This is a genomic window from Chloroflexota bacterium (genome assembly GCA_020161265.1).
GTDB lineage: Bacteria > Chloroflexota > Chloroflexia > Chloroflexales > Herpetosiphonaceae > Herpetosiphon.
Map to the genome: position 1 here is coordinate 115,343 of JAIUOC010000011.1, position 115,343 is coordinate 230,685.

General features: G+C 49.7%; 95 protein-coding genes and 1 tRNA gene (2 of these 96 running past the window's edge). 40 read left to right on the plus strand and 56 right to left on the minus strand.

Annotated features, from left to right (window positions below):
- The 6 genes from LCH85_23000 to LCH85_23025 form a co-directional block, all read left to right on the plus strand.
- Nucleotides 1–272 carry the 3' end of a hypothetical protein gene (locus LCH85_23000; protein ID MCA0354874.1) on the plus strand. It extends 490 nt beyond the left edge of the window, so only the last 272 of its 762 coding nucleotides appear in the window; the start codon falls outside the window, past its left edge; its stop codon occupies nt 270–272.
- Nucleotides 273–345: 73 nt separating this feature from the next.
- Entirely contained in the window at nt 346–645 is a 300-nt protein-coding gene (locus tag LCH85_23005; protein ID MCA0354875.1) for a CsbD family protein, read from the plus strand.
- A gap of 148 nt (nt 646–793) precedes the next feature.
- Nucleotides 794–1,843 carry a hypothetical protein gene (locus LCH85_23010; protein ID MCA0354876.1) on the plus strand — a complete coding sequence of 350 codons (1,050 nt, stop codon included), beginning with the start codon at nt 794–796 and terminating at the stop codon, nt 1,841–1,843.
- A gap of 164 nt (nt 1,844–2,007) precedes the next feature.
- On the plus strand, nt 2,008–2,613 hold the full coding sequence (locus LCH85_23015; GenBank protein MCA0354877.1) for an RNA polymerase sigma factor: 606 nt from the start codon (nt 2,008–2,010) through the stop codon (nt 2,611–2,613).
- 102 nt (nt 2,614–2,715) lie between these two features.
- Complete coding sequence (locus LCH85_23020; GenBank protein MCA0354878.1) at nt 2,716–3,246, plus strand: hypothetical protein; 531 nt, start codon at nt 2,716–2,718, stop codon at nt 3,244–3,246.
- A gap of 209 nt (nt 3,247–3,455) precedes the next feature.
- The gene (locus LCH85_23025) at nt 3,456–4,232 is read left to right on the plus strand and encodes a hypothetical protein (GenBank protein ID MCA0354879.1); all 777 of its coding nucleotides are present in this window, start codon (nt 3,456–3,458) and stop codon (nt 4,230–4,232) included.
- Nucleotides 4,233–4,289: 57 nt separating this feature from the next.
- On the opposite strand, the gene LCH85_23030 is transcribed toward LCH85_23025, so the two are convergent.
- From LCH85_23030 to LCH85_23050, 5 genes are all read right to left on the minus strand, one after another.
- On the minus strand, nt 4,290–5,261 hold the full coding sequence (locus LCH85_23030) for a hypothetical protein (protein ID MCA0354880.1): 972 nt from the start codon (nt 5,259–5,261) through the stop codon (nt 4,290–4,292).
- 32 nt (nt 5,262–5,293) lie between these two features.
- The gene (gene dnaE, locus LCH85_23035; protein MCA0354881.1) at nt 5,294–9,178 is read right to left on the minus strand and encodes a DNA polymerase III subunit alpha; all 3,885 of its coding nucleotides are present in this window, start codon (nt 9,176–9,178) and stop codon (nt 5,294–5,296) included.
- 406 nt (nt 9,179–9,584) lie between these two features.
- Nucleotides 9,585–11,756 (minus strand): hypothetical protein, encoded by a 2,172-nt coding sequence (locus LCH85_23040; protein ID MCA0354882.1) that lies wholly within the window; start codon nt 11,754–11,756, stop codon nt 9,585–9,587.
- A 162-nt stretch (nt 11,757–11,918) separates the two neighbouring features.
- Nucleotides 11,919–12,761: a phosphatidate cytidylyltransferase gene (locus LCH85_23045; GenBank protein ID MCA0354883.1), complete on the minus strand. Its 843-nt coding sequence runs from the start codon at nt 12,759–12,761 to the stop codon at nt 11,919–11,921.
- A 54-nt stretch (nt 12,762–12,815) separates the two neighbouring features.
- Nucleotides 12,816–13,289 carry a DinB family protein gene (locus tag LCH85_23050; protein MCA0354884.1) on the minus strand — a complete coding sequence of 158 codons (474 nt, stop codon included), beginning with the start codon at nt 13,287–13,289 and terminating at the stop codon, nt 12,816–12,818.
- Nucleotides 13,290–13,458: 169 nt separating this feature from the next.
- Between LCH85_23050 and LCH85_23055 the strand changes: the two genes are divergently transcribed.
- A complete protein-coding gene (locus LCH85_23055; GenBank protein MCA0354885.1) occupies nt 13,459–14,736 on the plus strand; it encodes an MFS transporter in 1,278 nt (425 codons plus the stop codon).
- Nucleotides 14,737–14,962: 226 nt separating this feature from the next.
- Here LCH85_23055 and LCH85_23060 read toward each other — a convergent pair whose 3' ends face one another.
- From LCH85_23060 to LCH85_23095, 8 genes are all read right to left on the minus strand, one after another.
- Nucleotides 14,963–17,068 carry a GAF domain-containing protein gene (locus LCH85_23060; GenBank protein ID MCA0354886.1) on the minus strand — a complete coding sequence of 702 codons (2,106 nt, stop codon included), beginning with the start codon at nt 17,066–17,068 and terminating at the stop codon, nt 14,963–14,965.
- A gap of 32 nt (nt 17,069–17,100) precedes the next feature.
- Nucleotides 17,101–17,868 carry an ROK family protein gene (locus LCH85_23065; GenBank protein MCA0354887.1) on the minus strand — a complete coding sequence of 256 codons (768 nt, stop codon included), beginning with the start codon at nt 17,866–17,868 and terminating at the stop codon, nt 17,101–17,103.
- Nucleotides 17,869–18,111: 243 nt separating this feature from the next.
- Entirely contained in the window at nt 18,112–18,879 is a 768-nt protein-coding gene (locus LCH85_23070) for a hypothetical protein (protein ID MCA0354888.1), read from the minus strand.
- Nucleotides 18,880–18,884: 5 nt separating this feature from the next.
- Nucleotides 18,885–19,304, minus strand: coding sequence for a hypothetical protein (locus LCH85_23075; protein MCA0354889.1), 420 nt, complete (start codon nt 19,302–19,304; stop codon nt 18,885–18,887).
- Nucleotides 19,305–19,728: 424 nt separating this feature from the next.
- On the minus strand, nt 19,729–20,154 hold the full coding sequence (locus tag LCH85_23080) for a hypothetical protein (protein ID MCA0354890.1): 426 nt from the start codon (nt 20,152–20,154) through the stop codon (nt 19,729–19,731).
- A gap of 192 nt (nt 20,155–20,346) precedes the next feature.
- The gene (locus LCH85_23085) at nt 20,347–20,514 is read right to left on the minus strand and encodes a hypothetical protein (GenBank protein MCA0354891.1); all 168 of its coding nucleotides are present in this window, start codon (nt 20,512–20,514) and stop codon (nt 20,347–20,349) included.
- A 232-nt stretch (nt 20,515–20,746) separates the two neighbouring features.
- Nucleotides 20,747–21,154, minus strand: a complete 408-nt coding sequence (locus LCH85_23090; GenBank protein MCA0354892.1) for a hypothetical protein — start codon at nt 21,152–21,154, stop codon at nt 20,747–20,749.
- A 17-nt stretch (nt 21,155–21,171) separates the two neighbouring features.
- Nucleotides 21,172–21,585 carry a DUF6086 family protein gene (locus LCH85_23095; protein MCA0354893.1) on the minus strand — a complete coding sequence of 138 codons (414 nt, stop codon included), beginning with the start codon at nt 21,583–21,585 and terminating at the stop codon, nt 21,172–21,174.
- A 362-nt stretch (nt 21,586–21,947) separates the two neighbouring features.
- Here LCH85_23095 and LCH85_23100 point away from each other — a divergent pair, with 362 nt between their 5' ends.
- The gene (locus LCH85_23100) at nt 21,948–23,378 is read left to right on the plus strand and encodes a hypothetical protein (protein ID MCA0354894.1); all 1,431 of its coding nucleotides are present in this window, start codon (nt 21,948–21,950) and stop codon (nt 23,376–23,378) included.
- 76 nt (nt 23,379–23,454) lie between these two features.
- Here LCH85_23100 and LCH85_23105 read toward each other — a convergent pair whose 3' ends face one another.
- From LCH85_23105 to LCH85_23135, 7 genes are all read right to left on the minus strand, one after another.
- Complete coding sequence (locus LCH85_23105) at nt 23,455–25,833, minus strand: hypothetical protein (GenBank protein ID MCA0354895.1); 2,379 nt, start codon at nt 25,831–25,833, stop codon at nt 23,455–23,457.
- Nucleotides 25,834–25,915: 82 nt separating this feature from the next.
- Nucleotides 25,916–28,435 carry a VWA domain-containing protein gene (locus LCH85_23110; GenBank protein MCA0354896.1) on the minus strand — a complete coding sequence of 840 codons (2,520 nt, stop codon included), beginning with the start codon at nt 28,433–28,435 and terminating at the stop codon, nt 25,916–25,918.
- Between the two features lie 53 nt (nt 28,436–28,488).
- Nucleotides 28,489–29,022 carry a pilus assembly protein gene (locus LCH85_23115; protein MCA0354897.1) on the minus strand — a complete coding sequence of 178 codons (534 nt, stop codon included), beginning with the start codon at nt 29,020–29,022 and terminating at the stop codon, nt 28,489–28,491.
- 18 nt (nt 29,023–29,040) lie between these two features.
- Nucleotides 29,041–29,550, minus strand: a complete 510-nt coding sequence (locus tag LCH85_23120) for a pilus assembly protein (GenBank protein MCA0354898.1) — start codon at nt 29,548–29,550, stop codon at nt 29,041–29,043.
- 128 nt (nt 29,551–29,678) lie between these two features.
- The gene (locus LCH85_23125; GenBank protein ID MCA0354899.1) at nt 29,679–32,495 is read right to left on the minus strand and encodes a hypothetical protein; all 2,817 of its coding nucleotides are present in this window, start codon (nt 32,493–32,495) and stop codon (nt 29,679–29,681) included.
- Nucleotides 32,496–32,616: 121 nt separating this feature from the next.
- Nucleotides 32,617–34,419, minus strand: coding sequence for a protein kinase (locus tag LCH85_23130; GenBank protein ID MCA0354900.1), 1,803 nt, complete (start codon nt 34,417–34,419; stop codon nt 32,617–32,619).
- A gap of 143 nt (nt 34,420–34,562) precedes the next feature.
- Nucleotides 34,563–36,347, minus strand: a complete 1,785-nt coding sequence (locus LCH85_23135; protein ID MCA0354901.1) for a protein kinase — start codon at nt 36,345–36,347, stop codon at nt 34,563–34,565.
- Nucleotides 36,348–36,500: 153 nt separating this feature from the next.
- On the opposite strand from LCH85_23135, the gene LCH85_23140 reads away from it, so the two are divergent.
- Nucleotides 36,501–36,576 (plus strand) — tRNA-Gly (locus LCH85_23140).
- A gap of 49 nt (nt 36,577–36,625) precedes the next feature.
- On the opposite strand, the gene LCH85_23145 is transcribed toward LCH85_23140, so the two are convergent.
- Entirely contained in the window at nt 36,626–36,763 is a 138-nt protein-coding gene (locus LCH85_23145) for a M48 family metallopeptidase (GenBank protein MCA0354902.1), read from the minus strand.
- 120 nt (nt 36,764–36,883) lie between these two features.
- Here LCH85_23145 and LCH85_23150 point away from each other — a divergent pair, with 120 nt between their 5' ends.
- Both LCH85_23150 and LCH85_23155 read left to right on the plus strand, forming a co-directional pair.
- Nucleotides 36,884–37,399, plus strand: a complete 516-nt coding sequence (locus LCH85_23150) for a ClbS/DfsB family four-helix bundle protein (protein ID MCA0354903.1) — start codon at nt 36,884–36,886, stop codon at nt 37,397–37,399.
- Between the two features lie 62 nt (nt 37,400–37,461).
- Nucleotides 37,462–37,968, plus strand: a complete 507-nt coding sequence (locus tag LCH85_23155) for a ClbS/DfsB family four-helix bundle protein (protein ID MCA0354904.1) — start codon at nt 37,462–37,464, stop codon at nt 37,966–37,968.
- Between the two features lie 48 nt (nt 37,969–38,016).
- Here the strand turns inward: LCH85_23155 and LCH85_23160 are convergent, their stop codons facing one another.
- Entirely contained in the window at nt 38,017–38,814 is a 798-nt protein-coding gene (locus LCH85_23160) for an alpha/beta hydrolase (GenBank protein ID MCA0354905.1), read from the minus strand.
- Between the two features lie 140 nt (nt 38,815–38,954).
- Here LCH85_23160 and LCH85_23165 point away from each other — a divergent pair, with 140 nt between their 5' ends.
- On the plus strand, nt 38,955–40,346 hold the full coding sequence (locus tag LCH85_23165; protein MCA0354906.1) for a hypothetical protein: 1,392 nt from the start codon (nt 38,955–38,957) through the stop codon (nt 40,344–40,346).
- A gap of 126 nt (nt 40,347–40,472) precedes the next feature.
- Nucleotides 40,473–42,182, plus strand: a complete 1,710-nt coding sequence (locus tag LCH85_23170) for a SpoIIE family protein phosphatase (GenBank protein MCA0354907.1) — start codon at nt 40,473–40,475, stop codon at nt 42,180–42,182.
- Here the strand turns inward: LCH85_23170 and LCH85_23175 are convergent.
- The 12 genes from LCH85_23175 to LCH85_23230 form a co-directional block, all read right to left on the minus strand.
- Complete coding sequence (locus LCH85_23175) at nt 42,166–43,338, minus strand: tetratricopeptide repeat protein (GenBank protein MCA0354908.1); 1,173 nt, start codon at nt 43,336–43,338, stop codon at nt 42,166–42,168. The genes LCH85_23170 and LCH85_23175 overlap by 17 nt on opposite strands.
- Before the next feature lie 155 nt (nt 43,339–43,493).
- Nucleotides 43,494–44,561, minus strand: a complete 1,068-nt coding sequence (locus tag LCH85_23180) for a glucose-1-phosphate thymidylyltransferase (GenBank protein ID MCA0354909.1) — start codon at nt 44,559–44,561, stop codon at nt 43,494–43,496.
- A 23-nt stretch (nt 44,562–44,584) separates the two neighbouring features.
- Nucleotides 44,585–44,989 (minus strand): hypothetical protein, encoded by a 405-nt coding sequence (locus LCH85_23185; GenBank protein MCA0354910.1) that lies wholly within the window; start codon nt 44,987–44,989, stop codon nt 44,585–44,587.
- Nucleotides 44,986–45,513 carry a hypothetical protein gene (locus tag LCH85_23190; protein ID MCA0354911.1) on the minus strand — a complete coding sequence of 176 codons (528 nt, stop codon included), beginning with the start codon at nt 45,511–45,513 and terminating at the stop codon, nt 44,986–44,988. Before LCH85_23190 ends, LCH85_23185 begins: the two co-directional genes overlap by 4 nt.
- Nucleotides 45,506–45,697 carry a hypothetical protein gene (locus LCH85_23195; GenBank protein ID MCA0354912.1) on the minus strand — a complete coding sequence of 64 codons (192 nt, stop codon included), beginning with the start codon at nt 45,695–45,697 and terminating at the stop codon, nt 45,506–45,508. The genes LCH85_23190 and LCH85_23195 overlap by 8 nt, the downstream gene beginning before the upstream one ends.
- Nucleotide 45,698: 1 nt before the next feature.
- Nucleotides 45,699–46,664 carry a signal recognition particle-docking protein FtsY gene (ftsY, locus tag LCH85_23200; GenBank protein ID MCA0354913.1) on the minus strand — a complete coding sequence of 322 codons (966 nt, stop codon included), beginning with the start codon at nt 46,662–46,664 and terminating at the stop codon, nt 45,699–45,701.
- 154 nt (nt 46,665–46,818) lie between these two features.
- Nucleotides 46,819–48,204 (minus strand): glycosyltransferase family 39 protein, encoded by a 1,386-nt coding sequence (locus LCH85_23205; protein MCA0354914.1) that lies wholly within the window; start codon nt 48,202–48,204, stop codon nt 46,819–46,821.
- Complete coding sequence (gene asnB / locus LCH85_23210; protein MCA0354915.1) at nt 48,182–50,071, minus strand: asparagine synthase (glutamine-hydrolyzing); 1,890 nt, start codon at nt 50,069–50,071, stop codon at nt 48,182–48,184. Before asnB ends, LCH85_23205 begins: the two co-directional genes overlap by 23 nt.
- The gene (locus LCH85_23215) at nt 50,035–51,150 is read right to left on the minus strand and encodes a glycosyltransferase family 4 protein (protein ID MCA0354916.1); all 1,116 of its coding nucleotides are present in this window, start codon (nt 51,148–51,150) and stop codon (nt 50,035–50,037) included. Before LCH85_23215 ends, asnB begins: the two co-directional genes overlap by 37 nt.
- Complete coding sequence (locus LCH85_23220; GenBank protein MCA0354917.1) at nt 51,147–52,361, minus strand: glycosyltransferase; 1,215 nt, start codon at nt 52,359–52,361, stop codon at nt 51,147–51,149. Before LCH85_23220 ends, LCH85_23215 begins: the two co-directional genes overlap by 4 nt.
- A gap of 277 nt (nt 52,362–52,638) precedes the next feature.
- Nucleotides 52,639–53,820 (minus strand): S1 RNA-binding domain-containing protein, encoded by a 1,182-nt coding sequence (locus tag LCH85_23225; protein MCA0354918.1) that lies wholly within the window; start codon nt 53,818–53,820, stop codon nt 52,639–52,641.
- A 487-nt stretch (nt 53,821–54,307) separates the two neighbouring features.
- Nucleotides 54,308–54,553: a hypothetical protein gene (locus LCH85_23230; GenBank protein ID MCA0354919.1), complete on the minus strand. Its 246-nt coding sequence runs from the start codon at nt 54,551–54,553 to the stop codon at nt 54,308–54,310.
- A 215-nt stretch (nt 54,554–54,768) separates the two neighbouring features.
- Between LCH85_23230 and LCH85_23235 the strand changes: the two genes are divergently transcribed.
- Complete coding sequence (locus tag LCH85_23235) at nt 54,769–56,313, plus strand: FG-GAP-like repeat-containing protein (protein ID MCA0354920.1); 1,545 nt, start codon at nt 54,769–54,771, stop codon at nt 56,311–56,313.
- 46 nt (nt 56,314–56,359) lie between these two features.
- On the opposite strand, the gene LCH85_23240 is transcribed toward LCH85_23235, so the two are convergent.
- Nucleotides 56,360–57,487 carry a hypothetical protein gene (locus LCH85_23240; protein MCA0354921.1) on the minus strand — a complete coding sequence of 376 codons (1,128 nt, stop codon included), beginning with the start codon at nt 57,485–57,487 and terminating at the stop codon, nt 56,360–56,362.
- A gap of 386 nt (nt 57,488–57,873) precedes the next feature.
- On the opposite strand from LCH85_23240, the gene LCH85_23245 reads away from it, so the two are divergent.
- A complete protein-coding gene (locus LCH85_23245; protein MCA0354922.1) occupies nt 57,874–58,875 on the plus strand; it encodes a hypothetical protein in 1,002 nt (333 codons plus the stop codon).
- A 9-nt stretch (nt 58,876–58,884) separates the two neighbouring features.
- Nucleotides 58,885–59,448 carry a cob(I)yrinic acid a,c-diamide adenosyltransferase gene (locus LCH85_23250; GenBank protein ID MCA0354923.1) on the plus strand — a complete coding sequence of 188 codons (564 nt, stop codon included), beginning with the start codon at nt 58,885–58,887 and terminating at the stop codon, nt 59,446–59,448.
- Between the two features lie 36 nt (nt 59,449–59,484).
- Here LCH85_23250 and LCH85_23255 read toward each other — a convergent pair whose 3' ends face one another.
- The 6 genes from LCH85_23255 to LCH85_23280 form a co-directional block, all read right to left on the minus strand.
- Nucleotides 59,485–60,096, minus strand: a complete 612-nt coding sequence (locus tag LCH85_23255) for a hypothetical protein (protein ID MCA0354924.1) — start codon at nt 60,094–60,096, stop codon at nt 59,485–59,487.
- 298 nt (nt 60,097–60,394) lie between these two features.
- Complete coding sequence (locus LCH85_23260; protein MCA0354925.1) at nt 60,395–61,537, minus strand: cytochrome P450; 1,143 nt, start codon at nt 61,535–61,537, stop codon at nt 60,395–60,397.
- Between the two features lie 61 nt (nt 61,538–61,598).
- Nucleotides 61,599–62,720: a hypothetical protein gene (locus LCH85_23265; GenBank protein ID MCA0354926.1), complete on the minus strand. Its 1,122-nt coding sequence runs from the start codon at nt 62,718–62,720 to the stop codon at nt 61,599–61,601.
- Nucleotides 62,721–62,992: 272 nt separating this feature from the next.
- Nucleotides 62,993–63,652, minus strand: a complete 660-nt coding sequence (locus LCH85_23270) for an MOSC domain-containing protein (GenBank protein ID MCA0354927.1) — start codon at nt 63,650–63,652, stop codon at nt 62,993–62,995.
- Between the two features lie 8 nt (nt 63,653–63,660).
- A complete protein-coding gene (locus tag LCH85_23275) occupies nt 63,661–65,445 on the minus strand; it encodes a long-chain fatty acid--CoA ligase (GenBank protein MCA0354928.1) in 1,785 nt (594 codons plus the stop codon).
- 159 nt (nt 65,446–65,604) lie between these two features.
- Complete coding sequence (locus tag LCH85_23280) at nt 65,605–65,805, minus strand: hypothetical protein (protein ID MCA0354929.1); 201 nt, start codon at nt 65,803–65,805, stop codon at nt 65,605–65,607.
- A 159-nt stretch (nt 65,806–65,964) separates the two neighbouring features.
- On the opposite strand from LCH85_23280, the gene LCH85_23285 reads away from it, so the two are divergent.
- Nucleotides 65,965–66,480, plus strand: a complete 516-nt coding sequence (locus LCH85_23285) for a DinB family protein (protein ID MCA0354930.1) — start codon at nt 65,965–65,967, stop codon at nt 66,478–66,480.
- Complete coding sequence (locus LCH85_23290; GenBank protein ID MCA0354931.1) at nt 66,477–67,421, plus strand: membrane bound O-acyl transferase family-domain-containing protein; 945 nt, start codon at nt 66,477–66,479, stop codon at nt 67,419–67,421. Before LCH85_23285 ends, LCH85_23290 begins: the two co-directional genes overlap by 4 nt.
- Here the strand turns inward: LCH85_23290 and LCH85_23295 are convergent.
- Complete coding sequence (locus LCH85_23295; protein MCA0354932.1) at nt 67,413–68,300, minus strand: polyphenol oxidase family protein; 888 nt, start codon at nt 68,298–68,300, stop codon at nt 67,413–67,415. The genes LCH85_23290 and LCH85_23295 overlap by 9 nt on opposite strands.
- 219 nt (nt 68,301–68,519) lie before the next feature.
- Here LCH85_23295 and LCH85_23300 point away from each other — a divergent pair, with 219 nt between their 5' ends.
- A complete protein-coding gene (locus LCH85_23300; protein ID MCA0354933.1) occupies nt 68,520–68,888 on the plus strand; it encodes a hypothetical protein in 369 nt (122 codons plus the stop codon).
- A gap of 38 nt (nt 68,889–68,926) precedes the next feature.
- Here LCH85_23300 and LCH85_23305 read toward each other — a convergent pair whose 3' ends face one another.
- Nucleotides 68,927–69,694, minus strand: a complete 768-nt coding sequence (locus tag LCH85_23305) for a class A beta-lactamase-related serine hydrolase (GenBank protein MCA0354934.1) — start codon at nt 69,692–69,694, stop codon at nt 68,927–68,929.
- A 101-nt stretch (nt 69,695–69,795) separates the two neighbouring features.
- Between LCH85_23305 and recF the strand changes: the two genes are divergently transcribed.
- Nucleotides 69,796–70,953, plus strand: coding sequence for a DNA replication/repair protein RecF (gene recF, locus LCH85_23310; protein ID MCA0354935.1), 1,158 nt, complete (start codon nt 69,796–69,798; stop codon nt 70,951–70,953).
- Nucleotides 70,954–71,057: 104 nt separating this feature from the next.
- On the opposite strand, the gene LCH85_23315 is transcribed toward recF, so the two are convergent.
- Together LCH85_23315 and LCH85_23320 are read right to left on the minus strand one after the other, a co-directional pair.
- The gene (locus LCH85_23315) at nt 71,058–77,543 is read right to left on the minus strand and encodes a DUF3684 domain-containing protein (GenBank protein ID MCA0354936.1); all 6,486 of its coding nucleotides are present in this window, start codon (nt 77,541–77,543) and stop codon (nt 71,058–71,060) included.
- Nucleotides 77,544–77,560: 17 nt separating this feature from the next.
- The gene (locus LCH85_23320) at nt 77,561–82,888 is read right to left on the minus strand and encodes a RecQ family ATP-dependent DNA helicase (protein MCA0354937.1); all 5,328 of its coding nucleotides are present in this window, start codon (nt 82,886–82,888) and stop codon (nt 77,561–77,563) included.
- 253 nt (nt 82,889–83,141) lie between these two features.
- On the opposite strand from LCH85_23320, the gene LCH85_23325 reads away from it, so the two are divergent.
- Nucleotides 83,142–83,513 carry a hypothetical protein gene (locus tag LCH85_23325; protein ID MCA0354938.1) on the plus strand — a complete coding sequence of 124 codons (372 nt, stop codon included), beginning with the start codon at nt 83,142–83,144 and terminating at the stop codon, nt 83,511–83,513.
- Nucleotides 83,514–83,625: 112 nt separating this feature from the next.
- Here the strand turns inward: LCH85_23325 and LCH85_23330 are convergent, their stop codons facing one another.
- Nucleotides 83,626–85,536 (minus strand): protein kinase, encoded by a 1,911-nt coding sequence (locus tag LCH85_23330; protein ID MCA0354939.1) that lies wholly within the window; start codon nt 85,534–85,536, stop codon nt 83,626–83,628.
- Between the two features lie 313 nt (nt 85,537–85,849).
- On the opposite strand from LCH85_23330, the gene LCH85_23335 reads away from it, so the two are divergent.
- On the plus strand, nt 85,850–88,231 hold the full coding sequence (locus tag LCH85_23335; protein MCA0354940.1) for an aldehyde dehydrogenase family protein: 2,382 nt from the start codon (nt 85,850–85,852) through the stop codon (nt 88,229–88,231).
- A gap of 152 nt (nt 88,232–88,383) precedes the next feature.
- The gene (locus LCH85_23340; protein ID MCA0354941.1) at nt 88,384–89,301 is read left to right on the plus strand and encodes an NAD(P)/FAD-dependent oxidoreductase; all 918 of its coding nucleotides are present in this window, start codon (nt 88,384–88,386) and stop codon (nt 89,299–89,301) included.
- Here the strand turns inward: LCH85_23340 and msrA are convergent.
- A complete protein-coding gene (msrA, locus tag LCH85_23345) occupies nt 89,288–89,743 on the minus strand; it encodes a peptide-methionine (S)-S-oxide reductase MsrA (GenBank protein ID MCA0354942.1) in 456 nt (151 codons plus the stop codon). The two genes, LCH85_23340 and msrA, sit on opposite strands and share 14 nt — an antisense overlap.
- Nucleotides 89,744–90,201: 458 nt before the next feature.
- Between msrA and LCH85_23350 the strand changes: the two genes are divergently transcribed.
- Both LCH85_23350 and LCH85_23355 read left to right on the plus strand, forming a co-directional pair.
- Nucleotides 90,202–91,608 carry an ammonium transporter gene (locus LCH85_23350; protein MCA0354943.1) on the plus strand — a complete coding sequence of 469 codons (1,407 nt, stop codon included), beginning with the start codon at nt 90,202–90,204 and terminating at the stop codon, nt 91,606–91,608.
- A 66-nt stretch (nt 91,609–91,674) separates the two neighbouring features.
- Nucleotides 91,675–92,598 carry a hypothetical protein gene (locus LCH85_23355; protein ID MCA0354944.1) on the plus strand — a complete coding sequence of 308 codons (924 nt, stop codon included), beginning with the start codon at nt 91,675–91,677 and terminating at the stop codon, nt 92,596–92,598.
- A 33-nt stretch (nt 92,599–92,631) separates the two neighbouring features.
- Here LCH85_23355 and LCH85_23360 read toward each other — a convergent pair whose 3' ends face one another.
- A complete protein-coding gene (locus LCH85_23360) occupies nt 92,632–93,174 on the minus strand; it encodes a DUF1697 domain-containing protein (GenBank protein ID MCA0354945.1) in 543 nt (180 codons plus the stop codon).
- Nucleotides 93,175–93,463: 289 nt separating this feature from the next.
- On the opposite strand from LCH85_23360, the gene LCH85_23365 reads away from it, so the two are divergent.
- The 11 genes from LCH85_23365 to LCH85_23415 all read left to right on the plus strand — a co-directional run bounded on the left by LCH85_23365 (nt 93,464) and on the right by LCH85_23415 (nt 105,204).
- Nucleotides 93,464–94,735, plus strand: a complete 1,272-nt coding sequence (locus LCH85_23365) for a bacterial transcriptional activator domain-containing protein (protein ID MCA0354946.1) — start codon at nt 93,464–93,466, stop codon at nt 94,733–94,735.
- A gap of 75 nt (nt 94,736–94,810) precedes the next feature.
- Nucleotides 94,811–96,163, plus strand: a complete 1,353-nt coding sequence (locus tag LCH85_23370; protein ID MCA0354947.1) for a substrate-binding domain-containing protein — start codon at nt 94,811–94,813, stop codon at nt 96,161–96,163.
- Nucleotides 96,164–96,305: 142 nt separating this feature from the next.
- A complete protein-coding gene (locus LCH85_23375) occupies nt 96,306–97,109 on the plus strand; it encodes an ABC transporter ATP-binding protein (protein ID MCA0354948.1) in 804 nt (267 codons plus the stop codon).
- Nucleotides 97,093–97,797, plus strand: coding sequence for an ABC transporter ATP-binding protein (locus tag LCH85_23380; GenBank protein MCA0354949.1), 705 nt, complete (start codon nt 97,093–97,095; stop codon nt 97,795–97,797). The genes LCH85_23375 and LCH85_23380 overlap by 17 nt, the downstream gene beginning before the upstream one ends.
- A 12-nt stretch (nt 97,798–97,809) precedes the next feature.
- Nucleotides 97,810–98,862 carry a branched-chain amino acid ABC transporter permease gene (locus tag LCH85_23385; protein MCA0354950.1) on the plus strand — a complete coding sequence of 351 codons (1,053 nt, stop codon included), beginning with the start codon at nt 97,810–97,812 and terminating at the stop codon, nt 98,860–98,862.
- A 250-nt stretch (nt 98,863–99,112) separates the two neighbouring features.
- Entirely contained in the window at nt 99,113–100,168 is a 1,056-nt protein-coding gene (locus tag LCH85_23390; protein MCA0354951.1) for an alpha/beta hydrolase, read from the plus strand.
- Between the two features lie 12 nt (nt 100,169–100,180).
- The gene (locus LCH85_23395) at nt 100,181–101,212 is read left to right on the plus strand and encodes a branched-chain amino acid ABC transporter permease (protein ID MCA0354952.1); all 1,032 of its coding nucleotides are present in this window, start codon (nt 100,181–100,183) and stop codon (nt 101,210–101,212) included.
- Nucleotides 101,209–102,228: a 3-oxoacyl-ACP synthase gene (locus tag LCH85_23400; GenBank protein MCA0354953.1), complete on the plus strand. Its 1,020-nt coding sequence runs from the start codon at nt 101,209–101,211 to the stop codon at nt 102,226–102,228. Before LCH85_23395 ends, LCH85_23400 begins: the two co-directional genes overlap by 4 nt.
- A 233-nt stretch (nt 102,229–102,461) precedes the next feature.
- Nucleotides 102,462–103,961, plus strand: a complete 1,500-nt coding sequence (locus LCH85_23405; GenBank protein MCA0354954.1) for a long-chain fatty acid--CoA ligase — start codon at nt 102,462–102,464, stop codon at nt 103,959–103,961.
- A 176-nt stretch (nt 103,962–104,137) separates the two neighbouring features.
- Nucleotides 104,138–104,536, plus strand: a complete 399-nt coding sequence (locus LCH85_23410; GenBank protein MCA0354955.1) for a MaoC family dehydratase — start codon at nt 104,138–104,140, stop codon at nt 104,534–104,536.
- 116 nt (nt 104,537–104,652) lie between these two features.
- On the plus strand, nt 104,653–105,204 hold the full coding sequence (locus LCH85_23415) for a hypothetical protein (GenBank protein ID MCA0354956.1): 552 nt from the start codon (nt 104,653–104,655) through the stop codon (nt 105,202–105,204).
- Between the two features lie 49 nt (nt 105,205–105,253).
- On the opposite strand, the gene LCH85_23420 is transcribed toward LCH85_23415, so the two are convergent.
- Nucleotides 105,254–105,748: a ferritin gene (locus tag LCH85_23420; GenBank protein MCA0354957.1), complete on the minus strand. Its 495-nt coding sequence runs from the start codon at nt 105,746–105,748 to the stop codon at nt 105,254–105,256.
- Between the two features lie 342 nt (nt 105,749–106,090).
- On the opposite strand from LCH85_23420, the gene LCH85_23425 reads away from it, so the two are divergent.
- Nucleotides 106,091–107,626: a GerMN domain-containing protein gene (locus LCH85_23425; GenBank protein ID MCA0354958.1), complete on the plus strand. Its 1,536-nt coding sequence runs from the start codon at nt 106,091–106,093 to the stop codon at nt 107,624–107,626.
- A 192-nt stretch (nt 107,627–107,818) separates the two neighbouring features.
- Here the strand turns inward: LCH85_23425 and LCH85_23430 are convergent, their stop codons facing one another.
- From LCH85_23430 to LCH85_23455, 6 genes are all read right to left on the minus strand, one after another.
- Entirely contained in the window at nt 107,819–108,349 is a 531-nt protein-coding gene (locus LCH85_23430; GenBank protein ID MCA0354959.1) for a GNAT family N-acetyltransferase, read from the minus strand.
- Nucleotides 108,350–108,439: 90 nt separating this feature from the next.
- The gene (locus LCH85_23435; protein MCA0354960.1) at nt 108,440–109,144 is read right to left on the minus strand and encodes a hypothetical protein; all 705 of its coding nucleotides are present in this window, start codon (nt 109,142–109,144) and stop codon (nt 108,440–108,442) included.
- Between the two features lie 144 nt (nt 109,145–109,288).
- Nucleotides 109,289–110,269 carry a hypothetical protein gene (locus tag LCH85_23440; GenBank protein MCA0354961.1) on the minus strand — a complete coding sequence of 327 codons (981 nt, stop codon included), beginning with the start codon at nt 110,267–110,269 and terminating at the stop codon, nt 109,289–109,291.
- Between the two features lie 13 nt (nt 110,270–110,282).
- Nucleotides 110,283–110,837: a nitroreductase gene (locus LCH85_23445; protein MCA0354962.1), complete on the minus strand. Its 555-nt coding sequence runs from the start codon at nt 110,835–110,837 to the stop codon at nt 110,283–110,285.
- Between the two features lie 48 nt (nt 110,838–110,885).
- Complete coding sequence (locus LCH85_23450; GenBank protein MCA0354963.1) at nt 110,886–111,386, minus strand: DinB family protein; 501 nt, start codon at nt 111,384–111,386, stop codon at nt 110,886–110,888.
- Nucleotides 111,387–111,431: 45 nt separating this feature from the next.
- Nucleotides 111,432–111,962 (minus strand): GNAT family N-acetyltransferase, encoded by a 531-nt coding sequence (locus LCH85_23455; protein ID MCA0354964.1) that lies wholly within the window; start codon nt 111,960–111,962, stop codon nt 111,432–111,434.
- 192 nt (nt 111,963–112,154) lie between these two features.
- Here LCH85_23455 and LCH85_23460 point away from each other — a divergent pair, with 192 nt between their 5' ends.
- The 3 genes from LCH85_23460 to LCH85_23470 are packed head-to-tail and all read left to right on the plus strand — an operon-like array spanning nt 112,155 to nt 114,481.
- Nucleotides 112,155–112,712 (plus strand): hypothetical protein, encoded by a 558-nt coding sequence (locus LCH85_23460; GenBank protein ID MCA0354965.1) that lies wholly within the window; start codon nt 112,155–112,157, stop codon nt 112,710–112,712.
- Nucleotides 112,713–112,755: 43 nt separating this feature from the next.
- A complete protein-coding gene (locus LCH85_23465; protein ID MCA0354966.1) occupies nt 112,756–114,321 on the plus strand; it encodes a methylmalonyl-CoA mutase family protein in 1,566 nt (521 codons plus the stop codon).
- Nucleotides 114,308–114,481, plus strand: coding sequence for a hypothetical protein (locus tag LCH85_23470; protein MCA0354967.1), 174 nt, complete (start codon nt 114,308–114,310; stop codon nt 114,479–114,481). The genes LCH85_23465 and LCH85_23470 overlap by 14 nt, the downstream gene beginning before the upstream one ends.
- Here LCH85_23470 and LCH85_23475 read toward each other — a convergent pair.
- Nucleotides 114,478–115,343, minus strand: partial view of an ATP-dependent DNA helicase gene (locus LCH85_23475; protein MCA0354968.1) — the 3' end only. Its footprint extends 1,729 nt past the window's final position; the window shows 866 of its 2,595 coding nt (coding positions 1,730–2,595); the start codon falls outside the window, past its right edge — the gene reads right to left on this strand; its stop codon occupies nt 114,478–114,480. The genes LCH85_23470 and LCH85_23475 overlap by 4 nt on opposite strands.

Genomic DNA, 115,343 nt, shown 5'->3' on the forward strand with positions numbered 1-115,343 from the left:
TTGAGCATGCCGATATGCTCTTGCAAGGGGTGGTATACCACTACCCCGAACAGTTTCGCCCAGTTAAGCGCAACCTAAACCGAATACTTCTCGAAGGGGCCAGCGTTCTTTTAGGTGTGATATTAATGCTGATTGCGGGCTTTTTGATTTTCGACCCAGACCGAACTAATAGCCTTAGATGGCCGATTCGCCTGTTTTTCGTGGGCATCTTTATTACCCTGACCGCATCTTATCGCGTATTTAAGCTGATGTATAACACTCCTGAACAGTAGTCGTGGCACAGCATTTGCTTTTATAGAATTGTGTAAAAGACAGATGATTCTAGTGATAACAAAGGAGTTAGCAATGAGTAACTTAGGCGAACGGATCAAAGGTAAGGCTGAAGAAATATATGGCGATGCCAAAGAACGCCTTGGCGATGCCTTAGATAACGAACAAATGCAAGCTGAAGGCCGCGCCACTGAACTCAAAGGCGAAGCTCGCCAAGAGGCCGCCAAAGCTGCCGAACGTCTCGGTGGTATGGCTGATGAAGCCAAAGGCAACCTCAAACAAGTAGCCGGCGATTTGTTGAACAACGAACAAATGCAAGCTGAAGGTGTCGCCGAAGAGCTTAAAGGCGAAGCCCGCCGCAAAGCTAATCAATAAGCTCTCTACAACTCCCTAGCAATAGCTCGCCTAACGCCACCGATTCATGGTGGCGTTAGGCTTTTATGGTGATTTTAGCTGTAGTACCCGCCCAAAATGCCCCCATTGTGGCTCTATCTCAGGTAGAGTAAACAAATGGAGGCATCTTATGTATCGTTCAAGTTCATTCTTAGCCTTACTGATCATCATAATCTTGCTTATGCCAACAGCGTCACAAGCAACCACGAGCACCCCAACTCGGCGCTTCATCGATCAGCCTTGGCTGAACCTTTACTACACAAATTTGGTATGGGAAGATGCTGGCAAATGTCGTGCGATGTTTCGCGTGAAAGCCAGCGATTTGTGCACCCACGGCCCGGATTCGCCTGAGCCACAAATGGCTAAGAGCTGGGCTAATGAATTAATTTATCCTAACAATCAAATACATGTGTCAATAGAGCAATCATCCCAACCTTGCCTTGACGATAGTACCAACGATTATCGAACTCAAGTTTTATATGTGCGGGCTAGCGATGCCCAAGACAATAGCCCAATCATCGCACCCGTTTTGCGCAAGCATTTATTAGGTGTTGACGAAATTTATAACCAAAGTGCCCAACTCACCAGTGGCCAACGCCATATTCGCTGGCAACTCAACCAAGCCTGCCAAATTGACGTGCAGCATGTGGTCATTCCGCCAGTGGCTGATGATGATTTTGGGGCAACGATCAACGCCGTAGCAGCCCAAGGATTCAATCGAGATGATCGCAAATATCTGATGTTTGTCGAAGCACGATATTACTGTGGGATTGCCACAGTGCAGCATGATACTCAAGCAAGCAGCGCCAATTTGAATAATCACAGCGTGGCCTATGCGCGGATCGACGCTGGCTGTTGGAATGTTCGCGTGGTTGCCCACGAACATATGCATATGATTGGTGGAGTTCAGCCAAGTGCGCCGCATACAACCAATAGCTGGCATTGCACCGATGAATGGGACATTATGTGCTACTCCGATGCGCCGTCGTATCCAGATTTAGAAATTGCCTGCCCTGAACATAGCATTCGCGATATTTTCGATTGTGGTAATGATGATTATTTTCATACCAACCCAGCCGCCGATAATTATCTTGCCAGCAATTGGAATAGCGCCAATAGCCTGTTTTTGAGCCAAAAGAGCCAGTATTGGCGGGTGTATCTGCCAGTTGCCAGCAATTAAACAGGCCGGACTACCCATGCCAGTCCTTGTTAGAACTAGTAGTAGTACAGTGCTGGTAAGTGCCTTGTAGTGTTAGCGAAATATGCCTTTAGGGCTATAGGCAGTTTGGCGATTAAGCCGTAGCCTAAGCCTGATTGATTGAATTATGTTGAATGGGCACATGTATGAACACATTGGCTAATGCTGCACTGATTCCCCTGCTGATCGCTGCCAAACAAGCCGACCGAGGTGCGTTCGTCCAAATCTATGAGCATTATCGCAATGCCTTGCTGCGCTTTTTCTATGCTCATTGCAGCAGTGCTGATCTGGCTGAGGAGTTGAGCAGTGAACTTTGGTTGCGAGTGGTGGAGCATCTGCCACACTTCAATTTGCCGCTCGAGCATGCCGATTTGGCCTTTACTGGCTGGCTCTTTCAAATTGCCCGGCATCTGCTCACCGATGGCTATCGCCAACGCCAGCGCCAAGCCTATGAACCACTCAACGAGGCAACCGCGCTGGCCAACTCTGATCCAACTGCAATTAGTGAGTTGCACGCAATTCAAGCATCGTTAGTCCATGCTTTAGCCGCACTCACGCCCGATCAACGCGAAGTGGTATATCTACGCTTTTTTGCCCATTACACCAGTGCCCAAGTCGCTGCCTATACTGGCCGAACGGAATATGCGGTTAAATCGTTGCAATATCGTGCCCTGCATACCCTTGCTCGCTCAACCGAACTTCGGCAATGGTATCTTGGTGAAAAAGAGCCGTTGTTTAAATTTAGCCTGTAATGAAAACCTTTCCAATACAGGACTAATGGTCTATCAGCAAGCCATAGCGAAAAAGCACTCCTCACGTTTTACCTAGCAGAATCGCAACAGAAGGAGCCACCCATGTCAGCAAAACCAACCAACGAATGGCGTTTCAAAATCTTGCTCGCCAGCCTTGTAATCATTTTTATGTTTGCAGGGTTGAGCCAAGCCAGCGGCAAAACCAGCTCCCTAGACCATGGTGTCGATAATCCATACCCAATGCCAACCCGGACTCGCGTGCCGTTTGTAACTCGTACACCCCGCCCAACTCATGTGCCAATTACCCGCACACCAAAACCAACCCGTGTGCCGATTACCCGCACGCCCGAGGCTACCCGTACACCTTGGCCTACTCCACTTGCTACTCGAACTCCATTGGCAACGCGCACGCCCGAAGCTACCCGCTTGCCAATTACCCGCACACCCGAAGCAACCCGCACCCCTTGGCCTACCCGCACACCTGAAGCTACCCGTGTGCCGATCACCCGCACACCTGAGTCTACCCGCACCCCTTGGCCTACCCCACTTGCTACTCGAACTCCATTGGCAACACGCACCCCTTGGCCTACTCGCACCCCTGAAGCAACAAAAACGCCAACTCCAACACTTTAGAAATTATAAAGCAGTCAGATCAATCTGAAATCTGGCTGCTTTATTCTAAAAATAGTACTAAAGATTAAATAAGTGTTTTCGATTTTTGTACGAGTGGTAATAATTAAATATGGCAAATATAGGATTAAAGAACCACTCAATCTCCATATCGATTAATTGAATACTTCGTTTCTCTCAATAGCAATACTATTTTGGTGAAGGAGTATTCAATGTTCAATCTTCGATCGATTTCAAGCAAGCAATTAACGCTATTCGTAAGCAGTCTAGGATTATTGTTAATCGCAGGTTGTAGCCAAACAACCCAACAAACTCAAAATTCCAGCAACTATCCAGGACCACAAGCTACAGCAACTGCTTTGATCGCTTCAGCCACTCGCACGCCGCGCCCAGAACCAACCAAAACCAAAACTGCCACTGCGGTAGCCACGCCTACGCGTCCAGCCGCCTATCCTCAGCCGACTAAAACAATGGTGGTCGTTGCGACCCGTACCCCACGGCCTGAACCAACCAAAATCGCCTCACCCGTGCCAGTAACTCCAAGCCAAACCTTGGTTGCAACCCGCACGCCGCGACCAGAACCAACATTAACGCCACGCCCAGCACCAACCGCAACCAACATCTCGCCAGTCAATCCTTATCCTCAGCCAACTACTGGTACACAACCAACGCTTGTAATTCAGCCAACAGCTAGCGTTCAACCAACAACTGGAACGCAACCAGAACCAACCCGCACGCCACGGCCAGAACCGACGGCGAATCCCTATCCACAGCCACAACCAACCCGCACGCCACGGCCAGAACCGACGGCGAATCCCTATCCACAGCCACAACCAACCCGCACACCACGGCCAGAACCGACGGCCAATCCCTATCCACAGCCGCAGCCAACCCGCACACCGCAGCCGCAACCGACGGCCAACCCCTATCCACAGCCACAACCAACCCGCACGCCCCGACCCGAACCAACTCAGCATCCCTATCCATAGGCTAAAATGCAACAAGGGCGATCGAATTCGATCGCCCCTGCCTTTTAGGTTAATGGGTTATTTGTCTAGGTTGTCTTCGGTCATCCAAGACCAAGTTTTTGATTCTTCAACTAAGTCTCGTGCTTTAAGCCGATCTTCCATTTCCCAAATTTTTGATAAATTATCCATATTATTTAAAAAATATTCGCCTACATCTGTAATAGTATTATTTTCGTCCTCATCACGTTCAATATAACTGAGTCCATATAATTTCAGTAAATAGGTCTTAACAAAAATAGACTCATCAATCGTTGATAAGGGATGCTCTTGTTGAAAACGAGAATATAGTTCCTTTGATTTCATTGGTTTCTTTTCAAGATCCATCAGAATACTAAATAAACCAACTGTGTCAATTGCTGTTTTAATAAAAGGAAGCGTATTAAAGTAATTATCTCGATTGGGGTTAATAGAAATAGTTGGTGGGACTTGAACAAATTCACGATAATCATTGCGTTGTGATATCAAATATTGAACAGTGGATCGTGAAGTTAATTGAACCATCGATGTTAGTGCCAAACTGATCGAATTTGTGCCACCTGTAAGATTACACCAGATTTCCTTACCTTGTTTATGTGGCGGGGCAAAGCGATAAGTAACATCAATAATTCGATTAAAGCATTCTTGAAAATTATCAATATCTAATTCACACCAAAATACTTTACGTCCCTCTTGTTGATCATAACTACGCCAGACATTTTTTAGTTGTTGGTTAATCTCATCGCGTACATATGATGGATTTTTATTTCCAATATACGAATACGCTTTTTTCTGGCGATTAATAACCTCTGAGCTTGAAAATAAAACTAATGCTTCAATACTACCTGAGTTTTGTTCCGAGTGGTTATGACCACCACTATTTTTAAACAAACGTTGGATCGATTCTAATCGATTCGGTTTTCTATTCAGTTCTAAAGCTTTTTCAATATAATCAACGGCACAAGTTACTACTCCAACCGAAAATCCTACACCCATAAAATGATAAACACCCATTCGACCCTCCAAATACGCTAATTGGTTGGTTTTTAGAGTTGTTCGAGCACTGCGCTCTCTTGGCCGAGCATTGAGTAGAGGTTGCTCAATAAGCCCTCTTGGGGATTGATGCGATAGCTTGGTTCTAACATCACTTGGCCCATTGGATTGGGCAAATAGATCGTAATTGGCTGGTCGCCTTCATAGCCGCGCAACACCCGATCAATCTCTTGCATGCGCCGAATATCAGTTTCGGTGTTGCCTGAGCGTGGCAAATAAATGTGGAGATGATAACGCGGCCCGCTGGCGATCGCCACGTTACTGCTATCCTCAGGCGCTACAGTTGGCGCAACACTAACTTTACGTCGTGGTCGTGGCACAATTGTAACGGCGGCGGGGGCGGCTTCGGCGTGGCCATTGCCATTGCTATGATTGCCGTTGCCATTGGAATAATGCCCGTTGCCATTGCCATTACTTGCAGCATAGCCATTGCCATTCGCTGGGGCTGAATTAACGCTGGGTGTGCTCATAGTTGGACGTACCTCAACATACACATCTTCATGGAATGGTTCCTCAGGCATTGGTGCGCCATCATCAAGATATTCGGGCATGGCCTCGACAGCGCCGACCGAACGCCGCACCGCTACCGTCGCCGCAGGTGCAGCTTTGTTGGTTGTTTGTTCAACTTTGAAAGCTGTGACCGATTCAAGCATCAATTGCATTTCATCGCGGCGATTGTCAACTTTGGCCGTAATTTGCACGATTGCATCATCAACCAGCAGCTCGGCATATTGCTCCAAGGTGCGCGGGAAGGCCACAAATTCAATTTCGCCCTCAAGATCCTCGACCTTGCCCACCAGCATCGAATCGCCTTTTTTGGTTTGGATGCGCTTGGTATTGTTAATCATACCAATCAGGCGGATGGTTGTACCAATGTGCTTTTTATCGATCATGCCAAGGCTAATCCGACCTGGATCGTGTGGAGCATTCTCAAGCGCTTGGGCCATGGGATGCTCAGAAATATACATCCCCAACAGCTCTTTTTCCCAATTCAGCAATTCGCGCTGCATTTCGAGGCCAGTTGCAGCTGGCGGAAAGGGAATTGGTGAGATCGTCGGAGTGCTCGTTTGTTCGCCACCACCCAGCATATCAAACAGGCTATTTTGGCCTGCTTCACGGGCTTTTTGGGTTTCATGGCCGGCGCTAATCGCCCGATCAAGGATTGCTAGTTTTTGGTGACGGGTACCAGGCAACGAATCCATCGCGCCACATTTGACCAAACTTTCCATCACCCGCTTATTAAGCACACCGCGATCGACCCGCGCACAAAAATCTTCGATGCTGCTGAATGGGCCGCTTTCGTCGCGAACTTTCAAAATGGCCTGAATCGGGCCAACCCCTACGTTGCGAATTGCACTTAAGCCAAAGCGAATCCCGCGCTTGTATTTGATGCCTTCAGGCAATTCGCCTGCAATATCAACAATCGTAAAGCCTTCTTTGCTACCATTGACATCAGGCGGCGAAACGGCCACGCCCAAGCGCGAGGCTTCGGCAACGCTCTTGGCCACTTCATCGATCTCGCCCGAAGCTGCCGAGAGCGTGGCAGTCATATATTCGGTTGGATAATTGTTTTTGAGCCAAGCCGTTTGATATGAGAGCAGACCGTAAAGCGTCGAGTGCGGACGGTTGAATGAATAGCCCGCAAATGGCAGAATCAATTCCCACAATTCGTCGGCTTGAGCTTGGGTTAGCCCTTTGCGTAAACACCCTTCCTTGAACCGCACCGAGTTTTCCGCCATCAACTCTTTGTTTTTCTTGCTGATGGCCTTAATCACGATATAGGCTTCACCAAGCGTATATTCGGCAACTGCTTGGAGCAATTGCATAATTTGCTCTTGATAAACGATAACCCCGTAGGTATCTTCAAGAATTGGCTTGAGAATCGGGTGAATATATTTAATCGCGTGAGGATTATTTTTGTTATGAATGTAGACAGGAATTTGTTCCAGCGGGCCTGGTCGATACAGCGCCACCATACCGTACAAATCATCAACCCGCGTAGGCTTGAGCTGTACGAGATAACGGGTCATGCCTGCCGATTCAAGCTGGAAGACATCGACAGTTTCGCCACGGCCTAGGGCTTCAAAGGTTTTCTTATCTTCGAGTGGAATATCCGAGAGCCACATTTTTTGGCCAGTGGTTTGCTCGATTAGTTGCAAAGCCTCGGCGGCGACCGATAGGTTGGTCAAGCCCAAAATATCCATTTTGAGCAAGCCCATTTTCGCCAAGGTCGGGCCTTCAAAAGCCGCCATCACGGCGTGTTCATCTTTGGTGGTACGCTGCAATGGCACCATGTTTTCGAGCGGATGCCGACTAACTACAATCCCACAGGCATGGGTGCCGACGCTCTTCATCCGCCCTTCAACTTTGCGTGCCCAATCCATCAATTCGCGCAACTTGGGGTCAGTATCGTAAATTTGCTTCAGTTCGGGTACTTTATCCAGCGATTTGGCAATAGTCATGCCCACAGGCAAGGTTGGAATTAATTTGGCAACCCGATCAACCTCGCTGAGCGGAATATCAAGCACCCGACCCATATCGCGCAAGGCTGCTTTGGCTCCCAGCGTTCCATAGGTGATAATTTGAGCGACATTTTCACGGCCATATTTGGTCGCAATATAATCGAGAATTTCGCCACGCCGAGCATCGGCAAAGTCGGTATCGATATCGGGCATCTCCAAGCGTTCGGGCGAGAGAAAGCGCTCAAACAGCAGCTTGTTCTGCACCGGATCAACATCGGTGATACCTAAGCAATAGAGCACCAACGAAGCGCCCGCCGAACCCCGGGGCAGACATGGAATCCCATTTGAGCGGGCAAATTTAACGTAATCCCAAACGATCAACATATAATCGGGGAACCCAGTTTGATTGATTACGTCAAGTTCATAGCTGAGCCGCTGCACATATTCCTCAGTGGGATTGCCATTGCAGCGCTTGATCAAACCTTCTTCACAAATCAGACGCAAATAGGAAGCAGCATCGTGGCCTTCGGGAATATCAAACTCAGGCAATTCAACCCGCCCGAAATCCAGTTTCAGGTTACACATATCGGCAATTCGACGGGTATTTTCCATCGGAGCCGTGCCATAGATTTTGTAACGATCCCACATTTCGTCGCCCGACATAATGTGGTAGGTTTCGTCCATTTGATAATTTTTCGAGCACAACTCTTGGAGCGTCAAGTTGAAGCCCATCGCCATCACCCGCGAATGGGTATCGAGATCTTCACGGCGCACAAAGTGGGTATCGTTGGTTGCGACCAAGGGCACATGCATCTCATTGGCGATTCGCACCAGTTCTTCGTTAATTTCGACCAGTTCTGGAGTATTGTTGTGCAGTTGCAATTCGATGAAATAATTTTCAGGCCCGAATAAATCGCGGAACCAAGCCACCGTTTCGATGGCTTTTTGGCGTTGCTTGGCTTGAACTTGCTGAATCACTTCACCAGCAATACACGATGAGGTAACAATCAAGCCTTCGTGATACTGCTCAAGCAACTGGCGATCGATCCGGGGCCGCGCAAAAATGCCCTTGCCCATACCATCGAGATGTGAGCGCGAGGTCAATTTTACCAAATTGCGATAACCAACCTCATTTTGAGCGATCAGCAGCAGGTGATAATAATTTTTGCCGCCCTTGACCATAGGATCTTTGTTGGAGTTGGGCGCGATATAGGCTTCCATGCCAATAATTGGCTTGACATTGGCTTTTTTGGCGTTGGCATAAAACTCCATTGCGCCATACATCACACCATGGTCGGTTATGGCGATGCTGTCCATCTGAAGTTCAGCCGCACGTTCGGCGATGGCCTTGGTTGTGGCATAGCCATCAAGCAAGCTATACTCCGAGTGAACGTGAAGATGGACAAAATCTTTCATAACAAACCTCTTCTATGGCTAGAGTTGCCCATAGCGAAAGCCGCCCACAAACTGGCGGCAAAAGAGCAAAAAATGCTTTACACAAATTGAGTGCAAAAGGTGGTTTTTAGGCCATCGCTATGGTAGAGAAAACGCTTATTCTCAGCTTGGTGTGTCAAGGGAGCGTGTAGTTTACTCAGAATTTGCGGTAAAAAAGCCCGTTTTGCTGGCTCCCGCTTCGTCTTTGTATTATACCATAGCTGCTTGTGGATAACTACGTGAATAAGCTGTGGATTAAAGGTGTAAAACATTATGTCGAGGTTTCCGCATAATCGCAGCTAGTAGGTTAAACCTCAAGTGGGTTTGATCAAGTACCATCAATCAAACCCACTTGGGCAGCATCAACAGCGATTAACCAACGCCTTATTTATCGCACAACTTGCGGCAAATAGCACAGATATGTTGTATTTTCGGGCGGCCCAAAGCTGAGTGCCGCTACACCCAACGAGGGAGTTGCCCCAACATGGGTAAATTTGCCGGCAATATACAAATGCTGATCGTTGGCGCTAATTTGAGTAATTTCGCCATTGGCTGGCTGATCGAGACCTTGCCAGCTTGTACCATCCCAACGCGCTAGTGAGCCAGTTGCAACACTATCGACACGTTCGAATGGCCCACCAACATATAAAAAGTCATCGTCATCGGCCACCAAGACATTTGGCACTTGATCAAAGGTTGCAACCAAATCACTGCTTGTGCCATTGAAACGCCGTAGCTGATTGTGCTCAAGGAAGTAAAGCGAGCCACGCCAGCCAACAATTTGCAAGCTTTTTTGGCTATCGGTAATCCCCAAAATTGCAATTTCTTGCCAGCTTGTCCCATCCCACTGTTTAAAGTACGTCTGCCAATAACCGCGTTCACCACTTGGATCAACCGCATACAATTGATCTCCGGTCATCAAGACCTTATCGCGAATAGCTAAAGGATAGTTATAAGGAGCAAGATTGCTAATTTGGCCTTGATTGATCAAAACTACCCCTTGTAAGAAATCTCCATACAAATTGCCTAAAAGTTGCGAGCCTGAAATAGTCCAAGTACTAATCGCTGTGCTCGCGCCAAAGACATCGCTCAGCGTGCCATTGGGCTGAATTTGCCACAGATTTCGCGCAATGCTGCTAGTCGTGGTAATAGCGTGCTCGGAGCCAAAATAGCTGGTTTGATCATCAACCGAGAGCACTTGGAACAGCTGTGAAGCATTTTTGCGTAACAACGGCTGCCAACTAAGGCTATTCCAACGAAAAAGCTGTTGATCAAAGCCAATTAATGGGTTGTAATCGTTGGTATGGGCAATTGGTTGGCCTTGCTGGCCGCCAAGGCTAGCAACATTGGCATAGCGCATGGTTGTGGCAAGCGATTCAAGTTGCGTTCCATCCCAACGGACAAGGCTGCTTGGTTGACCATTGAGCGTAAAATCGCCCGCTAAATAGAGTTGGTTATCACGATCAGCAAGCGTGTCAATTCGGCGAATTTGCATTGGCAAGTTGACCAATTGCCAAGCAGCGGGCGTAAGTTGATACAGTTGTTTGCTATCACTTACATAAATTTGCTGGTTGGCAAGTTGGGTAAAGCTCATATAGGTAAATTTGAGCGACGTTGAAATACTATTCGTCCATTGATCGGTTTGCCAAACTTGTACTTGGGTATGGGTGCGGTTGGAATCGCTATAGATCGGACGATAGAAACCATCGTTTCCAGCAAATAACCATTGGAAATTATAGCGTTGGGAAAAATCCGGCCAAGGCATCTCGATCCATTCATCGTTTTGCCACAAGGCATAACTTACCACATATGGCTCTTCACCAGGATGGGTATGGGTTATCATCATGCGATCGTCAACGATCTTCATTCCACGTACTTCGTCAATTGGATAGCTGGGTATGCTCACAAGCTGTTGATTGCGCCAACCAATAATCCCGCTCGTTGGCTGACCATTGAAGCGATTGAAATTGCCTGCTAGATAGAGCGTATCGCTCATCACGCCTAATTGCCCAACCCGAGCAGCGGTATCATCGCTACGGCTAACCCCACTACCAACAGCCGCAAAATTCGTGCCATTCCAAAGGGCAATTCCGTTCAGTGGCGTTCCAGCTAAGCGCTTAAACCGTCCACCAAGATACAGTTGATCGTGATAATAGGTCGCAGCAGCCAGCGTGCCACTATCATCAGCATGCAGCCCATAGCCTTGCCACGTGCCTTGCTGGTTCATGGTGGCAAGCCCATTAACCAATTGACCATTGAGGTAGTTGAAATCGCCCAAAGCCGTTAAACTGCCATCATCAGCAAACACCAAATTAGTAATTGTGCCTGGGATATTGAGGTTATTAGCTAGACGCGAATTCCAAGTTCCAGTGATCGCTTGGGTGGTTTGGAGTTGGGTTGATGAGGATTGGTTAGCAGTTGTAAATTGAAATGGATCAAGAAGCGCAGCAGAATCATGGGCAGCGACCATCGGTGCTCGGCTGATAACGCCCAAAATTACTAACTGCATAACAACGAACAATAACAGTATCCGCCAGAGTGATAAACGGGTTGGCAACATTGGCAAACTCCTTAACTACTTTTTCCAATCATAAAATAAACTATGTAGGTTGCTATATACCAATTTTTAAACCATTTGTAAATGCCCTTAAGCACTAATGTAACAAAAAACCCTACTCCCAAACAGGAGCAGGGTTATCGTAGCAGTTGCTCAGCCAATGATTTAGAGCCAAGCCACCAACACATAGTAGACTAGTGGCGCAGTAAACAGCAGCGAATCAACTCGATCAAGCAAGCCGCCATGGCCAGGAATCAGGTTGCCTGAATCTTTAACTCCGGCTTGGCGTTTTAACAACGATTCAGCCAAATCGCCCAGCGTACCACCGCCCGCTCCAATCACGCCCAAAATAATTGCTTGAACCAAGGTTAATGGCATCCCTAAGAGTGCTACAATCCCAATTCCAGCAGCAATTGAAGCGATTGTACCGCCAACAAAGCCTTCCCAGGTTTTTTTGGGGCTAAGCACGGGAGCCATTTTGTGCTTGCCAAAGCTGCGGCCTGCAAAATAGGCTCCGGTATCCGAGGCCCAAGTCACGGCGAAGGTGGCGTAGATCCAGGCTGCACCCGTTTCAATGTTGAGCGAACTGAGTGGGCCGCCGCTGAGGGTTGGGCTGGTTGCGGCGCGGAGTAAGACAAAATGGCTAAGCATTGCGCCAGCATAAATTGCGCTACCCAAACTAGCTGCCCAAGCGTCAAGTGCGCCCGTGCGTTCACGCCGACTAATTTCATAGATCAAACTAGCCATTGCGCCCAAGGCCACAACTGCACCAGTTAAGTTAACCTTAGTTTGTGGTTGAGCTACAGCCGCAGCCACAAAGGCCAAACCAAGGCCAATCGCTAATGGCAAACGCGGATGATAGCCACCAGCTCGCAAAATCCGCTGAATTTCATAGATGCCGATCACGACTGCGGCGGCAATTAGGCCAGTTGTCCACCAACCGCCCAACCACACAATGATCAATACGACTGGAGCTAATACCAAAGCGCTTGCAATTCGCGTGCCCAACGTGGCCTCCTCTATGGGTTTATAGGCTGAGAACGTTGGTTAGCATACCACGAATTAACGTCCCCAAAAATGCAACACAATATCTTGATCGAAGGTTTTTTGACCATAATCATGCAATATTCGCAAGATTTGTGCCCGATGATCGGTTGCATGGTTGGCAAGTTGGACTAAAACCTGCCAGCGAGCCAAATTTATACCTGGCAATATGTCGGCCAATTGCTCATCGCTCAATTGCTCAACATAGCTGATTACTTGACCGCGCATCTGATTAAACACCTCGCGCACGCTGGCAATCGTCGGATATTCCAAGGGATCAAGATGTTTTGGCCGCTCACCAGTTTGCAAACCTGTGAGCCATGCCCGTTCGACGCTGGCAATATGCACCAAATGATTGCGCAGCGAACCTTGCGAATAGGGGTAATCGGCGCAAAATTGTTCGTCGCTCAAGCCCTCAATGCTCCCCCATATCCGTTGATCAAAATCGGCGTTGTAGGCCAATAAGCCTTTGATAACTGTCAGTGCTTGCATCACACACCTCAATTCAAAATGATCATCATCATCATAGCTTATTTGTGATAGTTTGTGAACAGATGTGCGTAATTGAGCATCATTCATTGGGCTGATGGAAACGTTCTCGGAACGATTATAATGCGCATATTGGCATATCATGTTTTTTGCAAGCAAAGCTAGGCAGGTTATGGAGCAGCAGGATATCAACGCCAACGTGCGGCATAATGTGGTTGTAAATGTGGCCGATGGGGCATTTTTTGGGGCGGCCACGGGCATCGCCTCGTTTGTGACGGTTATTCCGCTATTTATGCATACCTTAACCGATTCGGCCACCTTAATTGGCTTGGTTTCGGCAATTCACTCGGTTGGTTGGCAGTTACCCCAATTATTAACTGCGCGGCGGGTGGCCTCGCTGCGGCGCTACAAACCCATGGTGCTGCTGATGACAATCAACGAGCGCTTACCCTTTTTTGGTTTGGCCTTGATTGCCTGGTTTGCTGCTGATTTGGGCCGCGAATTAGCCTTGTGGCTAGCCTATATTTTGTTAATTTGGCAGGGCTTGGGTGGTGGCTTAACTGCAACCGCTTGGCAAACCATGATTGGCAAAATTATGCCGCATCGCTGGCGTGGCACATTCTTTGGAGTCCAATCCGCCGCTGCTAATTTGCTGGCTAGCGTTGGCGCGGTCGCGGCTGGCGTAATTTTAGATAAACTGCCCTCGCCACTTGATTTTGTAGTCTGTTTCGGAGTTTCAGGTGTGGCGATGTTTATTTCGTGGTCGTTTTTAGCTTGGACTAAAGAACCAAGCCGCGAGCCAGAACATACCCATGGTAGCCAACGCGATTTTTGGGCCAGCATCGCCAATATTCTCAAGCGCGATCGTAATTTTCGCTGGTTTTTGGCTTCGCGCATCATCTCGCAGCTTAGCTTGATGGCGACCGCCTTTTTTACGGTATATGCGGTGCAACGCTTTGGGCTTGATGATCAGACCGCTGGGATTATGACCGCGCTCTATTTAATCATTCAAACTGTCGCCAATCCAATTATGGGCTGGCTCGGCGATCGGATTGGCTATCGGCGGGTGATGGAAGCCGGAGCATTGTTAGCCTTAGTTGCTGGCCTTGGAGCGTGGCTCGCGCCAGCTTTGGGTTGGTTTTATCTGATTTTCGCGATTGCCGGCGTGGCCAACGTAGCCTTTTGGACGATGGCAATGGCTATGACCTTGGAATTTGGCAGCCTCGCCGAACGCCCAAGTTACATTGGCTTAGCCAATACCTTGGTTGCGCCAGCAACTTTAGTCGCACCGTTGATTGGCGGTTGGTTGGCTGATTCAGCGGGCTACAATTACACGTTTGCGGTAGCGGCGGCTGGTGGTTTGCTCACCTGGCTAATTCTACGCTTCGCTGTACGCGATCCCCAATCGGCTCACCCGATGATTGAGTCACAAGTAGTTGTGGTTTCGTAAGGAATTATTTTTTATCCACGAAGGGAATAGGCTATGGGCTAATGGTGATAGGCTATTGTTTGAAACGCTACAACATGTTCTGCTAGCCCAATAGTCCATAGCCTATAGCCATTACTTCTCTGTACCTCTGCGTTAAATATTGATGATAATCCCAACAATTGTTCCGATAGCCAAAAGCCAATAGCCATATTCCTATGTTCTATGCTCTATGCTCTTTGCTCTGTGGTCATCCTCGGCGGGCTAGCTCGGTGGCAATTGGCAAGGTTACCCAAAAGGTTGTGCCACGACCAAGCGTGCTGGTGGCCCAAATTCGCCCGCCATGCAACTCGATCAAGGCCTTGGTGATCGATAAGCCTAAGCCTGTACCGCCAATTTTACGGGTGGTCGAGTTATCGACCCGGAAAAAGCGCGTGAACAGTTTGGGCAAATCTTCCTCGGAAATACCCATACCTTGATCGCGCACCGCGATAATCACCGAGCGCTCGTTGGGCAAGGGCGGCGCACCAGGCGGCACTTTGCGCAATTCACGCACAATCAAGGCCACTTGGCCGCCGTTGGGCGAATATTTGATCGCATTCGAGAGCAAATTGGTCAAAATCTGACGCACTTTATCTTTATCAGCAAAGATTGGCGGAATGCCCTCGGGAATATCAATTAACAAACGGTGCTTTTCCGACAGCGTTTCGTTGAGTTGCTTGGTAATTTCGCGAATAATTTGGTGCAACGATACCACCCAACGATTCAGCTTGATCTGGCCTGCATCCAAGCGCGAAAGATTCAGCAGATCATCGACCATCTTCGAAAGTTGGTTGGCCTGATCATAGACAGTTTGAACGAACTCTTGACGCTCAACTGGCTTGAATTCACGCGCTAATAGCAACTCGGTATAGCCCAAAATCGAGGTTAGCGGGGTACGCAATTCATGCGATACCACCGACACAAACTCGTTTTTCATCTTGTCGATTTCACGCTCGCGGGTCACATCTTCAATCACCACCAAGCGCCCAGTAATTTGGTGCTGCGCATCTTTGACTGGGGTTGAACGCAATTTTAGATCTTGCAATGGTTCGCTCAAACGTAGCGCTAATTCGAGGGTTTCGTCGGGTTGGGCTTGGCATTCAGCAAAAAAATCAGTCAATTCCAATGGGTGTGAAAGCCGTTTGAGCAGCAAGGGCAAAATATCCCACGGCAAATACAGCGCAGTTTCATCGGCAGGCTGCTCAATTTGCCAAAGTTGATACCAGGCAGGGTTGGTGCGCAGAATCCGGCCTTCGCCATCGGTCAAGGCCAAGCCCAGCGGCAAACTAGCCAAGGTTTGTTGCAATTGCATGCGGGCTTCGAGCAATTCGCTATAACTGGTTGCCCGTTGCAATGGCCGCGCCGCCACATCAGCCAAGGCCTGAATAAAATAGAGATCGCGGGTTGTAAAGATTGGCTCACGATTGGTCGAAAGCACTAGCACCGCCCAAGCCTCGCCCTCGACCCGCACGGGCACAACGATTTCGGCCCGCACATCGGGGGTAGAAAGTTGCCATTCACTATCGTGGGCAATATCGGTCAACAAGGCGGCTTTGCCAGTGCGTGCCACCCGCCCAACCACCCCAACATTCCAAGGCCACGACGTTCGCTCGCTAATCCCAGCGGTTGGCGGGTAGCCCTGCGAGGCAATCAAACGATATTCGCCATGCTCACGATCAACCAAGTTAATCGCTCCAGCACTAGCTTTGACACTGTGGATGGCCCGTTGCAAGAGCGTCGTCAACAAGCTGGTTACATCAGGCGCAATTTCTAAATCGTGGGTTAATGCCCGTACATCAAGCTGCTGTTCGCTGCTGGTATGATGAATCGGTCGCCCCCAGTGGGCTTCGCCGATCGCGGTGGCCAGCAAGGGCAGCAAATTGCTCAATAAGGTGCGTTCGCTAGCGCTAAATGTGCCATTGCGGCGAGCTTCCAACACCCCCCACAAGCGGCCCTCCCATTGAATCGGCAGCCCCAAATAACATTGCATATCGGCTTGCCATTCGCTAGCAACAATTGCGCTAGTGGTAAATGGGCTTGGCGGCAAGGCCGGAGCAGTGTGTTGATCGATCACAACTGGTTGTCGCCGCCGCACCACCTGCATCATGCGAGTGTTATCCCAAACGGCGCTGGTACGATGCAACGGCAAAACCACTTGCGGACGAGCATCAGGCTCGTTTAATAAGGTTAAGCGTAAATCAAGCTGAGGATAGCTATCCGCCAACAGCCCAAAACAATGCTGCATGCGCTGCTCAAAGGGTGTGGTTGCAAGCAAAGTTTGGGCTAGGCTACTAAATAAAGCAAGCGTTGACATAGAATCCTCAAGGCTGTAAGTTGCCTCACATTTTAGTGGGCATTCGGAATTTGGTGACCCTGCTCGAACAATTCGCTAGCAGCCAAGGCAGCGCCGATAATGCCAGCGTTATTTTGCAGTGTGGCGGGAACCAAGGGCGCTTTGGTTTGCAAATACTGGCCAAATTTATCGAAGCGCTTGCTCACCCCACCGCCCATAATCAACAAATCGGGCGAAAATAAGGCTTCGATGCGGGCTAAAACCTCGTTGACTTTCTCGGCCCATTTCGGCCAATCCCAGCCTTTTTCCTCGCGCACCCGATCCGAAGCGCGATGTTCAGCATCTTTGCCGCGAATTTCCAAGTGGCCCAGTTCGGTATTTGGCACCAACAAGCCTTGGACGAATAAGGCGCTGCCAATGCCAGTGCCAAAGGTCAGCATCATCACCACGCCGTTATGTTCTTTGCCCGCGCCATATTTCATTTCGGCCAAGCCTGCCGCATCGGCATCATTGAGCATATGAAACGGGCAGCCAGTCGCTTGCTCAAACAATTGATCAGCGTTCGCGCCAATCCAAGTTTGATCGACATTGGCGGCGCTGAGGGTATAGCCATTCTTGACGATTGCCGGAAAGGTACAGCCAATCGGGCCATGCCAATTTAATTGTTGAACTAACTGCTGAACCGTTTGCGCAACTGCCTCGGGGGTTGCTGGTTGGGGCGTGCTAATGCGCAGGCGCTCGCCAATCATCGTGCCTTGGGCGACATCGACCAACGCCCCTTTGATGCCTGAACCACCAATATCAATGCCCAAAATTGCCATTGCCCTACCTCACTACTAGCCATGAATTGCTCTATTGTACTACGCTTGCAGTTCAATATCTGCCATGGTGGATTACCAAATGCCAACAATTGGGGCGGGGATGAAAATCAAAAGGCAAAAGGCAGAGGTCAAAAAGAGGCACTATGGGCAATCAGAGGTTGGTGTTAACGTAGAGGCGCAGAGAGGCTATGGGCTGATGACTATTGGAGCTTGGTTCGGTGATCAAAAGCCAAATTGTACACCTCACTCCCCAAAAATCCCATCCCAAGAGTATTCAGAATCAGTTAAAGCCTGCTGAGCAGTGATGATAATTTGGGACTTTTGTTCTGGCGTTAGATCATCAATATATTGATTGAACTGATTAGTTGGATCACGCAAGGGCAGAATTGGCGCTTGCAACGCTTCAACCAAAAATCGCCACGTAGCGCGGCATTGTTCAGCCAATGGTTGGGCTGGATCGGCAGCCGCTACAATTGCTAATTCAAGCAAAAACCCTGAGGTAAATGGTATCTGTGCATGATGCCGCCAGCGATGTAGCAATTGGCAACACTGCTTAACTTGGCTCGCTGCAATCAGCCATGCATTTCGCTGGAAGTTTGTGATTATATAAATCCGTTTATCAGTTATGACTTTAAAATAAGTATAGGTATGATCAACTGGTTGGGCGTAAATTACATCGATATGCATGCCAATTTCGAATGGGATACGCCAACCCAAGGCGTGGAAGTATGTTTGCGACCAATGTTCTTTCAGTAACGCTCCCAATAATTCATAATATACTGATACACCCTTGCCATCAAAGGCTGGCTCAGAGCAAAGAATGTTATAGCTGAGGTGATCATTGGTTGCAACGTGCTTTATCAGCGAACCACTAAGCTCCATATAAGCAAGATTTGCAAATCCTTGTAGCAGCTCGCAAACACGATCACGATATTGGTTAAGTTTTGTAATTGCTGCTAGTGTTGGTTGGCAATGCTGGATCAGCAATTCAAGCTCAGGTGATTGGGACATAGCGATTACTCCTCACAATCAAGTTCATCCCAGTTCAACATATCGTGGGTTAAACTCATAATCTGATCAGGTGGGTAGAGGAGACCAGCTACATCCTCTAAAACAAATGGTCGATATTGGAAAAATGCCTTAATAAAGCGCAGCGCTAGTGCATACTCAATAGCTCCACCGTGAACTTCTACGAGAATACAATTGTAGTAGCGTGATGGCATAAGTTGGTTAAGCCGCTCCCAACGTTGAGGCCGATCGATCCGTAAGACTTCTAGATTAAACTGCTCCATAGAGACCCAACATGCACTATCAGGCATATCGCTCCAATAAGCCTCGCCACTGAAAATCGAGGGTTTACAGCCCAGTTGTTCGATTAATCCTAGATACCGATCATACGTCATAAATTCGGTATAAAGACTTAATACCCTTGACATTTATAATTCCTTCCCAAGAGTACCTATTAAGATACACGAAACATCATATAGGTACTCTTGGATGTAGAGCTAGTTTTTCAAATAATCCAACAAGGCTGGATAACTCCTAATAACTATTACGCCAGTTGCTTGCATTCCTTTTATTGCGTGGATAGAAAAATCTTTGTGTGTTGCATATAAGACCCTAGGCTTATTAGATGGGTTTACATGTGCCCATTTATACTTTTCCATTCTGTTTTGCGGCCTTGATCTACAGCCTCAACATAATCAACTGCAACGGGAAGATACTCTTCGTCAAATTCCAATGCCGAGTAATACGGCAGAATCCAACCCTTGTTATAGAATAAATCGGTAGTACTCGTATCTGTCAAAGCAGCACCACATAAACACAATAATCGCATAAATTCCCCTATAAGAATTCTACTCATTCACTTTGATCGCTTGGGTTGGCCTCATCGGGTGCAACCTCTGGATCGCGTAAAAAATTATGTGGAGTTGTTTCGGGAAACTCTGGTTTAAAAGGATAATAACCGGGTGTATTGGGATGGCTAATCCACAAACGCTGACAGCGATCACACTCATAAAGAAATAATGATTGATCAGTTCGCCATGTCGCGGTCATCACAACATCAAGCGTTGTAATAGTGTATTGAGGCGGGTAATTGGCGACAATCCATTCAGAACCCTTGCCCTGTTGAATGGCCTCTACATAGCCTAATAATATTGGAATATAGTCTTCGATCAGATGACGATACGCATAAAATGGCACCATCCAGCCTTTATTATGCAAAGAGTCATCATCGCTAACATCGACAATAACATGACCACAAGTGCAGTGTAATCGGCTCATGTCCAACCTCTTTCTGAAAAGCGATTTAGTCGTATTACAAACAGTGTTTATTTATGATTAATGGCTCATACTTTTTGTAAAGATGTTTATTCTATCTTCGAACAATGTGGATTATATCTATAAAAACCCATTTTACTGTAGCCTATTGTTCCTATAGGCATCAATAATTTAGAAAAACTTTGTCAAACATAATTAGGATTTATTTAAGCGAAAAGGCGGCCCTTTCCAATTCATTTGATGATCAACAATACAGGTAAAAGCCTCTTCGAAGGTATCAAATGACTTCACAAAATCACCTGGGCCTAAACCACCTTCATGATAGACGGCTGCTGCACACCAACGATCTTCTTCTGTATCCATATAAATTTTAATTGGCCAAGTCTCGCAGATTCTCTCACCATCATTTGTAAATCTAATCTCATAATCAGAAAGTGTATTTTTTCAACCAAGGTTAGCCTTCTCCAGAAGGTATAGCGATACGCTAAACCTATGATATCAGCCTTATGTTGATAGTCTAAGCCTAAATCTACGCAACGCGACCGGATTACTACATGATAATCTAATATTCCCACAATCTGCTCCCTACGTCGTTTTACAATTCAACGCCAAACCAACAATGAATCGTTGGCTTTGCTTGTACATAACAATTCAGCGGATCTTGCCATAATTTAATCATATTCATATCATCATGGGCACGATATGTCCAAAAACGATTCGGCGTAATGATGCAATCATGGAAGCAAAGCAAGGAGTTTTTACCTTGACGGATTAATTGAATTGATTGGCGAATATACAGGCCAAAGCTGATAATTTGGTTAGTTGAATCGGTTTGTTGTATTTCAATCAATGCTGTCGCTTCCAAGGGCCAAAGATCGAGTGTCCCAGTCAGGCCTAAGCGATTAAAGGTAAATCGATAGTGGGTTTGATAATCGTCTTCCTCAGGCAAGACTTCCAACGCATCGATCAGATCAATCACATCCCATTTAAGTTTTTGGCCCATACGCAAGTTTCCCTCCCCTAGCCATCGCGCTTGAGATAACCCCGACCCATTGCGATCTCAACTGCTTCAATATTAGCCATAAGCTCGGCTGGTGCTGGCAGCCACTCGCCGAGTGCTCGTCGATACAACACCAATAAAATCTGGATTGGCGTATCGAATAAGAGTGGGCGTAATGAATAATGCTTGGTTGAGTTGTAATAACTGAGCATTGCCTCAATCAAGGCTTTTAGTTGGGTTGGCTGATTGAGAATAACATCACCCGCTGAATATGTATAAAAGCCACTGGGCTGACAAAACATTTTTTCAAAGGCTTGAATCTGAGCATAAAAAAGTTGACCAAATTCTATGAGTACCGTCCAAAGTAGAATATTGCTACCTTCTTCGCTGGTTTCCGCTAAAAACCAAGGATCATATTCGTAATCCATCCCCATCAGCTGCTCCTTGAAATTCCAATGTACACGTTCAGGCCTTCACTTTACACCACACGAATCCATAAAGCACTCCATCTGTGGTTGGGTTTTCAGCTCAAAGCCCAAGCTGATACCAACCTGATAAATTGCTGATTTACATCTGAAAAAGCTATGATATAATCCTCACGCTGTGTTAAATGCTGGAAAATCAGCTTTTAGCGCTGTCCTCACGCCACGAAGGCGGGTTGTATCAAGAGAGTCGGTGTGGAATGCCGATGCCGCCATTGTGGCATCTCTCCCTGAATCGTAGCAGCGTTGCTACCACCAAGCTGCATTCCCAGATGCCCAGTTTTGCATCCACCGCGTACCTCCGGAGGTTTCTGTTGCGACACATTGCCCGTTTCTTGGCGCTTGGTTGTCTGCTCGCCGTGAGCATGACCCCCATCCGAGCGCAGGCGAACCCAACCTTGTGGGCTGCTGCTGCATCAACCGACACCCTCGTTCTTGCTTCTGGTCAACTGACCCTCGCCCCGAATGCGGCCCAAGCGGCTGCGGTCTATGGCGCATACGCCCGTTTTGGAATGTTCGATAGTGCTCCGCAAAACATCGCTCCCGCCAATCAAGTGACGGTTACATGGGGCGCAACTGTGCCCGCTGCCGCTAGCGTGCGCGTCGATGTGCGTGGCTTCAATGGCCAACGCTGGAGCGATTGGACGCTCGATGTGCAATCGGGCCAAACCGTAGCTTTTGCCACCATTGCCCGCCAAATTCAATATCGGTTGGTGCTATTGGCCAACGAGGCCGCGCCAGTCGTTGATTTTGTGCAACTTGCCCCCAACACGCTTGCCGAAAACGATGCCATCAGCATTATGGAAGATGAGCCGATTGCTCCAACCTACCACATTCGGGCTACCCGGATGGGCTTGGTTGGCGATCGCACTGCCAACGGCCATATTATTCAGCCAAACGATTGGTTTGTTTCATTGCCATCGTTTCGCTCACTCTCATCGCGGGGCGGCGGCGAATACATGGCGCGGCTTTCCTATCGTGGCAAGTCGATTGTTGTGCCAGTTTGGGAAGTTGGGCCATGGAACATTCACGATGATTATTGGAATGTTGAGCGCGAGAAATTTGGTGATTTGCCCGTCGGCTGGCCTCAAGATCACGCTGCCTATTTCGATGGCTACAATGGTGGCTGGGCGGAAAAAGGTCGCGTGCGCTTCCCCACCGCTGCTGATGTCGGCGATGGCGCATGGGTTGCTTTGGGCATTCCATTTAACGATGAACAAGAAGAACTTGATATTACCTTCTTGTGGCTAGGCCGTGACCCTGGCGATAACCCCGACCCCATGCCAGTGGGCAGCGTTACGCCTGAGCCAGCCCCAATTGAAGAATTGCCTGCGGGCACGATTCAGGTCGATAATCAAGGCGAACAATTCAGCCGCTCAGATGTGGCGTGGTATGAATTTTCGTGTGGCAAAAATCGCCATTCGTTCTGGACCTTCTCGACCAACCAGCCTGAAGAAGCGGTCAACAACGCCCGTTGGACAACTCCGCTTGAAGCTGGCGAATATAGCGTGACCGTGTTTGTGCCCTACTGCCCCAACGGCAAGAGCGATACAACCTCAGCACGTTATGTTGTGCAACATGCCGATGGCGAAACTCAAGTTGTCGTCAATCAAGCGGAACATGCTGGCAATTGGGTTGAGTTGGGGCGCTATCGCTTTGATGGTACTGGCTCAGTTAGCCTCAGCGATTTAGCCGATGATCGCATGAAAGCCATTTGGTTTGATAGCGTGCGCTGGACAAAATAAGTTCAATTATTTAGCGATCAAAAAAGCAGGGCTTGGAATCACCCAAGCCCTGCTTTTTATTTAACCTAAAGCCTGATTATGGTTGCGGCGGAGTAGCCAAGAAGTTAATCCCGACTACGGGCAAGCGAATCGTACTGCCAGCAACGGTTGAGGTAACGTTGAAGGAATAGATATTATCAAACTCGCGGGTTCCAGCCGGAGTTTCAGCTTCGGTTACGTTATTTCCGCTATCAACCACCAGATAGACTTTCCACGTACCAGCTTGATTGAACAGCGATTGCCAAACAACTAATGGGCAATCAACGGTTGCGGCAGGGCAGGTTCTACGCCAAAGCGTATTATCAGCAAAGCCATCGAGCGTAAAGGTGCCATCCTGCGGCAAGTTTGCCCGATTGACCTCGGTAAAGATCACCCCGTATGGATAAATCCCCTCAGCATTGCGACTTGGTGGTACATCAGCCGAGCCAGGTGGCAAGACGTACATATCCACATAAAACGTACCGGGCATCTCGAGATCGGCATCGAGCACATTTTCGGTATCACCTGAGCCAGGCTTGATGCCATTTTTCAAGGTTGTGCTAAATGCGCTAATGCCTGCTGGGGTAACCGTAGACATTGTAGCGTTATCAACATACAAGTTTGGGTGACCATCAACTTTATATTTGATTCGCACATGGCGCAAAATCGGGGTGGCTTTCGGCAAAGAAGGGTCTTGGGTTGTCATCAACGCCTGATATTGGAACCATTGGCCTTGAATGACCGTTGAGCCAGCTGCTGTATTTTGGCCATTAATTGAATATTTATCGGTGCCAGGCGAGCCATCGACAGTTTGCCATTGGGCCGACTCTAAACCTGCACGGGTGGTTGCGAGCCGATATTGCATTTGAACATCGGTATTAATGGGGTCTTCGGGCGGCACTGCTTCAATCGTTGCATCCCAGATCATTTGCTCAATAATGGCAGGTGCTCGTAATTGAACCGGCGGTGAGCGATAGATCCCAGGTGAAGGATAGCCACCAGAATTAAAATCAAAGTCGTCGGCGGTACCAACCCTACCAAAAATTACGTCATTCTGATAGGTTGTTCCAAGCCGAATACCACCATACATATAGGCAACTGGGCGATTTTCAATCCTAATTAGCTCAAGACCATGCGAAGCCCGCGCTTCATCGGCTTCAAGGGCATTTTCCGAAACCCGGAAGTTGCTCTGACCAAAGACTGGTAAGCTGAAGCTATTAACATTAATGTAGGAGGTATAGATCCGATTGGTTGGATTTCCAATCGTACCTTGCCGACCGCCAACCACATAGATTTTTTGGTTAACCCCGATCACCCGTGGGCCTGAAAGCGGCTCGGGCAAAACATAGCGCTGCGATTCCCAAGTAAGCATGCCTGTGTTGCGGTCAAGCCGACCAAGGAAGGCTTGGGCTGAGCCTTCGCGGGTAAGCGAACAGCCGTTGGCTTGATCGCCAGTGCCTAATTCGAATGTTCCGCCAACAACTAACAAGGCGCGATAGGTGCTGGTGCTCGTTTGGGTGATGCCTTCAGTTGTAACTGCATCAAAGTTGGTGGAATCCATGGTATGTAAGCCAACTTTGTCATCACAGCCACTGGTAGGGGTAAACATATCGGGCGTAATTGGTAGGTCGGGCATTGATTGCCATGGCCCAAGCACCCCATTTGGTCCCACCAAGGTTCGACGAACCGTGCGCCGTGCAAAAACTGGCGCAAATAAAATTGAGGTATCGCGGGTTCGACCACCAATCAGGTAAATATAGGTCTGACCTGTATCAGTGGTATAGGCAGTTGCAGTCGTATTAATTAATTTTTCACCAACAGTCAAGGCCTGGGTTTGCCACGCGCCTAAGTTTCCGTTGGCATCAATTACGCTTGAGTAAATCGTATCAACATACTGGCTATCAAGATCCGATGCGTTTTGACCACCAAAGGTATAGATAATCCCTCTATTTGGGTCACTAGTATGGGTAATGGCCACTGTGCTCATACGAGCTAAGGCTAGCGGCAAGCTTTGGGGGCTTTCATCCCAAACGGTCGTTTCCCCCCCAAGGCTCAAAACCGATGATTGACAAACATCTGGAACGGGAGCAAGCACCCCTGCCGAAGACGCAATCCCACCAATCGTATAGAGATGATTTTTAAAGCTGGCAGTCCCCATATCAGCCAGACGGCGGCAGATCGTATTATTGGCATCCGACCATTGGGCCAATGCCCCTTGTGGAATAAGCTGAACCCCGCCATAGGAAACCCCACCAATTACTTGATCCTGTTGGGTTAGACCGGTCAAGCCAAAATAACCGCTCGCAAAATCACCGGCATTCAGCGAAATAGTGGCATTCAGCGAGATTGCCGAAACTGAAGAAACCAAAGTAGCCAAAAGGGTAACAAGAATCAGAAATGAGGATAGTACTCGTTTGCGCTGCCTATTGCGAACCATAGTAAACTCCTTACTATTGAATACGCACAGCCATTGGCTGTGCGTATTCCATGACCTCTCGATAATTGTACTAGAACTTAGCTTATTCTGGGCAAAGTCCCTTGAAGGCTTCGTTCTCAGCGATGATCAGGGTATATTTGCCCAAATCAATCATGCCTTCAGCATCTTCAGGGATACTGAATGGGATCGCATTGCGATACACAATATCCTCGGGTGCTTGCAAGCGGTTGTACAGTTGTGGCAAGTAGCTTGTGCCAGCCAAGCGTGGGTCACGGGTCGAGTTATACATGTTTGGATCAAGCGTTTCGCCTGCACCCAAGGGGAATTCACTCCAAGCCGTTACTCTGCGTTCAGCGACAAAGCTATAATTGCCAGGTTCTGGTACTCTAAAGATTAAGCTGCCAGTTGTTGAAGCTTGCATATTGCCCATCCCAGCAACAACTGCACCAGTACTATCGCGAACAGTAATCTTGGCCGAAGCTGCTGGAATAAGTGCATCGCGCTCATAGCATGGTTGGGCCAAGCTCTCAAGAATCGCAATAAGCGCATAGTTGAGCGAGTTTGGATCTTTGGCGTAGAATGCCCCACCAGTTGAAGCAATCCGATCAATCCGCAAGTCTGAAAGACCATAGGTTTGTTGGTCGCCCACCAAGATCGCGACGATACTAATTGGCCGCTTGGGCGCTTCTCGATTGCGTGCACGATCGGAGACTTCGATCAATGATGCAATTGGAGCCTTAGCATAGCCATTGCCGCTGCCTTCGCCATTCCATGGACAGTTGGCTTGCACATCAGGCAAGTCGGTGATTGGATAATCAGGATGGCCTTCTGTTCGCAAATTGCCTCGGGTTGGGTCGTTGGGTGCCTTACAATATTTATACGAACTGCCACTAAGCGTATAATGTCGTCTGATTTGACTATTTTGTTCACCGATTTGTGGGCCGTCGTACATCACATTGGTCAAGCCGTCAGTCAGCATCATCATAACCAGCTTGATTGGGCGACCAAAACGATCTTTACGTGAATCAGCACCCACATTGTCGAAGTAGCGAATCCCTTCATTCAAGCCTGCTGCTCCAGCCGTACTACCATTCATGTTGCCAGAAGTGATCCAGTTGATAAAGGTAGTCATTTTAGCTTTCATGGCCGTAGTACGGGAGCTGATACTGCCTACATCACTGCCAGATGGTGAATTGACAAAGCCAAATGAAGGGCTGTCAGTTCGAGCGCCGCCACTGAAGCGCACAACTGCAATCCGGTTATCGCCACCTTTACCAATCAGTTCTTCGTTAGGGAATAAGGTTGCATTGTTCATGTTTGCGCCTTCTGGGGCATTCCAAACATCAAGCATCTTATACGAGAACTTGCGCAAGAACTCTTTGACCAGATACCAGCGAGCGTTGGCGTTGGTGCCACAAGTGTTCTGGTTGTTCCAGCACCATTTCATCGAACCAGAAACGTCAACCACCAACGCAATATCATAGCTAGTTGTGGTAATACTTGGCAGGTACCAAATCAACTTTTGATCAAGGGTTACCTTAACTTCAGGTGGTGTTGGTGGTAGGGGTACGTCAACACATGGACAGTTGGAATTCGCGTCAACATAGCGTAGTGTAATGGTATTGCTAGTAAAGTTCGTCAATATCACCCGTACAAAGCCACCTGATCGGAAGCTAGCATATTTAGGGGTTGTGCCTGTGTAGCTGAGTTTGCTAAAGGTTGGCAGCAAAATTGGCTTACCACTCTTCAGCGCATTCATCAACGAGGTTAAGGCGGTCGAACCTGGGGTTAGCACACTATCCGAAACTTTGATCCAGTCCTCATTGTTGATGATTCCATTATTACTGGTATTGCTATAACCAGCTGGCGGTGTGGTTTCGGTCAAACCTTTGATCAAATCACCGCTACCGCCCAATGATTCCTTCAAGCGATTGTCGGCGTTGCTACCAGCCGTCCATTCAGCCCAAACGAAGTAGTTCTTTTCATCGACAGCATTGGTAATTTTGTTTTTTGTCCATGTGAGGGTAACGCTCTGACCTGGCAACGTCCCCAACATCTTGTCGGTCGAGACCGCGATTGGGAAGACATAGGTCGCACATTGACACCAAGTTGCTTTGTTATCAGCTGAAACTTCGAGCGTATCAACGCCTAAAGCCTGGGCAAAAATTGTGTTGCGAGCCGAGCGAACTTCCACCCGAATCCCATTGAGTTCAGTTGGCACGCTGCCGCTGAATGTTCCAACTGGGTATTCAACCCGTGAGCCACGTTGGGTATAGAAGGCTCGATAGTAGTTTACGGTTGGGTCGAGGTTCGGCCAATCGCCGACGATTGGCTGGGCGTTGGTGATCCCATTAGCAGCCAAGGCGGCTTCGATTGCAGCCACAACGGCGTTATCGTTGCCATCGACACCCAACGTTTCCAAGCCACTGATGGTAGCAGCAGTTGAAGCTGCTTGCTGTTGGCGTTGGCGACTAAACGCTTCGCCTGTATCAATGGCTAGTGCAGCGAAACCAATCAAGACGAAGAACAAAATAGCAGAGAATACTAATGATTGTCCTGCGACTGGTTGGGCTACACGTCGCATCATGCGACTTAAGTTCATAGCCAATCCTCCGTAAAAATAAAGCTCAATACCACTGTCGTGATAGATATTAACTAAGGTAAGGTATGTTGTTGAATGGCGGTTAGTTCAATCCATTGGGCACCCAACAACGAAGCGAATGAAAAGAATGGTTTATAGCGATAGCGAACGCTAACCCGAATATCGCAAAATTGGCGCATCATCGTCGCTGGGTTAGCACAATCCACTGGTACACTATTTGGCACTGGACTTGGGATAAAGGTAATAGTAATTCGATCTGCTTGAACACTGGCTGGATCAGCTGCCCCATTGTTATCAAGATCAAATAAGTTGACAAAGCGTGCGCCTGTGCCATCCGAGGGAGCACCACTTTCATAACGTAGCCGGTCGCGAATTTCTTGGGTATTGATAGTTCCATCACTTCTTATTGGAAACAATGCCCCATATGAAACGGCCTCGTAGGCGGCACCCTTCAAACCCTGATGGGCAAAAAAGGCTAAACCAAGATCAATAATTGCTGAAAGAAAAAAGAATAAGACAGTCACGGTTAGCGCAAACTCAACCAAGGCTTGGCCTGCCTTTTTGCGCTTGTGTTTAAGCTTGAGCATGGTCAGATACCTCATTGATTAGCGGCAAACCGAAAGTGGGTCAATGCTCGAAAAATCGTAGCGGACAATCGTGCGGCGCGAGGTTGCGTCAATAATTCGTCCATCTAGCAACAAATCGCCAACCGGGGTAAGCGGTTGATATTCATACTCAACCTGTACCTGCATAATATAGCCAGCCTTACGATAGATCGTTGGGTTAGCCGAATCAACAACTTCGGCAGTATCATTGGCTGTACGCTTATATCCCATCTTAACATCTGATGGTTGGATGCCTATCGTGGTGCGTAAGGCGGCTGCCCGAATCAAGCTTACACAATCGTCGTCTGCTGTATCATAGCCAATTTCAGAAAGTGCCCGCACTGGTGGCCCTGATGAAGCTTGTTCGGCCCCACGGCGGGCGGCATAGTTGGCTTGCGACCAGGAATAAACAAAAAAGCCCATTTCAATTGATGCGAATAAGAACGTCATAATAAGGGGAAAAACCAAGGCAAACTCAACAAGGGCTTGCCCTCGCGATTTTCGTTTCATACGTACCTCCCGTGTTGGTTATGCGCATACGTTCCACGTTTGGAGCTTATGGTCAGTATACACAAGTCAATGTCGATTAGCCTATAGTGCGATAGTACCAATTTTTGTTTAAGAATTACCATAAGCTATTATTGATCAATCTGCCAGACTATGCCACTCCATTGAATGCCAAGGCTGCGGGCATCGTTGGGTAGGCTGGGGTATTCGGCGGCATAATCGTTAGGTGTCCAGGTTCGACTGAGGCTCAACTGTAGCAACCAATCGTGCTCGGGCAAGGCTGGCAGTTGCCAAGTTAACACGGTTGGTTCACTGCTGCTCAGTGGTTGACAGCCTAATGGCTGACTAATCGGCTGCTTGATCAAATAGCTGGCACTTAAACAAAGCTCAACTGGTTGGTTTACGAGTGATGGTGGTACTAACCCTAATCCTACACTAAAGCTTAAGTTTGAGCTAGTGGCAACCGCTGGCATAATCCAATTGGCATTGCCAGTCGTCCAAGCATAACGTTGGTTCGTTTTGGGGTTGGTTTCAACTGGGTTGATTCCGCTATGCTGCCAACGATAGTCGTCAATCGCAATGATTTGCTGACCAGTCATTGGCGTAGGATCAGCCACCAGCCGATACATGCGATAGGTAAAGCGTACATCGCCCGCCGTAAAGGGCTTTTGCAGTTGGAGTTGTTGCCATTCTTTTAATGGTAAGTCAAATAGCTCAATATTTTCGTAGCGAAAGCCCGGCAAATTAAGCATGCCACCACGTGAGCCAAGCATCACATAGACTGGGCGACCTTGAGCTTGCCAATTGCGCACTTGCTGGGCCAGTAAATCGCGATAGGGCGTGGGATCATCGCTGTAGGCCACCAAATAATCGCGATCAAATAAATAGTGCATTGGCGTAGCAATATTGGTCGAGGAATCACGGTCCCCACCGCGCATGAGCACAATTGCATTTGGCTCAGTTTGGTTGGCAAGTTCAGTCAGCGCAGCTAACGCACCTTGATATTCAACATGGGCAATCGTGCGCCAGCCAGTTGCCGCAAAAAACAGCAGCATCGCGGTCGCCATCGCGCCACTAGCCACTCGCCAAAGCCAGCGCGATTGAATCAAGCCCTTGGCCAAGAGCCATGCCATGCCCAAGGTGAGCATTGGCACCGCGCCTGGAATAAAGCGCCGCGCAATATAAATGTAGGTTTGATCGGCAGTGCCATACGAATCATTGACACTAAACGCACCATACAAAATACCCAACAGCAAGATCAGCCATGAACTGCGATTCATGTCGCGCCAAATCCAGAGCGCCAAACCTGCGATACCTAAGCCAATTCCCAAGGGCGAAAAATACCAACCCAGTCGTACCATATTGCCATAGGCGATCGCCGTTTGGCGTGGCTTAATGTCAGGAATTGGCAAAATCCCGCCGATATAGCTATTCCAAGTGCTGGCATGCTCAATTGGATGCAGAAGTGCCGCGCTTGAAAGATGCTGTGGCCGAATAAAATAGGCGTAGCTCGCCAACAAGACCAAGCCCACAGCCACGCCACCCAACAACCAGCCTTGCCAACGTTGGGTTTGCGCTTCAACCCAATTCAGCAAACGTGGAAACCGCCACAAGGCCCAAAGCACGAATAGACCAAGCAGCACCAAACCCAATTCAAGTGCTAAACGACTGTTGCTCTCTAAAATCCAAGCTTTGGAGTTGTTGCCACGAATATCTTGCAACAATGGTGGATAGAAGGGGTGCACCAAACGCGAGATAATCGCAAAATCTTGGAACTTGCCCCAGGTATTGTTCATAAAATAGAGCCAGCCAATGGTGCTGATGTGAATGGCGGCATGCACCATCATCAGGCCAAAGCCGAGCAGCATGGCAGTTTCGCCCATACGCCAGCGGCGGCGAATCAGCGCTGCTGCCAAATACAGCACAATTGGAAAAACCCCAAAGTAAAATTCGAGCCGCATCAGCGCCAGTTGACCAATCGCCAAGCCACATAATGCGCCATACCATAAACTACGGCGGGTACTACGCTGATCAGGCGCGATTTGGCTGTAGGCGGCCCACATGGCCAAGCCACCCCAAACTGTCCACTGCGCTCCAGCTTCAGCAGTCGAGTAGCGGCTAAACCAAATTTGTAGGCTATTCAGGCTCAGCAAGCCTAAAGCTAAAACGCCCATCCAAGCGCTGGCCTTGCCACGCACAACGCGCCGCCCAACCATGGCCACACTCCACGCACCTAGCCAACCCAAATAGCCCGTGGCCAGCAAGCCGCCATACAAGCCAAATAAACTCGTCCAGATCGCGATCCAAGTTGGGTAGAGGTGAAAGTTATTGGGATAAGATTTGCCCGCCGCCGCCGATTCCTCGGTCATAAAAAAGCTGGGTTGATGAAAGCGGGTGCTCAAAAAACGCTCAGGATCTTGTTTGCCAAGCAGGTTGCTGTAGGCTTGTTTGGCTGGCTCGGAGAGATTGCGGTCGTTGTAGTTCATTGCCCGCACAATCTCGGCCACCAAAGCTTCATCTTGGACAATGCTGCCAGTGCGCTCAATCGCAAAACCAGTAACTGTGTAAACCCCAGCATCACGCCCACCCAAAACAGTTTCGAATGGGCGAGCTACGATTGCCGCAAAAATGAGCAAGCCAATGATAAACAGCCAACGCTCCCAAGCTGGGCGAGCCTCGGTAGTTTCGAGTGGAGCCAGACCAAATTTGTGGCTCAGCCACCAACCTAGGCCACAAAAAAGCGCTGTGCCAAGCACCAAATGCAGCAAACTAAACCAGCCAAGGCTTGCCAAGACCAAGCCCCACCAGCCTGTCCACAGCGCACTCACCGTCATACGCTCAAACTGACGATCAAGCCAATCGCTGCTGCGATGACCAAAACGCCCCCAAACCAGGCCAGGCAGATAAAGCAACACTGGGGCTAAAAGCAAACCAAGAATCAACTGCATAACACTTCCTTCGCAACGCTCGGGTTCCATGGTTGAGCAAATAGCAGTGATTATACTTGATCACGCTGATTGAATTGGCCAAAAGCTCAAGCACCAGTTTCGTGCCTGAGCTTTTGATCGATTATGGCCCTGGTGGTGGTGGCGGTGGTGGCGGTTCCTTGGTGGGTTGAATAACTGGTTTAGGCGTATTACTTGGTAAAGGTGGATTGGTTGGTTGTTGAGGCCGATCAGTTGGTTGCTCAGCTGGCTTGGGGCAACCATTGCGTGATGGGTCACCAGGCTCACGTGGACAAGCATCAACAGTATCGGGAATCGTATCGCCATCCGTATCAACGACGGCGGGCGGTGCAGTTGGCTCGACCACCGCCGGACATCCATTATTGGGGCCAGCTACATCAGGACAGCCATCAGCATCATCATTAAAGCCATCGCCATCCCGATCACTTGGTGCTGGTGGATTAGTTGGTTGGACTGCTGGTGGATTAGTTGGTTGGACTGCTGGTGGATTGGTTGGCACAGGGCGATTAGTTGCCGCTGGGCGGGTTGTTGCAGGGCGATTGGTCGCTGCAGGCCGAGCAGTTGCAGGTAGATTAGCATTGGTTGGCTGAGCTGGCCCACTGGTCGCTGTGCTTGCCGGGGTTAGTTCGCTGGTCGCGGTTGCTTGATCATTAGCAATCGTGGTTGGCTCGCTCGTCGCAGCGCCTACGGTGAACGTTGGCTGGGCCACCACCGCTAGCACCGTATTGGTTGGCAGGTCTTGGCTGGGCTGAGCCATCAACGTAGCAGTGATGCGATCTGAATCAGTGTTCAATTGCGCATCACGGTTAAGCCACCAACCACCACCAGCACCACCAAGCAATAAAATCAGCAAAAGTGGCCAAAAGCGTTTATAGCTCGGCGTTGGCTGTGGTTGAGGCATTGCCTCAGCGCTTGCTTCAACTGGATAGCTACTATTTGGCTTGTACATACCTGGGCTGGGTTGGCTATCGCGACTTGTTGGCTGTTTTGCTGGCCCAGTAATCGCCCTCGAGCTAATCGTCGATGGCAAAATTTTGGTTTGGGCATTATTGACTGGCGCATAGGGTTGAGCCAAGGCAAGTCGAAATTCTTCAGCCGACGCAAACCGCTCATCGGCATCAATCTCCAACGAACGCATAATCGCCTGATTGACATGATCTGGAATTGATGGGTTGAAGCGTTGGGGGGCAATAATTGGGTCGGGCTTGCGTTTGGCCATCGCCAAGGTTCGCGCCAATGCATCAGCGGTTTTGCCGTCGCCATCGGCTGGGGTACGCCCAGTTAATAAATGATAGAGGGTCGCGCCCAACGAATACAAATCGCTGCGCGGGTCAGTACCTTCTTGATTAATTTGTTCAGGCGGTGCGTAGGTCAAGGTATAGCCATGAACACTATGCATGGCACTTTTCATATTGGTAAAAATTTCAGCCTTGGCTAAGCCAAAATCCAGCAGCTTTAATTCACCGCGTGAAGTAATTTTGATATTAGCAGGCTTAATATCACGATGGACGATCGGCTGACGATAGAAGGTATGCAGGTAGGTCAAGACACTCAACAGTTGATCAGCCCAAGCCAGCACTTGCTCAACCGGCAGCGGGCCGCCTTGGCGTTCGAGCATACTGCTCAAATCCGCGCCATCGATCAAATCCATCACCAAAAATTGGCTATCATTGGTTGTAAAGTGCAAATAAACTTTGGGCAAACTTGGATGTTGTAAGTTGGCCAAAAGACTGGCTTCATGGCCAAAGGCTTTGATCGCATGTTCGCCCTCAAGGTGCAAATGTTTGAGCGCCACCATTTTGCGCAACTTAATATCGTAAGCAGCATAGACGGCTCCCCCGCCGCCATGGCCAATTCGCTCACGAATTTCATAGGTATCATGTAGGATCATGCCATTTGGAAACATAGCCTTCCTCGTCAGGTTCAATCGTTATGCTGGTTGTTGGATAGCATTTTTGCTTCAACCAAATCGATGTTATGCGCCCGATTATACTCTATTTGCCTAGATATTATGGACTGAGAGTGATTGGTCTTGCTATTGAGTTTAAATTATTTGTCGATCTTCGGTGTAGGTGTTGGCGTAAAGCGATCAGTAATTGGACGCGGTGTATTGGTTGGCGGAGGTTGTGGCGTGTTGGTTGGCCGCTCAGTTGGTGGATCTTTGGGTTTCGGGCAGCCATTACGCGAAGGATCACCAGGCTCGCTCGGGCAAACATCACGATCATCAGGAATGGTATCGCCATCGCGATCGGCAATCGCGGTTGGCTCGACCACTGGGCAGCCATTATTCGGCCCAGCCACATCGGGACAGGGATCATTGGCATCAACCACGCCATCACCATCACGATCGGGCACTGCGGTAGGCGCAGGGCAGCCATTATTTGGGCCATTGGTATCTGGGCAGGGATCATTGGCATCAGCCACACCATCGCCATCGCGGTCGGACGGCGGGGGAGGATTGGTCGGCTGAGCCGTTGGTCGTTGGGTCGGTTGGGCCGCTGGTCGCGCGGTAGCAGGCCGCGCCGTGGGCTGGGCTACCACGGCAGTTGGCGGCACTGTGGTAACAGTTGCGCTTGCCTGGACAACAGTTGCTGTGGCTTGAACTAGCGTGATAGTTGGTTGGGCAACACTCTGTCCAGTAGTCACACTAGGCTGTTCAGCAGATTCTGAATTAAGAATAAGAGCAGGTCGTGAATTAGCTTGAGGATCATCTGCTTGAGCACTATTGGGCTGGACTTTAACCCACCACCAACTGCCACCAACTAAACCAATTAACACCACCAGCATCAGCGAACTCCAGCGTTTGAGGCGAGTCGTTGCAGCAGTGGCTTGGGCTGGCAAGCGCAAGGGTTGGCTGATCGCGGCGGCACTGATGCCGACACTCTGACTATTCGTGTGGTTGGTGGTAACCGCTTTAATTGGCGTGGTAATCGCCTTGCTCATCGTGCCAAGCAAGCTCTTCAGCGAGCCGCTGGTTGAGCTTTGGCTCGGTTGCTTGAGCGCTTGGCGAAATTCGGCGGCACTGGCAAAACGCTCTTCCTTTTTAAGCGCCATTGCCCGCATAATCACCTGACTAATTGGCTCAGGAATTGCAGGATTGAGCAGCATTGGCGCAACGATTGGGTCGGGCTTGCTCTGAATTACCGCCGCATCACGGATCAGCGCATCGATGGTTTTGTTGTTGCCATCGGTGGGCGGGCGGCCTGTTAATAAATGATAGAGGGTTGCGCCTAAGGCAAATAAATCGCTGCGTTCGTCGGTGCCTGTTTGGTAAATTTGCTCGGGCGGGGCGTAGGTCTGGGTATAGCCATGGATGCTTTTCAGCACACTATTGACTTGGGTGGACATAGCACTTTTGGCTAAGCCAAAGTCGATCAATTTGAGCTGGCCGCGTGGGGTAATTTTAATATTGGCTGGTTTAATATCGCGATGAATAATCGGCGTAGCATGGGCAGTTTGCAGATAATCAAGTAAATCTAAAAGTTGATCAGCCCAAGCCAAGACCTGTTGTAAGCCAAGTGGCCCGTTTTGAGCCTCTAAACGCTGGCTCAGATCGTCGCCTTCGATATAATCCATCACCAAAAACTGGCCAAGATCGTGCTCAAAATGGTCGAGCACCCGCGGCAAACATGGGTGATCAAGGTTGGCGAGTAGTTGGGCTTCGCGTTTGAAGGCCTTGATCGCTGGCAAACCATCAAGCAAAAGGTGTTTGACCGCAACCCGTTTCTGCAAATTATGGTCAAACGCTTCGTAGACATTGCCGCCACCACCACCACCAACCTGTTGCTGGATTTCATAATTTTGGTTAAGAATCACTCCCTTGGGAATTTTCATGAAGGCACTCTCAACAAAAATAACATAATGGCGCTAGTTTACCATATTTATTTGGCTCGCTGCGCTAGCATCTGGTGTGAGGCAATAAATTTTTAAGAATTAGCTAAGTTGACAGTCATCACGCTTTTGAGTATACTCAGGGAGCTTAACGATGCGGGAATGGCGCAATTGGCAGCGCATCTGTTTCCCAAACAGAAGGTTGCGGGTTCGAACCCCGTTTCCCGCTCCACACCAAAACACTCCATCAAATGGGGTGTTTTTTTGTTGCTTGAAAAACCTTACAGGCCACCACCATAGATCTGCAACCATTGTTTACGCGTCAGATAATCGGGCATCGCCCGGCCTAGATGCTCCCAGAATGGGCGTTGATGATGTGGCTCAAGCATATGCACCAGTCCCCAGAGAACAGAGAGCATAACTCGCCAAAAGTAGCGCTAAGCCTTTAGCTTATTCGTGCTAAAGAACGAGGTATTTTGGCCGAATGCTGCTATGCTAGCACTATCATAGTGTGGTGATTTATTTGGAAGGAATCGACCATGAGCCAATTTGATGATCAAGCTGCGATCACGGTAGCAAATTTACAAGCACGGATCGCCGCTGGTTGGCAAGAACTACAAACGTTTTTGGGTGGTTTAAGCCACACACAACTCACTGGCCCAACCGATGCCGCAGGCTGGACAATCAAAGATCATACGATGCACTTGGCGCTGTGGGAAAACAGCTTACAGGCCTTGCTCAAGGCTGAATCGCGTGCTGCCAGCTTTGGGATTGATGAGGCAGTTTGGCAACAAGGCTACGAGGAAGTTAACAGCATTCTACAACAACGCTACCACGATCTACCACTTGATGAAGTGGTTGCCACCCTCGAAACCAACCACCAAACCCTGCTAGCCCATATCAACCAACTGAACGATAGCGATTTAATGCGGCCTCATCGCGAGTTCCAAACTGGCTCAACCAACGATGATCCGATTATTGGCTGGATTGTGGGTAATACCTTTGAACATTATGCCGAGCATTTGCCATGGATGCAGGCAATTCTCAACAGCTAAGCCAATGATCTATATATTATTAATCCAATGAACCAATAATGATATATTGGAAGGAATGGGCTATGAGCCAATGTGATGATCAAGCTGCTATGACGGTAACAGATATACAAACACGGCATGCTGCTGATTGGCAAGCATTACAAACGTTTTTGCATGGATTAAGCTATGAACAATTAACTGGCCCAACTGATGCCGCAGGCTGGACGATCAAAGATCATGTGATTCATTTGGCGCTATGGGAAAAAACCTTGCAGGCTTTGTTGAATTCAGAATCTCGGCCAGCCAGCATTGCTATCGATGAAGCGGTTTGGAAGCAAGGCTACGAGGAAGTTAACCAGATTCTGTACCAACGCTACCGCGATGTACCGCTCGACGAAGTTTATGCCACCCTCGAAACCACTCGCCAAGCACTTATAGCTCGCATCAATCAATTTAGTGATAGTGATTTGCTGCGCCCGCATCGTGAGTTTCAAGCCAGCTCAAACCTCGATGATCCAATTGTTCGATGGATGGCTTACGAACATTATGCCGAGCATTTACCATGGATGCAGGCAATTCTCGCTCGCTAATTCTAAGCAAGGCCACAAACTAAAAAGCTTGTGGCCTTAGCATGATTTTTAGCCAATAAATTCGGCCATTGCAGCGGTAATCGCCTCAGGTTGCTCTAAAATCGACATATGGCTGGCATCATCAATATAGCGCAATTGAGCGTTGGCAATCAGTTGCTGCATGGCTTCGCTCTTGGCTGGCGGTGTAGACATATCTTCAACGCCAACCACAATCAGGGTTGGCACCGCAATTTGGCTGATCGTGTTGGTCACATCGTCGCGATCAATCACCGGAATGATCGCTTTGTAGAGTGATTCACGGTCGGCGTTGGTCCAGTAGGCATGCCAATAGGCCAGCACTTGGGGGTAGCGCTCGGCCATTTTGGGCGTATAAAACACTGCATCCAAGCCTTCTTGCAAGGGCGGAATCAAGCCATACGCCAAGTAGGCATCGCCCATTTGGCGATAGCCATCGAGCAATTCGGGTGCATCGCCTGCTGATGAATCAATTAACGTGAATGAGAGGAACAGTTCGGGGTGTTTGGGGTAGAGCCGCAGGCCGATCATGCCACCCATCGAAACCCCAACCCAGTGCACTCGCTTGATGCCAAGATCGCTCAATAACTGATAAGCATCCGCGCCAAGCCGATACATTGAATAATCGTCGAGTGTGCCGCCGCCCTCAGTTTGGCCCTGCCCACGCCAATCGATGGCAATACAGCGAAAGCCTTTGGCGGCGAAATATTCCATTTGTGGCTCAAAAATCCGCCAATGATACATCAACCCATGGCCGAAGAAAATCACCTGATCGCCACTTCCTCGCTCCTCGTAGTAGTAACGAACACCGTTGACCAGATGTGAAGCCATAAACACTCCTTGCTCGTTAGATAAAACCTGTTGCTATTGTAGGCTAAGTATCAGCTAATTTTCAATCGATCATCAGGGTAATTTCGGCCACCTTCGCTACAATGAGCACTATCACCCAACCAATTGAGGAGGAACGAACCATGCGACGGATTGCCCAAATCGTCGGGTTGGGGCTATTTTTGGCTGCTTGTGCCACCCAACCTGCGACCCAGCCCACTGCCCAGCCCAGCCCAGCCCTACCTGCTAGCTCATTGCCCGAACGCCCAACCGCAACCCTGGCCGATTATAGCGCCGAACCGACAATTAGCACTGGCTCAGTTATTTTTGATCTGCCTGCTGATGGCAGTATTCACGCCATTAGTTTAGCAGGTCAACCGTATCAATTGGCCAATGCAACCCAGCCAAATGCCTACTTGCCGTGGTCGGCCTCGCCCAATGGCAAGCAACTGGCAATTGTGGTGGTCAACAATAATCATCCCAAAACCGAGCAAATCGATTTGGCTGAGTTATGGGTTGTGGATGTTGATGAGCAGAATCCACGCCGCTTGCTTAATTTGCTGCCAACCACTGCTTCGGATCAAGCACCTGCGTTAGGCCGTAAAAGTGCCTTAATTGAACAAGCTCCAGTTTGGTCGCGCGATGGCAACACGCTGATGCTGGCTTCGGCCCACGAACAACAAGTTGATTTGTATGCAGTTGATGTGGCAACTGGCACCGCCCAGCGTTTGACCAACACGCCAGATCTTGAAGTGAATTTGGAATTATCTGCTGATGGCAGCCATTTAGCGTTTGCTTCGGCCAGCAGTTTTGGCACTGGTGGCGGTTGGGGCAACCCAACGGTGCAAGTTTATCGCTTTGCTGATGCCAGTTTCACGCCAATTACTGCTGACCCCTTAGCAATGGCATCTCAGGTGATTGGCTGGCTTGATCAACAACTGATCACCCAATTTAATAGCCAGCCCGATGGCCGTGCTAGCTTTATCGTGTTTGATGCCAACACTGGCACAATTACGCCGTTAGCCCAAGCTATGGCCTTCGAAGCTGAAATTAAGGCTAATAGCTTGATCTATGTTGATCAGCCACGCGATGGGATTCCCACGATCTATCGCTGGAATGGCAGCGACGAGGTAGCATTGCTCGAAAATCTACAGGCAATTGCCGTTTCATTAAGCCCAAGTGGCCAAGCCATGCTGCTATGCAACCACGATCAGCCGAGCTATGTTCGTAATAGCGTGTTAAGTGCCCTGCCAGCCAATAGCTGCGAGCCGAGCGTGTGGGCAGCTGACGATTGGTTGGCGCTCAACGGCACTGAACAATCCAATGGCTTGATCGTCAACCCAGAAGGCCAAAGCCAAATTTTGCCGCAACAAGCCGTGATGGCGGGCTGGAACGAACAAGTGTTGTACTTTTTTGCCCCGCAAGCGAATGGCTGGCAATTGTTTAAGGCTCAACGGGGCAGCAACCAATTGCAACCTATCGGCCAAGCCTTGAGCAGCCAGCCGCATAATCCACGTTTGATTTTAGCGCCTTAGCCAAAATACTGCTTGCTAAAAGCCCAGCATCGGGCGATAATCGCCATACCTGCTGATAGTTCTCGGCAGGTATGGGCCTGTTTTTTAGCCGATAGCCTATTGCTGATAGCTATCCAAGGTGCGTCTATGGCTATATCTGAAGGTCGCAGCATTGAGATTGATGCCCGTTGGGAAAACCTCGCCGCCCTCACCGATTACACCACCGAGATCGAAACTGAATTTGCCCTAACCAGCGAACAAGCTTTTGTGCTGGGTTTAGTGATCGAAGAAATTGTCACCAATATCATTAAATATAGCTATGCTGAGCAAGGTGGCCCGCTACAATTGCACAGCACGCTCGAAAATGGCGAGCTAGCGATTCGGATTCTTGATCGCGGCCAGCCATTCAACCCCGATGATGCGGATCCGCCCGATCTCTTCGCCAGCATCCACGATCGTCAAGTTGGCGGTTTGGGAGTGTTTTTGGTGCGCGAAATGGCCGATTCGATCACCTACCAGCATGATGATGCCAGTGGCTGGAATACCTTGATCGTCACCAAAAAGGCTTCAACTGAAGCCAGCATTGCTCCCTTGGTCGAGTTTTTAGAGCAATTGCCATTGTTCCACGAAGTTGCTCCGACAACGATTCAAAATTTGGTGCAAAGTGCTGAGCATGTGCGGCTTGCTCCAGGCGAAACATTATTCAGTGAAGGCGATAGCGGCGACGATTGCTATATTGTGATGGCTGGCGATGTTGATGTGATCAAAGCGCTGGCGACCGAAACAATTTTGCTGGAGCGCTGTCGGCCTGGGGCAATTTTGGGCGAAATGGCCTTGATCGATAATAGCCCTCGCGCAGCTAGCGTGCGGGCGCGAACCGCCGCAACCCTGTTACGCATCACCGAGGCCGAATTTGTAACCTTGATGCATGCCAACCCAACCACGGCTATGGCGTTGTTGCGGGGCGGCACAACTCGCCTGCGCCAATCGAATGCGCAGATGTTGGGTGGTCTCGAAAAGAAAAATCTTGAGCTAGCGAGCGCCTACGAGGAACTCAAATCGGCACAGCAAGAACTGTTGCGCCTTGAACGGATTGAGCGCGAATTGGCGATTGCCCGCGATATTCAGCGCTTCTTTTTGCCGCCCAACATTCCTCAACCTGAGGGGTGGCAAATTGTGGCCTTCAACCAAGGCGCGTTAGAGGTTGGTGGCGATTTTTACGATGTGATCAAGCTTGGCGGCAATAAAATTGGCTTGGTGGTGGCCGATGCCTGTGGTAAAGGCGTGCCAGCTGCCCTGTTTGTGGCGCTGACGCGCTCGTTGCTGCATTCTAATGCTCAATCGTTGGCAGCGCGGCCTGAAATTGCGACCGATCCATTGGCCTTGCTAACAGCGGCAATCACCATGACCAATAACTATATTTCGCGTGAACATGGTGCAAGCAATATGTTCACGACCCTGTTTTTTGCCGCGTTTGAGCCGCAAACTGGCGAGTTGGCTTATGTTAATGCTGGCCATAACCCACCGATTATCATCAATCGTACCAACCGTACTTTACGCTATTTAGAAGGCACAGGCTTGCCCTTGGGGATTATGGAAGATCTGCCATACAAGGCCAAGAGCACCATCCTCGCCGCCGATGAATACTTTTTGGGCTTTACCGATGGCGCAACCGAGGCCTTTAATCTGGCAGGCGAGGTGTTTGATGATGCAGCCTTGACCAATGTGCTCAAAAATGGCGATTTCCACGATGCCCAATCATTGCTCGACAGCGTGTGGCGGGCAATCGAGAGCTTTGTTGGCGAAGCTGAACAAGCCGATGATATTACGTTGCTAACAGTTAGTCGTTTAGTCTAATTAAACGGTGCTGTTCGCGGTAATAATCAAGCTGTTGCTCACGATTTGGCTCTGGCGTGAGTTGCGCCAGCGTTGCCAGCAACGTCTTAGTGGCAGACACGATCGATTGGCTTGTCCAAGGCAAACTGGGTTTTTGAATTGGCAGGCCAATCAGATCGGGAATATCATCGAGCAAATCGGGGCTGGTGCGCATGCTCAGGGCAAAAATACAATGCAGCCCATCCAACTGTTCGGCGATGGCTTCGAGCATCGCGCTTTGCTCAAACTCAGCCATCACCACCAAGGTTATTTTTTCGGGGTCGCCAATTTTTTGGATGTAAGGGCGTTGTAATAGCTGGGCAATCGCTTGGGCTAGGGGCTTGCTCTGGCTATCGAAGGCTAAAACTTGGTCGCAGCGCCAAACATGGGCTTCGGCCAAGGCGGCGGCCCGTTGCAAGGTTGTGGCAATTGCCTCAAACGACCAAGCAAACTCAGCGTGAGGCTTGAGATTTAGGCCATCGTCAAGGTTGCTGCCAAGGCAAATCAGGCCATGGGTCGCATACCACGCATCTTTTTCGTTGCTAACGAGGCTAAATTCTTGGTAGCGGCGGGCGATACTGCCCAAATCTTGCAATTGCTCAATTTGCTCATCATCATCGACCAACAGAATGGCGCGACCAAAACTCGCTAAAGCAGCATCATACAATTGCAATTTAATTTGGCAACGCCCGATTAATTCGTGAAATTCCCATTCATCGTTATAAATTGGCCGCACATCGAGCAATTGATCGAGCGCTTGTTGATATAAGCCCTCAGCAAAATCGATATAGGCCAGTTCATAGGTTACAAAGGTATCTAAAGGAAAAAGCTCGACACATAAACGCAAAATCTGGCGAGCCTCGTGATAATGCTTTAACTCGATTAAAACGGTGGCATAATTGGTTAATGCCTCGTAATCTGGCTCGATTGCCACGACCGCATGCCAAGCATCAGCCGCTTTGGCCAATAGCCCGTTGCGCAAATAATATTTAGCCAAGGCCACATGAGCAGCCCGAAGCTGCGGATTTTCTTGTAATGCCTGCCGATACTCTTCTACAGCCTCAGCAATTCGCCCAGCATGTTCAAGTGATAATCCACGTCGATAATGTAATTCTGCTTGTCGGAATTTATCAGCCATAATTTTTTAATTATGAAGGATGAGGGATGAAGGATGAAATTCCTTAATCAATAGCATACACCCTCATCCTTCGTTCCTCATCCTTTATTAAAGTCATTTCACTCGATGTTAAACTCAATCAACTCTTCATCCTTCATCCCTCATCCCTCATCCCTTTACAACAGCCCCACGTCAGAGTTATCGCCGAGCATCAAGCGGTAGGCTTTGGGTTTCATCGGCGAGGTATGCAATTTGACATTGCGGCCAATCAAGCTATCTTCGATCCGATTGGGCAGGCGAATAATTTCGCTATTTTCCAAGACAATCGAGTGCTCAATTTCGCTTTCCTCAATCGTACAATGATGATAGATCGAGGTAAACGGTCCAACGTATGAGTTAACGATCCGCGTATCTTCGCCGATGATCGCTGGCCCGCGAATCACGCTGTTGATCACTTGAGCGCCTTTTTCGATCGTTACTTTGCCAACCAATTGCGAATCGCGATCAACGAAACCTGAGACATGGGGCGTGATTTCTTCGAGCACCAAACGATTGGCATCGAGCATATCGGCGCGTTTGCCGGTATCGATCCACCAGCCTTGGTGAATATGGGCATGAACATGGTAATCGTGCTCGATCAGCCATTGGATGGCATCGGTAATTTCCAACTCGCCCCGCCAAGAAGGCTTGATCGCCTCAACTGCTTCCCAAATATGCTGATCGAACATATAAATGCCGACCAAGGCCAAATCTGAGCGCGGTTGGCGCGGTTTTTCAGTCAGACGTTCGATCGAGCCATCGTGACGCAACTCAGCGACACCATATTGCTGTGGGTTGGCAACTTGCTTGAGCACAATTTGGGCGTTGTAATCGGATGTGGCAAAGCCCGACACCAACGAACTAACTCCGCCCTCGATGCAGTTATCACCCAAAAAGAGCGCAAATTTATCGTCGCCAATAAACGGACGACTAATTTTGACCGCGTGAGCCAAGCCGAGCGGCGCTTCTTGGGGAATATATTCGATTTTTACGCCCCAGCGTGAGCCATTGCCCACGGCGTTGCGCACTTCGGCCCCAGTATCGCCGATCACAATCCCAATTTCATCAATATTGGCATCGCGCAGGGCTTCGATTACCCGAAAAAGCACTGGCTTGTTGGCGACAGGCACTAATTGCTTGGCGCTGGTATAGGTGATTGGGCGCAGGCGGGTGCCTTTACCACCACTCAGAACTAAACCTTTCATGAGCTGTGTCGTCTCCTTGGGCGCTAGGCAGTTGGCGTTGGCATGGCAGTTGCGCTTAATCGCCATGCTACCAGCAATGCGCCAATACTTTGCAAGATAATCGCTAAAATTAAATAACTGGCATGACCATTGGCCACAGCAGCCTCTTGGCCAACAAAAACCCGCTCTAAACGGGCCGCTGCAAACAAACTGAGCACGTAGGTCAAGCCCAGCCAACCAGCAAATGGCCGATACAAGCGCCATTGGCCCAGCAAGCTGCCAATGAAGCTGCCCAATGGGACGGCAACAACCGCCCAAACATAGGGCTTGAGTTGCTCAGGGCTCGGTGCAATTGCCCGTGATTGGTAGGCCATAAACGCCCCAATCGCCCCGATCAATGCACCCAAACCAACCAACCCAATCAATCGAATCCGCGAGTTTGCAATCATGGTGTGGCGGTAACCTCCGCTGTTGGCTCAACGGTTGGGGTAGTGCTCGGCGTGAGCGTCCAAGTTGGCGATGGCGATGGTGTAGGGGTTGGGGTAGGCGGCGGCTGATAGCTGATGCGATAAATTCCATTGCGAGCGTTGGTTGAACGCACGCGGTATTGTAAATCGCCAACATCATTGCTCATCACGATGCCGCGTTGACTGCTACCCTCGGCTGAAGCCACCAGCGTAAACGCCACGGTGGCTTGTTCGCCGCTCAACACCTCGATCACCAACTCGCCGCTGGCAACTTGGGCATTAAAGGTAACATCGAGCACCATCGGCAACGTGCCAATATCCAGCGCTTGCAACACGGCCTCGCCGTTGGTATCGCTGCTGACAAACTCAACATTCTGCGAACCAAGTTCGGCAGTAATGGTGGCTTGCTCGTTGCGCCCAGCCATCAGCAAACAGCCTGTTAGCAATGGCGCTAACAGGCCGATCAGCAACAATTGACGTAATTGTGTCAACGACCAATTAGGCATATGATTCTGGTTTGCTATCAGGATTGAGGGTTTCGGCTTCGGAAACCACCACAACCTTATCGGGATCACGGCTGACGATCTTGAGTACATTATCGCAGTTGACGCAGCCAACTTGCGCCCCAACCCGCATCACTGGGCTGAGCTTGAGGGCTTTTTTACATGCTGGGCAAAGCAATTTTGCCATGTTATTCCTCCTCGAAGAGCGCATTAACGAAGGATTCACCATCGAACAAGGCTAAATCGTTGATCGTTTCGCCAGTGCCGATATACTTAATCGGGCGCTCGATTTCTTGGACAATCGCGAAGGCAATGCCACCTTTGGCTGTGCCATCAAGTTTGGTCAAGGCCAAGTGGGTCACTTGGGCGGCTTGGGTAAAGGCTCGTGCTTGAATCAAGCCATTTTGGCCAGTTGTTGCATCGAGCACCAACAACACCTCATGCGGCGCATATTGCCAGCGCTTCTTGACCACATTGGAGATTTTTTCAAGCTCCTTCATCAAGTTGTGCTTGCTTTGCAAGCGCCCAGCCGTGTCGATAATCAGCACATCGGCTTGTTGATTGTAGGTTGCCTGGGTTGCGTCGTAGGCCACCGCGCCAGGATCGGAGCCTGGTTGTTGGCTAATCATCGGCACGCCAACCCGATCAGCCCAGTGTTGTAATTGATCGATCGCCGCAGCCCGAAAGGTATCGGCGGCAGCAAGGATCACATTTTTGCCCATGGCTTTGTAGCGATTGGCCAATTTGGCAATCAACGTGGTTTTGCCAACCCCGTTGACCCCTACCACCAAAATCACATACGGCTTGGTTGAGCGTTCAGAGTATTGCGGCGTATCCACGTCGAGGCGGTTGACTAGCTCGCTTTTGAGCAACGAACGGGCTTCACTGGCAAACTTAAAGCCCTTCTTCTCGCACTTTTCGCGCACGCGCTCGACAATTTTTAGGGCATTTTCGGCCCCAACATCGCCAGCGATCAACAATTCCTCTAGCTCATCCCAAAGCTCATTGGTGATCGGATCTTCGCTACGAAAAATGGCCGTAATTCGGCCAAAAAAGCCACTACGGGTTTTTTGAACACTTTGTTCAATCTTTTTTTCTTCTTGTTTAATTTCTTGTTCGGAGCGTTCTTCACCACCGAAGAGTCGTCGAAACATATAAAGCACCCTAACTTGTCATGAATTCGAGGCTGCACAATGCCCAATGCACTGCCGCCAATCCTCTGGCAATAATACCATTTAAATGATACTAGGGCTAACCCCAGCCCTAGCACTGATTAAAATCAACAGTTTTGATCGATGACGACCCGTTCTATTGTAACGAGGCAGCTTGCTGCTCGATGCTCTGGACATAGCGGGTTAGTAGGGCTTGGCGCTGCTGAGCACGCATATCACGCCAACGATACCAACAATAGCCTGCAAACAAAAAGAAAATTGGCCAGAGTTGCACTCGATGGCGATAGGCCGTACCAAAATTGCCATATTGTGGAGCTGCCGCCGCGCTACCAGCCAGCAAATAGAGCCAGAGCAACATGGTTTCACGCCAACGGCTGCGCCACGCCAACAGCATGCCCAGCATCGCCAAAACCCACAACGGATACCACAACAGCGCCGCTTCAGGAATTGTCAGCAATTGGGCGGTGCTTTTGGTGGCTTCCCATGGCCATGGTCGCAACCAGAAATTAATCAAGGCAATCGGCAAATAGCGGGCAAAACCCAGCGGTGTGGTCGTATCAATCGTATTTTCAATTGTGCCGGTACCCGTTGAGTTGGCTTCGCGTTTTTCGCTAATTGCGCTGAGCGAAAGCCGCTCTTGCAGATAATCGCTGCCCAAAAAGCCATAACCGCTGCTCGAAAGCACCAAACCTAAAGCCACAATCGTGATCGCACTCAAGCTCAAGCGGGTTAGCCAATGGCGGGTTTGCTGAAAGCCAATTGTCAGGGCAATCATCAAGGCAATGCCAATTGAGGTTTCGCGTCGCACGCTCATCAACGCCCCAATCAGCAGCACCAACAATGGAATTTGCCATAACGACGAGCGTAAACCTTGACTGGCTACATACAAAATCCAGACTGAGAGCAGCACCACCGCGCTATCTTTGAGATTTTGCGAAGTCCACAAAATCAGCGATGGCATAATTAACATCCACAGCGCAGCAAACCGCCCAACCCGTTGATCGAAAAAATGATTGCCTAATTTGGCTGTGTACACCGCCGCCATGCCAGCAAACAAACCATTGGCCAATTTCACAAGCAAGGTATTCGGCCCAAACAACCAGAAAATCACTGCCGAAAAATAAACATAGCCCGGCGCACCAACCGGAGTTGAGACCACCGCCTCGTAACTAGCAAAATAATTGGAGTTCCATGCTTGGGCAATCGTCATGGCATGTGGGCCATAGGCTGCACCATCACTGAGGTTTTCGAAGGTTGGCCAGAGAAATTCGAGGGCAAAGCTGGCCCCCCAACGCAGGCCCATGGCGGCAAAACAGAGCAGCAACATCCCCCGTAACTCATCGGGCTTGCTAATCAGCCAAACCCAAGCATAGCCAATTGTGGTTAGACCAAGGCAAAATGCCACGCCTGCTAAATAGCGCAGCGGCATCAAGCCCGCCAGCCCGCCTAAACCAAGGCAAACCAAGCCTACCAACAGTGAACTGAGCCAACGATGATTCTTAATCCACATAATTGTACGCATATGGCCTCATTTGGTGATGAGTTTGTAGCCATAATTCTAAGGTGAGCAATGTCCAAAGTTGATGTCCAGCGTTAATTGTACCAGCCCAATGCGCTTGGCAAAGCTGCTCAAGTTTTGGTTTGGCAAGCCATTGCTGAACGTGGCTGGTCGTTGATAGCAAATAATCGTGCAGCAGCGGCTTGAGTTGTTGGCGAAACCATTGATCAAGCGGCACACCAAAGCCATGTTTAGGGCGTTCGATGATGATTTTGGGTAAGCGTTCGGCATAGGCTTGGCGTAAAAGCCATTTGCCACGCCCACCGCGCCAATGCAAATTGGCTGGCAATTGCAAAGCCCACTCAACCAATTGCTGATCCAAAAATGGCGAGCGAACTTCTAAACCATAGGCCATGCTCATACGATCGGCCTTGACCAACAGATCATCGGGCAAATAACTCCCAAGGTTATAACAGATTAATTGAGCCAGCGGATCAGTAATGCCTTGAGTTAATTGGCGAAAGCGTTCGGCGGCGCTTGGTTGCAGTGCAGGCAAGCCCCAAGCGGCTAATTCTTCGGGTGTAAAGGCCATCAGCCAGCGCGGAAAGCCCTGAGCAAGCGGCAATTGAATTTTTGCTAGCACCCGTTTAAGCCGCGCCAAGCGACTGCTGGCTTTGGTTTGCGGCAGCACAGCAATGGTTTGCTCAAGCATTTGACGTAGCGGGCGCGGCAATTGTTGATAACGCTGCGTCCATAGGCCTGCGCCAAAGCGTTCGTAGCCAGCAAACACCTCGTCGCCGCCATCGCCCGATAAAGCCACCGTACAATGTTCACGGGTCATTTGGCTGAGCAAGGCCATGGGCAAGGCCGACGAATCGAGAAATGGCTCATCGTAGTGGGCCAGCAACTGGGGCAACTTGGCGATGGCATCAGGCTCAACCATAAAACACTGATGTTTGGTGCCAAGCTTTTTGGCACCCAATTCGGCGTAGGAACTTTCATCGTACCAGCCACCGCCAGCAAAGCCAATGCTAAAGGTGTGCAGTTGCTGGCCCAACAAGGCTTGAGCCTCGGCCACCACAATGCTCGAATCTAAACCGCCGCTCAAAAACGCCCCTAACGGCACATCGCTGATCAAGCGTCGCTCAACTGCGGCTCGCACCAACTGGCGCGTTTGTTCAATTGCGGCGGTTTCTGAGATGTTAAGCCGTGGTTGTTGGGCGATCTGGCGTGCTTGCCACCATTGCCATGCACGAATGCTGCCTGCTTGCCAAACCAAGGCATGGCCTGGGGCAAGTTGCTGAATGTTAGCATACCAGGTGGCCGGATTGGGCACATAGCCATAGGTCAAATAGGCCGTCAACGCTTGTGGATTGAGGCTGCGATCAAGCTCAGGATAATGCAGCAAGGCCTTGATTTCCGAGCCAAAGATTAATCCATGCTTGGTTTGGCTATAGTAAAGCGGCTTTTTGCCCAAACGATCACGCCCCAGCCATAAACTTTGGCTTGGTTGATGCCAGGCTGCAAAGGCAAACATGCCTTCTAAACGTGAAAAAGCCTGCTCGCCCCATTCAATCAAGGCGGCCATCAGCACTTCAGTATCGCTGTTGGTGCGAAATTGATGCCCAAGCCCATGCAATTGTTGACGCAAGGCCTGAAAATTGTAGATCTCACCATTAAAGACTAATTGCCATGCACCATCGGGACTGCTGAATGGCTGATCGCCAGTGACTAAATCGATAATGGCCAAACGCCGATGACCTAATTGGGCATGGGCAGTTTGCCATGTGCCATCACCATCTGGCCCACGATGAATCAATTGTTGGTTCATAGCCTGAACAGTGTTTGGCTCGATTAAGCTTGTACTGACGATTCCGCAGATTCCACACATACATAATCCTTGAGTGCTGTCACAATCGTGGTTTGATAGCGCTGCACGCTGTATTCGGCCTCGATTTTTTGGCGGGCGGCTTGGCCGAGCGTTTGACGCAACTGCTCATCTTCGAACAAACGGGCCAAATAATCAAGCCATTCAGCTTGATTATGCGCCAAAAATCCAGTTTGGCCATGCTCGACGATGTGTTGATTGACTCCGACGGCACTACACACGCTAGGAATTGCCGCCGCGCCATATTGAATTGCCTTGAGGCCACATTTGCCCTCGGCCCATAAATCGGCTTCAATTGGGTATAATCCAATGTCGATCTGCTGAAAATCATGCCATTCGCGGGCTTGCTGCCAATCGTGATTGATACATTCAATGCCCTCAATTTCAATCGGCTTGGCTGCACCAACCACCAACAAGCGAAAGCGATAGCGTTGCGCCAATTGGCGCAACATCGGCACAATTTGCTCCAAATAACGGGCGGTCGAATGGCTGCCAATCCAGCCAAGCGTGCAAATGTGGGTGCTTGGCACGGATCGCGGCTGGCACTGTTCACAATCAACCACGGTCGGAATAATTTGCACATTGGGATTAAAACGCCGCGCATAATCAGCCAAATAGCCATTGCCCGCCCAAACCATGCTACTCAAACTCAGTAGTTGATTGGTTTTATTGGCTGGTCGGGCCAAACGGCTCAGCCAACCATTGATACTACGCTTGGGATCGGTCGGCAGAAAAATCGCATCATCAAAATCAAAAATCACTGGTACACGCCGACTAAACCAACGCTCGATCATTGGTGCGCCAATTAATGCCGCCTCGCGTTGCACAATTACGGCGGCTGGCTGGCGCGGCAATTTAACCAACCATTGGGTCAAAGCGCTCAGCATCGCCACGATTTTTTGCGGGTAGTGTTTGGGTTGGTAGAGCAAACGCTGAAGTTGCGGCGTGGCAAAGGGCAGATAACGCAGTTGAATTCCGGCTGCTGCCAAAGCCGGAGCATAGGGCATCATTCGATAGCGCACACTGGCTGTTAGCATTGGTTGATAGGCTGTCAAACATAGCACAGTGCGCGGTTGGTTCATGCTTCCAACTCTCGATAACAGGCGGCGTAGCGTTCAATCGCCAGCTGCAAATCAAACTCACGTTCGGCCAAAGCCCGACAGCGTTGAGCCAAATCGGGCTGTTCGCGCAAGGCTTGGTAGGCTTGCCACGCTACTTGATAGGCTACCAGATTAAAATCATCAAGCTTGATTGCCACGCCTTGAGCGAATAATTGATCGCTATCGCCGATGCCTGTGTTACTAAAAATTGGCAGACCACAGGCCAAATATTCGCCAAATTTGGTTGGCGACGAGGCAATTTTGGCATAACTGGGCGTGATTAAGGAAAGTGCTGCATCGGCCACGCTGAGCCATTGAGCCACCTCATTGCTAGCCACACCACGGATTGTATAAGATTCTGCGGGGACATTCAAATCCTGCAAGGCCGTGATCAGCGGCAGGGGATCTTGGTTAGAGAGCACCAACCAGCGCAAATCTGGCTCAGCTTGCCGCCAAGTGGCAAAACATTCGGCCATATCGCGACTACGATAACCGCCACCAAGCGAACCACTATAGACTAAAATTGGCTTGGTTTGCCAACCCAGTGCTTGGCGAATTTGGGTTCGAGCGGTTTGATCACGCTGCCAGCTTTGCAGATTGGCCGAGCATGGAATAACCATGGTTTTCTCGGCGATGCTCGGCATTTGGCTATGTTCGGCCAAATAGGGCAAACTCTGCTGGGTTAGGGTCACGATCTGCTCGGCCTGTTGCAGGCTAGCCCGCTCAAGTGTTTTGAGCAAACGATAGACCAAGCCTGTACGCGGCATGCCCAAATCGGCGCGTTCATCGGCCCAAAACCCGCGCATATCGAACAGCAAGGGCAGTTTGAACCAGCGTTTGAGTAAGAGCGCAATCGTCATCGGCACGGTCGAGCGAATGTGCAAGGCTTGAATTCGATAGCGCCGCACTGCCACGCTGGCCGTCCACAAGCCCAACGCCAGATCATACAAGGTTGCTGGTAGGGTTGGGCGTTGATGATAGCGCAACGGTAGCCAAACCAAGCCGTGACTTTGCAAACGCTCAATCAAAGCTCGCCGCCGCACCAAATCGGCCCAACGCGCCGCCTTTTCAAACGAAAGAATCACAAATTGATGGCCATGCTGAGCAGCCAAGCCCTCTAAATAGGGCAAGATTTGGGTTTGACCAAGTGGATCAAGCAAGCCATCATAGGTAATGTAAAGTGTTTTTAGCATAGGTTTCTTGTTGAGGATCGGGGGTTGGTTGTTGGGGTCAGAAATTATGAGAGCATAGAACATAGAGCATAGAACATAGGGAAATTGGCTATGGGCTATCGAGGATCGATTAGAAACCTAGATCTCTATAGCCAAAAGCCTATAGCCTTATCGTCGTGCGCTTCGTGTTCTTCGTGGTTAAAAGCCTGTTCCCCGATCCCCAACCCCCGATCCCCACTAAAAAACAACGAGCCGTGCCGAAACGACACAGCCCGTTGCCCAAAATCGTCAAACGATCTTATGCGCCAACTTCTTCTTCGGTGGTAGCTTCAGCGACCACTTCAGCTACAGGAGCTGCTGGTGCTTCGGCGGCTTCGCCTTCGCCATCAACGCGACGCAAGCTCAAGCCAAGGCGTTGGCGTTGGCGATCAAGGCTGATCACCTTCACTTGCACTTGTTGGCCTTGTTGCAACGAGTCGGGCGATTGACCGTTTTCGGTCAATTCTGAAGCGTGGATCAAACCTTCAACGCCTTCTTCAACGCGTACAAACACGCCGAAAGGAGCGATGTTGGTTACTTCACCAACGATCAATTGGCCGAGGTCGTAGCGTTGATCGATGGTTGCCCATGGATCTGGCTGCAAACGGCGCAAGCTCAAGCCAATCCGTTCGCGATCGCGATCGACTTCCAAGACATATACTTGGACTTCTTGGCCTGGTTGCAAGACTTCGCGTGGGTGGTTGACGCGCTGCCATGAAAGCTCTGAGATGTGAGCCAAACCATCAGCACCGCCCAAATCGATGAAAGCACCGAATGGGGTGAGTTGGTTGACCCGACCAGTGACGACTGCGCCTGGTTCGAGGGTTTCGAGCAAGCGTTCCTTTTGCGATTGTCGCCAGCGTTGCATAGCGGCACGCTCTGAAAGCACCAAACGATTGCGATCGCGATCGACTTCGATAACTTTCAAAGGAATATTTTGGCCGACCATCTTGGTCATGGCGCTTTGTTGGCCTTCAGTGCCGGTGCGGCTGTGCAAGTTGACCACTTGTGAGGCTGGTACGAAACCGCGCACACGCCCAACTTGAACCAACAAACCGCCCTTGTTGTAGCCGACCACGCCAGCTTCGATGATTTGACCATTTTCGAGCATCGTTTGGGCTTCTTGCCAATCGCGCTCAACCTGCACCATGTTCAATGAAAGAACCAGTTCGCCTTCTTTTGATTCTGGCTCCATCACGTACACTTGCAGTGTGTCACCGTTTTTGATCCCACTGACCAATTCTGGCGGCAAACGGCGCAGATCTTGGTTAGGGATAACGCCCTCGTGTTTTGCGCCAATGTCAACCAAGATTTGGCTGTCTTCGACGCGCATGACGATACCTTCACGCAATTGACCGCGTTCTGGGCGTTGATAATCGTACTCAGCAAGCAGTGTCGTCCAATCTTGAACGGCATCCATGCTTTCGGTGTCCACTGTCATCGGGTCTCCAATAGTGTTGATGGGTCTGCGAGCAAGCCCGCAGGGTTAGGCCAATGCGACCAATTTAAATATTCGGAGAGCTTCATTCGGGAGGCGCTGCGTAGAAATGGGGATTTACGTGCTACCGCTCCAAAGTTGCATCTATAGTCAACGCCAAACAGCGAGGTCGCCCGCTGACTGTTCAGCTAAAAAAATGGCGTTAAAAAAGCGCATCACGTGATCGTGCTTTGCGCGAAATGCATCTTTGTTTGACGGTGATTTTGGGGAAACACGAAACGCTGTGTTCTCCTTCGCTGGCTATCAGCACAACCACGACTCACAGAGACGTAAGGCTACGATCAACGAAATTTAATGGTTTTTACGCGCCTGCAATTATACGTAGGTTAGCAGCGAATGTCAAATCTCAATTAATCTTTCGGGCTAGCCATTTATTCCTAAAACAGGCTAGTGCTTAATGTTTGGGCAAACCTAAGCAGGCGCTAACGATCTAAAGGGCTGGTTCGGCGCTGGCAATCGCAATTGGCTCGGTTTCCAAGACTGCGATTTCACGCGCCTGTTGAATTTCTTCCGTCCACTGGGCGGCGTACAGTTCGGTAAAGCCACAAGCGCTACAAACTTGAGCAGAAAGCGGTCGATGGCCGGTCGCCAACGTTCCCATCACCATAATTTCCACTCCATCAGGCGTAACTAAGGCCGAGGTCGTCATATCGTTGGTGCATTTTGGGCAGTGCATAAAGCCTCCTTGGTTGTGCTCAATCCTGGTTATAGCAGAAGCAATGCCGCGATTTTGGCGATTAATTATTAAAAATTCCAATCTTATGTTAATCAAAATTCATAAGTTTGATGCTGTTTTATGCTACACTCCATAGTACATCCAGCAACTCAATTTAGAAGAGACAGTGTTGTTTCCCATTGTTCCTGCATCATCTCAGCATTAGGAGGTAAGGAGTGTTGTTGTATCGACGATTAGGGATGTTGTTTTGTGTGTTGTTAATTGGTGTATTGATTCAGCCCGTACAGGCCCAATCCACAGTGCCCTACCAAACAGGTTTTCCCGATTCTGAGCCATATGGCAGTTTTTTTGCCTCGCCCAGCGTGGTTGATCTTAATAACGATGGCAAATTAGAAGTATTAACCGCCGATAGCACTGGCTGTATTTGGGGCTGGGATCAGGATGGCAAGGAATTGGCAGGCTTTCCTTGGAAAACAGGCACAGTCTGTGATGATGATCCGCGCATCAATAGCTCATTAGCGATTGGCGATATTGATAATGATGGCAAACTTGAAGTTGTGGCCGGAACCCGTGGCAGCGCCGCAACTTCTGGCAAACGTGGCAAGGTCTTTGTATTTGATAATCAGGGTCGAGTGCGTGGCGGTTGGCCGCGTGAAATGGCATGGGCCAATATCACCAACGGCAACGAGCCAGAATTTATGAGTGTAACAATTGCCAATATCGTTGGCGATTCGCGCATGGAAGTGATTGGCATTACCACCAACGAGGCAGGCAGCGATACCAATTATGCGCCAAATGTGTATGCCTGGTCATACAATGGCGCAACGGTCTCAGGTTTTCCAACGTCATCGCACAAAGGCTCGGGGGCATTTGGTCAGGTCAGCGCCGCCGATATTGATAACGATGGCTATGCCGAAATTTTGATGGGTCGCGATGAGCTGTATTTTTATGCCTACAATGGCAAAGGCCAATTGCTGAGCGGCTGGCCATTGCAAACCTATCTCGATGAAAGCAAACGCACCTGGGGCAAAGATAAATATATTGAATATACGCGGGTTGCACCAGCGATCGGCGATTTAGATAATGATGGTAAGCAAGAAATTGTGTTTGCGGGCAAAGTGCGCGATCCGCTCAGTAACCACGAACAAACCACCAGTGCCTTGTTGGTTGTCGGAGCCGATGGCAAGCGCAAAGCTGGCTGGTCGGTTGGCAAAACGGTTGGCAGACCACTCAAAGCCAATTATTTCACACCCAACAATCCTGTGGCTTTGGCCGATTTCGAAAACGATGGCAAATTGGAAATTGTTGTGACCTATGACGATGGCACTATTCGCGCCTACAAACACGATGGCACACAGTTATGGTCGTATAATTACACCAGCGGCAAAAAATTGTATGCCAGCGAGGTGGCAATTGGCGACGTAACGGGCGATGGCAAAGTTGACATTGTGTTTGGAACCTATAGTTTCGATACGACCGCCAATACCTATGTGCGCTTGTATGCGCTCAACACTAGCGGCGTAAACCAAGCACCGTATCCTCTAAAATTCACCTACGAACCGAATAGCACCAATTTTAAAGGTATTTCGGCAGGCCCAACCCTAGCCGATCTTGATCGTGATGGCGATACTGAGATTTTGGCTCATAGCAAGGGCGGCGTTTTATATGTTTGGGATACGCCAGCCCGCTATCGCTTGGATCGAATGCCATGGCCAACAGCACGGCAAAATAATTATCGTAATGGTAAATATACGCGTTAATCAAAATTGCCGCGCATCCTTAATAATTCAGATGCGCGGCAAATCGCTAAATCGAGCCAGTTGGTTCTTTGGCCAGTTGGCGACGTTTGTTACCAAAACGCGGCATGCTGAAACACAACGGCAACGGACGTTCGCCAGTCCACGGGGCTGGCGGGGCGGTTACTAATTTGGCTAATTCGATCAACACTTGATCGTAATTGACCCGCCAGCCAGCAAAATCGCGCCAAGCTTGGTCGCGATCAGCTTTGAGCGACACGCCACTATCAATCAATTCAGCACAAGCCTGATCAAAATCAGCCCGCGTGATGCTAATTGGATCATCGGCATGCGGCGTGGCATTATAGGGAATCATATACAAATCGGCGATGCGGCGCAGCGCCAAATAACCCGCTCGAATGCACAAATCGGCATCTGGTTGGCGCGGGATATCAAGAGTCGAAACTGCCAACGCGGCGGCATCCAACACCGCCGCCGAAGCGGTGATCCACGAGCGATACGGCTGGGGCGAACGAAAAAATGCTAGGGCCGCAAAGGTGGTATGGCTCTCCTCTAATTCAGCAAACCATTGCTCCCAAATTGCCCATTGCTCAGGCATACGCTCCAAATTATGAATCCGCTGATAACGCTGAATCATGGTAATGGCCGATGGCGGCGTGCCCGCCCGCACTTCCAGCAAGGTCACGGCTTCTTCGCGCTTGGAAAACGCGCCGTACATCGTTGGCAGATAGGCAATTAACAGAGCTACAATGCCTAAGCCAACTGTTGCCGCCAAAAAGGCCAAAATTGTTTCAACCGTTGAATCAACCGCTGCAAACCCCAACGTCAACATCGACGAGCCACTCAGCAAAAATGCTTTGCTCCAAGGATGCTCGCCAACTGCCCAAAACATACAAGTAAAACCGGCAATTGCCAACACCATCCAAACCACTGGAATAATCAGCAAGGCCACTGGCGCATAAAATGCCAGCACCCGATCAGCTTGTTCGTAGTTGTTGATGCGACGCAAACGCACCAAAAAACAGCCATAAACCAGCCGAAAGGTGGTGCGTGTCAGCCAAACATTATCGCCGCGTGGCAACACGACCATGCGAATCGCACTAAACAGCGTGAATGCCACAATCACCAGCCCAATCAAAAACACCCCAAGATTGATTAATCCCTCAACAATTGTCATAGTATCCTCGATGCTTGCAAGCGCCTTGGGATATTGTATACCTGGAAAGAACATAGAACATGGAGCAACTGGGGATCGGTTGTTGGCGGTTGGGGATCGGGAGTAGGAGTCAGCAGTCAGGGGCTAGGGATCAGGCAATTGGCAGTAGAAGCTAATCAAGCAAATCTGTGTTCATCTGTGGCTAAACAACAAATTTTGCAGTTAAGGCTATTGGCTGAAGGCTATCGGAAGGTTTTGTGGAGTTTCAAACAATAGAATAGCCAAAAGCCCATAGCCTATAGCCTTATTTCGTGCTCTTTGTGTTCTTCGTGGATCAAATACTTCTGATCCTCGTCCTTAACCAAAGCTAAACTTGCGAATTGTTAGGCCATGATATGATGGCAGCTATGATGATTCAGACGTTGAGTGAGCTTTATCCTGATTTGCGGCGCTTGCGGTTTGGTAGCATCGTCTATGCCTTGCTAACCGACACCACTCCCGAAAATCAGCAACATCGAATAATTCTCGATGCGGCGCTGCGTGAAGCAGGTAGCCGTGGTTGGCTCACGCCTGAAGTTTTTGGCCGCTTACGCGCTGGCGACGATGCGGTGGTGCTTTCGATTCTCGATGAATTGCTGATTGCCCAAGCCTTGGATCGTGCCAATTATAGTTTGCAGTTCAATCCACCTGGCGAAGGTCGCCACGTTGGCGAGTTGTTGATCGAACGTGGCGATCTGCGCTCGTTCATCGAAGTCAAGTCATTGCTGCCGGCTGAGGCAGTGGTTTTAGCCCAAACAACCTTGGCTCGTTTGCGCGATTTGGCCAGCACCATTCCTTTGGCAGCTCGTTTGACGCTGGAAATTACCCATCATCCCAATAGCGGGATTAGCCATCGCGAGGTACGGCGCTATTTGCATGTTGCTGCCGAGCAAATGCTCAGCGGCTGGACTCACCCCGCCGCCTATACCCATAGCTCAGGCATTTATCTGCGACCTGTTGAATGCCAACCCTTGCCCGAAGCCGAACATTTACAAATTGACCTCTATCAAGAGGAATATCCCGGGTTAGCGCGGCGAGCACATCGAGCGTGGTGCGACCGTTTATGGCGGGCAATTCGCGGTGGCTATACCCAACTGCCAGCAGGTGAGCCAGCAGTGATCATCGTGGTTGATCATGCTCAGCCAGCGCCGCCGCTTGAGGCGTGGCTTGCGCCCTTGGGTGATATGCTGCGTATGGGTGCGCATCATCGCTTGAGCGCCGTGATTCGAATCGAACTCGCTAGTTTGCGCACAGGTCAGCCCGCGCTTACAATCTTTCATAATCCACGGGCCAGTAGCCCGTTGGTCAGCCAGCCAATTCTTGGCCAGCACGAATTGCATATTTCAATGTTGAATCCTGAAACGTGGTGAGGAACTAGCATGCCCCGAATAACCAAAGTCTATACGCGAACTGGCGATAATGGCACAACCGCGCTTGGTGGTGGCCAACGAGTACCCAAGGAATCGTTGCGGGTTACGGCATTTGGCACAGTCGATGAGCTTAACTCCAATTTGGGCGTAGCCTTGGCGGTTGGCGTGAGCGAACGGCTCCAAGCCCCACTACAAGCCATCCAAAACGAGCTATTTCACCTTGGCTCCGACCTCTGTATGCTCGAAGAAGATAAACAAAAATGGCCGATTCCCCAAATTGAGGCGCGGCATATCGAGGCGCTTGAGCAGCTCATGGACGAATTGATGGATGCGGTTGGTCCACTGGAGAATTTTATTCTGCCTGGTGGCTCGCAAACCTCAGCTCATTTGCACGTTGCCCGCACAGTTTGCCGCCGCGCTGAGCGCGATGTCGTAGCGCTTAGCCGCGAAGAAACCATCGGCAGCTTTGTGATCAAATATCTCAATCGGCTTTCCGATGCATTATTTGTGATGGCCCGCTATGAGAATTTTGTACGCAACGTGCCCGATGTTATTTGGGATAGCCGCGCCTAAATGTGCTAGCCGATCATGGCAAAAATCATGATCGGCTTAGTTAGAGCCAATCTGGTTGCGAATCGCAGCATTGAGCCAAGCACTAAATTGACACATGCGCCAATCGTTACAAGGCTCACACAAGAGATTAAACGCCCCAGCACCAGTTTTTGCCTCATAAATGTGGAGCTGGTTCACCGCATAGCTAAGCAGATCCGGCGTGGCTGTTAGTGCCAGCAAGATTCGTTTGAGATCAGTTTGTTTAATCAGTTGTGGTTCTAGTTCATGAATTGAATGATCTAACAGCTCTAAAACAGCGCTTAGAGCTACCGCCAACAAACAATGTTGCTCACGATCATACAATAAGGCATGGGTTGGTTGCTCGCCAAACACATTGCCAAACGCCAATTGAGGGTTCAACAAACAGGCATCACGTAAATCTTGCACAAAATTCATGTGCCACAAACCAGCCTCTGCCCGCAGCCAACCATCGTTGGCTAGCGCAATCAGATGATTGTATTGCGTATGCCACCACCAACATAAAAAACGACCATCCCCATGATAATCCAGCAAGGCATCGAAATTCCAAGCAGCCTGTGGCGGCGGCAGCGGAACTTCGAGCACAATACCGCCACTGACCAACAAGGCTAATTCTAAGTTGATAATCATAGGTCACCTGCGATCATTTGCAGGTCAGCGAGCCACCAGTAGTCCGTTAACTGAGCACGCAAAACGAGAATGTTTCGACTACACACAGCCATAGCCTCATCCTTGCAAAAGAACGAACCCCAAATCGGTTATCAAATGATCTAGAGCTTTAGGATATAGCTAATTATAGGATGAGCACGCCAAAAAAAATAGCAGGATTTTGGTATTGATCTCAACAAGTTTAAATCATTTGGGTTATGATTTAAACTTGTTGCTTAATATTTTTAATTTATTGAGCAATTATCCGAACATTTGGCCTTTATTCGCTGGTGGTGATCAGCACTGGTAGATTTTTCACGCCAAAGGTAATTGGGGTGGGAATTGGCTCAAGTTGTGCGTCAGGTTTGATCGTGATTGTTTCGATGCGTTTGAGCATGGCTTCTAAGGCTAATTTGCCTTCGAGCCGAGCCAATGGCGCTCCCAAACAGTAGTGAATGCCATGACCAAAAGCAATATGTTGGTTGCCTTTGCGCTGAATATCAAACGTATCAGCATTGGGGAATTGGCTTTCATCGCGGTTGGCCGAGCCAATCACCGCCATCACGCGCTGACCCGCTGGAATCGTCACATCGCCGATTTGTTGCTCAGCATGGGTGTGGCGGGGCATGGCTTTAACTGGCGAATAGTAGCGCAAGGTTTCATCCAACACATTCGGAATTAGGCTAGGGTTGGCGCGTAATTCTGCATAAATGGCTGGTTGCTCGCTAAATACCCGCACCGCATTACCCAACAAATTGGTGGTGGTTTCGTTACCGGCAACCAACAACAAGGCACAAAAGCCAATCAAATCCATATCGGTAAGCGATTCACCATCGATTTGGGCTTTGAGTAAATCGCTAATCAAATCGGCTTGCGGCGCGTTGCGGCGTTGCTCGATCATGCCAAATAGGTAGGCTCCAAATTCTTGGTAAATTGGCACGATTTTGCTCATATCAGGATTATTTGACGAAGTGATGATTTGTTCAGTCCAATATTTGAATTTATCTTGATCTGCGGTGGGCACGCCCAACATTTCGGCGATCACGGTCATGGGCAGAGGCGTAGCAAAATCGCGAATAAAATCTGGCTCTGGTTGGGCCAACATATCATCGAGTAAACGATTGACCAAGCCATCGATCCGCTCGTGCAATTGCTCGATCATACGGGGAGTAAAAGCCAAATTGACCAACGAACGCAACTGGCGATGGCGCGGCGGATCGGTCATTAACATGCTATTGGCAAACATATTCATGCCATCGCCACGGTCGGGCGGAGCCGAGGAGAAGTGTTCGTAATCGGTCATAACCTGCTTGACATCGGCATAGCGAAAGACCACCCACGAGCCAATCGTTTGATCAAAATAGACCGGATTTTGCTCACGCATGGTTTTAAACCACGGGTAAGGGTTCAACAGGGATTGCATAAAACTCACGCTGGTTCTCCTTCCGACTGAAAAACACAATCCACATTATTCTACTGCTAGATTATGAAGCTGGCTCGGCTGAGGTTGAGCCAAGCCGCAACAACGTGGTCGCTTGCCAAGTATTGCTCGTGCCCAAGCGAGTCATCAACTTCTTGCCCAGCAATTCGTTGCAAGCTTTCTGAAATTGGGCCTCGGTGAGTTGGCCCAACCAACCTTGACGCAACAGCGTATCGAGTAAATCGCCATAGCTCCACAAGCGTGGTTGCTGCGTGGCAATGGTGGTTATTGCGGCTACAATTTGGGCATGCTGTTGGCGACGCAGTTGGTTTTTGCTCGGCAAGGCGGGGTCGAATAAGCCAATTTGCTGGGGATTGCCCGCATTCTGCAACATGGCTTGGGCTTCGGGGTCTTGCAACAATGCCCCTTCAAATTGATACAAACACTGATTGAAGGGCAAAATCAACGAGCGATCGCTGGTCGCGATGATCAAATCGTAAACTTTTTGGCCCCATGTGGTATGGATTGAACAAGCCGCCGCCCAGCGCCAACGCGAGCCGCCAAGCTCCGTTAACTGCTGAAGATAGAAATTTTGCAGGGCTGAGAGTAGGGTTTCGCTCGGTGATTCGTTCACAATTGTTCGCCAATTGCGGCTAGCAAACAGCTGATCAAGCTGACGCTCGGTTTGGGTCGGTTGCTGTTCACGCTGCGCTAGCAAATTAACCAAGCCCACGTGATCAAAGCGTAAGATCAGATCAGTGCGGGCTAAACGGCGGGCCAATTGATCCAAGCCATTACTAATTGGCAGCAAACCAAATTCGCCATCCAAGAGCAGCAAGGCTGGGTTGGCGGCTAATTGACTGGTTAATTGGGTCAGATTAAGCTGATCATGAGGCCAAAATTTGAACTGTTGCTCGATGGATTGTTGCCATACCGCCTGTTGTTCGGGGCTGGTGGTACGTAGAATGAGTTGAACTGAGGCTTTGGTTTGGTTGGCAAGCTGTTGATAGTGGATAGCTGCGCCAGCAGTAGCCCAACGCCCAGTACCATAACGCACGGCCCCAGCCTCGCCATCGAAAATCACCAAGTGTTGGTGGGGCGAGAGGCTTGGCGTGATCAGCGGGAGATAGGTTTGCACGAGGCTAACTTTGCGTTCAGACCATCGTTGGGCTTGCGATTGCAACATAGGGTTACTCGTAGCAACAAAACCACTTGGCTATATGCTATCACGAGCAAGCCCACTTTGCCTATGAATTTTAATAGTTTTATTATTTTGGCTTTTTCAAGGTTTAATGGCGGTGTACATCAACAGGGTTCACCCAATGGCCTCGGTTGAGATGTTGGATGGAGCTAATCCATCTCCCAACCGAGGTCGGATGCCGAGGATATCAGCCATCAACCACCGCAGTTTTCGCCATTAAACGCCGCAGTGGAAGAGGGATTGGCAGCTGGGCATGCTTACTGCGCCAAACTTGGAATGATCATTTGAATAATCCGCTTCCAACTAGCAGCAAGTTCGTCTACGGCCAAAAGTTCGCGGCCAAACGCTTCATCGCGCTCGTGGTGCAGATGTTGATTGACTTTATGCACCGTAATCGCGGGATGCGGACGCTCGATCAACTCCAATGCAGCGCCAACTTGCACCTCGCCTGCTTGCAAAACCCGCAGATAAAAGCCACTGCGCAAGGTAGCAATTGTGCGTTGTTGCAAACCGTCGAGACCAAGCTTGCGATCTTGTTTGGTGCAGGGGTAGCGTGGCGCACAAATTTGCACAATCGCGCTCCCAACCTTAAACACATCGCCAATACACACATCTTTTTCAGTTACGTTGCTAAGCGTCCAATTTTCGCCGATGCCGCTGGCTTGTAACATCGGGTGATCATCGGCTAAGCCATATTCTGCTTGCCACAGTGGGTAATGGCTGGCAGGCTGGCAACACACCGCTTTATCAGGGCCACCATGGTTTTTGGTGTCGGCCACCGCATCACCAACATGGCCCAATTGCTCCAAGCGCACAGGTGTCGTGATCGCTTGGCGGCCAATCGCCGACGACCAAGCGCCTTTGGCATCGTGGTAGGTTTGGGGCTGGCCGATCGCTAAAGTTTCAATCGTAATCACAAAATCCTCTAACGTTTGTACAATTGCTCAAAACTCTTGGCGAAGCGCTCGTAGATTTGGCGGCGACGAATTTTGAGCGTTGGCGTGAGCAAATCATTTTCAATTGTAAAATCTTCGGGCAAAATTTCATAGGCCTTAATTTGCTCGAATGAAGGCAAGGTTGGGTTGATCGTTTGCACTTCGTGTTCAATCGCAGCAACTAATTTAGGATGTTTATGTAAATTAGCATCAACTGGCACATGCTCACGATTGGCCCAAGCGGTGACGGCTTCCATATCGAGCGTGAACAACGCCACCAAATAGGGTCGGCGATCGCCGAAAACGGCACATTGCGAAATGTACGGGCTATTTTTGAAGGCAGCTTCGACGGCTTGCGGCGCAATATTTTTGCCCGATGCGGTAATTAGCAAATCTTTTTTGCGATCAACGATGCTCAAAAAGCCATCAGCATCGATTTTGCCGATGTCGCCAGTGTGAAACCAGCCATCGATCAAGGCTTCGTTGGTTTTTTCAGGGTTGTTGTAGTAGCCACTCAGAATCAAATTGCCGCGCACCAGCACTTCGCCATCATCAGCAATTTTGATTTCGTTGCCAGGAAACACCTTGCCAACCGTGCCTAGCCGATAATCATCGGGGCGATTGGCAGTTACCGCAGCAGACGTTTCGGTCAAGCCCCAACCTTCGAGCAACAATACACCCGCACCATTGAAAAATTCCAAAATCTCGATGTCGAGCGGAGCGCCGCCCGTAATTGCATAGCGAATATTGCCGCCAAGTAAGGCGCGAACCTTCTTAAACACTAAGCGATCAGCCAAGGCATATTTCAACTTGAATGCTGCCGGAACCGCTGCTTTTTGGCCTTTGTAGCGGCTCATTTGACGGGCGATCGCCAGCGCCCAGGCAAAAATCCGTTTGCGAATTGGGCTAGCTTCGGCGCGTGCCTGAGCGGTGCTGAAAATCTTTTCGTACATGCGCGGGACGCTGAAGAAGAAGGTTGGTTTGATCGCTTGCACATCTTCCAGCACTTGTTTGATCGATTCGATAATTGCAGTGTTGAGACCGTTATCGACTCCACACATATGCTGCAAGCGGCCAAAAATATGAGCGGCTGGCAAAAACAGCACATCATCATCGCCAGCTTGCATGGCCATGGTCGTGCGAATCGCGGTTAATTCGCCGAGCAAGGCCCGATGCGCCAACATTGCGCCTTTGGGATTGCCAGTTGTGCCCGATGTATAGACAATCGTCGCCAAATCTTCTGGCTCGATCTGTTGGGCGCAGTTGGTGGCAAAAACCTCTTGGGCCGTTGCATCGCTGGTGGCCATGCGCCGCAAACTGGTCAGCGATAAAATCCATGGGTCATCATTGGGCAAATCGCGGCCATCAAAAATAATTACCCGTTCGATATGTTCAAGCTGCGAGCGAACCTTTTGCAATTTATCGTACTGCTCGCGATTTTCGATCAACAAGAATTTGAGGTCAGCATCTTGGGCGATAAAGGCCACAGTATCGGCCATCAACGAGGGGTAAATTGAAACAGGCACAGCCCCTGAACAAACCAAAGCCCAATCCGATTCGACCCAATCGGCACTGGTATTGGACATAATGCCCACGCGATCACCTTTTTGCAACCCCAACTGTTGAAAACCAGCCATCAACTGATAGACATGGCGTTGATGTTCGGCGTTGGTGCAGGTAATCCATTCGCCATTGCGGCGAGTTCGCCAGCGATTGAGATGGGCAAAGGCTTGTGAACGCTCGCGAAACAACTCACCCAGATTACGAAATGACATTGGCTACCTCCAAGACCTTTGCAACAATTCAACGGCGAACGACAACGGCTGTGGTTAGCAAGCTAGCTAGTTAGAGAGTGAAGTGCGGGTTAAACAAGCGCCAGATGGCGAGCATTGTTGGCGCTTGGTAGGAATAGGCAGATTGGCAACACCGCTTAACTATTCGTTTTCTGGTGCTTGATCCAGATCATGGGCTAATTCAGCTAGTAATTCTTTGGCGGCGCGTTCATTGACTTTGGTTCGCCCAACCTCGGCCTCAGGTGTAATGCCTTCCATCTCCAAAAAATCAACGATATGGCGTTGATGTTGTTGAAGCAAGGCTGGTGTTAATAACTCATCGAGGTGGACAAAAACCTGCATGAAGGCTCCCGTTTATGCACTGTGGTGGAATCTAGAGCTATGATACAGTTTTTTAGGTTGCGCGGCAAGTAGTTTGACCAAGCAATTCCGTTAATAGATGGCGAGTCTTTGCTATACTTAGCACTGCATGTCGATTGCCAATTAAGGGGATATTTGATCATGGCACATTCAGATGTTTACGATCCAATTCATAACGAATTATGGGCTTTATCAGTTATGGCCAGCACACTCGATAATGTGCGAGTACGGGTTTCTGGCCTACAACCTGATGTTCAGCAAGAGCGACCGCAAGGCTTTGAGCGCTCGTTGGCCCATGTGATTGCCAGCCTGCGTCGCGGCGAAGCTGAATTAATTGAAGTCTTCGAAAAAGCTTTGAAGGCTGAAAATCCCAGCCTCAACACGATTTTCAATCGCTACCCCAAGGCGTTTGTGCTCAATCCAGCTGAGGAGCTTGGCAGCTTTATGGATAGCCGCGAAACCAGCTTGGGCTTGTTGCGCAGCTTAACCAGTGAGCAATGGGAGCGCAAAGTTAATGATCCTGAACGCGGGTTGGTCAGTTTAAGCCAATTAGCGGTCGAACGCGCCAACCTCGATATCGAAGAAATGGATTATATGGCCCAATTGCGCCAAGCGATCTTGCGGCTTGAGCCAATTCAAGGCAACGATGCTCGATGAGGGTACTTTGGTTAATTAGTGTTTTATCTAGCACTGGGTTGGCGCTTTTGAGCCTACCACAGCTACTCCGATCTGCTCAGCAACGACGCTGGGCAGCTTGGTTTTTAGCCTTATTTGCGATTGGCAATGGGCTTTGGCTAAGCCAACCTTGGCAAATTTGGGGCCGAATTTTCGCCATATGGATTCCATGCTACCTGGCATTTAAAGGTTGGCGTTTGCTCTATAGCCCGCATGCCCAAACCAAACAACTTGGCTTTTGGCGTAGTTTGGGGTTTATTTTGTGGCTGGGGATGGAGCTTGAGCCATGGGAATTGCCGCGCCAGCCTGATCTTGCTTGGCGCAAAAACCTGCTGATCGGCGCATTATGGCTAAGTTTAGGGCTAGCGATTGGCTTGCTGGCTTGGTGGTTGCCCGCCCCAAACACCGATCTATGGTTGCTTTGGCGCTGTTGGCTAGCCTTGGTCGGCTTGGTAATTGGCCTCTTTTTTGGGGTTACGCGGCTCTATTTGGCGCTCTGGCAGGCTTTTGGCTGGCAAGTTCAACCCTTATTTTTGCAACCAATTTATGCGCGTTCGGTTAGCGAATGGTGGGGCAAGCGCTGGAATTTAGCGGTGCATACGGTGTTGAGTTTGGTGTTTTGGCAACCACTCAAACCAATCATTGGTTGGCGCTGGGCGGCGGCGGTGGTCTTTATCGCCTCAGGCTTGTTGCACGAATTGTTGTTGAGCTATCCGGCGGCAGGCGGTTGGGGCTGGCCACTTGGCTATTTTGTGGTGCAAATTGGAGCGACCAGTTTGGAGCGGCTGCGCAGCGTGCGGGCTTGGTTACGCCAGTCAGATCGTCGTCAGGCAAGTTGGACACTGAGTTGGATCATCATTCCTGCGCCGTTATTATTTCGGCCTGAACTTATTTTGGGCTTGTTTGCTGAACATCTAACGTAGCGCCACTAACGCCCCGAAACGCCCAGCAACTCCGGCATAATGGCCAAAAAAGGCCGTATCAGGGCAAGCAGTGCAAAGGTCGATTGAGTGAATATTGCTGGTTTGTACGCCAGTTTGTTCGAGTATATGACCAATCATGCGAGGTAAATCGAAGAAATATTGCTCATCGCGGATGATAATGCCTGGCGCGTTGGGGCCGTGGCGTTGGAAGAAGGCTGGAGAAACAACCTGTGCCCATGTCAGCGATTGGGCTAATGCATAGCAACATGGGCCAACGGTTGGGCCGATGCCGACCACCAAATCGCTAGGTTGACAGGCAACTAAGTGACACAACGCCTCAATCGTATTTTCTAAAACGTTATTGACCGTGCCAACCAAACCAACGTTGACCAAGGCCACTGCTTTGCCTTGGCGCGTGGTAATAATCACTGGAGCAGCATCGCCAACCACCATAAATAGCGCCAAATTGCGAGTCGTAGTAATCAGGCTATCAACCCCTTGTTGATTGGGAATACCTTGTGCATTGATAAAACTCAGATCGCGCGGTGAGGCATCGGCCAACAAGCCGCGCACCGAAATCCGATGCGGCGTGCTATCGATTGGCATGCTATCGGGGTCGCTGACCAAGCCCACACGGGAACTATGAGTCAGAGCAAAATGGGCCACGCGGCCTGCATCAATTCCGGCGACCCGCGCAAAAGTACGCCGCGCTGCCCCAACTTCGGCAGGCGGGCCATAACGGGTTGCGAGATTCCCACAGGTTCGGGTCGAAAAGCCATGCTGTAAAAACGGCAGCCCGACTAAGCCGGAAACACGAACAATCGGTGAGGCAACCTCAGGATCAAGTGATGATGATGCAACAGATGGCACATTCAGCATGGAATAGTCCCTGCGCAGGTATACGATTCTGATTAGTATACCGTATTGCTAAAATCAATGTAAAGAGATCAGTAAAGCCTTGGAATGGGTCAAAATTAGCTCTCGACTTTGCTGATTGTTAAGCATACAATAGCCATCTAGCTAGCTGCGACATTTCAACCTTTAGCACGTACACCACGGTACTGGTCTTCTTAGTACTTTTTCGCTATGGAGGTGGTTATGCAGAACATAGTTAGTGACACCATGAACTCGATCATGATTTGGACGATTGGCGGTTTGGTTTTCAGTTTTGTGCTGATTGTAGTCCTCCGTCGCGCTTTTGGCCCGAATAAGAAGTTGTTGCAACAAGGTTTACCGGCCCAAGCCACGATTATCAATGTTTATCAAACTGGCATGATGGTCAATAATAATCCGCAAATTGGCTTAGTTTTGCAAATTGATGGGCCGTTAGGCCAATATCAGACCGAAACTAAGGCAGTTATTCCCATGATATCGATTCCACAATTTCAGCCCGGCGCAGTCTTGCCAGTCAAAATTGATCCGAGCAATCGTAATAATATTGCGCTTGATATCTACGGCCCGCAATAGGCCAATAGCCATTTAATCCCCCACCCATGTTTCCTGTTTCACCCCTGCGGTGGAACAGGTTTTTTATTGGGCCAGAGTTCGCTGGTTAGCTGGCGAATTTGTTGACGGGCGATAGTTGGGTCGGGTACTGCCGCTGCCATGATTACCAAACTATCCCACATGCCAGCGCTGTAGATTAATGCTGCGTCGTGTTCAACATCGGCTAGCTCCCCCGATTTGTGGGCGCATACTACCGCTGGTGGTAGGCTTGCAGCTATTTTATCGTCACTCGCTGAGTTAACGAGACTCTTTACGAGGGTACTAGCCATTGATCCCCCCTTGGCTATGGCATCGGTCATGGTGTGTAACAGCCTAGTTAGCTCCTCGGCGCTAGTATAGTTTTCCAAGCCCTGCTGACGCGCCTGAAAATCAAGCATAACCCGCCCCCAGCGCGTTGCCTGATAGCCCGCTTGCTGCAACCAACTGTTTGCCGCCTGAATTCCGCCCAATTGGGCCAACAACACATTGGTGGCGTTGTTTTCCGATTGATTAAGCATGAGATAAATCAAGTGATCGCTGCTAAACTTGCTGCCAATCGCCTGCGCCAACGAGCCATCAGGATCAACAATCAGCTGTTCACTAATCAATACGTCGAATGCAGGCTGATTGGTTGTATACCATTGCCAAGCCAAGAACAATTTGATCAAACTGGCCGACGGTAATTGTAAGCTTGGTTGATATTGATAATAAATTGCTCCAGTGCAACTGCGAAAATCAACCGACCATTGCCCAGCAAAGCTCATAATTAAGCGATCGATCGCTTGCATGGTGGATTCCTTGCCTAAAAAGGCGAATTTGACTTTTTATTAATCAGGTTTGGGTTTAAAATAGCTCTATTGTTTGCATTTTAGCGTTTGGGTGACCGTGTATGTATGTTTCTCGCCTGCAACTCCAAGACTTTCGAATTTATCGCAGCCTCAATTTAGCCTTGCCTCCAGGCGTGTGTTTGTTCTATGGGGCCAATGCAGCGGGCAAAACAACAATTCTGGAAGCATTATACTATTTGGCCACAACTCGCTCTTTACGGGCCTCGGTTGAACGTGAATTAATTGCACTCGAAGCAGCAGGCGACCTTGGCTTACCGCCATTTGCTCGTTTGGCTGCTAGCCTACAACCACAACCAGAGGCCGAAATGCAAACGATTGAAATTGTGCTGCAACGCAAATTTGGCGCTGATGGCGATTTAGCTCCAACCACCAGCAAAACCATTCGGATCAATAAAATAGCTCGGCGAGCGCTCGATCTGATTGGCCAGTTACGGGTTGTGATGTTCGCGCCTCAAGATTTAGAGTTAGTCACGGGTGCGCCTGCTGAGCGGCGGCGCTATCTCGATGTCACGCTTTCGCAGATCGATGGTCGTTATGTTCGTGCCCTTTCGCGCTATAACCAAGTGCTAACCCAACGCAACGGCCTATTGCGGACCAGTCGTGAGCGTGGTCGCGCTGCCAGCGAACAAGATCTAGCATTTTGGGATGAGGAGCTAGCCAAGGCTGGCGTGTATGTGCTGCGCGAACGTCGGAGGGCGGTCACCACGCTCGACCAGCTTGCGCAACGTTTGTATGCCGAGATTAGTGGCAGCGATTTAGATTTACGTTTGAGCTATTTGGATACAACGCCTGCTCACGATGTACCAAGTTTTCAAGCAGCCTTGAAGCAGCTCCGCCGTGAAGAGCGCGAGCGTGGCGTGACGTTAATCGGTCCACATCGCGATGATCTTTCGATTCAACTGGCGGAGCGTGAAGTTGGCAGCTTTGGCTCGCGTGGCCAGCAACGAGCCTCGACTTTGGCTTTACGGCTAGCTGAAGCCGAATTGATGCATAGCCGCACTGGTGATCGGCCAGTGCTGCTGCTCGATGATTTGCTCTCGGAGCTTGATCAAAAACGCCGCGAACATCTATTGACCACAATTGTGCGTCCCCAGCAACAAACTCTAATCACTGCTACTGATCTCGATGATTTTTCGCCTAATTTTCTGAGCCAAATCACTCGAATGCATGTTGATCATGGCCAGATCTTTCCGGCGTGATTGGTTTTTTAACCACGAAGAACGCGAAGGTTAGTTTCATGCTTCTATCGCATCAGTCATTCAATCAGCTACACATCCCTCAAACTGTAGCTGATTGATTAAGCTTATCCAGCGCTGCTTACAAGTAAATTCTGAATATCACGCTGAATTTTTGTTCGCAGCCTTAAATGTTCTTGGGCTAGGAGCTCTGACAAGGAAGAAGTATAGTCGTGCAGGTGTGCTAGGAACTGCTCTTCGCGTTGTAATTGGCTAGATCGATGTTGTTCCCACCCCTGATGGAGTTGTCTTTTTTGTGCTTCTGATAGTGCTGTTTTCCATGGCTGATTATTGGCCAATTCCCAAATTTTATGGATTGAATGACAACGAGCCAAGCTATTGGCAATCTCGCCATGCAAATAATTGCTAGTTTGGCAGAGATTCCAAGTTTTTAACCCAATCAGTAATGTATCAATTGCCCCAATATCGGCACGTTTCAGATAATCCACTAAATCATGAAGGTGTAATTCTGCCAATGGCAGTTTAATTGTTTGTGACAGTGCTAATGCCAGCAGCATCCGATCATAGGGATCAACGAGGTGCTCAGCTAAATGTTTAGCCTGAAGCTGGATTGTTCGATCAAACGCTGTTTGATCTTCCCGCGCTAGACTATTGCGGGCTGGCTCAAATCCTTGGACATAAGCGAAGAAGGCCATCACTGACTGGGATTTAGGCGAATACTGGAGCCAATAAGCGGTGGTATGCCGCTGCAGTGCTGCTTGGAGCATAATATGGAGTTCTTCCCTGAGTTTAATCAGGTTAGGCGCTTGCTCAATGGCGTGCATAATTGTCTCTATCGTTTTATGTTCATTGATACTGCGCCATGCTTGGGCCTCACTGACCAATGTTTCAATTGACAACCCGTGGGTCTGGTCAAAATCTGCCCAACACTGAGCTAATTCGGCAGCCCGCTCATAGCGATGATTACGCCGCAACATGTGCAGATCTTTTGTTAGTAACGGACGGATAATTAGCCGCCAGACTTCGCTATTAGCAGTTTCGAACCAACCCCTCAAGCTTGAACTATTTAATAAATCGATCGTTTCATCAGCAATATGTCGCTGTAAATCTTCGATCAAAGATCGCTCTGCCAATTGGTTGTAAGGATCAGCATTCAACAAACTAACCAGATCTTGCAATTGATCATTAACAGCGACAATCTGTTTTAATTGCTGCGATTCTAATCCTAATAAACGTTGACGCAACTCTTGTAACATTCGTAATAGCGGATCAAGTCCAATAAGCAGGTGTTGATCATCACTAGCAATTAATTTCTGGCTAAGGTTAAGCCATTTTTGCGGGAGATCATTATGCGCAGCAAGTAACGCTTTTGGGTCAAGCCGCCAGAAGCCATTGCCATCAGACACAAACCATGGTTGTTTCCGCAATGTCTGTTCAACAGTTGAGGCTGCGACCATCCGCTCAGCATTAATCATTGCTTTTAAGTCGGTCTCATGCAACCAACCATCGGGGGCAACCAATAATAAATCGCAGAGGGTTTCCTCGATTGATTTCTTACCAACTGCCTCTAGCCACAATGCAATTTGATCTTCATGACGTTTTTCAGCGCGATAAATTGCCTCGTTGGTTTCGCAATAAACCATAACTTCATCAATAATTTCATAAGAAACCACGCCCTGATCGCTAAGTGCAATTCGTACCTCAGGTACGCTATGCGGCGCTTGATTGTAATAAAGTCGATAGATATCGCCATGAACCAATTCAAGATAGACAATCCCACCTGCTGGAATTTGTTGTTCGGCAAAAAATCCACTTAAGACAGCTTGGTTATAGGCAATTGGTGTATCACGTTGCCAAGCGAAATAGAGTTCAAAGTGCTGATCAAAGTCCGTTTTACAATGGACAAACGCTGGTTTATGCAGAAAAAGCTCGCGAGCCTTGGCCGATAAACGCAAAAATCCTTGGGAGACTTCGCTGAATGACAAGGTAAATTGGGCTACATTGGCCGATTGGGGCTCGGCTGGGCATGTTGAAACACGTTTGGATGGTAATTGAGGTCTGGCAGAGAAACCTAGAGTCTCAATATCAAGCCCTTGTTGCTCCACGAAGGTGCGAACGCGATCTTTTAATCCATCCATATCGGTCTGAATTGCAGGGCTGCTTAATTTATTTCGGCCAGTAAATGGCGGAATAACCTTGGATTGATTAATCGTAGGTAATGGGGTTGGTATATGCTGTGGATTAGCAGGCGTAGCAGCATTCTTCGGCTGGATCGCGTTATTTTTAGCACCATTGGATAACGAACCAGTATTGCGTTGGGCTTTTTTGCTTGGAGTTTCATGCTCAAGCCCTAATCCTATTAATGACGATGGAGTGTTAAATGCAGTACTAGCTTCAGCACTTGGTGGAGTGGCTAAATCCTTAGAGCGTGTATCTGCAAATTTCTCAGGTTTCTGCGGTTCTGGCAGCGGATAGCTTATGCTAGGCTGTAATGGCTCATGAGGGTCGGTTGAAAGCGCTGAATGGTGCTCCCCAAGCTGAAATTCTACAATATTCGGTTCAGGTAATTCAAAATGAATTTCTGGTGGTAGTGGTTTTATCTCATTCTCATCAAGAATCTGGACCCAATTTTTGGGATCGGTGAGCAGTTCTTTTAATAACACGAGTAAGACTGGAATTTGCAATACCTGAAGCAGCGCTTGGGCTAAAGCCTTACGCATCTGTTGATCATCTAAACCTTGTTCAAGATAGATGTAGGCAGCCTGAGCTTCACGTTTGTACAGCGAAGGCTCGTTGATTTTTTGGCTCTCATAGGTTTGTTCTGCCAACTTAATCGTGTAAACAACCTGAATTGAGGGTTCAAGATAGGCCTTAAGTGCTTGAAGTTCAGTTATTTTTGCTTCCACTTGGGCAAGTAACCCATAATGATGAAACAAGCGGGTCAGAGCATATTTGAGCTGGCTAATTTCGCGTAAAAAAGGGTATGGATGGGCATGTTTTGGCTGTAATTGAAATTCTACTTGGCGTACTTGCTCAATCGCCTGAACCCCTAGCCTACGCAGCAACTCTTCGCCATTGGGAGTGTAAATAGCTATCGGTAGGTTTGGGAAGAGCTGTATAAACCGCTCAGTTGGCTGCAAAATAGCATGGGTCGGTAAGCAAAGTAAGGGGGCTGCGTCGCCGCTTTTGCTCAGGATGCAGGGTAGTTGCTTGAGTGGTTCTAGCAAAGCTGAATCTGCATTTCGCAGCCGTTCATAGGCGTTCATCAACAAGCGTTGTTCTTCTTGGGGAACTTCACGCATACGAAAAGCTGCGACAAGTTGCTCAATCAACTCAATATAATCGTGATCGCTCGGGGTAGAACTAGCACCTAAGCGGCGCAGCAATTGTTGGATATTGCCACTGGTTAGATAGCCACGATACGCCCCAAAATCGTGTTGATAGTTACCCAAGAGGATATGACTTGCTTTGCGATAGGCTCTTTTTTGTTCATCCCAAATGATGGGTTTATGTTGCAGTGGCTTGAGTTCTTCATCACTAGCATTGATCAAGTAACTATAGATCTGGTCTGAGGCTGGTTTATTGGCGATCTGCAAAGCCAGCAATTGCTTGACAACTAAACTTCGATTAGGTGCTTGTGGCAAGCCTAGCGCTTCGGCAATGTCTTTGCGTGGTCGGGTAGCTTGATTAAAGCCTAAAATACATGCAACTTGATCGACCAGGGCTTTCTGGGTATGGTCATAGAGATCTTTGGGTCTATACCAATGCTCTTGGTCATCCAAAGCTGGGAGCCAAGCATGAGTAGCTAGGCGTTTTGATAAGGTTGTTGTCTGATAAAAATTCCAATTCTCTTCTACATAACGAAAGATTGTTTCGATCGCACCGCGCTGATGGCGTGGCAGCATACCACCAGTTGTCAGCCGTTGAACTTCATCGAAAACTACATTGGCTGGGGCAATTCGATGAACTCCAAGCAACATGAATAATGGTTCCCATACCCAATGGGTTTCTGAATTGAGAGGAGCTGCATATATTTGGTGCGGTACATGAAAATAATCAGGAAATACACTCCGCAAACGGGTTCGAGGAAAGCAAATCTCACTTGGTTTATGCAACCTTTCATCATCGCCATAAATCAGGGCGATCTGCTGAATTGCTTCAAGCAACCCCGGATTACTACGGATTAACTCGATTTCTTTACGCAGAAACTCTAAAGCCAAACGTTGCTCTGTGAGCCGTAAGGCTGAATATTGTGGTAGTAAATGATGGGTAATAAAACGGGCGGTATCAAGCCGTTTTAGCTCTAAGGTATCAGCGAAAAACGGATCTAAGCCAGCGCTAGTTTGGATATCAAGTACAGCATCGATTTTAATAAATTCGGGCCAGCTATTGTTGCTTGCTGGTAATGAAACATGTTCGGCAAAATGGAAGCATTGATCATGGGCGAGCCAGAGCGGTAATCGATGGCGTAATAATTCTATATTTTTAGGCTGAAATTCTTCGCGGTGGCGTGATAAATAACGATACAACCTGATAGCTTTTTCGCGGCTATTGATCAGTGGATGCGCATCGGCGAGCGCTGATTCAACTCGAATAAGTTTTTCTAGGCGTTTGAGCGCTAACTCATGATCAAACACCCCAACCCCAAGATCTTCATACAATCCGCGATGGGTTTTATCTTCCCACGTTGCACGGCCTACTAATGGGGCATCGGGGTCATCGGCAAACAAATCATAGATAATTGGTTCATTGTTTGGCATCCGCAGGGTATTGGCTAAACAGAGCCAATCTGTTCGATTAAGGCAGAGATGTAGGCCTTGCGTATCGTGTTGCGTAACATGTTCACGGGTTTCGCGAATTGTTTTATAGAGCGTATATAGTTTTTGACGGGTATTGAGCCATGTTGGAGCTTCATTTAGTGGCATACTTTTATTAAGTTGAGTTCGCAGAATTTTCCATACATGGGCTAGCTCAAAATGGGCAATTGAGGCTTTTAAGCGTGGATACGTATCGGCTTGAACATCCCAAAAGTGCAAACCACTAGCATGAAGATTTTGCCGAATTACGGCTTGGTTTGTCCATATGCAATCATGAGCTGACCACATCTGCTCAAACTGATCAATAAAGAGGGGTGTTGATTCAATTTCAGCCTGATCGGGACGGGCAAAATCCTTCTCCAGCATGCTATAAATTGTTGCTAATTGGGCACGATTTTGGAGATAGGCTGGCCCCGCCGCTAATTTCGACCCCTCCGCAATTTCGATGCTAACGCGTTTGAGAAAATCGCGCAGGGTGTATTCGGGCACATTCGCCCGTAGAATTAATCCCCAAGCCGCTGATTGGAGTTCAGCTTCCATCAAACGGAGGTCAACTAGCTTGGCGATAGGGTGAAGCTCTTTTTGGGTCCAGCGCACCTTGGATGCAATCTGCCATTTGTTATTAGCATAGAAGATTGGTAACTTGGTAGCTGCCTCAAAGAAGCACTCAATAATTGGCTTAACTAGATTACTGGCTCCTTTATTGATTGGTAAGCGTTGATAGAGTTTAAGCGGCACATCAGCGAAATGCTGGAGTAGCGAAGGTAAGGCGGCGGCCAGACATTCACCTAAACCCTTGAAGACCCAATTATTCCAATCGCGATGATTGGTATGATCTTGATCGATATGTTTGCGATCGGTTGAAGGATAAAAGTCGCCGTTAATTTGAAATGGCAAGTCAGTTTCGATTTCGGTGGGCAAATAATTGTATAGCCGACCTGGAATGAGTTCCTTCCAAATCATGTCTGGCACATTCTGATCGGGGATGACGATTTGAACTTGGGAATCTTTGGCTGGCGAACCATCAGGCCGGCGGGGAGCAGCCATTCGCACGTGGCCATGATAGCGGAGCCAACGGTGTTGTTCAACTGAAGCGTACTGCTGGCGGGTAATAATAATCTCATCGGGGGCATTAGCAGTAGCGGCAGCAACAATTTGACGCTCAACAGTACAGATTAGCTGATTATTGCGATACATTGAAATTTTGCTTAACCGCCGTAAGAAAAATAATAAGCGATAGGCCTCGTCGGCTAGGGCGGTTTGAATTTCTTGGAGCGCTAGTTCAGTAACTGCGGGCATGCCCAAACGATCGCTCGTGTTGGTAGGCTGACGGCGATAGGGTAACTCGAACTCGGTAATATCAACGACCTGACTGGCTCGCTCCAAGACTTGGCCATGTTCCGGTATGAAACGAAGTTCTTGACCACTTGAGCGCAAAATCGGTGTATCGGTTAGTTGATAGACCGAAACAAACCCAACCCCAAACATCCCAATCGTATTACGTTGCTCTAAGCGTTTGCCACCACGGGCGATGTTTTTTATATTCTCAAAATCAATTGAGCGAAAGGTTGTATTGTTGCGAATGACGAGTGCCTGATCATTGAAATGAAATTCGAGCCAGCGTTGACCTTCGCCAGGCACATCATCGGCATTTTGGGCCATTTCACGCACAATCGTGATCCCACCAGAATAGCCATGAAGCAGGGCACTAATAATACCTAAGGTATCCGCGCGATAATCAGTGGTCGTCCATTGTTCAGAGAGTTCGCTTGCCATAATTGGTCTCTCATACATCAATTGGATGAAGCATCCCACCCAAGATGGGTAGTACTGAGGCGTTGCGTTTGCCCCTTGGGAGTAAGGGCAAGATACTCATATGTATGACCTTCGTCAAGCACCGCTGTTCCTATTAAGATATAGTCCTCGCGGATCAATCGATCGAGTAAGCCCTGTAGTTCGCGGCTAGAACGGCGCAAAGTGCGACAAACACCCCAATATGGGCAACTACGAATGGCCGTGCGGCGAGCATCGGCGGCTGGGCCTGCTGGGTAACGATACATCAAGCGATATTCATCGCCGCGCAAAAGATGGATGATTGCCTTGCTCCCAAAAGGCTGCTTGCCTTGCTGGATGCGCTGTTCATTCCACCAAACAACCGCAAGAATGCTGTCAGCAAGATCAAGGAAGTCACTGACATCAGGGACATCACGCCTAGTTTTATTGCTCCAAGGGTAATATTGCTCGGGGGTACAACGATCACAATTGTTGCATGGCAGGCCACGATCTTCACCAAAATAGAGCCTTAAGGCTTGCCAACGACATTGGTGGTCACGAACAAAATGCTGAATTTGTTGGAGTTTGGCTTGTTGATGGTGGACTGCTGCTAGATCAATTGTTGGTAGCGGGGTTTCGGTATGCACTAAGCGTGTAATATGATAACCCTTCTCCCAAGGTCGATAAAGCCAGTCACCACGTACTGCACCCTCGATGAGTAATGATTCAAATGTTAAGATTGGCATTCCAAGCTCGGCTGCCAAATCTGCTAGATTGAGTTCATTGCGTATCCATCCAGGTTCAGGCAGTAGATTGGCAAGGGTTTCAAGCACATTACTGCGATCGTTGGGGTAACGAGCAATCAATCCCGACCAGTCAGCTAAGAGGGTTAGGCTACCGCGAATCGTTACATCAGCACCACGCCGAATGAGCTTGCTTTGTTCTAAGAGGTACAGCATTCGGCGTAGCTCAACATCATCAAGTTCAAAATCCTCGCATACTTGCTGAGGGTTTAATATCCAATCTGTTGGTTGGCTGCACATCCAAGCCCATAATTGAGCAAGTAACAGACTATCAGGTTGGCTTTGGGCGATAAAAAACTCATGAATCCGGATATCTGAGGGATGATAGAGCAACACGGCATAGGCTGGTTTGCCGTCACGCCCAGCTCGGCCAATTTCTTGAAAGTACGATTCAAGATCACCAGGTAGGTTGAAATGGACAACATAGCGAATGTCGGGCTTATCAATGCCCATCCCAAATGCCTTGGTACAAACGATGATCGTTAACAGATCGTCCATAAACTGTTCACTAATCGTTGTTCGTTCTTGAATATCCATCCGTCCGTGGTAGGCTCTGGCGGCAATTCCTGCAACTTGCAGCAGGCGGGCCAAATATTCGGCTTCTTTGACGGTCGAAACATAAATAAGCATTGATTCGTTGTGCTGGACAGCGGTTTGGACTAACAACAAAAGTTGGCGAATTTGATCGGTTTTTGAACGAACTGGATGGTAACGATGACCGCGATCGAAGATCACTAAATGAAGTTCAGGCCGATCAATTGACGATCGCACGACAATTGGCTCTGTCATTTCAAGTGCGGAAATAATTGCTTCAGTAATTGCTGATGTTGCGGTGGCGGTAAAGGCAGCAATCGGTGGTCGCGCTTGTAATTGCTGATAAATTTGGGGTAACATTAAAAAGTCAGGTCGAAAACTTGGCCCCCAAAGGGCAATACAATGCGCTTCATCAGCAACGATTTGGCGAATTGGGGCGACCGCCAATGCAGCAAGCACAACCGGATCACGTAATCGTTCTGGCGCAAGATACAACAAGCGCAGGCGACCTGCTCGCAAGCGAGCTAGAATTTCCTCACGATCAGCAGCATTTTGACCACTCATTAGCGCCGCAACAACTTCGATACGCTTCTCATACAACTTATCAACTTGATCTTTCATCAAGGCAATCAGCGGCGAGCAAATAATGGTTGTACCTTGGCGCAACAATGCTGGCAATTGGAAACAAATCGATTTACCTGCACCAGTGGGTAGCACTGCCATCACGTCACGGCCAGTAAGCATGGCCCGAAACGCTGCTTCTTGTTGCGGTGAACGGAATGTTTCAAACCCATAAAGTGCGTGTAAAGCTTCAAGAATTTGGGGTCGCCAGTGTTCATAGCTCTCAGCATCCAAGGGATCGGGGATGCCAAGCCGCTCAATCAATGCCTCAAGATCTGTCAATATAATATCAGGCACTGTCGCCAGAAAATCGGCTTTCTCCTGCAGGTTAAGCAGATCTGGCAGGCGATTGCCAAGCATCGTATAAAACTCACGTCTGGATTGCTCTGCTAGCGGATCACGGGGCTGATAGCCTGGTAGTGCGCCAAGCAAGAGCGGTAGATAGCTTTTACGGACAATCCGCTTATCATACAAAATAACTGCTCCACGATCCGTTGGGGTGCGGAGCAATCTGCCAAAGCCTTGTTTAAACTGCAAAACCATCAAGGGAAAAAGATATTCTTGAAATTCACGGCCATTTTGCCGCGCTACAGCTTCACGACGAGCAGCATGAATTGGATCATTGAATGCTGGATAGGGCAGTTTTTCCATAACAACGAACGAAAGCGCCGATCCAGGTACATCAACTCCTTCCCAGAAGCTTTTCAATCCATAGAGTGCCGCATTGACATGATCCTTAAAGCCCTCAATCAATGCTTGACGCGACCCACCTGATCGCTGGGCAAAAATTGGAATCCCTTGAGCCTCGATCATCAGACTATTGTGCTGATACACTTGTTCGAGCCGCTGACGCGAGGTAAACAGAATCAGTGCTCGACCATCGGTAAAGGTTAAGAGCAACTGCAGCTCGCTAGCGAGTTCTTGAATAAAACTCGCTTGTGTTATACGGGCTGGAGTATAAGTTAAGTAGGCTGGAAGCCCTAAAACGACTTGATCATGATAAGGAAGCTCGCCAGCAAGAATCATGGCTTGATCGGCGGTTAAACTACTACCAAGCCCAAGTCGCTCCACAAAGAAACTAAAATCATGCGGGCCAGTGGTTAATGTGGCTGAGGTAAGAATGAGCGATCGAAGCTGTCGATAGCGCTCTGCGAGCGCCTCAGCTACCAGTAATGGAGCGGTACAGAACGTCCATTGTGCATGTGTTTGGTTCGTATTGACTTCGAGCCAAGTAATCTGATTATTGGATCGGGCTTGGAGGATTGTTGCCAGCAAGCTTTGTTGGTTGCCTAATTCGCTATACACAGCAGCAAATTTTAGCCCCAAGATTTCAGCTTGAGCCTGAATCCATGGCGTAATCGTCGCTAATTCTGTCAGCAATGGGTTGAGATAGCCCTTCCAAAGTTGGTCTAAGGCTTGCTGAACCTTCAACCACGCAACCGGATAAATTCGTGCAGGCGCTCCTGAAAGCCGTAATCGTGCCCCTTGAAGCGGATCAAAGGTCTCATCGCACTCCAATACGAATGTTGCCAGCACGCTACGCAATTCTTGAATAAGCCGTAGGGCTTGACCAACAGTTTGTTGAATTTTTTTAAGTTGGCTCCGAATCTCTGGTGGCAAAACTTGGCTGGCTAATTGAGCTAATAAACCTTGGCGCGTGCCTGGTATATAGAGTGTTTTCAGCAACCGTCGTAGCGAATGCTCCCCAACTTCTTGTTGGAAAGCGCTGGTTGCCATATCTTCCAAATTATGCGCTTCATCGATGATTAAGGCATCAAACCCTAAACTATCAGGCGAGCTATTGAGCCAAATTGCCTGATTGATAATAATGATATCGGCCTGTGCAGCCCGACGTTGGGAGGCAAAGAAATGACACTGATCATAAAATTGGCAGCGCTGTTTGGTACATGTGGCGGGTTGAACTGCAAGATCATGCAGCAGTTGGTTGGCTCCGCCAAAAGTTTGTTTAAGCCAAAAAGGGATTTCATCAAGGGTTGCCTCAGTATATTGAGCAACCCAATGAACTAGAAAAGCGAGCAGATAGCGTTGTTCCAAACTGGCTGTCGCAGAAGCTGAAACTGCTGTTTGCAATTCGCGCAAACAGAGATAATTCGTTGCCCCCTTGAGGATGGCCGCATTGAATGAAATAAATGTTTGTAGTCGGGTAATTTCCTGTTGTAGTTGATCTTGAAGATTTTTGTAGGCAGTCGCGATGCCGATTTGTCGTCCGGTTCGGCGGGCCTCCCAAATAGCAGGAATAAGGTAGCCCACAGTTTTGCCTGTTCCGGTAGGCGCTTCGATCAAACGTGAGGTATCACTAACAAGCGCTGTCGCAATTGTTTCAACCATTATCCGTTGGCTTGCTCTTGGCGTGAGTTTTGCCTGAGCAGCAAATTGATCGAGCAATCCACATGCAGTTGTTGCCAGAAGTTTATTTGGTAAGCGGACTTCAGGTGCTTGGATTGCTGGCAATATGCTGCTTAAATCTTGGCTTGGTGTGGTTAGTGGATATGTTGCTGGTAATAATTCAGCCAATAATTCTCTTGGTATGCACGCTGAATACTTCCAACGTTGCAACAATTCGCGATACACCTCGGCTAACACTAATACATCAGTTATTGCATCATGAAGCGTCTCTTTGGTAACCCGATGATCGATTGGGATGCCACGAATATTATTAGGATTGATCGCTTCTAACTGAATGCTGCATGCTTCAGCTAGGGCATTTAAGGTATGCTTCTGGGCATAGGGAAATACGAGCAACGCTAACTCCAAGCTATCAACAATTGGATTAGTCAGCGAAGGATCATGCTGAAGCAGAAAACCCATATCAAATCGAGCATTATGAATCACCAATGGCCGATCACCAATAAAATTACGAACAGCAGGCCATAATACCGCAAGCGATGATGCCGAAGCAATACTTTGAATCCGAACCTCATCCAAATGCAAGACTCGTCGCAATGAATGATCTAAACGATCAGGATCACATTGAACATCCCAGCTACGAAATTCATCTGGCTGCCCCTGTGTGACCCGTAAGATAGCAATTTGAATAATTTGGTTCGAGTCTGGTTGAAAACCTGTCGTCTCTAAATCAAGCACACAATAATCAGCAACGGCTAGGCAAAGGTTAGTAAGATACATCTTGGTAGAAGTTTGCTCAGGGTTATCAGCGTCGTCATCAAAGGTGTCACGCAAAGTATATTTATCGTTAGCAAGCGCTGTCCATACCGCAGTATCACGCAAAATTTCACGCAAAATTTCGAGAGCCGTGGCGTAACCCTTGCGTCTAAGCTGTTGTTGCAACTCAACTACAGCCATTGGGGCTTGATGTTCGCGCATGATAGTCTGAATAAGTTGACCAAGCGGAGATGCTGATGTATTCACAGTCCAGATCCCTCCAACTATATTTCTTTGGGTTGTAACTCAGCGATGCAGAACAACCAAGGATAAATGTTTATAGGAATACCTCATTCAGCTTCCTGTGCCTTACGCTTGCAAATAAGGATCGAGCATGAGGCTTATAAATTCATTCATCCTTCATAATTCATCCTTAATCCTTTCAAATATTGTGACACTGGTTGACACAAGCTTGCTATAAACTCTAGTTCGTCACGCAAATTGTGTTGAAGGATGTGTTATGAGTACGAACTGTGTCGCAGTGACCACCCACTTACTGGGCCTTGGCAATGAACTTCGCACCGCGCCAAGCCTAATTCCCCTGCCATCAGGCCAAATTTCAGCGCGGCAATTGCTGCAAGAGCATGTACACCACGAACTGAGCCAAAGCCAACAAGCCAATCTTCCGAGTATTGCGCTTAATTATTTGATTGCCAAACCCACGCCAAACACAATGATTGCCGCTGAACATGTGCGCAGCCAAGCTGAGGCCGCGTTTCGGGCTGGCGATTGTTGGCTCATGCTCGATGGGGTGGCTGTGCATAATTTAGATACACCCTTGCAACTGCAACCACAAAGTCGAGTTGGGTTTATACGACTCTATCAGCGCTAAAGGATAATTACGATGCAGCGCAGCAAACAACAGCGCTTGTGGGATTGAAGAATTGAGCGAGGGTTGCGCCGTCCTCGATTAGGAGGAAGAAATTGAGGACGGCACGTTTAGCTTAAAAGATCAAAAATCCAATAACTGCAATCAACACTAAAACCCCAATCACGCTATATAACACAATGCGTTCGCGATCAAACAAGGTAAAGTTGCCACGAATAATCGTTGGCTCAAAGCCAATCATATATAAGGTATGGGCTTGATTGCGCTCGGTATAATCGACCTCGGTTACGGGCGTGCCATGAATCGTTAATTCGGCATGCAACAAGCGGGTTTGCTGATCAGCATCGACATTTTCGGCAGCTTGCAATAATTCATGCAATGGCGCAATTGCATGCCATTTGGTATCGCGCACATCAATTTGGGCAGTATAGACTTGCTGCGATTTTTCGCGAATATCGGCTAGCGGCAAGCCCGCCTCGTCATCAGTATTTTCCCAAAGTTTGCCCCAACGAGACCAATAAAAGACATCTTCGGTCAAAACTTGGCCTGAACCTTGGCAACGCCCACAATCAGCCTGGCCTTCGCCTTCGCATTCAGGGCAATCAAGCGTGACGGTGCGGCGCTCTTTGGTTCCATCGGGGTTGGTTTGCACCCGTTTGGTTTCGAGCAAGCCACGGCCATGGCATTTGGTACAGTGTAAATCGCCCTTGCCACCACAATAAATACACATCTCAACCCGCTCGGAATTGGGAATAATCATTTCGGTTGGGCGAATTTCATCAAATGGCTGAGGATCAGGCAAAATCACTTGCCAAACCCCAGGCGGATTTTGGCTGGTGCTGATGCGACTGCCTTGATAGGGCTTTTCGCGTGGTTCTGGGGTGGTGCGGGTTTCATAATAGGCCCGTAGCTCGTAGGTATAAAAGTTATAGCTGACCACTCGTTCGGGCACAAGCGCGTTGCCCAAATCGCGCCGCCGCAGCATATTTTGGCCGCTCCAGCGATTGAGCACACTGCGTAAATTAGTTGGCTCGTGCAATTGGCGACCCCATTCGCGGCCACGTTGCACAAAATCGCCATCGAGAATCCCTACCAACACTGTTTCAACTGGATTTTCGAGCCATTCACTTTCCACACTGCTGGCGGCAATTGGTGCAAGGGTTGTGCTAGTTTCAGCAGGCAAGGCTTCGCGCAAGGCTTGACGTAAGGCTGCCGCAGCCTGATTAGCCGAACTATAACGCACCGAGGCTTGAGGTGAGAGCAAACGCCGCAACACCCGATCAGCAGGAGCCAAGGCTGGATTGAAATCGCCTAACGATTTGGGGGTTTGGCCGGGGGCTGGTGGTACTTCACCAGTTAACATATGGTAGAGCACCGCCCCCAAGGCATAAATATCAAGGCTTGGTTCGGTGGCATTTTGCTTAAAATCTTGCTCTGGTGGGGCATAAGCCGTCAAATAATCGGCCTCTTCAAGTTGCGAAAGATCAGGCCCATCGCTGCTCCAAGCCAAGCTAAAGTTGGTCAAAAAGCCATGGCGCGTAACTGCTTGATCATGGATCGCCTCGGTAACGACAATTGTACCTGGCTGAATATCGCGGTGGACAATTTTTTCGGCGTGAATCGTATCGAGCGCTTTGGCAATATCGCTGAAAATGCGTACAGCGTCGCCAATTGAGAGCGCACCATCTTCAAGCACCTCTTGCAACAAGCGCCCACCAAGCGGCGGCGTAACCAAATAATAGCCAAATCGATCATCGTGGCCAGCATCAATCACTGGCACAATTGTTGGATGTTTGAGCCGAGCAGCCAAACGGGCGGCCTGCCCAAATCGGCTGACCGAAACCCAATCTGAACGGCGTAACACATGCACCTCAACCGGGCGATCAAGGGTTAGGTGGCGAGCGCGATAGATGGTCGTTAACTCTTCCTGGCCGATACGCTCTTCCAAGCGATAATTGCGCAGTTCATGATCATCGTCGCGGCGCGGTGTCGCAGTTGTTTTAGCCCGAGATGCAGGGGCACTCATTGCGGTCGCTCCTCTAGTTGCACATTTCATCGGCAGTATAGCACATTGACCTTGCCATGATTGCGCGAATTAATCTATTTTAGCACATTTGTTTTGAAATTGTAATAGTTGGCGATTATGGGGTTCGGTCGTTGGTTGGCGGGAATCAGAACGTCATATGTAGCTAAACAAAAGACTGCATAGTTTTCTCAGATTAAGCTGAACTAGCTCCTGATCCCTAACCGCTGATCCCTCGTCTTTCGCCTTTGCGTGAATTGACCAAGCCTGTTAGGATGGCACAAAATGACTGAATACACATAACGAGGACTCGACGATGAGCACATTGCTGGAGATTTACGAAACAATGAGCTATGGCCCAGCACCCGAATCTGCTGCTCCAGCCCACGAGTGGCTAGATGCCCATAGCCGTCGTTTTGGGCTATATATTAATGGTACATGGACAGAAGTCGCCAACGAGCGCTTGTTCGATTCGATCAATCCGGCTAATCGTAGCGTGTTGGCCCAAGTGACCCAAGCGAGCAGCGATGAAGTAAACGCTGCGGTTGCTGCTGCCAAAGCGGCTTTTCCAGCTTGGTCGCAAACCAGCGGCCATGTGCGTGCTCGCTATTTGTATGCCTTGGCTCGCCAAATTCAGAAACATTCGCGGCGCTTTGCGGTGCTCGAAACCCTCGATAATGGCAAGCCGATCCGCGAAACCCGCGACATCGATATTCCATTAGTCGCACGACATTTCTACTATCACGCTGGTTGGGCGCAATTGCAAGAAAGCGATTTGGCAGGCTACGAGCCGCTAGGCGTGGTCGGCCAAATTATTCCGTGGAACTTTCCGCTGTTGATGTTGGCCTGGAAGATTGCCCCAGCCTTGGCCATGGGCAACACGGTGGTGTTGAAGCCTGCCGAATGGACTTCATTGACAGCCTTGGCATTTGCTGAAATTTGCCATGAGATTGGCTTGCCCAAGGGTGTGGTCAACATCGTTACTGGCGATGGCAAAGTTGGCGAGCAAATCGTCAAGCACCCTGATATTGCCAAAATTGCCTTTACTGGCTCAACCGAAGTTGGCAAAATTATTCGCAGCGCCACCGCTGGCAGCGGCAAAAAACTCTCCTTGGAGCTTGGCGGCAAATCGCCCTTTATCGTGTTTGATAACGCCGATTTAGATAGCGTGGTCGAAGGCGTAGTTGATGCAATTTGGTTCAATCAAGGCCAAGTTTGTTGCGCTGGCTCACGTTTGTTGGTGCAAGAAAATATCGCCGATAAGCTGATTGGCAAGTTGCGCACGCGCATGGAGCAATTGCGTATCGGCGATCCTTTAGATAAAGCGATCGATATTGGCGCGATTGTTGCCCCAGCCCAATTACAAAAAATCGAGCAACTGGTAGCCGAAGGCGAACAAGAAGGCTCGATCAAATGGCAACCCTCGTGGGCTTGCCCAACTGATGGCTATTTCTACCCGCCAACCTTGTTTACCAACGTGGCTCCAGCTTCAACCTTGGCCCAAGTTGAAATTTTCGGGCCAGTCTTGGTCACGATGACCTTCCGCACGCCCGATGAAGCGATTGCGATTGCCAACAATACCCGTTTTGGCTTAGCCGCCAGCATTTGGAGCGAAGATATTAACGTGGCGCTGCACGCCGCAGCCCGCGTCAAGGCAGGCGTAGTCTGGATCAACAGCACCAATCTGTTTGATGCAGCAGCAGGCTTCGGCGGCTATCGCGAAAGCGGCTACGGTCGCGAAGGTGGCAAAGAGGGCTTATACGAATACCTCAAAAAATCTGAAGTAAAGAAAATTAAAACTAAGGCCAGCCCAGCGCCCGCACCGATTGCAAACGCCGCCAGCAGCGGCATGCCGGCACTTGATCGCACGCCCAAAATCTATATTGGTGGCAAGCAAGCCCGCCCCGATTCGGGCTACAGCCGAATTGTGGTTGGTAGCAACGGCGAAACATTGGGTGAGGTGGGCGATGGTAGCCGCAAAGATATTCGTAACGCGGTCGAAGTTGCACGGAGTGCCGCTAACAGTTGGTCGGCAGCAACCGCCTACAATCGGGCGCAAGTGCTCTATTTCCTAGCCGAAAATTTAGGCGCACGTGCCGCCGAATTTGCCCAGCGTATTCGCCAACAAACAGGCCGCAACGATGCCGACCTCGAAGTCGAAACATCAATCGAGCGCTTATTTACCTACGCCGCGTGGGCCGATAAATATGATGGCGCGGTGCATGCCACACCTGTGCGCAACGCCACCCTCGCCATGGTCGAATCGCTCGGCGTGCTTGGTTTGGTTTGTCCCAGCGAATATCCATTATTGGGCACGATTTCGTTGCTAGCGCCAGCCATCGCCTTGGGCAATAGCGCGATTATCATTCCATCGCCAGAGCATCCACTTTCGGCCACCGATTTGTATCAAGTGCTCGACACCAGCGATGTGCCAGCAGGCGTGGTCAACATTATCACTGGCGACCGCGATAGCCTGGCCAAAGTGCTGGCCGAGCACAACGACGTTGATGGTTTGTGGTATTGGGGCAGTGCTGAGGGCAGCGCCATGGTCGAGCGCAGTTCAATCGGCAACCTCAAACAAACTTGGGTCAACTATGGCGAAACTCGCGAATGGCTTGATCGACGAGTTGGCGAGGGCGAAGAATTTCTACGCCACGCCAGCCAAATTAAAAATATTTGGGTTCCCTACGGCGCATAATCAAGGTTTACCAGTAGATTTAGCCCGATTCCTTGAGTGGAGTCGGGCTTTTTTATAAGTATCCCTAGATTTTATCATAACGATCATTACAGATTTGACATTTTAGCAAAAGCTTATATATTGATATCAAGTATCAATATGGAGTTTTACAAATGTTTGATGTGATTATTGTTGGTGGTAGCGTGGCGGGATTGAGTGCAGCCTTGGTGTTGGGGCGGGCGCGACGCAGTGTATTAGTGCTTGATAGTCAGCAGCCGCGCAATGCGCAATCGCCTGGTGTGCATAATTTTCTCTCGCGCGATGGCATTTTGCCTGCTGAATTGCGCCAAATTGGCCGCGAGCAACTCAAGCCCTACCCAAGTGTGCAAGTGCGTTTTGCGACTGCCGAACATGCTCAGGCGATTGATGGTGGCTTTGTGGTGAAGCTTGATGATGGTAGCGAAATTAGCAGCCGCAAATTGTTGCTAGCCTCAGGCGTGATCGACGAATTGCCGCCAATCGAAGGCCTGGCCGAATTGTGGGGATCAAGCGTATTTCACTGCCCCTACTGCCATGGCTGGGAAGTGCGCGATCAGCCGTTGGCGGTGTTAGTGCCCGACGCTGAGCGTTTGTTTCACGTTGCGACCTTGTTGCACAACTGGAGCAGCGATTTGGTCGTTTGTACCAATGGCGAGGCTCAGCTAAGCTCTGAACAACGCCAAATCTTGGCGAAACTCAATTTGCCAATTCGCGAAGATCGTTTGGTCGGTATCGAACAAGTCAATGGGCAATTGACCCATTTGATCTTTGATCAAGGTGAACCATTGGCCCGTAGCGGTTTGTTGATTGGCGTGCCCCAACATCAACGCAGCCAACTACCAACCCAACTAGGCTGTGAAACCAGCGATAATCCTCAAATGCCAGGCTTGATCAAGGTGCAAATGTTGGGCCAAACCAGCGTACCAGGCGTGTATGCTGCTGGCGATGCCACCGCAGGCATGCAACAGGCAATTAATGCGGCAGCTGGTGGCGCGATGGCCGGCGCAGGCATCAACCATGAACTGATTCAAGACATGCTCAAACAACTTTAGCCCGCCGTTCAAAGCGATCGCGCCATTTGCGATAACATTGTTGATGATACTCCTCGGCAGGGTAAAACGGTAGATCCAGCCCGAATTCAACAGAGTAATCAACGAGCTGTGGTTGAGCTAGCTTACTGGCCAGAGCTAGCTCCAACTGAGCAGCATTGCTACAAATAATTATTGCTCGATATTGCGGGTCAGGGTCGGCTGGCGGCTCTAGCATAGCCCAAAAATGACCCAACAGCTCGTTTAAACTGAGGATCATAGGATCAACATGCAATTCAACCACTTCGGCATGGCCTGTCGCTCCTCCACAAACATCCTCATAGCTTGGCTGCTCGGTCCAACCACCAGCATAACCAGCTTGGGTTTGGACAACACCGACAAGCGCCCCAAAGGCTGCTTCAACTCCCCAAAAACAGCCAGCGCCAACAATAATTCGCTCGAGCATTGTGCATACCTCAACCAAATCTAGCTAAACTGCCCAATTGCTTGGGCATTATTGATAATAGCAACAGTGCAGCTTGATAGTAATTTAAAATTCTAGGCGTACTATTGAGTAGAAATTACAGCAAAATATACAAACTGCACAAAATAGAGCATGAACATTTTAGGCAACATGGCGATGAATCAAGCAACAATTATTGAGTAAGATAAACCCACAGCCGTAAATAAACCCAATTACCCAATCAAACTTGCTTCAATTTTAGCACTATTGCACAACGATGGATAGGTATAGTGCTAGGTAGCGTTTGATTTCCTCGCATCGGTATTCTGAGTCCGCTTCACGTTAAATCTTCAAAGGCGAAGCATTTATCAATTCGATCAACTCAATAGATTCCAACCTATTGCTTGATCGGCGTGTATCGCATCGTAGCCAATCATTAACCATCATCAAGGGAGGTTCTAATGTTTCGACGACGACGCTGGATTGTACCCGCAGCAGTTGCTTCGCTAGCAATACCCACTGCAACCTTTGCCCAAGAAGCCGCCCCGGTAGCAACCGAAACAATCACCACCCAAATTGATATTATTTGGTTGTTGATTGCAGCAGTTTTGGTCTTTTTCATGCAGGCTGGCTTTGCCTTGGTCGAAAGTGGCTTTACCCGCGCCAAAAACGCCGCCAACATTTTGATGAAAAACTTGATGGATTTTTGTGTTGGCACGGTGTTGTTCTTTGCAATTGGCTTCGGCTTGATGTATGGCACTGATGTTGGTGGCTTCATCGGCACCGACAACTTCTTCCTCAGCAACTTTAGCCCGGCAACTGGCAGCGGCAAAGATTGGGTTGGCTTCTTCTTCCAATTGGTGTTTGCCGCCACCGCTGCCACGATTGTGTCGGGGGCAGTCGCCGAACGCTTCAAATTTATCTCCTACCTGATTTACAGCGCCATCATTTGTGGCATTGTCTACCCAATTTCGGGTCACTGGCAATGGGGCGGCGGTTGGTTGTTCCAACTGGGCTTTATCGACTTTGCTGGCTCGACAATTGTGCATAGCGTTGGCGGCTGGGCCGCAGTTGCTGGCACGATTTTGCTTGGGCCACGCTTGGGCAAATTCAACAAAGATGGCTCAAGCAACGTTATTCCAGGCCACAGCTTGACCCTCGGCGTGCTTGGGGTCTTCATTCTGTGGGTTGGCTGGTTTGGCTTCAACCCAGGCAGCACCCTCTCGGGCATGAACGAAAGCATTGGCTATATCGCCGTTACAACCAACATGGCCGCCGCAGTTGGCGCACTCTCAGCCCTGATCACCAACTGGTTGATCACTGGTCACCCCGATACTGCCGTAGCTTCCAACGGCGCATTGGCTGGTTTGGTTGCAATTACCGCAGGCTGTGCCAATGTTACGCCAGTTGGTGCATTGTTCATCGGTTTGCTCGGCGGGATCATCTTCGTCTATGGTTCAATCTTCCTCGAAAAGGTCTTGAAACTCGATGATCCAGTTGGGGCAATTCCAGTTCACTGTTTCAATGGGGTGTTTGGAACCTTAGCAGTTGGCTTATTTGCTAGCCCCGCTGTCGGCGGTTTGACTGGCATGGGCGATGCTGCTGGCTTGTTCTATGGCGGCGGTTTGGGCCTGCTTGGAACCCAAGCAATTGGCGTGTTAGCAGTTGGCGCTTGGGCCTTCACAACCATGTTCATCGTTTTCTATGTGCTAAAAAAGACCTTGGGCATTCGGGTGTCGGAGCAAGAAGAAATCGAAGGCTTGGATATTTCTGAGCACGACACGGTTTCATACCCCGAGTTTGGCACGCCGGTTGCTGGCGTGGCCGGTGCTCGCTCAATGATGCCAGAACTTTCGTCAACCAAATAAACCAATTCAAGCATGCGCTGATTGAGCCTGGCTCAGTCAGCGCATCGTTAGCATCAAGGAGCGATTATGCAACTTGCAGTGAGCACCAAACCTGAAACTCCGCTCCAACCCTATGTGGTGAGCGCCGATTATGCCCCTGGCACATTGATTCAGCAGCAAACCCTAGAATTGCCCATCTATCACTCACCTGAGCAAAAACTCTATGAACTGGAGATTGCCGGCTTTCGGGTTGAGGATGCTGATCCTGAAACGGCACTACGCCAAGCAGTGCCTGTGCTCAAAGCCTTGGTCAACTTGGCTCGCCTACCAACCTATGTGTTCATTGCCCGCCGTTCACGCCAAGTTTACCCAATTTATAGCATTGGTGATGATGTGCTGGCGACAACCCCTGGTGGCCCAGTTTTTCGCCATGTTGAGCTCGCCAAAGTGCGTGAATATTTGAATGAATATCTGCATTTGACGGGGGTGCTTGGCCGACCTGGAGCCAGCGATAAGCTGCATGTGCGCGGTGTCGATGCCAAAACACTGGGCTTGATTCGCCCGACCTGCTATTTCAAAAAGCGGATTACTGGTCAAACCGATTTCTGGGCACCTGTGTTTGCCAATGAGCAAGAATTGTATGCCTTTGCAGCGAGCAAGCGCCATGCTGTGCCATTGAGCGAGCCAAACGCCTTGATGGGCTTACATGCCTTAGTCGCCAAAGCCTTGATCAAAGATAAACGGCTGTTCCACGAACACGATCTACGGGTTGATCGCATGTTTGCCGAGCCATGGGAAATTTGGAAAAAAGATTTAACCGCAGTCAACGAGCCGATTGTGCTTGGTGATATCAGCTTAAATGTCTATCAATATGGGCCAACCTGGCTCGCCGTGGAAAAACGCCGTGATCGCGATGAACTCCGCCCAAGTTTGTTCCTTGGCGAAAACCTTTACGATTTGACGGCGCGGGTAACCGCCGACTTCAAACGGCGCGGCCTGATTGCTGAATAATCCACGAGCTGGCTTTCAGCCTTTGAAAGCCAGCTACTTGGTAAAGCCATATTTGGCGATCATCGCGCGAATCGTAGTGATATTACGGGCAGTTCCGGCCTGTTTGATCGCTCGCTCCAATTTTGCCCCGCTAAACTTGCTTTCCCCACGTTGTTTATGCCGCAACCACCAGACATGCCGCCCAGTAATTCGAAATGTATCCAACTCATTTTGATACTGGTCTAGTCGCGTTTGAGCTTCAGCATCTGGTTCGTGCTGCACAAAGGTCACATATAACGCCGCTTGCGGATCGATTTCATTTGGCGTAAACGGGCAAGCCTCTTCCAGCTCGACCAATTCGGCGGCAGAACGCAAAAATGTTGCGACTGCAAAACCAAAACGGGACTCAAGTTGGCTGGCAATCAAGTGTTCGACCTCAGCATAGCCTTGAGTTGGATCATCAAAAACCACATTGCCCGATTGAATATAGGTCTGAACATTATTAAAGCCATGGGCCACCAAGACAGCGCGTAAATCTTCCATCTTGACAAAGTGGTTGGTAATGTTGATTGCGCGTAAAAATGCAATGGTGCTCATTGTTACCTCGCGTCTAGAGAATACAGAACATACGATCTATTATAAACGCAGCGGCGCAGCGCTTTTTTAACCACGCAGAGCACGAAGGACACGAAGGTACATTTCCAGCTATAGATTATGTCAACTCAATAAGCGCCTGTGCCCAGATCCCCGACCCCTGATCCCTAGCCCTTCTTTTGATTTTTGCCTTCTGCCTTTTGATTTTCGTGGCTCTGCTATAATATTGTTTCAAGGCTCAGCCACCCCACCTGCTTCGACCAACCATCACCTCACCGCTGAGGAGTAGCGTATGCAACAGGTAGTACGTGTTTTTCATCAACTCTTGCCCGATTTTGTTGATCATGTGTCCGAGCAAATTGTTGCTAACCATGTGCCTGTATATGCCAGCTTGCCGCAGCAGCATGTCAAAATGGCGCTCTACAATGCCATTCATTCAATCGAGATCGATTTAGCGCAAGGCACAACCTCAACCTATGCCGATTATTGGCGTGAGGTGGCGGTGCAACGCGCCCAACAAGGCATCTCGCCAGTCCACAGCATGCTTGTCACCCATCTCTCAACCAATGTGATGACCCAATTTTTGAAGCAGGCTTTGGATCGCGAGCCAGAGGCGTTGGCATGGTGGCTCGAACGAACTCACACAATCATCTCGCTAGGCATGTTGGTGATGACCGAGGCACGAATTAATGCCTTGCAACAACTTGGGCAACTCGGCAGCGAGCCAGCCAGCAGCGGTATTATCATCCACGAACAGCCCAATTTGATATTGCCACCCAGCCGCTGGCAAGCCCCACAAGTGTTGCATTTACAAGCCTTTGGCCAGCTGCGGGCGTGGCGTGGCTCAAGCGAGGTGCTGAATTGGGGTCGTAAATCGGCAATCGCCTTGCTTGGAATTTTAATTACCCAACGCGGCCAATGGATTCAGCGTGAGCAAATTTGCGATCTGTTCTGGCCTGATTTAGCCCCAAATCAAGCCGAAGCCCACTTTAAAGTTGCCTTGAATGCGCTAACCGCCGTGTTGGAGCCAGAACGCCCGACGCGCCAAGCCTCAAGTTACATTCAACGCCGCAATACTGCCTATCGTTTGGCGTTTGATACTGCGCCAATTCAGCTTGATGTGCTGCGCTTTGAGCAATTGCTGCAACGTGCCAACCACGCTAGCAATCCACTAGAAGCAATTAATTACTATCGCCAAGCGCTCAATTTGTATGCTGGCGATTTTTTGGGCGATTGTTTGTATAGCGACTGGGCAAACGCTGTGCGTGAGCAATTGCGCCATAATTTTGTGCAAGCAGCCTGCGAATTAGCCCAATTATTGTTGACTGAACAGCAACCAAACGAAGCCTTGGAGTGGGCTGAAGCCGCCTTGCAAGCCGATCCCTATCAAGAAAACGCCTATCAAGCCAGTTTTATGGCCTATGCTCAACTTGGCAATCGGGTGCAACTGCAACGCAGCTATCAACGTTGCCAACAAATGCTTGAGCACGATTTGGGCTTAGCGCCAATGCCCACTACCAAAGCCGCCTACCAACGAGCCGAACAAACGCTGCATCAACTGTAACTCAAGTGTAACTGGCCTTTGCTATGCTGAAGTGAGAGCTACTTCAATTGCATAGTCCAAAGGAGGACGCACGTAATGAAGCGTTTGATTTCGATGTTGGTAATTCTGGTTACTGCAATTCAGCTATTGGCTGCTTGTAGCAGTGGCACTGGAGTTGAACCAACCGCCGCCACCAATCCAACCAGCGATTCGGCCCAAGCCACCCAAGCTCCTCCCGCGACGACCGCGCCTGCCGCAACGACAGAAAGCACCGAACCAACCGCCGCGCCAACCAGCGATAGCGCTGCTGCAACTGGCAAGCCGATCAAAATTGGCCTGATCACTGATCAATCCAAGGCCTTGTCGTTGTATGGAACCCAAGAAATCAATGGCTTTATGTTGGGCTTGGAGTATGCCACCAACGGCACGATGCAAGTTGCTGGCCGCCCAATTGAAGTGATTGTCAAAGACGATGAAAACAACCCCGAACGCGCTCGTCAATTGGCGCGTGAGTTGATCGAAAAAGATGGCGTGGAATTGCTGCAATGTTGTGCCTCAACCTCAAGCGCCTTGACCGTGATTGAAATTGCCAAAGAAAACAACATCATTGCGATGATTGATCCAGCGGCTGGGCCACAAATTACTGGTTCGAATTTCAATCGCTTCGTCTTCCGCACTGGCCGCAATACCTTGCAAGATGCCTTGACCGCCGGCCCGTATATGGTCGAGAACGTTGGCAAAGAATTTGTGCAATTGGCTCCTGACACCGATTTTGGCAAAGGCTCAGCCGCTTCGTGGCGCTCGATCATCGAGGCCAACGGTGGCACCTTCGTCTCGGACGATGTGTTTATTCCTGCCGATACAACCGACTTTACCCCTTACTTGCAAAAATTGCTCGATGCTGCCGACGAAAAACAGGCCAAAGTGTTGATGGTCACCTGGGCCGGAGCCAACTTCCCACGCTTGTTCCAGCAAATGCAAGAGCAAGGCGTGCTCGATAAACTGACCTTGGCAACTGGCTTTGGCGATAACGTGACCATGCCGATGGTCTATGCCGATGCGGTTGGCTCGGTTGGCATGATTGCTTACCACTACACCCTGCCCAAGAACGAAGTTAACGATTGGTTGGTTGAGCAACACAAAGCCAAATATGGCTCATACCCCGATCTCTTCACCGCTGGCGGGATGGCTTCAGGCATTGCAACCGTGCGCGGCTTGGAAGCAACCAAGGGCGATACCAACGCCGATGCCTTGATCGCAGCACTCGAAGGAATGAGCTTCGAAGGGCCAAAAGGCACCTACACCTTCCGCAAAGAAGATCATCAAGCGCTCCAGCCGATGTACATGGTCAAATTGATCAGCATTACCGACCCCGATGCAAAGTTCTTTGAGTTGTTGCAAGAACGCAGCGCTGAACAAACTGCCCCACCTGTGATGGTGACGGAGTAAGATCAGGAGTCAGTCGTTAGGGGTCAGGGGTCAATCGTTAGGGGTCAGTAAAATCGCACAGGCAAGCTTCTGATCCATAGTCCCTTAGTCCCTGAACCCTAGCCCCTAGTCCCCGACCCCTCACTCGATAAAGGAATTTTCAATGCCAAACGTTTTGTTGAAAACTGAACATCTTTCACGCTCGTTTGGTGGTTTGCAGGCGGTGCGTGATGTAAGCATCGCAGTTGAAGAAGGTTCGTTTCACTCGGTTATTGGGCCAAATGGGGCGGGTAAAACGACCTTCTTCAACATGATTAGTGGCGCGATTAAGCCCAGCAGCGGTAAGGTGTTTTTCGCTGGTAACGAGATTACTGGCCGACCCTTGCACCGCATGATTCACCTTGGCATTGGCCGCGCCTACCAAATTACCAGTTTGTTTCCCTCACTGAGCGTGGCCGAAAATGTGCGTTTGGCTGCTCAAGCCCGAGGCCGTGATACCTTCAAATTTTGGCAGCACAGCGATCGGTTCGAGCGTTATCACGAACGGGCACAGGCGGCGCTCAAGTTGGTAGGATTGCGCGGGGTTGAGCAAGTGCTCGCCAGCGCCTTGCCGCATGGCGATAAACGCAAGCTCGAATTAGCCCTGCTGCTCGCCAGTGAGCCTCGGCTATTGTTGCTCGATGAGCCAACCGCTGGCATGGCCGCCAACCAAGTGCCCGAATTGATCGAGATTATTCAGCAACTGCGCCAAAGCGGCCAACATACAATTATTCTGGTTGAGCATCGCATGGATGTGGTGATGAGCATTTCCGATCAAATTACGGTGATGCACGGTGGCAGTGTGTTGGCCGAAGGCACGCCCCAAGCGATTGCCGCCGATCCACGGGTGCAGCAAGCCTACCTCGGCGAATTGTATGATGATGTGCTAACTCAGCCTCACGAGGTTGCCCATGACACCAATTCTTGAAGTTGAGCAACTTCAGACCTTCATCGGCCAATATCATATTTTGCACGATGTCTCGTTGCAGGCCGAACAAGGCTCGATTACCGCCATTCTTGGGCGCAACGGCGCTGGCAAAACCACCACGCTCAAATCAATTATGGGCTTAACGCCGCCGCAAGCAGGCTCAATTCGCTTTGCTGGCCAACGGCTCAACAGCTTGCGCACTTTCAGCATTGCCCAACTAGGCATTGGCTATGTGCCAGAGCATCGCGCAATTTTTCGCGATTTGACGGTAACTGAGCATTTGATTTTGGCTGAACGCAAACGCGGCGATTTACGCCGACGTGGCGATTTGATATTTAGCTTGTTTCCCGATTTGCAGCGGCTTGAGCGGTTGCTCGGCAGTCAACTTTCGGGCGGCCAGCAACAAATGCTGGCGATTGCGCGGGCGTTGGTTCCCGAAACCCAATTGCTGTTGATCGATGAGCCGAGCGAAGGCCTTGCTCCGGTGATTATCGAACAGATGATGCGAGCAATTACGGCGCTGAGCGAACATACCACCGTGGTGTTGGTTGAGCAAAATTTTCGGATGGCCAGCGCCATCAGCCAAGCCTACTATATGCTCGATGATGGCCGAACTGTTGATCATGGCACGATGACGGCGCTACGGGGCAATCCCCAATTAATTCAGCGCTATCTTGGTGCTGCCTAAAAGGTGTTGAGTATGGCTGTTGCTGCTCCCCCGACAATTCAAACCAAACCCTTGCGCGAACGCTTAGCACCGTTGGTTATTCCCGCAGTTTTTGTGCTGATTTTCGCCACAGTGCTAACGGTTGCGCCTGCGAGTTGGCCCAAGCTGATTACTGGTATTTTGTTGCCAGGCCTGACCTTGGCCGCGATCTACTTTATGATCTCAGCGGGTTTATCGTTGATTTTCGGCTTGATGGATGTGCTAAATTTTGCCCATGGCTCGCTATTTATGCTCGGTGGCTACTGCGCTTGGACCTGCAATGTCTGGCTTGATCCAAATTACGCTGGTCATTGGCCAATCACCATCGCCAGCGGCAATCTGCGCTTTATCATCGGCTTGATTGTTGGCACATTGGTGGGCGCGGCAGTTGGTAGCTTAATCGAAATCAGCCTAATTCGCCCACTCTACAAACGGCCAATTTACCAAGTGTTGCTAACTTTGGGCTTGGTATTTGTGTTTGATGCCTTGGTGCGCACGATTCCGGCTTGGGGTTCGCTCAGCCGTGCCCCCATCAAGCCGCCAATGTTGACCGAAAGCCTGAGTCTATTGGGCCGACGCTTCCCCAGCTATAGCCTGTTTTTGATCTGCCTCAGCGTTTCGTTGGCAGTGCTAATCGCCTTAGTGCTACGCCGTTCACGGATTGGCCTGACGATTCGGGCTGGCGTGCAGGATAGCGCCATGGTCGAGGCGATGGGCATCAACGTGCGGCGGGTTTTTACCGGAGTATTTGGTTTTGGCAGTGGCTTGGCGGCTTTGGGCGGCGCGGTAGCAGCCTCGTTTATTGGGGTTTACCCCGAAATGGGCTTGGAATACCAGCTTTTTGCCTTTATCGTGGTCGTAATTGGCGGTTTGGGCAGTTATAGCGGAGCCGCAGCAGGCGCATTGTTGATTGGACTGGCTCGAACGTTTAGTGACCATTTAGTGCTGGAAACAGGCCTACCAACTGCAATCGCCTCGGCCTCAACCGTGCTGGTAATGGCGATCGTGCTATTGCTCAAGCCTGGCGGGATTTTTAATAAAAACTAGGGATCGGTTGTTGGGGGTCGGGGATCGGAACCGCGCAGCACGCGAAGAAGATTTTTAGCCACGAATTGCACGAATTGCACGAAGGTTAGGAATGGAAATAAACACTTATATTCCATATATCGAATAGGATGTGCAACTCCTCTGTTTTGGTCACTAGAAAAAGCGTGGAGTTGGGAAAAGCCGAGGGTTTGGTTCGAGTGGCCGATCCCCAGCCCCTAACCCCCGATCCCTATCTATTACGGAGAAAACCATGCTCAATCCACCATTGTTAGCTGGATTAACCGCCCGTGTTATTCAAACGCCGCGCTTGGCGATGTATGTGATTGAGCGTGGCGACCCAAGCAAACCGCCAATTGTGCTGGTTCATGGCAATGTTTCAGCCGCCCGTTTTTGGGAAGAATTGATGCTGGCCTTGCCTGATGATTATTATGTGATTGCCCCTGATATGCGGAGTTATGGCCGCTCGGAGCGCTTGCCGCTTGATGCAACCCGTGGGGTGCGCGACTTCAGCGACGATCTCGATAGCCTATTGCAAACCCTCAATATTCGTCAACCACACTTGGTTGGGTGGTCGTTGGGCGGCAATGTGGTGCTGCAATATGCCCTCGATTACGCTGCGAATGTGCGTTCGCTGACGCTTGTTGCCCCCGGCTCACCCTATGGTTACGGCGGCACCCAAGGCCTCGACGGCCAACCCAACAGCCCTGACTACGCTGGGAGCGGCGGTGGTACGGCCAATGCTGCCTTTGTCGAAGCCTTGAAAAATGAAGATCGCGGCGATGGCCCTGTTTCGCCACGCACCATTATGAATAGCTTCTACTTCAAACCACCATTCCGCTCAAGCCGCGAGGATGTGTTTGTTGATGAAATGCTTCAGACCTATTGCTCGCCGCAAAACTACCCAGGCGATTTGGTGGCTTCGGCTAACTGGCCGATGGTTGCCCCAGGTACAGGCGGCGTAAATAATGCGCTCTCGCCCAAATATCTGAACCAAAACAGCTTTGCCACAATTCAGCCCCAACCGCCAGTGCTGTGGATTCGCGGCGATGCTGACCAAATTGTCTCTGATGCTTCGATGTTTGATTTATGTATGCTTGGCCAATTGGGCTTAGTTCCAGGTTGGCCTGGTGCGGAAACTCATCCTGCCCAGCCGATGGTTGGCCAAATGCGGGCAGTGCTCGAAAACTATGCCGCTCATGGTGGCCAATATCAAGAAACGGTGCTGGCAAATTGTGGCCACTCACCACAGATCGAACAGCCCAGTTTGTTCAATACGGCTCTACTCGATTTTCTGACCCAAGTTTAGGCGAGGTTTGCTATGCAGCGTTTGCGCCCACTACTGCCACTTGTGGCGATTGGCGGCCTTGCAAGCTTGCCATTTGCCTTTGCCGCCGATACCACCCGCTTTTGGCAAGGGGTTTTCATTCAGATTTTTATTCTGGCGATTTATGCCCTGAGCTACGATTTGCTGATGGGCTACACCGGCATGATTTCGTTTGGCCATGCGCTGTTTTTTGGCGCTGGTGGCTATACCGCCGCCATTTTGTTGCGCCAAGCCGAGCCGCCCTCGATGCTAATTGTGATTGCAGCGGTGATTGTGGTTGGCGCAACTATCGGGGCAGCAGTGGGCGCATTGTCGCTACGGGTCAGCGGGGTCTATTTTTCGATGATTACCCTTGCGCTGGCCGAAATTGCCTTCATCCTGTTTAAAGCCGATGACCCCAAGCTCAAGCCAATTACGGGTGGCGAAATCGGCTTGCAGGGGATTGTCGTGCCAGCAGCGATCGATGCCACGACCTATCGACTGCGCTTTTACTTTTTGACCTTGGCTTGTATGGTTGGCCTGTATTACGCGGCGCGACGCTTAATCAACTCGCCAACAGGCCGGGTATTTGTGGCAATTCGCGAGAATGAGCCACGCGCCACGGCCTTGGGCTATAACACGCTGCATTTCAAATTATTGGCAACATCAATTTCATCAACGATTGCGGCCTTGGCAGGGATGTTGATGGTGCTGTATGAAAAAAGTGCTAGCTTCGAAATGCTCAGTGTTAATCTCACCATTCAAGCCTTGTTGATGACGATCATCGGCGGGATTGGCACGCTGATTGGGCCAATGCTTGGTGCTGCGACCATCCGCTTGCTTGATCATGGCCTCAAAGGCGAATTTATGCAGGCACTTCTGCCAGCGTGGCTGCGCCCCGACTTAGTATTTGGCATCGTGTATGTGGTGCTGGTGTTATTCTTCCCAGCTGGCTTGATGGGGGCGATTCGTAAGTTGCGCGGCAAAACCAGCCGTAGCTCGGTCGAACGTCTACGCCAAGCCATGAAACCAAAGGCTGAATCATGACCTACGAATTTCCGCCAATTGGCATTGCTGCAATCGCGACTTATCTGCCAGCAGCCGTCGAAACTGCTAGCCAAATCGCCTTAGCCGCCAACATCCCCGAAGCTGTGGTGATCGAAAAGCTGGGTATTCGCCAAAAACACTTGGCCGAAGCCCACGATACACCATCGGCCATGGCGGCTGAGGCTGCTCGTAAAGCTTTGGCAATCGCCGAACTCGACCCGCTGGATGTTGATTTGATTATTTATCACGGCAGCGAATACAAAGATTATGTGGTTTGGTCGGCGGCGGCCAAAATTCAACACCTGATTGGGGCGAAACGGGCGTATGCCTATGAAATTTATGCCTTGTGCGCTGGTTCACCAGTTGCCATCAAAACCGCCCGCGATCAAATGCGAGCTGACCCAACGTTGCGCAATATTTTGTTGGTTTCGGCAGCTCGCGAAAATGAGCTTGTGCGCTATGACAACCAACAAGCGCGATTTATGTTCAACTTTGGCGCGGGGGCATCGGCCATGCTGCTGCGCCGCGATTATGCAACCAACCAAGTGCTCGAATCGGCGGTGCTGGTCGATGGCTCGTTTAGCGAAAATGTCGTGATGCGCGGTGGTGGTGCGCGTTTTCCCGCCAGCCAAGCCACGGTCGATGCAGGCTACCATCAACTTGATGTCTTGCAACTTGAAGATATGCGGGATCGCTTGGGCTTGGTTTCACAGCCTAATTTTGTGCAAGTCATTGACCAAGCTGTTACCCGTTCGGGCTATCGGCGCTCGGATATTGATTTTCTAGCAATTACCCATATGAAGCCATCGTTTCACAATGGCTTATTGCACGATTTAGGCTTACGCCCCGATCAAGCAATCTACCTTGATGATTATGGGCATATTCAATCGGTTGATCAACAATTGGCACTTGATTTGGCTCAGCAACGTGGCTTGCTCAAAGCTGGCGATTTGGTGGTGTTGGCAGGTGCTGGCACTGGCTATACTTGGGCCGCAAGCGCCGTGCGTTGGGGATAAACCAAGGCAAAAGTCAAAGGGCAAAAGTCAAAAAGGGGTAGGTATCAGAATCTAGGGGATAGGTTTAACGCAGAGATTCCTAAGGATGAATTATGAGGGATGAAGGATGAAATGGATAGATTTTGAAGTTCTTAGCATCCTTTGCGTTCTTCGTGGTTCGAACCTTCGTGTCACTTCGTGTCCTTCGTGGATCAAAATCCTAGCCCCTGACCTCTGATTAAAGGAGCATTGCAATGTACATTGGTGACTGGCTTGGCAAGCGCGAGTTGCTTACGCCAGAGCGACTAGCGCTGGTTGACGACCGTGATGGCGAGCGCTATAGCTACCGCCAATTGAATAGCCGTGCCAATCGTTTGGCTGCGAGTTTGCGCCAACGTTTTGGTGTAGGCAAAGGCGATCGGGTGGCGATTTTGGCCAAAAATCAAATTGGCTACCTCGATGCTTTATTCGCCACTGGCAAGCTTGGGGCGATTTTAGTGCCACTCAACTGGCGCTTAACCGAGCATGAATTAATTTATATGCTCAAAGATAGCGCATCGAGTGTGTTGCTCTACGATAGCCAATTTGCGCCGCTGCTGCCAACCTTGTGCAGCCAAACCCCAATCAAGCAGTGTGTTCAGTTTGGGCCTGAATACGAGCAACTGCTGGCGCAAGCTAGCGATTTGCCGATCAGCGAATCGGTTGATCTCGATGATCCGCACTTGATTTTGTATACCTCGGGTACAACTGGCGCTCCCAAAGGCGCAGTACTTTCGCATCGGGTGCTGGTGTGGAATTCGCTCAATACCAATGTTGGCTGGGATTTACATGCCGATGATGTGAGTATTATTCATACGCCGTTGTTTCATACTGGCGGCCTGAATGTGCTAACCCTGCCCATTTTGCATGCTGGAGGCACAATGGTTTTGATGCAAGAATGGAACCCCGAACGCTGTTTGCAATTGATCGAGCAAGAGCATGTAACGATCTTTTTTGCAGTGCCAACCATGTTTGAGATGCTGTTGCAAGCGCCCAATTTTGCCCAAACCAACCTCAGCAGCCTACGTTTTTGCATCGCTGGCGGCTCGCCCTGTCCAATTCCCTTGATCGAAGCCTATCAGCAGCGCAATATACCGTTTCGCCAAGGCTATGGCCTGACCGAAGTTTCGGTTAATTGCTTCACGCTCAACCCCGAGGATGCCATTCGTAAGGCTGGCTCGGTTGGCAAGCCGATTTTTCACCTCGATGCACGCATTGTCGATGAGGCAGGTCGCGATGTGCCGACCAACAGCATTGGCGAATTGATTTTATATGGACCGACGGTGTGCAATGGCTATTGGCGCAATCCGGTCGCAACCGCTCAGGCCTTGCAAAAAGGTTGGTTCTACACAGGCGATCTGGCGCGGGTCGATGCTGAAGGTTATTTCTACATCGTTGATCGCAAAAAGGATATGTATATTTCTGGCGGCGAGAATGTTTACCCTGCTGAGGTTGAAAACGTGCTCTATCAGCACCCTGCGGTACAAGAATGCGCCGTGATTGGTATTCCCGACAGTCGTTGGGGCGAGGTTGGGCGGGCTTTAGTAGTGTTGCGGCCAAGCACGCAGCTCGATGAGCCAAGCTTGATCGCCTTTTGTCGTGAACGCCTTGCCAGCTACAAAACCCCCAAATCGATTTATTTTCTGCCCGACTTACCACATAACGCCAGTGGTAAGGTCGTCAAGCCTGAGCTACGCAAGTTGTTTGGGTATTAGAACATAGAGCAAAGAACATAGAACATAGGGATCAGGGGTTAGGGACTAGGGGCCAGGTTTGATCCACGAAGGACACGAAGCGCACGAAGGACTGATTTGTAGAATTTCATCCTTCATCCGTATTCCCGATCCCCAGCCCCCAACAACCAATCCCCACTATTCAAAGGATTTCAACCATGAGCTATACAATTGGACAAAGCGCTCGTTTGCGCAAAACAATTACCGAAGCCGATATTATTTTGTTTGCGGGAATTTCGGGCGATGCCAACCCGGTGCATATCGACGAAATTGCTGCACGTGAATCACGTTTTGGGCGGCGGATCGCCCATGGGATGCTGGGTGCTGGCCTGATTTCAGCGGTAATTGGCATGCATCTGCCTGGCCCAGGCACAATTTACCTTAACCAAACCTTGGCTTTTCGCAGCCCGATTTATATTGGCGATACGGTCACGGCCTATGCCGAAATCAAAAGCCTGCGCGACGATAAACCAATTGCCACATTAATCACTCAATTACTGAATGAAGAAGCCAAAATCTTGATTGAGGGCGAGGCGATTGTGCTGCTGCCAAGCTAAAATCAAGCACCAACCAAGCCGACAGCCGCTCAAATTGGGGCGGTTTTTTCATGCTTGACAGCTAGTTTCGATCATCGCTATGCTTTGGCTGAATTTAATCTGATCGTGAGCAACCAATGCCTAAATTTTTGCACAAATTTGCCCAACCACGCCTGATTTGGCTAGCCTTTGGTATAGCCATGACCCAATTGTTGATTAGCAATCTGTTGGCGAGCCTATTTCATTCGTGGACTGGAGGCTATGGCTTGTTGGATTTGGGCGGTGGCGCGAACGCATTTTCAGCCAAATCTAGCGTTACGCCCGAACTAGCCTATCAATTAATCAGCAATTATGGCGAACAGCGCAGCAGCCATGTGTGGCTGATTGTGCCCGACATGCTGTTACCGATTGGGGTTTGGCTCTTTTTTGGGCTAGCGTTGCTGCGGCTGACTCGTGATGCTCAAGGTTGGCAACGTTGGCTACCAGCCTTGGCGAGCCTCTATTTCTGCGCCGATTATGCTGAGAATATTTGCGAAGCTCTGATGTTATTGCAATATCCAACCCAATTGCCAACTGTGGCAATGCTCTGGACTTGGTGTTTTACGCTCAAAAATCTTGCCGTTGGTTTAAATATTGGGGCAATCTTGCTGTTATTCCTGTGGCGCTGGCGACGAGCTAAATCAGATTAAACGAAAAAGGCCCGCAGCTTGATTGCGGGCCTTGGGCTAGCAGGAAAGTCTATTCAGCGGCGCGGCTGCCTAATTGTTCATTGAGCAAGAACAACGCACCTGGGTGATCGCCAGCCATTTTGAGCTTTTCGACCACATCCGAGGCACTCTTTTCTTCCTCGACTTGCTCGGTAATAAACCATTGCAAGTGAATTTGGGTGGCATGATCGTTTTCTTTGATCGCCAGATCGTAGAGCGAGTTGATCAACGCAGTAACTCGTTGTTCGTGATGCAAAGCCATTTCAAACACTTCAAGCGACGAATTGAAGCTTGATTGAGGCTGGGCCATAGCTTGCAGCACAGCACGGCCACCACGATCGTGCAGATAATCGAACAGCTTCATGGCGTGCACGGTTTCTTCTTCGTACTGCAGGCGCATCCAATGAGCAAAGCCACTTAAATTAACCGACTCGAAGTAGGCCGACATTGAGAGATACAGGTAGGCCGACTCAAATTCATGCTTGATTTGGTCGTTAATCGCGGCTTCAATGGTTGGATTAATCATACGCTGCGAACTCCTTCGCTATGAAGACCTCTGCTAATGTGGGTAGTTTAGGCTATCTAGCGCCGAAAAACAAGGGCTTAGCCAGCTGTATTTGATCCACGAAGGACACGAAGTGCACGAAGAATGGAACCACGAAGCACGCGAAGACCGTGAAGGATGTGAATATCCAGCTTCCCGACCCCCGATCCCTAGCCCCTGACCCCTAATGACTATGTTCTCTGCTGTATGTTCTTTGCTCTAAACTTTCATCCTTCATCCTTTTATCAGATGAGCCTCAGTTGCGAGCCATGGCCTGAAATGTGATTAACCGCTAGAGTAAGGGTGTATCTGAAGGAGGATTCAATGCGTTCTTTGAAATATATGAGTTTGGCGTTATTGCTAGTAGCCTGCGGTGGCCAAAGCCCAACAACGACCACTCCAGCAGCAACGACCAATTTACCAGCCCAAGCCACCGCCACCATCCAAACTGGCTCGGCAGCAACGAGCATTCCCACAACCGCGCCGCAAGCGACGGTTGCCACGGCTAATCAAATTAACTTGAGTGCGCCGCCCGCCGATGCCGTGCTAACCGATTCGGTGCGCGTGGCAGGCACAATCGTGTTCACGCCATTCGAAAAAACCTTGCGCCTCGTGATTCAAACCAACGACGGCAATATTCTGTATGAGGGGCCAATTAATACCACTGGCGAATATGGCAGCAGCGCAACCTTCGATGTGACCGTGCCAATCGTCGCAGCAGCAAGTGGTCCAGGTGTAATCAAGGTGATCGAAGATGATATGAGCGGCGAATTGCCCTATCGCACAATTGCCGAACAACCAGTCCAATTTAGCTCAACTTCTGCCGAGCCAAGCCCTGCCGAGCCAAGAATTTTGATCGAATTGACTGAGCCAGCGATGCATGCTGTCGTTGGTAATCCATTGAATTTCAAAGGCACGCTCTCGGCAATGCCTTTTGAAAAAAATGTGGTGATCGAAGTCTATGATAGTGAATTGCATTTGCTCGGCCAGACCAGCGTGATTGCTGATGGCGAATATGGCTCAGCCGGAACATTCAGCGGCAGTATCAATTTTCAAGCACCTTTGAGCAGCCGCATCGGTCGGATTGTAGCCTATACAACATCGCCCAAAGATGGTTCAGTCGTTGGGCGTGACGAAGCAACTCTGACGTTGCCTGCTTGGAATGGCACAGGCGCATATTTGGCCCAACCTGCGCCCGAAACCAGTGCCTTCTTGCCACTGCATGTTGAAGCAGTCGGTTTGAACAGCGATAATTACACCGTGCGTTTGCGCTACGCCGACGGCACCCTGTTGGAAAACAAGACCCAAGCCTACAACGGTTATTTGGCGTTGAGTTTGATGTGGGACAAAAATCCACCCATTTTACCCAACCAAGGCGCAATTTTAGAGTTGGTCAAGGCTGATGGCACGGTTGAATTAAGCCAAAATCTGTATATGCAAGATCTGACCAGCCAACCGACCACGAGCGTCGAAGTCTCTTGGTTAGCTGGCGAAGGCTCAATCAACGGGGTTCGAACCTTACCAAAAACCTCAAGTGTCGCTAGCGCTGCCCTACGTGAATTGGTTTGGGGGCCAGTTGGTGAAGATTCAGCCTATAGCACAGCGATTCCTAGCCCCAAAATTATTGCCGATTACACTGGTGATAAAACCGGCTGGACTGGGCGGGTGCATCTACGCTCAGTGCGGATCGAAGGCGATACCGCCTACGTCGATTGGAGTCGCGAAATGCGAGCATGGGGCGGCGGGTCAATGCTACTTGAATCACTACAAGCTCAAGTGGACCTAACGCTCAAGCAATTTCCCCAAGTCAAAAATGTCGTTATGACCGTTGAAGGCAGTGAAGAAGTGCTCCAACCTTAAATTCTCGCTCCCCTAGTGAGGTTTAAACGCGCACAGGTTGACGACTGGATATCAATTCATATTCCCAGTCGTCAACCACCTGTCGCCGCTTGAGCCGATATATGCAATCGCTAGCCATTTGGCGAAATTCAGGCCTAAAGGTTTGTGGTGTTGGTAAGCTATATTCAGCTTCTCAGATCATGCTTTATTCATTTATAATAGCTGATCAAGCTCGGCTAGCATTGCCACTCGTGCGGTTGCGGGCAAACCTGCGGCAATATGACTTTGGGCAATCGCAGTTAATTCAGGCCCGCATTCAGCCGCAGTAAGCGCCCGAAAGCCCAAACGCGCATAAAACAGGGCATTCCAAGCAATATCGTTGAAGGTCAATAAGCTCATGTGGCGATAACCCTGTTGTTTGCCCCATGCTGCCACAGCCTTAATCAACCCTCTGCCTACGCCACGCTGCCCATGATCGGGGTGGACATCCAGTTCGCTTAGATAAACCTCGCCATCGACGATTCTCGCCAACGCAAAGCCTACAGGCGTAGCATCAGCATCAATGGCAACCCACACGCCATCCCGATCAACATAAGCTTGCAAATCGTCGATGGTTGCTGGTGGCCAGGCGGCGATAAAGGCATGCTGGGTGGGCAAAAAAAGCTGGGCGGCGGCAACTTCAATCGCTGGCAACAAGCTTAATTCAGCCTGAGTTGGCCGACGAATTGTATAATTTGGCTGCATTAACCTACCTCACAAACGTATGCTAGCAATTGCCAAGGCTAAAAAAACTCCCTTGGCCTATTGACCAAAGGAGTGAGACCCACTTCAGATTTAGGCTGTTGGTGGGCGCAGATAGGTGCGATCGGGCAAGCTGGCTAGCTCACTTTCCTCATTTTCAGCATCATCTTCTAAAACAGGCATAGGTGCTTGAAAGCGATGCAAGGCTTCGAGCACTTTGCTGACATTCTGCATCAAATCGCGAATTTCTTGGCGTAGCTCGTGTTCTTCGTGCAATGCTTCGCCAAAAGGCCACGATTGACGGCCAGTGACCGTGCCAACAAAGGCCATATATTCGCCAGTGAAATGCAATTGCACATCAATATCGAGCGGCTGAAAATCAAAGGTTTTTTCTTTAGTTGCGGTCTGAATTGCTTCGGTCAATTGGGGAATATTGACCACATTGAAGCGCTGTTCTTCAGTTAATGGAATGGCATAGGTCAGATCAAAATCGAGATCAACGTTGTAGGCACAGCCTTCAATCGCGTGCAAACATGGCTCATCACTATCATGATAGAGCGCACAAATTGCATCGCTGCCCATCACTGAAATAGCCGTAAGCGCCGCATCCCAAGTAAAACTAATCGTCGCGACCACATGTTCCATATGTTGATCGCGCTGCTTGGCAGGTTGGCAACTAATGCTCAACGTCCGCGCTAAAGAATGCGGATCTAGCTGTTCCTGCGAAAATTGAATCGCCAAACCTGCTCGCTCCGCCTCGCTAATTAATACCGTAACCACCGCTTCATACGTTAACATCTTCGCTCCTTTCAGCGAGGCTTGTTTCGTTCATGGTCATTATAGCACTCTCGACCATGAGCAAAGGGGCTAGAGTTGCTCAATTAACGTCACATAGGGGCCATAACAGCCCCTAGCAGCAAAAGCTCCCGTTACTGGAAACCTCTAAATATCGCAACCTTGGGTTAATGTTTGAATCAGCACTGTCGCTGGGCCGCTTGCTTGCAAATAGCCACTATTCAAGCGCCAGATGTCGGCTCGCTGACTTGCCCCATAACAGCCAACCCACATGGCCTTGGTATCAGCCAAGATAATTGTCTGCAAAAAGGCCGCCGCCTCGGTTTCAACTGGCGTTACATTGACATAGACGCTCAGTTGGTTGCTTTGGCGTAAGTTATCGGGCACGCTTGGCAAGGTTCCTTCAACCCACGTTTCAGCCGTTTTAGCTTGATCATCCTGAGCTAAGCCAGCGTAATAGCCAAACAATACCTCAGGAATTGTGGTTTGCTGGCTAAGCGCTAGTTGCTCAAGTGGCGTGCCACATTCCCGCGCCTGCTGATCAAGCACTCCCAACACATCATTGGTGGTGGTTGGTATGGAGTTGCTTGAGCTTAATTGCCATGGGCTATTGACATCAGCCCGGGTTGCGAGATAGCAAGCAGTATCCGCCCGCGCACCACCATCGCTCATCCCCAACAACACAATCCCTGCCATGCGTGCTTCGGTTTGGCTTGCGTTGTAGGTTGGCGCAGTCACCAAGCCTACCACTAAATCGATGCCAAAGAAACTCGCGCTAAACCCGCCTTGATCAATGCCGCCTGGTGGAGTCGCCCAATAGCGATAGGCCCGTTCATACTCGCCACGATTGAGCGCATTGATCAGCGAGCGAAAGAGCTTAACTGGCGTTGTTTGATCATCAAAGGCATTGGGTTGAGGCAGCGTATCTAGCGGAGTTGCCGCGCTCGTCGTTGGGCTGGCCACCGCCGGAGTTGCCTCGCTCGTCGTTGGGCTGGCCACCGCTAGCGCTTGGGTTGGGCTAGCCTCAGGTTGCACAGGAACCCCAACGGTTGGCGCTGGAACTTGATTAGCGCAACCAGCCAAAACCAGCAGCGCCAGCAACCACCCGCGCCGTAAAAAGACCTTCATCGATCAAACTCCTTTATTTTTTCCAGGTCGTTTTGCTTTGCCAGTCGCTACGAGCCAAAGGCTTGGGAGTAACCGCAGGCTTGCCAACATACAAAAATCCCAACAGTTTGGTTGGAGCTTCAAAACCCACAGTTTTGGCAACAATCTCGTGCGTGCCAATCGGGCCACTCGACCATTTAGCAGCTAAACCAAGATGCGCCGCCATGAGGTGGGCATTTTGTACAGCCATGGCGACGGCAGCCAATTCTTCCCATTCGGGATTTTTGGGCTGTGGCTGCATGCCCAGGGCAATCCAAACCGGGGCCATCCAGACTTTATCGCGCTGTTTGGCCTCTTGAAATGGATCGCCTTGAGCGGCTGCAACCAGCGCCGCGCCTAATTCGGCACGAGCTTCGCCGCTATAAACCACAAAGCGCCAAGGCTCAGTCACACCATGGCTGGGAGCCAAGGTTGCTGCCTGTAGAATTAATTCAATTGCCGAGCGCTCGATTGGCTCAGGCGAAACTTCTTTCAAGCCATATGATCGGCGTTGGGCTAAAAAGGCCAAAACTTCGTTGCTGGTTGCCATTACCAAACCTCACGAACTAAAATCAGTTACTGTAAAGAGTAGCATGAATCAGCGATCATGCGATTTCCAGCCAAAGGCTTGGGCTTCCCAACTCAGCAAATCACCCTCAATATGCTCCTGACAACCAAGTTGCTCGAGCATCAACATAATTTGGGCACGATGATGCATGCTATGGGTAATTAAATGGCCGATCGTGCCGCCATAAGTTTTTTGAACTGGCGGATCATCCAATACATCAGCATACACAGCATCCCAGCGTTGCTCACGGCTGATCGTGCGGGCAATTGCGGCAAAATCGCGGCCTGCATTACTCAAGCGTTGCAGTAAGCCCTCAATTGAGGTATCGGTTAGATCGCGCACAGGCCGTTCGGCCATGAGATCGCACCAACTCTCCATGTTTTCGATGATATGCTCAAAACACTCGCGTAAACTCCGCTGATCGATTGCAAATTGCTGATCAAGTTGGGCTGGGCTGAGGCTTTGCGCTTGCAGTAATAATTGGCGGGTCGTCCACACATCATGGCCAAGCAAACGATCTAACAAATCCATCGCGCATCCTTATTAACTAAAATTATCCGAATCAAAAGTATCCAGCTACCAAACTTCACCCTCGCGCCATTCGGCTGAGATCGGTGCATCCAGATCGAGCAGACCGGTTTTGGGCAAACGTAAAATCATCACTTCCTCACCTGGAGTTGGCTCAATCCCTTGCTCGGTGCGAATCGACAACGGCCCGCGCCAGAGTTCCCAACCAAGTCGCTGATAAAACGCCGCATCCGATGGGCTAAGCGCGGCTAGCTCAAAATCGTTGATCGCCTTGGCTAAATGACGCAAGACGTGGCTGGCATAGCCCTTTTTCTGATGATCGGGATGGGTGGCGACGGCTTCGATATAGGCAGTACGGCGGGGAGCTTCGTCGCCAATTTGCAACCAGCGCTCAACCCACATCGCATGGCTAACTAGCGCTGAGTCAAGCCAACCCAAGACATGAACTGGATTTTCATAAATCAGCGATGAAGAAAAATCTTCTTCATAGGCCAAACTACACAGTTCTAAAATCGCCTGTGCTTCATCAGTGGTTAAATCGGCACTTTTGCAAATTTGCAGGGTTAATTCGCCAGCCATTGCAGCATCCTTCCAAATCAAAAAAGCCTAGGCAAGCCTAGCATAGCCTGAGCAAATTGGCGTGCAACTCAAGGCCGATTGGGGTGGTGCAAATCGCCTGCTGCTGGCGCGAAAGCATTACCGCCTAAGCTAGCGTTGTGTAGTATACTAAGCCACAACGCTATTCTATTCTTCTCTAGCTGGTGTGCTGCTATGACGAACGCTGCGTACACACGCCTAAAACCGCAGATCATCACCGGTCGCCGGATTCTGCTGACGGCTTTTGTTACCCCGAATGACGATTATTTCGAGCCGCCTGACGGATGGATCGACCCGATTGAAGTTGCGCTCTATGGCAATAGTTTTGGCTGTAATTTGGCAACGCCCAATGGCAACAAGCGCTATATCGATTCCTACAACCGCGATGAGGTTTTGTGGACGACCAATAGTTTGATGCAGAATTGCCAGTTGCGGCCAGATTGGGGCTACTCCAATAATTCAACCCTTGATCTTAGCCGCTTGGCTCGGTTTGTTGGGCGGTTTACCAAGGCATGTGTGGCAATCTATCGCCATAATCATCCACCAGTTACGGTTGGGATGGCAATTATTCCTGCTCAAGGGCTACAATTGCTCGATAGTCAGACCAATTCGCCATTTGGGCCGTTGGTAACCCAAGCGCGGGTGGTGGCGCAAACGGCGCTTGAGGCAGGAGCCGACGAGCGTTTGCTGCAAACGATTCGCGATGGTTTATTATCTATTGCAGGCAGCTAAAATGGTAGCTCAGTTAGCGCTCGCAGACACACCGAGGTGATTGATGGGCAGTCAAATTACAACTGATGCTGGCATTCCGGTTGAGCCAATTTATCGTGATAACGACCGCCAGCCCGAACCTGATGCTGGCCAGTTTCCCTATACCCGCGGCATTTACCCCACGATGTATCGAGGCCGTTTGTGGACGATGCGTCAATATGCTGGCTTTGCTTCGGCCCACGAAACCAACGAACGCTTCCGCTATTTGCTCGACCAAGGCCAAATGGGGCTTTCCGTCGCCTTTGATCTACCAACCCAGCTTGGGCTCGACTCGGATGATCCACGGGCTGAGGGCGAGGTTGGCAAGGTCGGGGTGGCAATTGATTCAATCGACGATATGGCAACCTTATTCGCTGGCATTCCGCTAGATAAAGTTAGCACCTCGATGACGATTAATGCGCCCGCCAGTGTGCTGTTGTTGTTGTATGAGTTGGTTGGCGCTCAACAAGGCGCGGCCTCGAAAACGCTCACGGGCACAATTCAAAATGATATTCTCAAGGAATACGCTGCGCGTGGAACCTATATCTTTCCGCCACGGCCTTCGATGCGGCTGATTACCGATACCTTTGCCTATTGCGCCGAGCGGATTCCCCGCTGGAACACGATTAGCATCAGCGGCTATCATATTCGCGAGGCAGGCGCAACGGCGGTGCAAGAATTGGCCTTTACCTTGGCCAACGGCATTGCCTACGTTCAGGGCGCGATTGATGCTGGCTTGCATGTCGATGAATTTGGCCCACGTTTATCGTTCTTCTTCAATGCCCACAACAATTTCTTTGAAGAAATCGCCAAATTTCGTGCTGCTCGCCGCATGTGGGCCACAATTATGCGTGAGCGTTTTGGTGCAACCGATGAACGGGCCTTGACCTTGCGCTTCCACACTCAAACTGGCGGCTCGACCTTAACCTCACAGCAACCACTCAACAACGTGGTGCGGGTAACTTTGCAAGCCTTGGCGGCGGTGATGGGCGGCACGCAATCGCTGCACACCAACGGCTTTGATGAAGCGCTTTCGTTGCCCACCACCGAAGCTGCAACCCTCGCCTTGCGCACCCAACAAGTCATCGCCTATGAAAGTGGTGTGACAGCTAGCGCCGATCCCTTGGGTGGTTCGTATTTGGTCGAAAGCATGACCGACGAGATTGAGCAACGCGCCTTGGAATTAATTCGGCATATCGACGATTTGGGCGGCGCAGTGCGGGCTGTCGAAGATGGTTTCGTGCAAGCGCAAATTATGGATACCGCCTACGAGTATCAAAATCGGGTCGAAAGTGGAGAGCAACTGGTGATCGGGGTCAACAAATTTGTAACCGATGATGCGCCAGTGCCAATCTTCAAGCCCAACGAAGCGGTAGCCGCCGAACAATGTGCCAAATTGACCAAACTGCGGGCCGAGCGCGATCAAGCGGCGGTTGATGCGGCTTTGGCCGATTTGCAACGCGCCGCCGAGGGCAGTGCCAATGTGCTCTATCCAATGCGCGAAGCCTTGAGCCAACGGGCAACTGTTGGCGAGGTTTGTGGCGTATTGCGCCGAATTTGGGGAGAATATCGACCTGATGTGGCGATCTAAGGGTGTTGTTTTAGCAAGTGTGGTGGTGATCGTGCTGATCATCACCACACTTGCCCCAAATCTATTTGAGCAGATTGATGGCAACGTTGGCAGTTATCTGATGGTTGGCGTTGCGTTGGCGGCGGTTGCTGCTTGGTGGTGGCGACGCAAACAAGCCTAGTTTGCTGGCTTGCCAGTTGTAATCAAACTCAGCAAATCTTCGCCCCACTGGGCTAATTTTTGGCTCCCAATGCCTTTAATCGTGCTTAATTCTTGGGTATTGGTTGGCTGGTAGGCCGCCAAATCAAATAACACGCTATCGGGAATAATCATATAGTGCGGTAGATTGAGCTTACGGGCCTGCTCGGAGCGCCAGCTTTTGAGCAACAGCAACAATTCGCCATCAGCCTGAATCTGCTCATCTTTGGCCGAATCACGTTTGCCCTGAATGTTGAGCACTGGCAAAGTCTGAGGATCATTCAAAACCGCGCGGCCTGCACTATTCAAGGCCAACAACGGATATAAGCCCTGCTGCTGGCGATCCAACAATTGAGCCTCAACCAACGCCTCAACTACAACCTCAATTTGCTCCATCGTGGCATGGGCTAAAACGCCATGATCCGGCGAACGCTTGGCATCGCTGACCCCTTTGAGCAAGCGCACCAAGCCAGTTCGACCCAAGGGATAGGGCAAACGAGTTAGCGTTGCCAATACTTGCAAGGCAATGTCACGTTGTTGATTGCCAGTGCGTTTGGGAGCCGCCACGACTGCCACCAAGGTAGCTCCTTGATAGGCCAACGTTCCAGCATCAACCAACACATCAATCTCGGCACGAATCGAGTCAAACGAGCGTTCGGAGAGTGCTCCAAACAACGGATGCGAACTATAGCCTCGTGAGCCAGCCAAAATATGCGCCAAATCGCGGCTAGTTAATTGTTGGGGATGTTCGCGCACCGCCTCAACCATAATCCGTTGATGGTCGCTGATCGCCCCGCCATTGCCCCAATTGGAGCCAACCAGCGGCATGGTTTGGGGCTGCAAAA

Bases quoted from the DNA above. Each gene is read 5' to 3' on its own strand.
- LCH85_23445 (MCA0354962.1), bottom strand. From the start codon at position 110,837: ATGGCAACCAGCAACGAAGTTTTGGCCTTTTTAGCCCAACGCCGATCA.
- LCH85_23180 (MCA0354909.1), bottom strand. From the start codon at position 44,561: ATGAAAGGTTTAGTTCTGAGTGGTGGTAAAGGCACCCGCCTGCGCCCA.
- LCH85_23130 (MCA0354900.1), bottom strand. From the start codon at position 34,419: ATGTTTCCAAATGGCATGATCCTACATGATACCTATGAAATTCGTGAG.
- LCH85_23350 (MCA0354943.1), top strand. From the start codon at position 90,202: ATGTTTCGACGACGACGCTGGATTGTACCCGCAGCAGTTGCTTCGCTA.
- LCH85_23300 (MCA0354933.1), top strand. From the start codon at position 68,520: ATGCAGAACATAGTTAGTGACACCATGAACTCGATCATGATTTGGACG.
- LCH85_23335 (MCA0354940.1), top strand. From the start codon at position 85,850: ATGAGCACATTGCTGGAGATTTACGAAACAATGAGCTATGGCCCAGCA.
- LCH85_23450 (MCA0354963.1), bottom strand. From the start codon at position 111,386: ATGGATTTGTTAGATCGTTTGCTTGGCCATGATGTGTGGACGACCCGC.
- LCH85_23460 (MCA0354965.1), top strand. From the start codon at position 112,155: ATGACGAACGCTGCGTACACACGCCTAAAACCGCAGATCATCACCGGT.
- LCH85_23295 (MCA0354932.1), bottom strand. From the start codon at position 68,300: ATGCTGAATGTGCCATCTGTTGCATCATCATCACTTGATCCTGAGGTT.
- LCH85_23435 (MCA0354960.1), bottom strand. From the start codon at position 109,144: ATGTTAACGTATGAAGCGGTGGTTACGGTATTAATTAGCGAGGCGGAG.
- LCH85_23430 (MCA0354959.1), bottom strand. From the start codon at position 108,349: ATGCAGCCAAATTATACAATTCGTCGGCCAACTCAGGCTGAATTAAGC.
- LCH85_23425 (MCA0354958.1), top strand. From the start codon at position 106,091: ATGCGTTCTTTGAAATATATGAGTTTGGCGTTATTGCTAGTAGCCTGC.
- LCH85_23440 (MCA0354961.1), bottom strand. From the start codon at position 110,269: ATGAAGGTCTTTTTACGGCGCGGGTGGTTGCTGGCGCTGCTGGTTTTG.
- LCH85_23245 (MCA0354922.1), top strand. From the start codon at position 57,874: ATGATGATTCAGACGTTGAGTGAGCTTTATCCTGATTTGCGGCGCTTG.
- LCH85_23120 (MCA0354898.1), bottom strand. From the start codon at position 29,550: ATGAAACGAAAATCGCGAGGGCAAGCCCTTGTTGAGTTTGCCTTGGTT.
- LCH85_23095 (MCA0354893.1), bottom strand. From the start codon at position 21,585: ATGGGGATGGATTACGAATATGATCCTTGGTTTTTAGCGGAAACCAGC.
- LCH85_23330 (MCA0354939.1), bottom strand. From the start codon at position 85,536: ATGAGTGCCCCTGCATCTCGGGCTAAAACAACTGCGACACCGCGCCGC.
- recF (MCA0354935.1), top strand. From the start codon at position 69,796: ATGTATGTTTCTCGCCTGCAACTCCAAGACTTTCGAATTTATCGCAGC.
- dnaE (MCA0354881.1), bottom strand. From the start codon at position 9,178: ATGAAAGATTTTGTCCATCTTCACGTTCACTCGGAGTATAGCTTGCTT.
- LCH85_23465 (MCA0354966.1), top strand. From the start codon at position 112,756: ATGGGCAGTCAAATTACAACTGATGCTGGCATTCCGGTTGAGCCAATT.
- LCH85_23145 (MCA0354902.1), bottom strand. From the start codon at position 36,763: ATGCTCTCTGTTCTCTGGGGACTGGTGCATATGCTTGAGCCACATCAT.
- LCH85_23185 (MCA0354910.1), bottom strand. From the start codon at position 44,989: ATGATTGCAAACTCGCGGATTCGATTGATTGGGTTGGTTGGTTTGGGT.
- asnB (MCA0354915.1), bottom strand. From the start codon at position 50,071: ATGTGTGGAATCTGCGGAATCGTCAGTACAAGCTTAATCGAGCCAAAC.
- LCH85_23165 (MCA0354906.1), top strand. From the start codon at position 38,955: ATGCGACGGATTGCCCAAATCGTCGGGTTGGGGCTATTTTTGGCTGCT.
- LCH85_23285 (MCA0354930.1), top strand. From the start codon at position 65,965: ATGGCACATTCAGATGTTTACGATCCAATTCATAACGAATTATGGGCT.
- LCH85_23355 (MCA0354944.1), top strand. From the start codon at position 91,675: ATGCAACTTGCAGTGAGCACCAAACCTGAAACTCCGCTCCAACCCTAT.
- LCH85_23015 (MCA0354877.1), top strand. From the start codon at position 2,008: ATGAACACATTGGCTAATGCTGCACTGATTCCCCTGCTGATCGCTGCC.
- LCH85_23290 (MCA0354931.1), top strand. From the start codon at position 66,477: ATGAGGGTACTTTGGTTAATTAGTGTTTTATCTAGCACTGGGTTGGCG.
- LCH85_23410 (MCA0354955.1), top strand. From the start codon at position 104,138: ATGAGCTATACAATTGGACAAAGCGCTCGTTTGCGCAAAACAATTACC.
- LCH85_23405 (MCA0354954.1), top strand. From the start codon at position 102,462: ATGTACATTGGTGACTGGCTTGGCAAGCGCGAGTTGCTTACGCCAGAG.
- LCH85_23065 (MCA0354887.1), bottom strand. From the start codon at position 17,868: ATGGCAATTTTGGGCATTGATATTGGTGGTTCAGGCATCAAAGGGGCG.
- LCH85_23175 (MCA0354908.1), bottom strand. From the start codon at position 43,338: ATGGCTGATAAATTCCGACAAGCAGAATTACATTATCGACGTGGATTA.
- LCH85_23280 (MCA0354929.1), bottom strand. From the start codon at position 65,805: ATGCAGGTTTTTGTCCACCTCGATGAGTTATTAACACCAGCCTTGCTT.
- LCH85_23160 (MCA0354905.1), bottom strand. From the start codon at position 38,814: ATGGCTTCACATCTGGTCAACGGTGTTCGTTACTACTACGAGGAGCGA.
- LCH85_23105 (MCA0354895.1), bottom strand. From the start codon at position 25,833: ATGGTTCGCAATAGGCAGCGCAAACGAGTACTATCCTCATTTCTGATT.
- LCH85_23420 (MCA0354957.1), bottom strand. From the start codon at position 105,748: ATGATTAATCCAACCATTGAAGCCGCGATTAACGACCAAATCAAGCAT.
- LCH85_23360 (MCA0354945.1), bottom strand. From the start codon at position 93,174: ATGAGCACCATTGCATTTTTACGCGCAATCAACATTACCAACCACTTT.
- LCH85_23470 (MCA0354967.1), top strand. From the start codon at position 114,308: ATGTGGCGATCTAAGGGTGTTGTTTTAGCAAGTGTGGTGGTGATCGTG.
- LCH85_23340 (MCA0354941.1), top strand. From the start codon at position 88,384: ATGTTTGATGTGATTATTGTTGGTGGTAGCGTGGCGGGATTGAGTGCA.
- LCH85_23380 (MCA0354949.1), top strand. From the start codon at position 97,093: ATGACACCAATTCTTGAAGTTGAGCAACTTCAGACCTTCATCGGCCAA.
- LCH85_23125 (MCA0354899.1), bottom strand. From the start codon at position 32,495: ATGCAGTTGATTCTTGGTTTGCTTTTAGCCCCAGTGTTGCTTTATCTG.
- LCH85_23030 (MCA0354880.1), bottom strand. From the start codon at position 5,261: ATGGGTGTTTATCATTTTATGGGTGTAGGATTTTCGGTTGGAGTAGTA.
- LCH85_23155 (MCA0354904.1), top strand. From the start codon at position 37,462: ATGAGCCAATGTGATGATCAAGCTGCTATGACGGTAACAGATATACAA.
- LCH85_23375 (MCA0354948.1), top strand. From the start codon at position 96,306: ATGCCAAACGTTTTGTTGAAAACTGAACATCTTTCACGCTCGTTTGGT.
- LCH85_23255 (MCA0354924.1), bottom strand. From the start codon at position 60,096: ATGATTATCAACTTAGAATTAGCCTTGTTGGTCAGTGGCGGTATTGTG.
- LCH85_23005 (MCA0354875.1), top strand. From the start codon at position 346: ATGAGTAACTTAGGCGAACGGATCAAAGGTAAGGCTGAAGAAATATAT.
- LCH85_23010 (MCA0354876.1), top strand. From the start codon at position 794: ATGTATCGTTCAAGTTCATTCTTAGCCTTACTGATCATCATAATCTTG.
- LCH85_23150 (MCA0354903.1), top strand. From the start codon at position 36,884: ATGAGCCAATTTGATGATCAAGCTGCGATCACGGTAGCAAATTTACAA.
- LCH85_23265 (MCA0354926.1), bottom strand. From the start codon at position 62,720: ATGTTGCAATCGCAAGCCCAACGATGGTCTGAACGCAAAGTTAGCCTC.
- LCH85_23070 (MCA0354888.1), bottom strand. From the start codon at position 18,879: ATGTCCCAATCACCTGAGCTTGAATTGCTGATCCAGCATTGCCAACCA.
- LCH85_23230 (MCA0354919.1), bottom strand. From the start codon at position 54,553: ATGCACTGCCCAAAATGCACCAACGATATGACGACCTCGGCCTTAGTT.
- LCH85_23080 (MCA0354890.1), bottom strand. From the start codon at position 20,154: ATGAGCCGATTACACTGCACTTGTGGTCATGTTATTGTCGATGTTAGC.
- LCH85_23385 (MCA0354950.1), top strand. From the start codon at position 97,810: ATGGCTGTTGCTGCTCCCCCGACAATTCAAACCAAACCCTTGCGCGAA.
- LCH85_23170 (MCA0354907.1), top strand. From the start codon at position 40,473: ATGGCTATATCTGAAGGTCGCAGCATTGAGATTGATGCCCGTTGGGAA.
- LCH85_23060 (MCA0354886.1), bottom strand. From the start codon at position 17,068: ATGTCAACGCTTGCTTTATTTAGTAGCCTAGCCCAAACTTTGCTTGCA.
- LCH85_23020 (MCA0354878.1), top strand. From the start codon at position 2,716: ATGTCAGCAAAACCAACCAACGAATGGCGTTTCAAAATCTTGCTCGCC.
- LCH85_23365 (MCA0354946.1), top strand. From the start codon at position 93,464: ATGCAACAGGTAGTACGTGTTTTTCATCAACTCTTGCCCGATTTTGTT.
- LCH85_23215 (MCA0354916.1), bottom strand. From the start codon at position 51,150: ATGAACCAACCGCGCACTGTGCTATGTTTGACAGCCTATCAACCAATG.
- LCH85_23240 (MCA0354921.1), bottom strand. From the start codon at position 57,487: ATGACAATTGTTGAGGGATTAATCAATCTTGGGGTGTTTTTGATTGGG.
- LCH85_23050 (MCA0354884.1), bottom strand. From the start codon at position 13,289: ATGCAAGCACTGACAGTTATCAAAGGCTTATTGGCCTACAACGCCGAT.
- LCH85_23135 (MCA0354901.1), bottom strand. From the start codon at position 36,347: ATGAAAATTCCCAAGGGAGTGATTCTTAACCAAAATTATGAAATCCAG.
- LCH85_23370 (MCA0354947.1), top strand. From the start codon at position 94,811: ATGAAGCGTTTGATTTCGATGTTGGTAATTCTGGTTACTGCAATTCAG.
- LCH85_23220 (MCA0354917.1), bottom strand. From the start codon at position 52,361: ATGCTAAAAACACTTTACATTACCTATGATGGCTTGCTTGATCCACTT.
- LCH85_23040 (MCA0354882.1), bottom strand. From the start codon at position 11,756: ATGTTGCCAACCCGTTTATCACTCTGGCGGATACTGTTATTGTTCGTT.
- LCH85_23085 (MCA0354891.1), bottom strand. From the start codon at position 20,514: ATGGATACAGAAGAAGATCGTTGGTGTGCAGCAGCCGTCTATCATGAA.
- LCH85_23225 (MCA0354918.1), bottom strand. From the start codon at position 53,820: ATGACAGTGGACACCGAAAGCATGGATGCCGTTCAAGATTGGACGACA.
- LCH85_23190 (MCA0354911.1), bottom strand. From the start codon at position 45,513: ATGCCTAATTGGTCGTTGACACAATTACGTCAATTGTTGCTGATCGGC.
- LCH85_23390 (MCA0354951.1), top strand. From the start codon at position 99,113: ATGCTCAATCCACCATTGTTAGCTGGATTAACCGCCCGTGTTATTCAA.
- LCH85_23110 (MCA0354896.1), bottom strand. From the start codon at position 28,435: ATGAACTTAAGTCGCATGATGCGACGTGTAGCCCAACCAGTCGCAGGA.
- LCH85_23325 (MCA0354938.1), top strand. From the start codon at position 83,142: ATGAGTACGAACTGTGTCGCAGTGACCACCCACTTACTGGGCCTTGGC.
- LCH85_23455 (MCA0354964.1), bottom strand. From the start codon at position 111,962: ATGGCTGGCGAATTAACCCTGCAAATTTGCAAAAGTGCCGATTTAACC.
- LCH85_23025 (MCA0354879.1), top strand. From the start codon at position 3,456: ATGTTCAATCTTCGATCGATTTCAAGCAAGCAATTAACGCTATTCGTA.
- LCH85_23195 (MCA0354912.1), bottom strand. From the start codon at position 45,697: ATGGCAAAATTGCTTTGCCCAGCATGTAAAAAAGCCCTCAAGCTCAGC.
- LCH85_23260 (MCA0354925.1), bottom strand. From the start codon at position 61,537: ATGCAATCCCTGTTGAACCCTTACCCGTGGTTTAAAACCATGCGTGAG.
- ftsY (MCA0354913.1), bottom strand. From the start codon at position 46,664: ATGTTTCGACGACTCTTCGGTGGTGAAGAACGCTCCGAACAAGAAATT.
- LCH85_23075 (MCA0354889.1), bottom strand. From the start codon at position 19,304: ATGTCAAGGGTATTAAGTCTTTATACCGAATTTATGACGTATGATCGG.
- LCH85_23400 (MCA0354953.1), top strand. From the start codon at position 101,209: ATGACCTACGAATTTCCGCCAATTGGCATTGCTGCAATCGCGACTTAT.
- msrA (MCA0354942.1), bottom strand. From the start codon at position 89,743: ATGCTCGAGCGAATTATTGTTGGCGCTGGCTGTTTTTGGGGAGTTGAA.
- LCH85_23275 (MCA0354928.1), bottom strand. From the start codon at position 65,445: ATGTCATTTCGTAATCTGGGTGAGTTGTTTCGCGAGCGTTCACAAGCC.
- LCH85_23305 (MCA0354934.1), bottom strand. From the start codon at position 69,694: ATGCAAGCGATCGATCGCTTAATTATGAGCTTTGCTGGGCAATGGTCG.
- LCH85_23250 (MCA0354923.1), top strand. From the start codon at position 58,885: ATGCCCCGAATAACCAAAGTCTATACGCGAACTGGCGATAATGGCACA.
- LCH85_23415 (MCA0354956.1), top strand. From the start codon at position 104,653: ATGCCTAAATTTTTGCACAAATTTGCCCAACCACGCCTGATTTGGCTA.
- LCH85_23395 (MCA0354952.1), top strand. From the start codon at position 100,181: ATGCAGCGTTTGCGCCCACTACTGCCACTTGTGGCGATTGGCGGCCTT.
- LCH85_23205 (MCA0354914.1), bottom strand. From the start codon at position 48,204: ATGCGTACAATTATGTGGATTAAGAATCATCGTTGGCTCAGTTCACTG.
- LCH85_23315 (MCA0354936.1), bottom strand. From the start codon at position 77,543: ATGGCAAGCGAACTCTCTGAACAATGGACGACCACTGATTATCGCGCG.
- LCH85_23055 (MCA0354885.1), top strand. From the start codon at position 13,459: ATGGAGCAGCAGGATATCAACGCCAACGTGCGGCATAATGTGGTTGTA.
- LCH85_23115 (MCA0354897.1), bottom strand. From the start codon at position 29,022: ATGCTCAAGCTTAAACACAAGCGCAAAAAGGCAGGCCAAGCCTTGGTT.
- LCH85_23090 (MCA0354892.1), bottom strand. From the start codon at position 21,154: ATGGGCCAAAAACTTAAATGGGATGTGATTGATCTGATCGATGCGTTG.